Below are 115,343 nucleotides of genomic sequence, written 5' to 3' on the forward strand. Positions count from 1 at the left end.
CTTTAACTAAATAAGCTAAGGTATCAATGCCTTTTCTCATATCAGTCTTGCCGCAAACAATATATACTTGGCCGAGATCGTAAAGATTAATCATGGTAAGACTTTCTCTAGAATTTTAGTCATCACTTCAGGATCTAGAGAGCTATAAAAATTCAGTTCTAAATCTTTATTTTTAAGATTTAAAAGCAGAGTATTACGACTATTTCGTTTTGGAAACTTATTTTTATCTGTTAAAGGTACAATATCGTGTTTATCGTTCATAAAATTTGCCTCCTCAAAATTGATAAGACAAGTATAGGACGAAAGAAAAGGAGAAGATAGGTACTTCAGTTTTTGACGCTTACGATAAAACTTTTAGTATAATAAGTTTTAAGTTTAAAATTGATGTAAAAGGGATGAGAACAATTATGGCAATAAAAATGATTGCGATTGATTTGGATGGAACCTTATTAACTAGTGCCAATACCATTTCAGCTGAAACATTAAAAACACTAGGCCAAGTCCATAACCAAGGTATCAAAATAGTGCTAGCCTCAGGCAGGCCATTATCTGGGATTCTTGATTATACTAAGCAATTAGGCTTAGCTGGTGAGAATGAATATGCAGTAGTCTTTAACGGGGCTGTTGTTCAAAACTTAGCCGGAAAAGTTTTGATGAGCCAAGAAATGGATTATCGTGATTTTAATTTAATGTTGCGTTTGCAGCGCTTAAGCCATGTTAATCTGCATTTTGAAACAACTGAATGTTTTTGGACTTTGGACCGTGATTTGTGTGTGCAAATGCAGATTAACGCTGCATTTACCAATAATGAGATTAAAGTTCGTGATAAAAAAGAAATACCACAAGATTTTGTCTTTAATAAAGTTGGCTTTACCTGTCCAAAAGGCAGTGATCAAATTGCTAAGTTATGGGGAACTTTACCAGATTGGGCGTTTCAGTCATATGATATCGTTAGAAGTTTAGATAATTGTATTGAATTAAATGCGATTGGCGCTTCTAAAGGCAATGCAGTTATGGATTTGGCTGAACGATTAAAAATCAATCAAAAAGATGTCATGATCTTTGGTGATCAGGGTAATGATGTATCCATGTTTGAAAATCCAGAATTTCTAAAAGTGGCCATGGGTAATGCAATTGAAGATATTAAAAAGCGGGCGGATTTTGTGACGGATGATAATGATCATAATGGGGTCGCAAAGGCATTAAAGAAGTTTGTGCTTTAAAAAGAAAATAGCTTATAATGGAGCCCGTAGCAAGAAATAAATGAGCAAGAGGGCTTGGTATGAGAAAATGGATTTTACTTTTAACAAAAATAATAATGGTTGGTTTAGCAGGCTTTTCGTTATATCTGTTACTGCTTAGTCATGCCTCTGCTAGAGTGGATGATACTCATCAGATGGTTAAAACCATCATTCATCGCGTAGTCAAAAAGTCTGAAAACCCTGAACTCAAAACTGCCGTGAAAATTGTCGAAGGCTCTGGAATGGAGAACTTTTTGTTAGCCACTTTACCTAAAAAATATCAAGTCGGCTTTTCGTATGCTGATGTCTATCAGTTGACTACTAACTATGAAGAACATGGTAAAGTGACTGCCAAAGAACTTCATTTAAAAAGTAATAATCGGTTAGAAGATGTGGCGATGCAATTCTTAGTTAAGGAAATTAACCATCAATTGCATAAAGAAGCTGATCAAGTCTATCATGTTATCAGTGTTTATCGGTTTTCGATTTTTGTGATTATTTTGCTGTACATTTTAGCAGTCATCCAATTTATATTAGGACGCTATGCAGCTTCAATTTCTTTATTAATTGGCTGTTTTGGCTCATTTGGTGGTTTGTGGTATTTCTGCCAAGAAGCAACCAAGAGTTTGCAAAATCAGGTTTATAGCGGAATTAAGGTTACTCTCAATCCTGGTATTTGGTGGGGCTTGATTTTAGGAACTATTGCTGGAATTAGCTGGTTAATTGTGCTTAAATTTTTAAAGAACAAAAAGGATGTAACTCAAGATGCATAAAATTTTATTTGTTTGTCATGGTAATATTTGTCGCTCGCCAATGGCAGAATTTGTGATGAAAGATCTGGTTCATCAGGCTAAAATGGGAGATCAGTTTGTAATTGATTCTGCAGCGGCAACTAGTGATGCTGTTGGTCAGGGGATGGATCCAAGAACTAAAAGAGAACTAACTAAACAAGGAGTTCCTTTTACTAACCACTTTGCCCGACAAATGACCAAGGCAGATTACCAAAATTATGATTATCTCATTTGTATGGATGAAGAAAACTTTATGGATATGAATCAAATTACAGGTGGTGATCCAGAACAAAAAGAATACAAGTTATTACATTTTGTTGATAGTTTTCAAGATATAGATGATCCATGGTATACAAATGATTTTGACACAGCTTTTAAGCAGATTAAACGTGGCTGTGAGGGATTGTTTGCAAAATTAACAAAGTAGTAGTGAAGTTGAAAAGAAAACAATGAAATTTAAACCAGGTTGTTATCACGCTAAGATTGATAATCCAGCAAAATTACAAGTAGATCTTAAAGTGAATACAGATACAATTCTCGCCGTTAATATTGATACCTGGGACGGCGAAAAACACATTGAACAAGCAATCAAAGATGTTTTTTGTGGACAAATATTAGAAAAGCAATCAGTCAATATTGATGGAGTTTCATCAGCTAGCATTTTAACTAAGGGCGTTAAGTCTGTGGTTGGTAGTGCATTAGCTGATGCCATGGTGGAATAAACAATGAAGAAGTTATTACTATTGTCAACCGGGGGCACGATTGCCTCAGTTGTTTCAGAATCTGGACTAGTACCTAAAGAATCAGGTGAGCAGCTGATAAAAATGTTGGGTAATTTACCCTATGACATTGAAGTAAAGGATATCTTGCAACTTGATTCTTCTAATATCCAACCTGAAGAATGGAAATATATTGCAGAGCAAATCTACAAATATCGTTTGCAATATGATGGCATTGTACTTTCTCACGGAACCGATACGATGGCTTATACAGCCTCAATGCTGTCGTTTATGTTACAAAATATTGAAATTCCAGTAGTTTTAACGGGTAGCCAGGTACCAATTAATGTGGTTTTAAGTGATGCACCAGATAATTTACGCTTGGCCTTTGCTGCGGCTGCAAGTTGTCATCCAGGAATTTATTTAGCTTTCGATCATAAAATTATGTTGGGGTGTCGCACAGTTAAAGTTCGAACGACTAACTTTAACGCTTTTGAAAGTGTTAATGTTCCACCGGTTGCCCAAGTAACGTCTGATGGCCTAGTTTTTAAGCAACATGTAAAAAAGCATAAAGGTGCTTGTGTGCTGAATACCAAGATCAATCCTCATGTTTCCTTAGTTAAATTGTTCCCCGGCTTTGATCCCGATTTATTATTTGCGATGGCTAACAGTGGTTGTCGTGGGATTGTTATTGAAGCCTATGGGATGGGCGGAATGAATTATATTCGGCGTAATATGGTGGCAGCGGTTGGTAAATTAATCAAGATGGGTATCCCTGTGATTGCCAGCAGCCAATGCTTATATGAGCGGAGTGATCTAACTAAGTATGAAGTTGGGCGCTTAGCTTTACTTGAAGGAGCCATTAGTGCACGTGATATGACATCTGAGAGTGCAATTGCTAAATTGATGTGGGCATTAGGACAAAAAATGAATGTTCATGAAGTAGCAGACTTTTTTAACACTGACTTGGTGGGAGAAGTTTCACTTGATGAAGAATAGAAAAACAGCTGTGACAGTAGTTAAACTACTTGTTCACAGCTGTTTTTTTAGTTTTCAAAATATTTTTCTAAAACTTGCAAGACGCCACTTTCGTTATTACTTGGAGCGGTATATTTCGCTAATTTAATAATTTCAGGATTACCATTAGCCACGGCATAACTTAAACCAGCAAGTTCCAGCATTTCTTTATCATTTAAGCCGTCACCAAAGGCAATCAGTTCGCTAGGATCAACTTTGAAATAGCGCAAGAAATACTTCAAAGCTTGTGCTTTATTGATGCCAAACGGAACAATGTCAATGTCATCAAAGCCGCTTGTCGTGCAATGAATCCGTTCGTTATGATTATGGTTAAATTTGGCTTCAATTTCATCTGCTAATTCGGCAGAACAGTTCAAGGTTAATTTGATAATGCGCTCACTGGTTGGCATTTCAGTGAAGTCATTAATTGAAATTGAGTTTGGATAATAGAAGCGCATGCTCCGTTTAAAAGAATTAGGAGCTGAGTTTTTATAGTAAGATGCGTCTTTTCCGCTCACGCAGATTTGTGCTTGCGGATAATTAGTTTCAAGAAATTTTATTAAATCTAAACCAGTTGACTGGGTGAGGTAGTGACTAGAAATAATTTGATTATCTTTGACTAAAATTGCACCATTATCGGCAATCATATCAATTTCATCTAAATAATCAGCAAAATCTCTTTTTAAACGTGAAAGTGGGCGACCACTGGAAACAATAAAATGAATGTGATGGGCTTTGATTTGATCAAGTACCTTTCTGAAACGTTCGTGATCATAAGTTAAGTCATCATTCATAAATGTGCCATCCATATCCACGGCAATTGCTTTAAAAGGAATTTTTGTCATTTTTATCTCCTATAGTTTCTTTTTTCTCAATTATAACGTAAGCGTTTTAGAAACTATAGTTTTTTAATTGCAAAAAAAGTGAGTGAGAAAAATACTTTTCTCACTCACACTTTTTCAATCAATGATTAATCAGTAACATCTTCTTCGCCTTTAAAGGCATTATTCAAATTAGGCTTGCGCCGACCGATGAGCCACACAATAATTAAAGCGATAATTCCTTCAATTAAAATGTAAAGACCACGTAATGGTACAGTCTTTAGGCCACCAATTATTAATCCTAAGATCACTGCAATGACGATTAAGGCAATCATTGAGATCCATTGTGGTTTATCAAAAGCAACACCATATTCGGTTTCACGCCGTCTGATCCCTGGCAAAATTGCTCCCAAACCAATTAAGACAATGACAGCAACAATATTGATAACTAATTCATACCACCAAGTACCGCTGCCTTGAGGCACATCTTGAGGGGTGATTCCCATAATGGTTGCAATTGCAGTAACGAGCAGTAAGAACAATCCGACACCGTAAGCTACTTTGTCATTTTTAATGAAGACATATTTAGCTGGGAATTTCTTGGAGTTCTTTCTAATTCGCATAAAGGAATAGAAGATCCAGCAAGTAACTCCTGGTGAAACGATGGAGTTAAGGTTTAAGAGCCAATTGAAAATGTCATTCATGTCAGGTAAGAAAATACCCAGCAACATGATAAAGGCTGATAAAGAAACAGTTAGGATATAACCGTTGATTGGTAAGCCGTTCTTATCTTTTTTGCGCAAGAATTTAGGCATGTACTTTTTACCAGTATCCGAAATTAACATTCTTGTCATCGCATCAAGCAGCACTGCTAATAAAGCACAGTTGAAGAAAACAGAAGTCCATGACCAGAAGTAAAGTAAACCTTTACCCATGCCAAATTGTTGACCAACCATGTCAAAGACGTAGTAAGCACCGTTCATCTTCAAGTCATTAGGAATATGATGAGCATTGAAGTAGATTCCTAAAGCAAAAGAACCAAGCACAGTTAAGAAACCAGTCCAGGCAGCTAAGGCAACCATTGCCTTAGGGAAGTCATATTTAGGCTTCTTCATTTGGGTTACGTAAGGTGCGACCAATTCAGCGCCGTTCATGGCGTAAATCAACATTGCGATCGTTGAGAAGTAATGCCAATCAAATTTAGGAATCATGGTCCGCCAAGTAAATGGTTGTGTAGCCATGTGACCACCAGATTTGGCCAAGCCGATGAAGGCTAAGATAACGAAAATCACTGCCATTAAAACCATTAGGCCTCCACCAATGGTAGATAAAACTTCCATTGAACGAGAAAAATGGTGTTCAACAATGATAAAGATGATGAACATTACGAAAGTCAAGATGGCAAACATGCTGTTAGAAATTTTATCTTGGAAGTGACTTGATCCAGTTAAAGCCCAACCTAAGTCAACGATGATTTCGTTAGCGGAGTCAACAGCATAAGGAATTGAAGCTGCCCAGTAGGTCCAAGCAGTAAAGTAACCTAAAAATTCACCGTCGGTCCCACGTACCCAGGAGGATAAACCGCCACCTTCTTTATTAAAGACAGATCCTAATTGACCTACCATTAATGAATAAGGAATAACGTAAAACAGAACCATCACAATCCAAGAAAAGATGACTGACATTCCTTGGTTTTGGAAGTTGTACATGATGTCATCGATCCCGATAACGGTTACCAAAGCCATCAAGAATAGCACTTGCCAAGAAATGTATTTCTTTTGTGGATTTAAATCTTTAATTTCTTCTTCCACTTTTTATTTTCGTCCCTCTCTATTTAAAACTAATCCCTATTTGTTTTAAATAGAATTTACCAGGGGACTTATTTTTAAACTTTTCCTTCAAAATAAAACGTCCTTTCCCTAAAAATGAGGGTATTCTTCAATATTTTACCTAGATCTGGCAAGTGCTGCTAGTCTAAAAGCGCTTACTGATTAATAAAAATTGCAATTTTGATAAAGATTTGGATTTTTGCTTATAATTTCAACTATTTTTGGGTAAATTTTAGTTAAGGTAAATGAAAGGAAAGAGGCATGCAAAAATTTAAATTTCGTAAAAAAGAAAAGATTTATCTTCTAATCGCTTTACTAGTATTATTAGTCTTATTTATTTCTAGTTCCATGACATATCATCAACAACAAATGCGTCCTGGCTTTATCCATCGCCACTTACGCTTCATTGAGCAAATTGTTGGAAACTGGAATATTTATTATGGTGGAGAGTGGCATAATGCTCAAGGCAGTGGTGGAGTTGCCGGAATGACTGAATTTGTGGTGCGTAAATTAGCGCACTTTGGTTCATACTTTTTATTGGGCTTATTTGGCTATTTAGGACTAAAGCGAATTTTTAAGTTGCCTTGGATTGCACCTATTTTAACTTGGTTAAGTGTGCTTGGGCTAGCAGCACTAGATGAATATCATCAATATTTGACCGGTGACCGCACGCCGAGTGTTTTTGATGTGATGCTTGACGGCACTGGGGCTATAGTAGCAATTCTATTTTGTATAATTATTAATTGGCTGCTTAAAAAATTTAGGAAAAATCAAGTTTAAATCCTCGCCAATATTGAATTTTAACTACACGTGAGTTAAGATAATAAACGTTAATAAAGATTAAAGTATAGAAAGAAGGATTCTTATGTCAGGACATTCAAAATGGCACAATATTCAAGGCCGCAAGAATGCACAAGACGCTAAGAGAGGTAAAGTATTCCAAAAATTATCTCGTGAAATTTATATGGCTGCAAAGAGTGGTGGTCCTGACCCTTCAGGGAATCCTACTTTGCGGATGGTAATCGATAAGGCTCGTTCAAACAACATGCCTAAGGACAATATCCAACGTGCCATCAAGAAGGCTGAAGGTAACTCAGATGAACACTACGACGAAATCACTTATGAAGGTTACGCTCCAGGTGGTGTAGCAGTCTTTGTTGAAGCCTTAACTGATAACAAGAACCGGACTGCTTCAGCTGTTCGTGTTGCATTCACCCGTAATGGTGGTTCTCTTGGTGCTACTGGTTCAGTTGCATACATGTTCGACCGTAAGGGTTACATTGTAATTGATCGTTCAACTACTGATGCTGATGAAGATCAAGTTTTACTTGATGTGATGGATGCTGGTGGTGACGATTTACAGACAAGTGATGATGCTTTTGAAATCTACACTGATCCTAAGCAATTCACTCAAGTTCGTGATGCCCTTGAAAAAGATGGCTACAAGCTTGCTGCTGCTGAATTAACAATGGTACCTCAAAATACCACTCCAGTTCCTGCTGACAAGAAGGAACAATTCCAACATCTTGTTGACCAATTGGAAGACGATGATGATGTTCAAAACGTTTATACTGCAGCTGCAGATGACGATGAATAATTGATTAAAAAATAATAAAATCACTCAGTTTTTAAACTGGGTGATTTTTTTTGCACTTTTTTCGGAGAAATCGCATTTTTTGCGTATGTAAATAATAGGGGCTAAAAAAGGAGGCTTTTAATGGAAGCTAAAGAAATCGTAAAAAAATTAGTTAGTACAGCCATTGAAGTGCATACGAGTGATATTTTTTTGCTGCCGAAAAGAGATAAGTATCAAGTATCGTTTCGACATCATAATGAGGTTGTCGCTTATCAAGAGTTAAAAATTGACGATGGTCGTGAACTAATTAACTTTTTTAAATATGCAGCGCAAATGGATATTTCAGAACACCGGCGTCCTCAAGTGGGGGCAATGACTTTCGAAGAAGATGAGCAGGAGTATTACTTACGCTTGTCAAGTATTGGCGATTTTAATGATCGTGAGTCGTTAGTTGTCCGAATCATTTACCAAATTAAGCAAAGCAGTTACTTTCTTCCGGATCAATTGACCCAATTAGCGGCATTGACGGTAAAGAGAGGCTTAATTGTGACTAGTGGCCCTACTGGTTCTGGTAAAACTACGACCATGTATGAATTGGCAAAGAGATGTGGCAAAAATCGCATTGTAATGACGATTGAGGATCCAGTAGAAGTTTATGAGAAGAGTTTTTTACAAGCTCAGGTTAATCATGAAGCCGGTATCGACTATCAGAGCTTACTGAAGGCAGCGCTGCGACATCGGCCAGATATTTTAATTGTTGGTGAAATCCGTGACGAGGGAACTGCACGTCTAGCAATTGATGCTGCTCTAAGTGGGCACCTTGTTTTGGCAACGGTCCACGCCAAGAGTACTTTACAGACCATTTCGCGTTTGGAAGGGTTAGGAATTAGCTCTGACGAACTTGAAAACAGTTTAACTGCCGTATCTTATCAGCGCCTAATTCCAGTTGCCCAAGAAGAGCAAGTAGCCTGTTTATTAGATTTGGCTAGTGGCAATCTACTCAAAGAAAACATTCGTCAAAAGGTTCGTGGTGAGTTTGTTACTTGGCAAGATAATTTGGCGCTACTAGAAAAGGAGGGACGAATTAGTGCAACTAGCAGTGAATTTTACCAAGAAGGATAAATTAACAAGTAGTGAAAAATTAGAGTTCCTAGATTACCTCAAGCATAGCTTAGAGAATGGCTTTTCTTTGAGTAATAGTATTGCTCTAATGCCAGCTTTATGGCCGAAAAAGCAAGCACTGATGCAAAAGCTGGATCAAACTATGCAAACTGGTGGTGATTTCGCCAATGGATTATTAAAGCTGGGCTTTTCCAAAACGACAGTGACACAAATTAAGATGGCTCTGCAGCAGGGAAACTTGATTGAATGTTTGACTCAGATCGCAACGCTAACCAGATTGAAAAATGATCAACTGAAAAAATTGCGAGCAGAGTTATCATATCCCTTTGTTTTGGCTGGGATGATGGTTATTTTACTTGTTTTTATGCAGACTTTTGTTTCTAGCCAATTTACGCAAAGCCAAGACCACACCGGAGATTACTTACTGATTGGCTTAATTATTTTTGCTATCATTGCGACATATTACGGGTATCAGATCTTAAAACTACTGAGCCGGCAAGATTATCAATCATTGAAAAAACTCGCTTCCTATCCTGCCATTGGGCCAGTAATTAAGACATATGTAAATTACTTGTTAGTTTATGATATTGGCCTTTTACTTGCTAGTGGCTTTTCACTGCAAAAAATGTGTGAGTATGCCAGCAAGCAAGAAAAAGGTTCTTTGCAACAATATCTTGGTCAAAGTATTGGTGAACAATTGGCAAAAGGAAAGAATTTGACCACGATTGTTAAACAAGAAGTATTTTTGCCAGATACATTGTTAATCTTTTTGCAAACTGGAGCCGAAAGAAGCAGTTTGAGCAAAAGTTGTTTAGTTTTGGGAAGAAGTTTATTTAATGAACTAACTACTAAAATTGAAAAATTAGTAGTGAATGTTCAGCCACTTTGTTTTGTCTTAATTGGTTTTTGCATCATTGGCATGTACTTAAAACTGTTGTTACCAATGTATGCCATGATGCAAGGAATTTAAAGGAGAAAAGTATGAAGAAGTATTTGTTAAATTTATTGAAGAAGCACCGCAATCAAAAAGGTTTTACTTTGATTGAAATGGTAGTCGTTATTGCCATTATTGTCTTATTGTTGATAATTATTGCGCCGAACTTAACGAAGCAGAAAAAGAATGCTGCTAATCGGACTGATGAAGCTTTTAAGACAACTTTACAAACTCAAGTGGAATTGTATGAAAATGAAAATCATGGTCATGTACCGTCCTTTGATGATTTGCGCAAAGGTAACTACCTCACTGATGATCAATTCAATAAGAGTAAGGATTATGTAATCAATGAAGATGGCGAAGTTAAGAAAAAGTAGTGGTTTCACAATCCTTGAAACTCTGATCACCTTAATTATTGCCTGTGGTTTAGCTTTAATTGGAACTTTACATCTGAAAGAATATCAGCTCGACCTTTTGCTTAATAATTCAGTCAAGGAAACCGTCACAGCAATTGAGCAAGCGAGTCGAATTAGTACAATTAATCGTGAACAAACTAGTGTATCTTACTTGCCAGCCAGTTCTTATCTAGTATTAAATGGAATCCACTTTCATCGGCAAATTGAATTGGATCCGCGGATTAAAATTAAGAACTTACAGGATTTTAGTATTTCACGTAATGGGACAATTTCACCGCGGACCATTGAATTCACAAATGGACGCAAAGTTAAAAAGATCAAAATTCAAATGACATGGGGGCGAGCAATTGAACAATAAATGTCGAGGTTTTCTATTGTTAGAAAGCATTGTGGCAATTACGTTAACTTTTTTAGGAGTTATGCTCTTAGCCTTAGTTGTTGCTGATGGACAAAAATTTGAACGCAAGATGGAAGAAAAAACTGATCAGGCAGTGGCAACGCATATTATGAGGAAGAATGATTTAACTAAAATCACGATTCATAGTCGGACTTATCGTTTAGGTGATCACGATGAAAAGTAAGGGCTTTTTGTTGGCAGAAGCTGTTTTTTCGCTTTTTATTACGATGATTGTCTTATTGATGTTGCAAAACCTCCTAAAGAGTTTGCAAACTGCTAATAAGAGCAGCCATCATGCTGATGAAGTGGCTTATAGTTATGTGCAATTGAACCGCTTTTTACATCAATCAGAATATCAAAGGATTTATGTTGATCCTGATCTTAGTAATGAAAATAAAGTCATCATTTGTAAGGTTAAACGGCAGGGTGGTCGCAATGTTATCGATCGTTATGCAATTGAACAATATGAGGACATGATTCGGGCACGCGGTTGGGCTTCAGGGCATATGCCGCTATTATTGCATGTTAAAAAAAGCCGCTTTACTGCCAAAAATGGTCAATTCAAAATTTGGCTGCAAGAAGAAGATAAGCGAGTTTCAGAATTAGTGTTTAAAGTTGATCCTAAACCTAAGAGGTGAAAAATGAGAAAAACAAAAGGAAGTGCACTCTTGAGTAGTGTCTTTGTCTTATTAACTTGTTTGTTATTTATCAAGCTGTATCAGCAAATTTATCATGATAGCATGGAAAATAACCAAATGATCATTCAATATTTGAACCACGATTAACATTGCTTGCACCAGCTTTGCGCTTTCTTTAAAATGAAAAGGATAGCAAAAAGAAGGGTGAGAGTAATGGATAAATTCGAACAAATATTTAATCATTTTTTGACATGTGTAACTACTTTGCAAGAGGCTTTAAATGTTTCTTTTGGTGAAGCTTTGACTGAAACCTTTGACAATTTAGAAACTGGAAAAATTAAAGTTGAAATGGGAGCCCCTGATCAGGCTACGGTTGCCAAATTGAGTAAATTATATGCTGGACTTGATTATGATAATTTAAGTCATAAAATGAAAGTCCAAGTCTTTACTTATTTGACTTTGAAGGCAATTAACGATGATGGTCGAGACGCAAATCAAATGCCGACTCCGCCAATTATTTCTACTGTTGTCGCATTATTGATGCAAAAGCTATTACCTAATAAGAAATTAGAGGTAGTAGATCCAGCCTTAGGTACTGGTAACTTGCTCTACTCAGTGATCAATCAACTTAAAGCAGAAAATCATTCAAGGGACAATTATCAACTAGTAGGAATTGATAATGATGAAGAGATGCTTAATTTAGCTGACATTGCTGCTCATTTGAATAATTTAAAGATTGACCTCTATTGTCAAGATGCTTTAACGCCGTGGATGGTAGAAGCAGCCGATGCAGTGGTTAGTGATCTGCCAATTGGTTATTACCCAGTTGATGAAAATGCGAAGAACTTTGCGACTAAGTCACTTAAGGGGCATTCTCTTGCACACTTATTGTTTGTTGAACAAATCATCAAAAATTTAAAACCAGGTGGCTGGAGCTTTTTAATTGTGCCTAAATCGATCTTAGCTGGTAAAGGCGGAGCAGATTTTATGCCGTGGTTATCAGAAAAAGTTTACTTAAAAGCAATTGTCGAATTACCGGATAATTTGTTTAAAAATAAATTCAATGAAAAATCAATTTTAGTATTTCAAAATCATGGTGAAAACGCTGTCAGCAGTGAGGTTTTGCTCACAAAGTTGGACTCTTTGAAGCAGCAAGAAGCGTTAATTAAGTTTAATGTTAAGCTAAACGAGTGGTATACTAAAATCAATCATTAGTTTGTGAAATTTTGAAAACTTAATTTTGGAGGAATTTTCATATGAAGAAAGTATTAGCAATTAATTCAGGTAGTTCTTCATTCAAATATAAACTTTTTTCTTTGCCAGATGAAAAAGTAATCGCTGAAGGAATGGCTGATCGAGTAGGTCTTGATGGCTCAACTTTTGAAATTAAACTTGAAAATGGCGAAAAACATGTTGATGAAGTAGCAATTCCTGATCAAGAAACTGCTGTTAAGCTTTTGCTTGATGATTTGAAGAAATATGATGTCGTTGAAGACTTAGATGAAATTGCTGGTGTTGGTCACCGAATCGTAGCTGGTGGGGAAGACTTTACAGATTCTGCCATTATTGATAAAGATAATTTACAAAATATCTTTGACTTAAAAGAATACGCTCCTTTGCATAATCCTGCAGAAGGAGAAGGAATTAAGGCCTTCATGAAGTTGTTACCAAATGTGCCAGAAGTTGGCGTCTTTGATACTTCATTCCACCAAACTTTGGATCCAGTTCAATACTTATATCCTGTTCCTTATGAATATTATGAAAAGTATAAGGCTCGTAAGTACGGTGCTCATGGTACCTCTGTTCGTTACGCATCAGCACGAATGGCAGAAATGATGCACAAGGATGTTAAAGACTTAAAGATGATCGTTTGTCACCTAGGGTCAGGTGCTTCAATTACTGCCGTCAAAGATGGTAAATCATTTGATACTTCAATGGGCTTTAGTCCTTTAGCCGGAATTATGATGGCTACTCGTTCAGGCGATGTTGATCCTTCACTTTTGCAATTTGTGATGGAAAAAGAAAACCTGAATATGGATCAAATGATTGACATTTTGAACCACAAGTCAGGTTTGCTAGGTGTTTCTGGTATTTCTCCAGATATGCGTGACTTGAAACATAATAAAGATCCTCGTGCACAACTTGCTCGTAAGATGTTTATTAACCGCATCGTTCGTTATATTGGTGAATACATCGCTGAACTTGGTGGTGTGGATGCAATTGCCTTTACTGCCGGCATTGGTGAACATGATAAGCGCGTTCGTCGTGGTGTCATGGAAGCCTTTGAATTTATGGGACTTGATCCGGACTTTGATGCTAATGAAACTAATGGCGAAAAGTTCATTTCTAAACCTGATTCAAAGATTACTGTTGCAATTGTTCCAACTGATGAGGAATTAATGATTGAGCGTGATGTTGTTCGTTTGGCTAAGTTAGATTAATTTAGCTTTTCATTCGCAAGTTTGTGAAGTCTATGCTAGAATAAAAGAGTCTCAAGGGGATGTTTTGGGATTCGACAGGCGTAGACTTGCATTGACTGCGATTCGTAGGTCACGTCTACGTAAAAACGTCACTTAAATTTAACTGCAAAAAACAGTAATTCTTACGCATTAGCTGCTTAATTTAGCGCATGTGTTGCTCTTTGTCGGCTTACTCGTGGCAGACACTGAGTATCAACTTTAGCGAGTTACGTTTAACTACCTCACCTGAATAGTTAGAAAGAGTCTTAGCAGGTTAGCTAGTTCATTCTGGCCCTGTTATATGGCGTTTTGGACTAGTGAAGTTCAAGTAATATAACTATGATCGTAGAGGTCAGTGATGAGCTACGTTTGGACAGGGGTTCAATTCCCCTCATCTCCATTTGATATAGTCTGTAAGTACTATTCTTACAGGCTTTTTTATTTGCTAAGGTATCCAAAAGGTATCTGAAGGGTATATAGATAGAATTTTTAACTGATAGTGTTACGAATAAAAATTATGTAAGATAAAAAAGACTAGTCTCTAGTCTTTTTTGGTACCAATATATAGTAAAGTCTTACTGGATCAAACTATTAATTATACTGAGGTGAGGAGATTTATCTTGTCAAAATCGATTGAAGAAAAAGTAGAAGATTATTATAAAAATTTATTTGATGAATTAGGTATACCTCGTTATACCAAGACACAGGCACATCAAGATAATGATCGTGCGGTAATGGAAGCATATGGCTCCAGTTAAAGGAACAACTGAGAGTGATGTTGTAGCGCATTTATTCAAGATGTATGAAAATTTAACTAATAAATAGTAAAGAAAAAGCTTACTACCTATGAAGGTAATAAGCTTATTTTTTATCTTCAAATTTCTTTGATAGTTCCAACTCGCTTTTTAAGAAATCATACAAACTACTAAGTTGCTTTATTGCAGTATGGGTTACATCAACCATGGCGCTATAAGGCTGAACCCCGTTTTTATAGTCTGAGACAGTTGATTTTGTATATTTAGCTATATTTTCTGTCGAGTCAAGTAAAGCCTGAGCAGTCGAGTTCAGAGAAAAAGAAAGACGACTCAAAAACTGAGTCGTCTAAAAATCACTGGTGGCAACGTATTAACAGACATTTTAATTAAGAATTGATTTCTTCTTGAACAATATTATTGATAGCTTGTTTCCATTCTGAAGCATATTTCCCATCTTTAGCACGGAGACATTCTTTAAATAGTTGAACGACTTGTTCTGGAGTGGCCTTATTATTTTCAAACATGTATTTAAAGTATTCAGCGAATTGCGTTAGGGTAAATGGAACTATTTTTAAAGTTAACCGTTTATCATTTTTAGCATACCAGATGCCAACTCTAAAGGTTTCAGCAGTATTAGAATCAATTTTATTGGCAATAAAGATCCCAATAACTGGCTTGTCAGAATATTTTTCAACATAATCCGCTACATGTCGACGTACAGGTTCGCCTTCCATGGCTTCCTGACGGGAATTAGTACTCATTGTAACTTCAATAACTATTGCAAAGTTTTTAAATTCAAAGAATAAGTCTGGTCCATTCCCCGGTGCTGTCCCCACTGGTAGGTAATCCTGATCAATTTTAAATCCACGAGCTTCATATGGTTGATTCAATATATGATCAATTGCTAAGAATGACCGCCAAGTAGTCCATTCTAGATATGAAGCAGCTTCTGAAGTAGGTACTTGAACATATTTATCATCACCGATGATTCTCTTATGGCCGTTGTTCTTGATCAAGCAAAGCATATAATTATAAATTTCAAACCATTCGTCTTTTTGTTTAAGTGCGTACTGGTCCTCATTAAATTTACTCAAAGCACTCTTTAATGAGGAAATGATGGTATTAACATTCTTAACCGTATTTAAAGAAAGCGGCGGAATTGAGTATTTAACATTATTGGACTTCAATGCATTTTGATAGTTCTTCATTAACTTAATTGCAGTTTGCAAGTTGTCTTGAGGTAACTTAGCGCCATTACAATGTTGTACAACAAGGTCCATATAAGAATCAGTACTGGTTACGCCTTTGATCAGTTCTTTAGCTATATCCTTATACTCTGAAACTATAGTTATACCACGTCCTGCTCGTTTTAGGATTCCAGTACATACTAGATAACGAATATTTAAATCACCGTAATCATCAAAATTATGAATCTTTTTATCATAATATTTAGCTACAGTTTCTTTAGTGGTCTTATCGAATTTCTTTTTATTAACAGCGTTTTTTCTTAAATCTCTAATCGAAAGAATCATGTTTATGATTTTATCGATATCGTAGTTAGGAGAAGTAGTTTGTACGCATGTTACGAACTCTATGTAATTAAGATCGCACGAACCCGTGCGCTTTTCTAACGCAAGAAGCACCTTGATTGTCCACAATAAGGGTGAGAAGAAGCTACTGTCGCCTAGAGTTTCTATAGGTGTAATTAAGCCTCTTAAGTAACATTCCTGTTGTGCATCCAGAGTCTCAGCGGCAAGAAAAGTTTTGCCTAATGGAGTAATAGTGTCTGCAGGTCCTGGTAACTTGTTTCCTAGTTTCTTATTTTTTTCCGGATATATAAAACCAAATTTTTCAAATACATATCTAAATTTTCTGGCAATAATTGCTGCTGTAGATATTTTATCCGAGTAGGTTGCTAGACCGTGTAAAGATAGATCATGAGTGAGACGAGCCTGATTTTCTTTACTGTTAGCTAAGTGACCATATGACTGTGATTGAGTGTAAATGGAAAAAATACCTGGCAGTCGTAATGGGTTTCGAGCTCCGGTATTACCAATTGTCCAGATATTTATTTGATTTTTTTCAAAAAGATTTTTAAATCCAGTTTCTAATGTAGTTTCCATTTTGCAACCTCATTATGTTTAATAAGCTACAAAAAGGTACTCCTTCACTTTATTTCTTGCTGATTTAACTTGGTTTCCGAAAGAATAGTGATAATCAATAGGAAGGATTTGAACCGATTTTTTAACATCCTTGAGCATTGATACCATTTGATAACGGGTAGGAAGGCTATTGGAAGAGTAAGAGACTATCAGAATAGCATCTTTATATTGACTAAATAAGTCCTTAAATGCCTGTGCGGCTTCCTCTTTTTTAGCAAAAGGTGTTGGATAGTTTTTAAACTTTTTTGTCTTTGTATTCTGCTGAATTTCAACACCTTCCCAATTACGTGCCAATCCCTCTACGAAGTGATACCTTCTGACATATTCGTTATCAGATTTTGGGGTGTAGTACGGAGGATCAATATATACTAAATCAGGAGAATTTAATTTAAGTTTTAGAGCATCGCGATTGTAGCATTTATTATCTTTATGATTATTATATACTGCACTGTTAACAGCTTCTACATTTTCTAGGAACTGTTCCTCGAAACTCTTCTTTAAATCTTTTCTTCCGTCATCATATCTATGGCCAACGTAGGTAAAAATACCGCGTGGCCTTTTTTTCATACATGCTCTAATAAGAGCAGTCATAGCAATGTATTGTTTATATTCATCTTTCATGAACATGATATTAGTTCGAATGTAATCTATTAATTGATTATCATGATCTGAAAAATATAAATCCTTAAAGGTTTTTTGTACGAAATTATCATTATGGACAGGTTGCATTAACTTTTTGGCTTCCCGTTTACTAAGCAATACATCATTATTTTCAATCATTGCTTTTGCAAAGCAATAAGACATACGCATGTAATCATTAGATAATACAGTTTTATTGTTAGCTTTAAACAAGTAACTAACTATACCTGATCCTGAAAATAAATCTAGTACCGTATCATAGTTAAACTGTGACGCCGCATTCCAAATATTAGATAATAACTTTCGCTTAGAACCCATAAATCTAGTTGGAGGGAACATATTCACCTGATTAGAATAATTAAGAGTCATATGTGTGGAATAATTTGTAATAATAGCATCTTCACCTTTTCGGGTAGAGCTTTTACTAGAAATATGACGTTTAGTACTTAATACTCTCATATTAAAGTCATCATATAATTCATGAACTAGTGGTGTATTAGAGTTAGTTAGAATACTGTAGACTTTATTTTGTGTTAATTTTTTATATTCTTCTGCTAATTCTCTATGATCTTCTTCATAGAACTGTTCCTTGGTGTACCGCTTAAAATCACTATATTTACCGACAGGGAAATAAGGAGGGTCTAGGAATACGAAATCGTTAGGTTGAACATATTTATTCAATACTTCTTTATAATCAGCGCATACTATAGTTGTGTTTTTTAGTAATGTAGAAGCGGCTATTAAGGCTTCAGTATCAACTATCTTAGGATTTTTATAATGTCCAAATGGTACGTTGAATTCACCTTTACGATTAACACGATAAAGCCCATTGAAACAGGTTTTATTTAAGTAAATAAATCTAGCAGCTGCCTCTATGGGACTTAAATTTTTTGGATTTAAACTTCTAACTTGGTAAAATTCTTTTTCATCATTCTTAAACTTACGTAGTTTTTCTATAACCTGATCGACATGCTTGGCAATTTGCTTATATGTGTTGATAAGTTCAGGGTTACTATCAGCAATAACAGCATTTTTTGGCTGTAACGCAAAGAAAAGTGCTCCTCCTCCTACAAATGGTTCAATATATTTACCAGTATAATTAGGAATTAATGGAATCAGATCATTTAGTAATTGAGTCTTTCCGCCAGCCCATTTTAAAATAGGTTTTAATCGTGTCTTATTTATCTCAATATTTGTAGATTTATCATATTCCATAATATCTTCTATATTACAATTGAGATTTTTACAAATCTTATTAATGATCTGAGTATTTATAGTTTTATTTTTGGATAATTTGGCTACAGTCTGGTGTCCAATATGGGCTATAGTTATTAAATCTTTTTTCTTTAAATCTCGTTTTTCTAACAAGTCCCAAAGCTTATCATAAGTGATTGACATAAATTTAAAAGCCTCCTAAGTTAATAATAACAGTATACCTTTTTTTGGTAGTGATGTTTCGAAAATCCGTGAACGCGGATTTAAAACAAAAGAGGAGAAAAATATGAATGCCGAAAAAGAATTAAAAGAGATCGAAGAAAAACTGTCATCATACTTAAAATCTGACCGCCGTAATTGGGCTCAGATGTATCTATTAATGAAAGAAGTAAGGAATAAGGAGCTATATGCGCACGATTATGCATCTTTTACCCAATGGGTGAACAATCTTGCTGATCGTAATCATTACCATCAATCAACGCTGTGGAGCCGATTCAAAGCGGGTAATGTTTTGATAAATTTGTGATAAATCAGTGTCTACCAAGAAGTAGTCAGTACTAATTCTAAATATGTGGGATAATTTTTGCAATGTTGGTGATGTTGGTGTGCTTAATTGTGCTTAATTGTGCTTCATATCTGGCTAAGGAAGTTCGTGATATTTTTAAACCTTTAGAATTTAGATAATTAACAAACTGGTCTTGAGTTAAGTCTCTATCTAATCTTAATTTTTTAATTCTTTTAGCAAAAAGCTGATTATAAGCCTTGTCTGAATTAACCATTTCAGCACCTCATTTCTTTTGTAATTATATCACAGCTCTTATGTGGAACGTTTTATTCCGACAACTAGTGAAGTAGTCAATAACACTGACACTGCAAAATGATATTCACAGTTGCTTTACCAGTAATGCATAAGTTATTTAGACGTTAAATATAAATTATGTATGAAGTAAATAATGCAAAGACACTCATTGAATAAATCCGTTCAATGGGTGCTTTTTTCTAATTATAAAAAAAGACGAAATTTGTTTAAATTTCGTCCAGAATATCAACTATTTGTTGATCAGATTGTTGTTTTAATTCATCAAGCATGTAGGCGTAAGTATTAGCTGTAATGCTCATATTAGAGTGCCCTAAGCGCTTGCTAATTGAATAGAGGTCAACCCCCTTAAATAGCAACATAGCCACGTGAGTATGCCTTAAACTGTGAAAATGAAAGTTAGCTTTGTCTAGGTTTAATTTCTTTAATTGTTTTCGTAAAACTTTGTTGACAGCGGTGGAGGTAGGAATGGTTCCATCCGTTGCAACAAAAAGACGTTCATGATGATTGATTTTTAATTGATTCAGGATATCTAGTAGATGATCGTCTACTTTAATAACTCTAGTTGAAGAATGATTTTTAGGATCCTTATTGATCTCATCAGAATCATAGTTGACAATTTTATCGTTGTCATAGTCCCAAGATTTAGAAATATTAATGGTGTGATTTTGGTAATCAATATCATGCCAGGTTAAAACTCTGATTTCACCAGGACGCATACCTGTGTAAATTATAGTTAGCAGCATATATCTACTAACAAAGGAGGGCTTAATACCATCTAAAAGTGAGTTTTTAAGTTGTTGCACTTGGTTAAAATTAAGATATTCAACTTTTCTACTTCGCTCGTCATTCCACGATAAGTTGATTCTTTCAGTAAAGTTAGTTCTAACTAAACCATCAGCTAGAGCGTCTTTAATACTCGTTCTAATGCTACCATTAGTTTTGTATACCGTGGATTTAACGTGATTTTTACCATAATCATTCATAAATTCTTGATATTGATGCCTGGTTACTTTTGATAATTTTGTCTTGCCAAAATACTTAGTTAAAAGGCGATAAATGGTGTCATATCTATTTTTAGTGTTGTTAGATGTTCCAGGTGCTTTATAAGTTTGGTACCAATCTTTAAAATATTCGGCAAAAATAGGGTCTTGATTAGAAATTTGATTTGCGTCTTTAGCAACTTCCATTTCATTAGCCCATTTTCTAGCTGCTGACTTAGTTAAAAATCCTTGTTTAGTTTTAAATTTACGATTGCCATGAATATCATACCAAGATATTTGAGCGCGCCACTTGGTACCGCGTTTTTCAAAGTGTGCCATAACAGATATACCACCTTATAAAGATAAAAACCTATCTACCGAATCAAAGTAGATAGGCTTGTTATTACTAAAATTCAAGCAGGCTTTTCAAAAAAATTAATTATATTCTTCATCAGAAAGATTGAATCTTAAATTATTTGAATGCTACATGCAATAGAATAAACTGCAATTTGCAAATTTTATGCAGCTTTAAAAGAAAAATTGTTTTTTATTATCTCTTTATTATCAAATGGAGAAACGATTATATTATGAGACTTTAAATTGTTAGCAAACTCTTTTTGCCTTTCATCTGAAAGAGAAGGGATTATAATATCAAATTCCATGTTTTCTCCATTAGAGTTTCTAATAGATTCAGTATCAAACCAGATTCCTAATAATTGTTCTACTGTATTTTTCGCTAACCCATCATAAATTTTTGTAACCTTACTTTTTGGATTTTGCGACATAAAAAGATAATCAATGTTATATGAAAGACCAGTTTTTCCTTGAAGTTGCAATCCTTTTAAAAAATGGAATTGATCCTTATTAGTTTCAAAAAAGCCAGTAACATCATCTAAAAACATACCTCTCACAGAATTAAAGTTAGAGAAACCTAAATTTCCAATTTTTATAACGGCTTGAATTACATTGAAAATCATTTGAGCGATTTCGTGTTTTTTACCAATCAAGTAAATATCGTTGTTGGAAGAAAGTTTGACATTTTCAGATTTTATAATTGACATTACATTTTTTTGTCGATTACTATTTTTCTTCATTACATTGATACCACGAGACTCTAGATTCCAAATAGTATAGCCCTGATCAGAAACCATATAATCACCAGAGTCAATAAGCGAAATCATAACAGTTATTCCATCATCAAAAGCATCAGTAATAGGAGTGGTAAGAACAATATGATTTTGATCAATCAGTTTAAGATTGTATTGATCCTTTAAGAAACTTAGCCAATCTTTGGCGATTGTAGCTACATCATTCTCAAGCATAATTAAGCACCTCCTAATAAAATTTACTAATATGCAGATAAACTGGTATTTATAAAAAGCATACCATTTTTCTGCGTGTGAGTATATTCTAATAAGTTTTCGAAAATGGTAAAAAAATCATTAGTATTTTCGATTTTTTCAAATGGAAGAGAATAGGCTTTATAACTAGTTCTTCCATCTCCTTTAGCTTTAAATTCATCTTCTGAAAAAATTTCGATTCGATTTCCTCTAATAATTCCATCACTATTTTTATGAAATTTTTCGTCAATATTTATTCTTACAAGGGTCAAATAAGTTTTTGAGTCTGCAAATTTTAGATGAGTTTCACCATTTCTAAAGAAATAATAAAGAGTAAATTCTCTATTAATTGATTTTGCTTTGATTGATAAGGATCCTTTTGATTTTTTTGAAATATCAATTTTATATTTTTTGATAAATTCTTTAGTAATCTTTATAAACCTTTTGGCTTCATCGTCAGTTAATTGTAATTCCATAAAAATAACATCACCTCATAAAAATAAGTAATCATACCAAGATATTTGAGCACGTCACTTGGTCTTCCTTTTTTCAGTATAATATATATTTGCCTTATAACCTATGTATATTTAATGTGTAAATAAACTATAAATAATGTTAAATATCAATCTATGCGATATTTAGATAATTCTTCTCGTACAAGGTAATAGTTATCAGTACCAATGTAATCAGCTAAGTTAAGCCAATTAGCAGTTTGAAGATCATTGCCTAGGGCAAAGTATTCTTTGACTCTTTCACGTATTAAGTAGGAATTTGCCCCGTGTTCACAATAAGTATGAGCACAATCATCATTTACGTAATCTCCTTGAACATCTTTGTCATGTTTCATATGTCCTAGTTCATGTAGGATTACATTTTTAGCTTGTTCCTCATTATAACTTGAGTTAACAATCATGACGTTAGGTTTACCATCTTTGCCATGTACAAGCAGACCTGGACAATGTAGAGGTGCAAATTCCAATTTAATGTTTAAATCCTTAATTAAGGTTTTAAGTTCAGTGTCCATAATGCACACCTTTTTCTATTTTTCACTATAAATTCTTTTTAAAATTCCTCTAACCAGATCTTTATCATGATCGTCTATGGGTTTACCATCAAAAAATCTTGCGTTATCAATCATTTCATCTAAGTCCGATTCACTTACAGAAGCAGATACTTTTCTTCCAAGCAATTCGTCAGTACTTACTTGAAAGTAATCAGCCAGTATATTTAATGTGTCAGACCCTGGAATTGCTCTACCAGTTTCCCAAGAACCAACAGTTTGTTGAGAAACATGTAAAATTTTACCTAGTTCAGCTTGATTTAAATTCCTTTGCTTTCTTAGTATCTTAATATTATTTGCTAATATCGTTCTATTGTAATTTTTCATTTTAATCTCCTTAACTAGCAATTTACACTCATATTACCGCAAATACTAATATAATTAGTTTAATACTAATAATTGTAGTAAAAATATAAAATAATTCTTGAAATACTAATTTAAATGGTATATTATATAGATGTAGTTGAGAGGAGGCTAACAAATGCTAACTAAGCTTAAGATTTTAAGAATAAAAAAAGGTATGAGCCAAGCTGACCTTGCACGAATTTTAGGAACAACACAAGTAACAGTGTCAGCATGGGAGACAGGTAGATCTACACCTAGACCACCTATGATGCAGAAGATTGCTGATTATTTTGGCGTAAGTAAAGATGATCTTTTTTTTACCGCTTTTAACTATTTAAAATAGTAATAAGTGGTAATATCTAAAAATACACCATTTTCAATAGTTAAAATGAGGTAGATAAATGAAGAGTGAGTTTAAAGGTGCTAGAGCTTTCCTTATGATACCGCCGTCAATTTCTAGAGATAAAGATTTATTAAAAAAGCCAAAATCAATAATTTTAATGGGCGAAATCATTTCGATGCTTAATGTCACAGGTGACTTTCACATGAGTAATAGAAAAATTGCCGAAATTCTGGATTGTACGCCCCAAGCAGTAGCTAAATATTTAAATTTACTTGAAGATAAAGGGCTAATAGTAAGGGAACAAATAACTGTTCCTGCTAAAAATCCTAAAAGCGAAAAGTCAAAAAGAATTTTGGGGAGAACAATATCAGCTGGACCTACCCTAATCAACGCAAGTTTACTAGGGTGGTCAACTGACGTTGATAGGGCTAATAAACACGAATTTAGTAGGGTAGTAAACACGAGTTTACATAAATATAACAGTATTAATAGATCATCTAATATAACAGTTAATAATTCTTCTTCTGCGAAGAAAGAAGAAGATCCAGAAAGAGAAAAAATATATCAAGATTTTTTCTTTATTGTTAGAGCAAGCGATAAAGCAAAAAATCAATCAACTAGACCATCACTTGATGAAATTAAACAAATGCGTAGTTTGTTGTATAAATGTAGCATAAGCACCTTGCAAGCTACAAAAGACAAATTCAAAGCGCAGATGGAGTGGGATATGGTCGGTAAGCCATTTGCCTATTTATTAAAGCTGCTAAGAGATGGTTTATCAACTGAAAGAGATTATGAAAGTGAAAGCTGGGGATAAAGATGCAAGAAAACATGCCTAAAAATTTAATCGATATTCCAAGTCTTACTAGCTTTGTAAAGGATATTGTGAACGAAGTTGTTAAAGAAGATAAAGATGATTTAACTGGTAAAACTTGGAACATCAACCAGTTTAGAAAGAGTTGTTGTAGAGGTAAAGGTGACAACTGGGTTAGGACTTTTATTTTTGATGAGTTCCCTGAAGTTGACTATAAAAATGGTGGGTTCGTGGTAAATCCAAGAAAAACACCTGAAGGTAAAACTACAATCATTTTTGCCAAAGAAGCTTGTGATTGGATGCAAAAACATCAACATCAAATTGATTGGAATGCAAAAATCACTAACTAATACGAGGTAAAACATGAAAAACTTAAAAATTAGAAAATTGAAGACAATCATGATGTCTGCTGATATAACAATCACTAGCAAAGTTTTGGAAGATAGTGATGGTATTTGGACTGAGGGAGAAGAATGGAGTATTCATGGTAATTTGTATGAACCCAAAGTTGCCGAAATTAGGATTAATTGCACTAATTTGAATCATGTTTCTTATCCGATTTATCCTGCTGTAGTTCATGAATTAGGACACGCTATAGGTATTCTTAGCCACTCACATAATTCTAAATCTGCTATGTATAAGAATCTCACAGGCAAGAATAAATCAGGTAAGATATTAAATTCTGATAAACAAATTTTGCACGCAATTTATAGTCCTGCGCATATTCAATTTGTTAAAGCATACACTACTCTAAATGGATTTGGATTTTAAAAATAAAGGATAAAAACATGAAATTGATTGGAAATAAGAATAATTTTGAAAAATTTTTGGCAAAAGTCAATGAAATGGGCTACCTAATGGATGATATGTTGCCTTCAGATTGGGGACTTAATTTAACTAGAACGTCTGTTAAATTAAATGATTTATTGGCAGAATATCACTTCAAAATGAACCAAGTGACAGTAACCAAAACTGATAATGATGTCATTAAAATCCAGACAACTTTACTAGATACAGATTTAAATGTATCAGCTAAAACAACTACGATATTAGAAGCAAATAACCAAATTGATTACATCGATCACTTTATTAATTGGTGGCAATGGCAATTTAATTGTAAGTTGGCATTAATTGCGTCATGTATCAATCTATTTGAAGACTATATTTAATATTAATTAGTATTGTCTAAGACAGATTTGATTAGAGAAATGATTAAAGTTACTTGTTGATTGGTTAAATCTTTAGGTAAAGCTTTTAAGATTTGGGTTTGTTGCGGAGTTAAATCAGATATGGTTGATGAATCGGTTAAATAATCAACGCTGATATTAAATAAAGCGGCTAATTTAGCCGTATTATCCTTGTTAGGTGAAGATACACCTGTAAGCCATTTATACACTGTAACAGCCTTTAAATCGAGTTTATCGGCAATCTCGTGAATAGACAAGTGGCTATTTTGAATTAATTGTTTAAGATAATCAGCTCTAAAGTTCAATTGAGGATCATCAGATTTTTCGGACAAGGTAGCTAAAAAATCGCTAGTAGATTGGTATGAAGGATCAATTTCATCAGGCTCAACATTCAGTACTTTAGCAATTTTTACTAAATTTTTAGATGTTATTGCCCCATTACCTAAAAAGTAGCGGCTGATTGTTGGAACAGGAATATTAGCTTTTAGAGCAAGTTCACGTTGGCTCATTTGGCGAGCATATAGGATTCTTTTTAAGTTAGCACTCGTGATTGCAACAATGGACTGCTTGAGTTTATCTTTCATAACTTGACCTCTAAAATCAAAAAAGGATTAATCAATTACCATTCTAACAATAATTTGTTCTAGAAAAAATATATTTTTAAAAAGTAAGATTAAAAAAATGGAGTAGAAAAATGAAAATTATTAAAAGAGATCGTAGAAATTACACAAATACAAGTAACTTAGTGATTCGTGATAGTCGTCTTAGCTGGAAAGCAAGAGGGATCTTTAATTATCTCTGGAGTCAAGCTGAGCAAGGATGGGTTCAACAGCGATAAAATCGCAGGCAGAGGGGAGGTAACTGCTTATGATTAAAACAGCTTTGATAATCTATGTGACCTGGTTTGTGGCTTGTGTATGCATACTTGAAATCCTGATTTATCGCACTGAGAAAGCAGATAAATACGTGAAGCGGATAACTAAACCAGGCAAACAGGTTGTCGAGTATAGATTTGTTTTGGGTAAAGTACTAGACCTAGACCGAGGGGTAATTAGCCTAGAGTTGCTTACTAACAAGCAGCACCCATTTGACCCTGAAGCTATGCTAAACCCGATTAAGGTTCAAGCTACTGCAGATCAGATAAAGGCTATTAAATCAAGGCAAAGTCATCAAATTTTAGCTGACTTAGAGGTGATTATTGATACTGGTCATGATAAACTCCAAGTCAAAACAGAATTAAAACAGATCACTAAGTACATTTGAGGAGGAGCACAATGTTTTTAGCAATTTCACAAAATGATTGGTTCTGGATAAGTTTTTGGGTAATTATTTTAGCTACAGCATTTCACTGGTGGAAATGGGTCTGGTTAGCCATAGTTCTGTACATAGCTGCTCCAGCTTTATTAACCCTTCTGGATGGCTTATGGAGAATTGCGTTAGTAATTGCGATTGCAATTGGCATAATTTCAGTGATTTCGTATTCATCGTTTAATTTGGCGGTTTGGATTTATGATTTCATCAAGAAAAAAATTGATCAACATAAGGCAGCAAACAATACACTGTCAAATGATTAGCTACTTGTAGCTTTGAAACTGGTTTGAATTAATTTTTTGAAGTGATTTGTAATTACACTTGCCATATCGTAAAAACGATATATAATATACTTAACAGTTAAAATTCAAGTTTGAAGAGGAGGAGCAAAATATGATTAATCAAGTTGTGATTGATGGTTACATCGGCAAAGACCTAGAACTAAAGACAACGCAAAGCTTGAAGAAATACGCGGTTTTCAACCTTTGTCAGAATCGCTATAACAAAATCAACGACGACTATGCCGGAGAATGGCATCATGCGATTGCATGGAATAAGACAGCTGAAAACTTAATTGCTAAAGCTCACAAAGGTTCAAAAGTTGTTCTAGCTGGAGAACAGCGAAGTAGAATTTTTCTTGATAAGCACAACAACAAAGTGACATACGACTATATTCTAGTTGATTCATTTGATGTTTTAACTAATCAAAACAAGGACTTAGAAGATCAATCTCTACAGAATGCGGAACGGGCAGAAGCAGTTCCAGCAGAAACCTCTGTAACAGAAAATGCTGTAGAAAAAGCTGATATTGATGAACTTCCAGAAGATCCATTTACGGATGAGGACATGCCATTTTAGTCAGGGATAGTAGTTGGTGAGTGTTGGATGGGCAAAAAGGTAATCAAAAATCGCCGTTTTAGCGTATTTAGAGTTTCTAAAGAAGTATACGAAATTCTAACGTTAGATGGGTACCATTACTGGAATGTAGATGGACTTTTTATAAAAGATCCACGATATTTTTTACTCAGCAAATATCATAAAAACGATATAAAATATAAAGCGATAACTTTTTATCACGCTAGAGAAATTTATGATCAGATTTATTTGGGTTTTGGTTTTGAGGTAAATCCTCAGCTGGGACATCGTAAGTTGCTTTGCAAAAGAAAATATCCTGATAATGGCAGGAAGAAGCCATTAATTGATGTTAGTGGGCAAGGTACAGCTTATGATTAGTGCATTTATATTAGATCATTTGAAAGAACTACTAATTATTTTTTTAGCAGGAAATTTAGTTGTTGTCATGTTAATAGTTATATCAGGATTGCCTTGGTTAGCTGAAACAGGATTTGATAGATTTTTTAGAAAATTAGACGAAGCTGTGACAGCACTAATACCAATTTTAGCTATTATCCTATGGATCATGATCTTGTTTGTTGGGTACTATTGGAGTTATTTAATCTAATACTAGAGCGTAATTTAATTGGTTAAAATGCAGGAAAAAACATTAGCTTTCAACCTCCATAAGTTGTTTTCAGTAAAATTTTAAATTTATTAATCTTTCTATAAGTTGACTATGCATAGTTTAGTTTATTTTGAATCAACACAATTTTATAAAAATGCTAATGAAATTTGCTTTGAAGTAAGCAGAACTGCTCCTCTAAAAATTTTATATTTTCAGGTTCTGCGAATTTTGAATGACACCTGTAATGTAAGTTCGAATCTTACCGCTCTGATAAAGGACACTTATATGTATAAATTTCTAACAATTGCAATATTTATTTATGTCGTGTACTACGTTTGGCGTGAGTATTCAAAAATGAAGAAATTAAAGCAGGACATGGATGATCAGCCTAAAAAAATGTTGGTTAGCTATGATAAGCAAGTTAGTGATTTGCGAAAGCAATTAGCGGAAGTCGATGAGTCTATTTCTCGAAATCAAGGATTCCCACCAAGTTTTGCTGTAAATCGAGCGCTTAAACGAGCTAAGAAACGACAAGATAAGCTGATGAAACAGGTCAAACAGAAGGAAGCTGCACGTGCTAATTACTTGAATCTTTTAAGTAGTTATCGAGCTGGAAAAATTGATAAATCAGCTCTTAAAAGATATATAGATGAACATCAGAGGAAGTGATTGAGTTGTCTAAATTAAAAAAATTAGTTTTGATTGCAGCAGTAACTGGAATTGCGGTAGCAGCAGTGGTTATCACAAGAGAAGTAAAAGCAACCAAAAATATTGAATGCTAGGAAAATCGGTTAATTAGCCGTTCGACTCGGCTATTTCCTATAGGACTGATAAAGTCCGTGTACATTGACAATTGAATAAGCGTCAACTCTACTTATCAATGGGTAGAGGACGTGTGCATGACTACTAAGCCGACTTAGTAGGACTTGCGAAGCAGAGAATTGAAGGCGTGAAGGGTGGAAGAAGAAAGAATCACACCTGCCGAGATGGAATTGCCGCCCATCAACAGGAATACTATTGCTTTTGGCTTGAAGGTAAGTCTTAGTAAACGAAGTAATTTGAAATTTAAAGTAGTAGTATATAGATGTAATAGGCAACTAAGAGATAAGCATACATTCTTTTTGGCTGTTTCGACATGTGAATACCTTGATGAAAAACTCAAGAGTAAGAGAAAAAGTCGGAGTGTGATCATTTAGTAAGTGAGTCAATAAACTTAATAAATTAAGTGTTGTAGTAACTGAAGGGCAAGAAAGAGTCTTGGATTGGGATTGATAAGAGGACAGCTTGCGGAATGCGTGAAGCGAGAGGTTAAAGATAGGTGATGCTATCTGCTACGTAATGTACAATAACTTACAGTTTGGTGGCTAACTAGTAAACCATCATCGTTATCGGTCATAGCGTAAAACCGTTGGAAATTAAAGAGATCACAAATATTAAATTATTAAATTGGGAAATTAAGATAATAAATAAAAATTAGTATTGTAAAATCAAAGTGAAATGTAGCAATCTGCTATTGTAATCATTTTGAGCAAGTAGTATAAGTGTAGGTAGGTGGTAGTAAGAACAAAAGTTGGTAAATATACAGTTTGAGATAGATGAAATAAAAGAGGAGCTAGGATTATGAAAAAGAGAAATATTTTAGTTAGTTTATCTGTCGCAGCATTATTGTCAGTTGGTGCTGTAAGTGTTAGTGAAGTAAATAGCGCAAATACAAATGTTGTACAAGCAGCTGTTCGCGTTCAGAGAAAGAAATTAACTCACAATGCATATGTTTATCGTGCCAATGGCAAACGCTTTAACAAAAAGAAGTTAAAGAAGGGCTTAAAAGTTAAAATCTTTGGTACTAAGACCATTAAGGGCAAAAAGTACTACAAAATTGGTAAGGACAAGTATGTCAAAGTAGCTAACTTTAAACGCACTAATGTGAAATCTAGTGTAGTTTCTATTACCAATTATGGAACTTCAACCTCAAAGAAGACTTCTTCAAACTCAGGTTTCCGTGAAAATAAAGACTACTACATCACTACTGATAAAAATGGTAATAAAGTAGTTGTAGGTAGAACAGGTTCAAGTAAAGGTGGTAACACCAGCAGTTCAACTGGATCAACAAGTTCGGCATCTACATCAAATAAAGGTGCAAGTACTACAACTTCAACTACCACTAACGGTAAGAGATATAACACGAGAAAGAGTTCATGGGACAATTCTGCTAGTTTTACTGCTGCAGATGAAGCGTGGGCAAGAAAATATATGAACAAGAGTGTTTACTTCACTGATGACGAAGTACAACAAATTGAGGATCGGTTGTGGCAAGATATTCAAAACTATCGTGTTTCTAAGGGATACCCAGCATTCAAGAAGAATGCGGAATTAACCCAATTAGCTCAACAATCTCAAGTGCCTGGGACGGCTGATTTTAATAGATTTAGTGATAAGTTAAGTCAAAATATTGGTGAAATTAAAACTTATCTACCTGGATTAGCTTCTAAAGGCTTAGAACAAGCAATTGGGTTAGTTGATTCTACTGCTTATGGCTTTAATCACAAAGGCTTTGTTATGGGTGGGGACTTTACTCACAAAGGTTGGACACCTACGCAAGTAGCAGATAATTTGTTTAAAACATACAAAGAAGCTGATGGTTTTCAATCACAACTTATTTATGGTTCACATCAACAATATGCCTTTGGTGCTTTGAGTGTTCACTATTATGCAAGTCATTTAGGATATTCAGGTAATTCTGTAGGTATTTCATTCTTTACAGTTGGTGGATATAACCAAGAGTGGATTAACTATTGGAAAAATAATTAATCTAGTAAAATAGTGAAAAAGGTCAATTGGTCAAAAACCAGTTGGCTTTTTTGATAGAAAATACTTTGAAACTTAAGAGCTATATTTGAGTTTCAGTATCTAATGAGGTTGTTCATGGCTCAATCAAGAGTAACTATCAATCATGATAGAAAGAATTTTGCTAGAAAGCACAAGCTTAAAAACTTTTTGGCATTAGCAGTAGTTATACTTGCTTGTATTGCCATTTATGTAGCCTGTAATGCAGATAAATTTCAAGGCGAAGCTGCCCACTATGTGGCAACAAAAGATTTTTCCCAGCAAAGAAAAAATAAACAAAAAAATAAGCCAACTTTTAACATGAAGCAGGTAAAGCCTGTTTCTCCTAAAAGTATAGCTAATGCGTTCCGACATAGACGAGATTATCGTGCTGTTGGGCAGATTGCAATTAGAGATCATAATGTTTTGTTAAATATCTATCGTGGAGTTGGTAATGTAGAACTAAATTTAGGTGCTGGAACAATGAATCAACATCAAACTATGGGACAAGGAAATTATGCTTTAGCAGGACATAATATGGATGATGGTCGTACGTACTTCAGTCCACTTTATACTGCTAAGGTAAGAGGAAACTTACCTAATGGAACCTCAATTTTTTTGACCGATTATAAGAAAGTTTATTTCTACAAAATTACTTCCTCGCAGTTTATTTCAGTTTATAATCTCAAACTTGCATGGAATAATAAAAAATTTAAAAAGGAACCAGTAATATCTTTGTTTACCTGTGATTGGACAGGAGCAGGGCGATTGTTTATTCGCGGAAAATATACTGGTTCAGAAAATTACAGTGGAGCTTCTAAATATGTTAGAAGTTCCTTTGATTTTTAGAAAGGAAAAACAGTATGGCAAAACAAACTTTTGTTGATTTTGAATTACCAGAAGCAATGTTAAGTGATACGAATAAAATTATCACGGAAAAATTCCCTTCTTGGCTGGTTCATAAAAAGGATAATCAAGTAGCCGCAGTTCGAATTTTGTGGGCTGGATGGCTTTTCCTTAAGTACTCTGAGGGATTAGCTGGTAAATATGATGGTCGCTTTCCATATATAGACTATATTCCTTATACTGCAGTTGATAGACCATATGCTTTCCAAAGTGTAATGCTAGAAAGTGAATATATCGATGCAATGGAAAGAATGAGCCGTTTATATCCAGAAGTTTTTGAAGATAAGACTAAGGATAATAATTATTTCTTGGCAGTTCTTGGATATGCTTGTTTAAGAGAGTTGTACGATAACAATATTGAATTACACTATGATGAAGAATTAGCTTCAAAACTTTCTGATAGTGCAGAAGCACAACTTGATTATGCTTGGTTAGAAGATGGTACGAATAAGCCATTTTCAATCAAAATTAAGCAATTATCAACAAGCAAGTAATTGTCATAAATGTAAATATATTAGTAGAAACACCTACAGATAAATCAATGTTATTAGTAATGTTGACGAAATGTAGGTGTTTTTTTAACTCTATGTGAAAAGAAGTGACCAGGTGCTACTGGTAAATTAAAGGAGGTGGAACACCATACTGTTAATCATTATTCCACAAAAGGGTAGTCCATAAGAATTCCTCAAGCACGTGAAATATAAGTAGTTTAAACTATTGCAACTAACTAAATAGCTGTAATAGTTTTTTTTTATTGAAAAAAAGGAGAATTAGCTGTGAGAAAGCTAACCAAAAAGCAAACAAGAAAATTGCTTGCTGCAGCAGGAGCAACTGCAACTTTGGGTGCAGTTGGTGTAGGGGCAGCTCTAAATAGTAACTTAGCACCAAAAGTTACTCAAGCCGCTGCTACAGGTGATGTTAAATACGTTAATGATGCGATCTTTAAAAAAGGATCTGACATTGCCTTTGATATTTATTACCAAGTTCCATACAATACTGATCTTAAAAAATTAGTATTGTTTGATAAATTGGAACCAGTCTTTACTCATAATAAGACAAGAGTTTTTGATGGTAATACTGATGTTACTGATCAATTTACAGCAGATTTCGACAAAGGCACTAATACCACCAATATGACGGCTAAAAAGCCCCAAGATTGGGTGGGTAAGAAGCTAAGCATGCGAATTGAAACCACGCTACAAAAGAATGCAAATTTGGATAAGTATTTAGACAAAAATACTAACCAATACAACATTCCTAACGTTGGTCAAATGATCTATAACGATGATAAGGTTAAAACGCCACCTGTATATGTTCATACGCCAAATGACCAAGATCCTACTGCAATTAAGCAAGTAGAAGATAAGAATGGTCAATATGGTGAGTTAGCCAAACATGATCCAGGTGATGAATTCCATTATCGTGTACAATACTCTATTCCAGAAAACGGAACTGACATTACTAATGTTGAGTTTTACGATGATTTGGAAAAAGTACTTGATTTAGAAAATGTAAAAATTACTGACGATCAAGGCAATGATGTTACTAAGCAAGGTGATCTTACTCTTGATAAAGATAAAGAAACCTTCAATTGGCAACCAAGCAAGGATTATCTTGTTAAGATGCCAAAGCATGTCTATACTGCAGACATTACGGCTAAACTTAAGACTGATGCAAATCTGAGTGGGTATTTAAATAAGGCTACCAAGACTTATCAAATACCTAACATTGCTCATATGAAGTACAACAATAAGGATATTCCTTCTAATCCAGTTAAGGTAGAGACTCCACCACCGGCTGAAAACAAAGTTGTAAAGAGTGTCGAAGGTTTATCTGGTGCTTATCATGAAGATAAGGACAATGTAGAAGTTGGTAAGGACTATACTTATCAAATTAAATATACTCCTGGCGAAGGGCAACACTTAACTGATGTTGAGTTTACCGATGACTTAGAAGATGTACTTGATCTTGAGAAGGTAGTTGTTAAGAATGCAGATGGCAAAGACATCACTACTGAACAAGGTACGCTTAAACTTGATCAAAACAATGAAAGCTTTAACTGGCAACCTAACGCTGATTTAGTCAAGGTAATGCCTGGCAAGACATATACAGTTGAAGTAACTGCTAAGGTTAAAGATAATGCGGACTTGCAAAAGTATATTAAGAACAATACCATTGAAATTCCAAATACTGCGCATATGAAAGCCAATGGCAAAGATACACCATCGAATACCCCAATTGTGACTCCTAAAGTTGAACAACCTAAAGTGCACAAGGGGATTGTCAAGAATCCTAGTGATTGGACTCAATTCTTTGGCAATAAATCTGAAACTGCTGCTGGTCAAAGCTCAGATAATGATGCTGCATTGCCAAAGGATCGTCAAAAGGCTCAAGAATATGTTAAAGTTGACCCAGCAACAGGTGTTTGGAGTAAGGCTAATGATAAAGTAACTGATGCACAATATGCAGAAGCTGTTAAGATCTTGCAGAAGCCATATTCAAACGCCCATGCCGAAAGTGAACAAGGTTCGACAGTTACTACTAAGGCACCAAATGGTCAAAGTGATTTGAAATCAATCATTAACTCATCAACAGTAGATAGCAATCAAGCTTCTCGTGGTGATGCCCTAGATTATCTTTTGACTTTTGATATTGGTAACTCTCAAACAATGAAGAGTTTAGTATTATCAGATGATTTGGAGAATGTTCTGGACTTAAAGAACGTAGTAGTAATTGATTCTGATGGTAACAACATCACTAATGATGGTAAGTTAGTAACTTCAGATGAAGATGAAAGCTTCTCTTGGTCTGCTAATGATCCAGCTAAGTACAGTCGCAAGACCATTTATGTTGCGATTGCTGCAAACATTAAGCCAAATGCCGATGTTACAAGCTATGATAACAACGGCATTCCAAACACTGGACATATGCAGATTAACGGTCAGGATACCCCAACTAATGTTGTACACACTACATTAAATGGAGATCCTAAGAATCCAGAAAATCCAAAGAAGGATAATCCTAACAATCCAGGTACTCCTGATGGTAAGACACCAGACCCATATGGTAATTTGGTCAACAAGCAAGTCAAGGCTGAGTCAGGTCAATGGGGTGAATCTGATAAAGTTAAAGAAGGGCAAGACTTTAACTACAAGATTGAATACACCGTTGGTGATAAACAAGACGTTAAATCAGTTGAGTTTAATGATGACTTAGAAGACGTTCTTGATCTTGAAAAAGTCCAAATTACTGCTCCTGATGGTAAAGATATTACCAATGACGGTAAGTTAACTTTAGATAACAATACTGAAAAGTTTGTTTGGACTCCAAATAGCGATTTAGTAGGCAAAATGGGCGGTAAGAAATATACTGCTACAGTAACTGCTAAATTAAAGAAAGGTTCTAAAGTAAGTGGTGAAATTCCAAATACTGCGCGTATGAAAGTAAACGGTAATGATGTAGCTTCAAATACCGTACAAGTAATTCCACCACAAGATAAGGAAGCTAAGACGAATCCAAGTAATCTTAACAATCCGAAGAATCCAAACAATCCAAACAATCCAAACAATCCTAATAATCCAGATAATCCGAATAGTCCAAAGAATCCAAACAATCCTAATAATCCGAATAGTCCAATTAACAATCCGATTACTGGTAGAAATGGATTCTTACCAAAAACTGGTCATTGGATGATGAAGAACATTGGTTGGGTAATTGGTACATTAATTGCAATCGCTGGTGCTGCAGGAGCTTACTTATACAAGAATAATCCTGAATTCAAGAATAAGTTAAAAGGTACTGTAGCAAGATTAAAAAAATAAATGAGTGAAAGAAGTAGCAAAACAAAATTGCTGCTTTTTTTATGGAAAGGAAAATAAATGACTGCAACTGCATTAACAAAAAATAGAAAAGTCATGAATTTAGCAGGAGCTGCTTTAATTTCAATGTCATTAGGTGCAAGCTTCCTAGCTTATAACGGTAAAGTTGTTCATGCCGATAATGCCCAAATGGTAGATTTACCAAAAGGACAGAATTCTGTGGGAACTAAGATGGCAGGACAGTATGCCTTTATTCCAAAAGTTACACAAGGGATTACAAAAGTACATGCCTTTGGTGGACAAGCCCAAAATTGGGCTACCTCAACCACTAACACGGAAGGTATTCACCATGATTGGGATACCTTTGAATTAACTGGTACAAAACAATACGCTGGTAAAGTAGGACTTTATTACTCTAACGTAGGTACTGATCCTGTAAGTGGTAAGGTTATTGACCTGAAACTTACTTTAAACGATTGGGACGTTGATGCCTACAAGTGGTTAGAAAAGTCTAACGGTTCAAGAGAAAAAGTTAAAATTGCTAATCCAGTTGCCGCATTTGGTGTCGATGATTTCGAAATTTTTACTCCAGGTACAGGCTCATTGGCATATCGAATTGATTTTTATGATCACGATACTAAAAAGCCTTTGAAATTAAATTTAAATCAAAGTGTACGTGATATTGATGGTAATCAATGGGTAGGGTATGATTCCTCATCTTACGGTAAGATTGATCAAGTGATTTGGGGATCCAATGAATACAGTGGTAATACGTGGTTATCCTACAAACAAAAGTTAGGTACAAACTATATCTTTTCTGATGCTCATCAACACAATACAGCTCTACCTGATGGATCTGGTACGATTAAATCAACAGATTGGAGAGGTGGATTTACTGCCACTATGTCTAATACTGATCACATCAACATGTATTGGGCTTATGGTACTACTACTGGTAAACACGCACCAGAAGATCAAGATGCCCTCGAAAATACTGATAGTTATTGGCAATTGAACCAAGGTAAGTATGATGCCGATGCTGGTTTGACTGATTCAGACGCAATTAAAATTAACAATTCTATTTGGAACGGTAATTTCAACCATGCTTACTTAAAGCTCTTTGATATGCCTATCGTGCGTGACAAGCCAATGGATCCAAACAAATTTGTATCAGATAAAGATGAAGGTACGAATGTTCCAAGTGAAATTGGATCTGTTAAGTCTGTAACTCATGATATGTTAGATAATCGTTATGAAAAGTATCACTACCAAATTACACATTCGGTACCATACGTAGACAAGCGTCTTAAGTACACAGAATACCGTATTACTGATAATTTGGATAATATTTTAAACATTGATACAAATTCAATTCGTGTGTACAACACTGCTAATCAAGATGTCACTAACATGTTTACCATCACTTTAAGCTCAGGCAATAATTTATCAGTAATTGCTAGAAGTGATTTCCTTGGTATGGATGACTTCTACAACAACACTTACAAGATCTCATTTGACGCTAGTGTTAAACCTGGTGTAAGTCTGCATGATCATGCAGATCCAAAACATCAAGATCAGGCCGTTATTTATAACGAAGCTAAGATTACTCAAGATGCTGGATCCGCAGACTCTAATAAGGTAACAACTAACATTCCATTTACTCATGAAAAGGATGAGAAGTTTGTATCTATGGATGGCTTAGGAGACACTAAGACACTCAAGGATGTTGACTTTGGCAAGCAATACACCTACCGTGTAGAAGCTACAGTCCCTGATAACGTAGACATTAATTCTTTAGCAATTAAAGATGCAATTGAACCAGAAGTTCAAAATATTAAAGCAGTTAAAGTTTATGATTACGATGATAAGGATTCTGCAGGCAAGGCTAAGGACATTACCAATGAAGGTAAGCTAGAAGTTGATAATAAGACAGGCAAGGTATCTTGGACTGCAAATGATCCAGCTAAGTGGCATGGAAAGCACTTAAAGATGTTTATTGATACAACATTAATTAACACTCCTAAGTTGCTTGATTACTTAAACAAGGATGATGGAGCAATCGAGATTCCAAACGAAGCTCACTTCTTGTTTAACGATAAAGACATTCCATCGAATATCACTCACGTATCACCTAAGACACCAGAAGCTTCAGCTGATAAGAAGATTGAAGTTTCAGGTGATAACACTGGTGAGGATGTAGACCCAACTGGTGAAGGTGGTCAAAATAAGAAAACTGATAAAGATAACAAACGTGAATCTGAAACTTTACCACAAGATCCTAATAAATAGGATAAAACAGAAGGATTAGAAATATAGTGGTGTGAAAGTCTGCTCCTTCGGTTCTTTCGGGTGAGATGGTGGGCAAATTATAAAAGGAGGAAGAAATGGCTCTTACTAAACAAGATAAAGCTATTTTACGCAAACTGCATACTTCCCAAGGTTTGACAGAAAAAGCTTGGGAAGAAAAAATTATGTTTGAGTTTGTGAAAGATTTGATTGCAGGTACTAAGAGTGTGTATAAAGATGCGGTCTTAGAAGTTGCAGGGAAAAAAGAATTATCAGAACAATTGGCAAAGTTACAAATTGTCGAAACTGATGATTCTGTAAATGAGAAGACTACATCAAAATCAAAGGAAAATGACAAGTCTTCTAGTTTTAATAAGGTAAGTACAAGCGTTTAGTTGTTATTGGCTAAATGCTTTTTTTATATAAATGGAGGAATAACTATGTTTTTAGCAGCATACACTAAATTGAGTTACTTGTTTTGGAGTGGGTTAATTGGTACTCAAGCATTTTTGAATGAACACCCAGTTTTACTTGATGTTTGGAGTAACATCAACAAAGCTACTGGTAGTACTGAGAAGAACTTAAAAAATATTGCCAAGGGGTTGTTCATCGTTGTCATTATTTTAGCAGGTATTCTGTTTGCTTTTGGTAACAGAATGTCGCAAAACGCAAAACAATTACTCATGTATGCGTTAGTCGGTGTTGCCATTGTTGCTTTGGCAGCAAGTTTGGTACCGTCATTCGCAAACATGTTTGGCTGGAATGCTAAATAATAAGTAATTTATAAGCAAGGTGAAGTAAGTAAAACTTACTGGGTTGATGGTGGGCAATAAAAGAAGGAGAGAAAAATATGTTATTAGTCACCTTTGAGAAAGTTCCAAAAGGGGCAAAAAAATATTTCCAATTTAAGCATAAATTTAGTAGAAAATCACCTGAATTGGAAATTAAAGACGCTGATGATGCAGTTAAAAGCTATGCCAAAGCTTTAAAAGAAGCAGATACTAATGTAGCTTTTACAATCACTGATGATGAAGATGAAGATCGAGAAGAGAGCACCTTTGAAGCTGCTATCATGCCTGAAGATCAAGATGGCGGAATTTTAAACTTGATTGATCGAGATTTGGAAAATGAAAATTTGACGCGAGACGAAGAAGAAACCGTTACAAATTTAAAAGATCAAATTTTTAATGAACTTGAACCCGCTCTATCTGATGAAGACAGCGACGCAGACAATTTAATGATGCCGAATAATGCTGATGTCTACCCAGAAACAGAACCAGGAGATCAAAGCAATTCAGACGTTGAAGCAGGCGAAAAAATCCCCCCTGAAAATGATGTTCCGGCTATCAATAGTGCTGTATCTGAAACGCCATCTATTAATAATAATAATGTTCCAGCACAACCAACCATTGTTCCTAATATGCCCGATTCTCCAGCGACGGTATCAAGCGTTGAAGTAAAACGTAATGATGTAATTAGTTATGGTAAATATATCGATGCAAATGATATTTTAGATCGCTTACCAAAAGGGTATGATAAGAATCAATTTGCACTAAGTAGTATTAGACACGATTTGGGATACTTGGACACTCCTAGAGATCAATATGATCAAAAATTAAATGATAAAATTGATCAATTTTTAAGAGAATACTCAATGCAAGATATTCAGCGCGAATATGATGAGGGTTTGGCTAAGTCAAAAGTTGCAATTATTGATCGATTAAAGGAAGCATACAATAGGATTAATAAAGAACCGCTCGATAAAATTATTGAAAATAAAACTGCATCGAAGGTTCTGGATTTAAAAGCTAAGGCTAATCAAAAGAAACAAAATAATTCGATTGATCTTAAAAAGCTAAAGGAAACCAAGGCATTAGAACTAAAAAATAATGATGAAGCAGCACTAGCTGAGTTTAAAAAGCAATTAGAAGAAAAGCGAAATTTAGCTTTAAAGAACTTTAATGATCAAGAAGAGTTAAGAACTCGGAATGCTAATGAACGAATTGACGAACAGCTGAAATCTGATCAAGCTAAGGTCAAGAGTATAGCTCGTGACGAAGAAGTACTAAAACGTAATTCTGCATTAGATGATGATCGCACAACAATAAGTAATAATTTTGATCATGCAGTTAGATTAAACTATGACAACCACAATGATTTATTTGAGCAAAATATAAAAAAGGTTCAAGAAAAAGTCCAAATTGCAAAAGAAGAAATTAACAAGCAAAGACAACTTGATCTTGAAAAAGCGGAAGAGAAACGTCAACGTGAAGCAGAAGCTGCACGTAAAGAACGCGAACTTGATTTGAAGCAGAAAGCAATTGAACAGAATGAATCCTTAGCGAAATTACAACAAGAGAATATGGCAAAATTGCCTGAACAATTTGCTAAAGCAATTGCAGAAGCGATTACTCAAAATAATTTAGAAAATCCTAATGTAAAAATTACATTAAATGGTGAAGGTAAGGATATTAATTTACCCGTACCACATGTGCAAGGGCAAATTGTAGATTTAGATGATAAAGGCAATAGAATTAAAACTCCTAGTCAGCCTGAAACACCAGAAGATAGTGATTTAGAAGGAGCAAATGATAATTCTAAAATCAGAAAGAAGAATTACAAAGTTGGAATTATCTCATTAGTTGGTCTTGCAGCTCTGAGCGGTTTAGGAACATGGGCTTATATAAGTTATAGTCCAAAAAACGGAAATAAAGTAGTTGTTGAACAATCAAAACTTCATGTAAAGGAAGATACTAAGTCTGACAATAAGAAAGCCAATGATAAGGCTAGTCAAAGGGCTAGTCAAAGCAAAATCTATCCTAGAAATAAAGGTAAAAATAATTTGACTGTAACACATTTAACTAGAACTCAAGCTGTTTTAAAGCAATATCGTGAAGCCAATACTTGGGCACAAAAGAGAGATGTGTTGGATGGATTATTAGGACAAGGTGATGCAAGGAACTTGAAAAAGATTGCTACAACTTATCCAAGTACAATTGCTAATTTATATAGTGCGATTGCCAGTGATGATAAAGCTCAAACAAGGAATATTTGGTTGAGTATGTCTGATGAGCACCGCACTGAAATATCTAATGCTGCTAAACGGGCTGTATCTTTGGCTTTCTATGATGTTGCTGATTGGCAAGATGGATGGATGGCTAGATATGCGTACTAAAGTTAGGAAAAAACAAAAATTAAATTTAGAAGATATTAGATCTAAAAGTAGAAGCGTAATTAAAAAAGGATGGTATCAAGTTGAAAGACAATTGCATCGTCCTAGAAATGAAAATAAACAATCTAGTAATTTCAACTTTAATTATGCGAAGCTGATTACACCAGTTGTTATAGGAGTGTTCATTTTTCTGGTAATCATGTGGTTACTAGGTGCAATGCATAGTGTTACGTTGCAGGCACAAACTAAAAACTATAACTTACTCACGAATGGTTTCGATTTCGATAAGGCAGGTTTAGCTGGATTAAATATTTTAAAGACAGTAAAAACACAGTTAAAACCTTTTGAAGTCTTTGAAGTGTTTGTTGCTAGTGTAATTATTGGCGGATTGCTAAGTCAGAAATTTAACTTTGAAAGTCAAAAAGTAGCTCATGGGCAGAAGGGTAATGCACGATTTACTACGATTAAGGAATTAGAAGACACTTATGTTAAAGTTCCAGATCATAGTCAACGAGGATTAGACCCTAAAAAGCCGAGCTTTAAAGGATATGGTGGGTTCCCAATTGCCCATATTAGTCCGTTGTTAACAAAACATGGTTATTATTTCATTGATACAAGTACAGTCCATAATTTAATTGTAGGTACTTCACGCTCTGGTAAAGGGGAAACTACTATATTAGAACAGATTGACCTAGTTAGTAGAGCAGAAAAGCAATCGTCACTAGTCGTGAATGACCCTAAAGGGGAACTGTATGTAGCTTCTGTAGAAACTTTAAAAAAGAGGGGATATGATGTTTATGAGTTAAACTTAGATGATCCAAATAAAGGTATTGCATTTAACCCACTACAGTTAATTATTCGAAGTTGGGAGCAGGGTGATGTTGAAGGAGCTATGCAGTTAGTTAATTCAATTACCTACTCGTTGTACTTTGATAAACAAGCAGGACAGAATAAATGGGTTAATGATGGTGCACAGTCAGCTGTTAACGGTATGATCATTGCGCTCATTGAGTATTGTATGAATCCTAAAAATTTTGACGATCATAAAACTCATCCTGAATACATTACTTTTGTAAATATATCCGACATGGTTAATCAGTTGGGACAAATTGATTATATAAATCCAGCAGATCCTTATACCCAGCATAATGTATTGAGTGAGTACTTTAAGCATTTAAAGCAAGGATCTATTGCTAAAAAGGAATTTGGGTCAACAAATTTCTCAGGTGATAAAGCAAGAGGTTCAATTTTCTCAACTGTTGTACAAAAACTTGATATTTTTACCTTACCGAAAAATTCACGTATGACGAGCATGAATACTTTAGAGATGAAATCAATAGGATTTCCAAAATATTTAGAATTTCAGCTATTGGATCAACGTTTGTACGGTAATTTAATCAAAATTATTTTCAGAGATGAACATCATAAAAAGCTAAAGACAAACGAGATTCGTGTAAGTCAAAAAGGCTTTGTTGAAAATAACTTTGATGTCAATTTAAAGTCAGGTAGTTATGTAGAGATACAGGCTAATGTTGGTAAGCAACGTTTATCAAATACATACAAATTAAAGATTGATTCAAATGTTAAAGATGTTGAAGTAAGTCAGGTAAGTAAGCAAGGTATCAGAATGGAAAACTTCAAGATGCATTATAGTGATAAACCAATTGCAGTCTTTATGAAAATCCCAGATTCTGATGCTTCTAACAATTTACTAGCAACAATTTTTGTAAATCAACTATATACAGAGTTATCAAGGCAATGCCGCTTGGTTCAAGGTGGTAAAACGGTTAGACGAGTACAATGTATTTTTGATGAGTTTGGTTCTATGATTCCATTGCAAAATATGGATCAAATTATGACAGTTTCCGCAGGTAGAAATATTCTATTTACTTTAGTAGTTCAATCCTATTCTCAACTGTACAGTAAGTATGGTAAAGAAGATGGTCAAGTTATTAAAGAAAATTGTCAAAATAAGTGTTTGATCATGTCCACTGATTCAGCAACTAATAAAGAATTTTCTGAAGCCTGTGGTAATCGTACGATTGAAGTAAATAATATTTCGAAAGATAAGAATGGACTTGCCAAAAATATAAGTGTCAGTCTTGATAAAGTACCGTTAATTTTACCTGAACGATTAGAACATTTAGCTGGCGGTGAACGGCTAGTTCTGCGTCCATTGACAAGAATGAATAAGTGGGGTTGGGCAGTGACTTCCCACCCGATTTTTAATACAGGTAAAACATTAATGCCTTTTGCCCATACATTCTTGAGTGATGACTTTAATCCTAAAACTAATCCAGATTTAGTAGAAAAGATTGATGCCCACGCTAGTCTTGACCTTAAATCACTAGAAATTGATTGGGGAAAATGGCTTAATTGGACAGATCAAGTTCCTGTGCAACAAGATGATGGCACCACACGTATAGAGGAACAGAACTTGGCACTACAAGCATATAATCAATATCGTCAAAGTAATCCAAGTGCTGAATCAAGCAACGAACCCTCTAAGGAAGAAAATGAGAGTACAAATGTTGATAACGCTTCACAAGCTGCTGAATCTGAAATTGAATCAGAATTGGCAGCAAGCTTAAATGCTGCAACGCAAGATAATGAAGATGAGGACAAAGTTCCATCCTACATTTTGACTTGGGTTAAGAAGCATGAAGCGGAACTAACTTATGATACAATCGCTGATATGCTGACTAAAGCCAAGAATTTAGATACTGCTAACTCAGTCGATTTTACAAACTTAATCTATAAAGATGAGAAGTTAAAGGATCAGCAAGCTAAAGCAAATGAGTTAGTTCAAGATTTTAGCAAAATTTTTAATGATAACTATCAGGATAAGTAGGACAAACTGCTTATCTTTTTTGTTTATAGAAAGGAAAAATTGATGGCAAATTGGTTAGTATTAACTAGTTTCATTAATCCTAGATATTTAGATATTTTTAGCGGATTGGTGGATTGGTGGCAGAAATCAACCAATTCAGGTGATTATGACCCAAGCAAACTCAAAAAAGTGACTGAAGCTCTGCAGAATGCAGCTCCATATTTACACTATGACGATTTTATGGGCAGACTCTTAAATCAATTTAAGTGGGGCGTAGTTAAGTTTTTCTATGGTTTAGCTAATTGGGCAAGTGAATTAGCAACAGATAGTTTAAATTTCTCAGGGATACTTAAATCTTCTGGGTTAAATAATAATTTAATTAACGGAGTAATGGGAATTGCTGCAGGTTTGATGATTTTGACTTTAACCTGGGTAGGTATCAAAATTGGTACTTCAAGTAAAGCTCCTCAACTTAAAAATGTTGTTTGGCAATTAGCAATTTCCGCTTTTTTGATTGGGAATATCCAGCCAATTACTAATTGGGTAGTAGATCAGTCAACTGGTGTATATAAAGGATTTGTAGAAGCTGATAACTCCAAGGGGACATCAAGCTTGCCTTATCAAATCGTACAAGCCAATTCCAATGACCTACTAGCTATTGTGGCTAATAACTTTAGTGGCTTCAAGATCAATAATGGCGATACCAATACGAAGTGGGAAGGTGTTTCTAAAGACAAGAATGGTGAAATTAAAGATCAGCGCCAAAAAGATGTCCACTATGGATCATTTGAGATGAATAAATCAGATTTTGATACGGCAACATCAGGTGATTTATCGACTACTATTTCTGCAGATCTAGCTAAAAAATTAAGTAATAAAGCCAATAAATCTAAGGAAAAACCAGCATGGGATCCCGATAATTTACGCTATAAATTAGCCCCTACGGGAGTGGGTACAAAATCAAATGACCAAGGTAAAGCCTACTCAGGATATTTTGCAACCAAAGTTGATCAAAATAATACTGCCTTTTTCAAAATTTTTAATGGTGGATATGAACGATATTCAGTTCAATTTCTTCCAGTTATAATTGCTTTAATTTCAATGACAATTGCATTCTTACTGGTTACTTTTGTTTCAGTTAGAGCATTTCTGGAATTAGCAATTATGCAAGTATTATCAATCATTATCTTCTCAACAGATTTAGAGACTGGTAAACGTACTAAAGCTGCAGTTCAAGATATTTTTAGTTCAGCATTACTAATTGCATTTCAAGGATTCGAATTGGCTTTCTACCGAATTGCGGCAATTTGGATGAGTTCATCTGATGCTGGACAAATACATGATAATGCTTACTTATATGCTGTCGGAATGATTGCGTTAACTTGGGCACTATGGGAAGGATCAAGCAAAGTACAAAAATTCTTCGGTCTTGACACAGGTCTTAAGCAAGGTTGGACTAAAGTTGCAGGTGGAATTGCCGCAGCTGAATATATTGCTCACAATGGCAAAAATACGGCTAAAGGAGCAATTAATGTTGCTCGTGGTACTGGTAAAGCAGCAGGAGCAATTGCTGGCGAAGCTCAAGCTTGGGAAGCTGGTAATAGCACTAAAGCTACAGCCAAGGAAAATGGTGCAAGTAATAGTGAAGCTCGGCAAGCTGGAAGTTATGCAAGAAGAGCATATCGTTCAGCACATAGAGACTTTATTCAAAATGGCGGTAATGCTATGGATTGGAATAGAGCAGTCAATTCAGGTGCAGTTGCTGAAACTGTTCAGGATGAAGCTGCAAGAATGTCTAGAAATGGTGGCTTAACTGATAATCAGTACAATTCATTACACCACAATCCATATATGCAGAATCGTGTTGAAAAGAATGGTGGTAGCGCAGCTCCAACAGGTGTAGGTAGTGATACATCATTTGTAGGGAATCCAAATTACAGAGGTAAGAAGGATACAGCTTCAACAGTAACCTCTGCTGGTAAAGACTCTGGTACTACTAAAGATAATTCAGTTAAAACTGAAAATATTCAAAACCAAGGTCTTAAGACTGAAGATAATCAACCTAAAGCAAATGTTGCTAAGGAAAGTACTTCTGCTAACGGTGTTAAATCAACTGATGGTACTAAGACTTCAAATGATGGCAAAGTTCCAGACACTACAGTTAGTGAAGCAACGAACTCTCTTAAGTCTGATAAGAAAGAAACGGCTAATGAACCAAAGGCTAACAGTACTTCTCCAGAAGGATCAAGATATGGACAAACAACTGCTGCGTCTTCAATTAACGATGAATTACCAAGTTTAAGTGAAGTACAACACTCTACTAATGAGGTGGCAAGTCAACAGCATAAGACTGACTCAACTCAAGCACCTAAACCAGTTGGGGAAAGTGGTCGTCACTTGTCTGATATTGTTGGTCAAGATAGTAGCAGTACGGTAACTGAAACTGCTGGTACTAACCACATTAATGTTGAAAGAAAACCAGGTAGAACAGAAATTTCTACTCATGATACAAGTAATCAAGGTATGAGTAGTGTGAGTGATGCAATGAAGAGTGATTCAACTTCACCAATCAGTACTCATAGAGTTATTGAAAGCCAAGGTAGCAATAACACGGTAGATGAAATCAGACATAATAAGACTACAATTAATCATCGTGTTGAAAATCAAAATGTTACTACTGAAACTAATCCAACATCAACAGGATCTACTAATGCAGGCACTTTAGCTCATGGTGATAGTAAAAGAAAGGATGATTAATAATGGATAAATATCAAAAAATTATGATTCCAAAATCAACCAATGTTTCAATCAAAATTTTTTTCTTAGATATGTTCGATGTTTTCGCGTTATTCATCGGTGGCATGGCTGGTCAACAAGTTTCTTTTCTGTTTAATTTACAGCCAACCTGGCAATTAGTTTTGACAGGCTTTGGCGTAATTGTGGGGATCCTGTTAGTAATGCGTACTCCACTAGCACCAAAAATTAGAAATTATCGTGTACTTCTAAGTATCATGCGACAAGATCAAAGTAGATATTATCCATTATTTTTAGAAGGAGAAAATAATGAAAACAAAAAGAAGAAATAAAAGTAGGGAAAGAGGAAGAAAAGCACCTAGCTTGTTAAGAGCGTTTGGCTTAGATAAAGGATCAAAGCAAGATGCTAGAGATCAATCAATTATTGAGTATCTAGGTTATAGCTCCTGTTCCCAAGATGGGATTTTGGATTTAAAGGATGGCACCAAGGCGCGATTCCTACGTGTGCACTCTACGGATCTATATTCACTTGACGGTGAGACTAGAAGTAAGTACTTAGACTCTTTTACAGCTTTTAATCGAGTTTATAGCAATGATTATAAGATTGTAGTCATGTCAACAAGGATTGATACTAGTGAACAGCAACAGTACTTTAGGCACCTAAAAAATGGCATTAGGTTACCTAAGACAAGATATGAAAAAATGCGGTTGCGTTTAGTTAATGAAATGTTGCTACAAGCAGTTATGTTATCAAGAGACACTGAAGATTATTCTGATGTGCGATTTTACATTATGATCTTTGGCGAAGATAATCATGATATTAAAGTCAACACAAGGACAGCGCAATTTGCAGATCAAGGACTAATGGGCTTGCAACCATTAAACTACGATGAAACGGTAAAAGTGCTTTTTCGAGAAAATAACTTAAATAGTAAATAAGGGGAAATATATGAGACTTTCTACTTTAGTAAATGCTAGAAAACATAAGACAAAAAAAGTAAATGTTAAGCTAAATCCACGTCAAGTCACTAGTTTAAAAAAGCAACGTGAATTATCCAAAAAAGGGTTCAATACTAGATTTTTAGCAGATGTACAACCTCAAGGTGGGATCACGTTTGCGGATAACTACGCAATTGCTAGTGATGGATATGCGGCTTGTTTGTCCGTAATTCATTATCCTAATGATCCATTGCTACTGTGGCTGACTCAAGTAGCCTTGAACGATTCAACTTTAACTACAATTGATGTTAAAACTGACTCAGGTTATGAAATTAAACGGCAGTTAAACAGATCAATTGAGGAATTGGCAGATAGACAAGTTAATGCAAGAAAAGCTACAGATGCTTTAAACGCGCAAAAAGATATGCAATCACTAGAAAAGTATGCATTGGAATTAAGTCAAGGTGGCGAAATTCCTAAGTTAATGTTAACTAGAATTTTTGTTTATGCTTCAACAATAGAAGCATTAGATCAATCTGTGTCTAATCTACGTGGCAAACTTCGCGGAGAAGGGTATAATGTTGCAGTTTATATGTTTATGCAAGACAAGCAATTTAAATCAATGGCTTTGCCTCTCTCTTATCAAGAAAAAGACTTGGCTGCTCTACCAGAACAACCAATTCCAGCATTAACGGTTGGTGCTGGTGATCCATTTTCAGCTCAAAGCCTAAAGGATCCAAGAGGAGTGTGGTTAGGTCGTACTAGTACTGGAGGAGCTTTTTATTTTGATCAATTCAGATCAACTAACGTCCGCAGATCATTTAACATGATGATCTTGGGAAAGATGGGTGCTGGTAAATCTACTTTAATGAAAATGTTGGTTGAAGGCGCAATCGCAAGGGACATGTATTTCCGTGGGATTGATAAAACAAAGGAATATATTCCTTTAATTAAACATTATGGTGGTACAGTAGTTAGTCTAGATGGTTCTGAAGGTATGATTAATCCATTAGAGGTAATGGCAACTATAGTTGATGAAAATACTGGTAAGGTTGATGAACTAGCCAGTTTTTATCAACATATTTCTAAAGTGGATATTCTGTTTCAAATGATCAACAAGGGATCATTTCAAAATATTGAAATGCAAGAATTTGACTCTTTACTACGTGGATTTTACGTAGATATGGGTCTATTACCTAGAAATTTTCAGCAGAATAAAGGAAGCATTAAAATTACTAATTTAGATAGTAAGAAATACCCAACTTTCAGCCAGTTTTTGAAATGGCTACAACAATTAGCTACACCAATTTATTATCAAGAACATCAATTTACGGCAGAAAGAATTAGAACGTATGAAAAAATCAAAGTAGCCCTAGAATCAATGATTGAGAATTATGGTCAATTATTCGATGGTTATTCAACGATGAGAGACTTAACTGATACTAAACTCTTGTTATTTGATTCATCCGCTATTTCAACGATGACTCAAAATGTTTATCAGGCACAGTTGTATATGGCTTTAAATTTAATCTGGAGTCAAGCGTTAATTAATGGTCGAAAACAAAATGCTTTATTAAAAGCAGGAAAAATAACGCGTCAAGATGTGCAATATTTTGATGTGTTCCTAGATGAATGTCATAACATCATCAACTATAAAAATATTTTTGCTGTAGATTACGTTAAAAACTTTGAACGTGAAATGAGAAAGTTCTGGGGTGGAATTATTTTTGCAACGCAGTCACCTGAAGAAATGGTTCCTGATTCAGTTGAATCAGCTCAGTTGTCAAGTTTGAAAGTGGTATTTGAACTTTGTCAATATAAGTGGTTGATGAGTATGGATCCATCACAACGTAAGAAAATAAAAAGTTTACTAGGTGAAGCATTAAATAGTTCAGATTATAGTAATATTCCTGACTTGCAGACAGGACAAGTAATTGTCACGATGGGAGGGCGAGAAAGATACCAAGTCAAGATTAAACCATCTGAACGACAACTTGAAATTTTTGCAGGTGGTCAATAATGATTAAAAATCTTAGACGGTTAAGACAGACAAAGAGATGGGCTGGATTAGCCGTTTTTTTATTAGGCATTCTAAGTCTGGTAGCGGTGTTGTATTTCATTGTACTTTTGATTGCTGCAATGGGTGGAGCTTCAGATGATGATTGTGATACAGGTGGTAATCAGGGAGGAGTAATAGAAGGCAGAATTAGTGTTATTGAAACTCCTAAATATGGTGAAACTGCTATGATGCATATCGCGGATGCCGTGAGTGAGAAGACAGGGATTAGTGCTAGATTGCTTTTTGCTCAAATGGGCGAAGAGACAGGTAATGGTGATAGTTCTGTTGCAAGACATGATCATAATTTTGGTGGTATGACTTACTCACCAGGTTCTACGATTGGCACAAAAGGTGAAAGTCGTGGTGGCGAAGGAGGCAACTATGTACACTATGCTAGTCTAAGTGACTTTGCGACAGAATGGGCTGTCACGGTTCAAAATAACTTCAAAAAAGCAGGATTAGGTAAGGATGCGACCGTTGCGGATTATGCTCACGCAATGAAAAAAGCAGGATACTACACTGCAGATGAAAGTGCATATAGAGCAGGTATGGAGGCTCAAGCTAAAAAATATGATGCTCTAAAAGGTAATAAATCACTAGCAAAGGGTGATGGTTCTAGTGGATCAGACAATTCTGCAGAAGAAGATTGTAAGACTATTAGCGGAAAATGGGGCTGGCCATTCAAGTCAATTCCAAAAAGTGGACCAGGTAATACAGTTTCAGGTGAGCAATTATTTGGTAAATCGTCCACAAGAACGGGAGGATTTCACGATGGGGTTGACTTTGGTACAGTACCTTATGGAGGTCAAGATATTTTGGCAATTCATGGTGGCACCGTTAAAAAGATTGCCTTTCAAGGTCATACTCAAGACAACTTAGGTATGTATGTTTGGGTAGAAGGTTCTGACGGATGGAATACTATCTATCAAGAATTTGGCTTTGACGAAGGAGATTTGAAATATGTAAGCGTCGAAGTAGGTGACAAAGTTTCAGTAGGAGACAAGATAGGACATTTAGCAAATAATTCAGGTAGCATTAACCACGTGCACATTGGGGCAACGAAGAAAGACTTCAATACTGCGGAAAAATCTGCATATAAAGATGATGGAACTTGGCATGATCCAATTAAATTAATCAAAGAAGGGTTGAATAACGATGCAGAATCTGAAGCAGACGATGGTCTATCAAAAACAGAATCTGAAGCTCGTGATTGGATTGTCCAACATGAATCAAGTGGTCGTTGGGACGCAACTAATCCAACTAATTCTAGTGTTTATGGTCGTTATCAATTGAAGAAAGAATATCTCCACGGCGACTTTAGTCATAAAAATCAAACCAGGACTGCCAATCGGTATGTTAAGGGACGTTATGGTTCATGGCGCAATGCACAAAAATTTTGGGAAAAGCACGGATGGTATTAATACCTATTAATACCGAGAAAGAAGGATACAAATGAAGCAGCAGAAAAAAGAACGTGAGTCTAATTTAAAAATATGGGCAATGACGGCTGCAACATTATTTGGTGTTCTAGGAATTTTTGCTTTAGCGAGAATTCCTAAAAACAATGAATTAAATGACATTAAAGCAGAAATTCAGACAGTTAATAAAGAAATCGCAGCCGCAAAAACTAATCAAATGAAAAACTCGGCTTATCAACAAAAGTTTGATGTAGTTAAAGCCGAGAAGGACGCACGTGATAGATTTTTAAAGGTTGTCCCTGAAATTTATACTGAAAGGAAATTATCTAATCAAGCAAAAGAGTTTGCAAGATGGGAAAAATTTTTACCAGGCAAACAAGGAAAAAGCTTTATCAAAGATTATGGTGATTCCTACGGTTATTTAAAAAACAAAAGTACGGCAGTCTATTTTGGCAATTTAACTAATGTAAACCATACAAAAATCACAGTCGTTGATGTTACTGTAAGCCAAAATAAGAAAGACGTTACTTACGCTTGGCAGTTTGACTATGATTTGAAGCTACAAAAAATTAACAGCTTTAAAGAAATAGCAATAAATAATCAATAGGAAGGAAAATAGAGATGAAGAAAAAATATCTTTTAGTGTTTGCGACATTGGGAATCCTAGTTGAGCTTGGTATTATTGGATTTGAAACAAACGAACAACAAGCTATTGATTATCGTACTGACCAAGCAAGAACTGAACTTTCCAATAAACAAGCAAAATTAAAAAATATGGCAACTACTGTAGACAATTCAGAGCGGCAAGCTGCACTAAAGCAGGGAGGGAATGAAGAAGAGTTAGCCAAACAGGAGGTGGCACAAAACAAAGCTAAAAAGCAGGTACGAAAACTTTTAACGATGCTATACACATATGATAGTGGTGATGAAAAACTAAAAATTCCAGACAAAATTAAGGAATCTAATCTAGTAAGTAGGCAACTTCTACAAACCAAGTCTATGTTTCAAAATAATAAACAATTGAAGTTACAGTATAGTGGTGCAGATATGACTGGGCAAATAGACGAACTTAATTTAACAACAGGAATTTTAGATAACGATGAAGTACCTGTGTATGCCTCAGTTTATTTTGAAATGACTAAAGATAGTAGAACATTAGGTACACCTACTGATGCCTATCACTTAGTTTATGATATGAAGACAAATGAAATTACTGCTATCGATTACCTAGGACGCTATCAAATTGATCGCGAGGATGATTAAGATGCAAATAAAAAAATCAAATAGAACCAAAATCATTGCAACTATTTTAGCAATGATTTTTTTCTTGCTAATGGGAATTTTAGCCTTTAATCAACATGTTAATCATGAATTAAATCAAAAGCCCGTTATCCAAATTAAAAACAATACTGAAGAAACAGTATTGTTTTATCGAAATGATTGTCCAGCTTGTCGTTCGATTTTTTCATATGTTGTTACGCAAAAAGATTTATTTAGGAAAAATATTCAGTTGATTAACACCAATCAACCTAAAAATCGGCATTACATTTCTGAATATAAATTAACTCAAGTTCCAACTATTTTACATTTAAAGTATGGAAAATGTGTAGAGCAGTATTCAGGTACGAACATAGAAAGAATTAATCAGGTTATAAAGGGGGAGTAAAAATGTCTAGTCGTATTGTTTATCAATCAGAAAAGACGAGACTACAAAAGTCGAGTCATAGATGGAAAATAATTTCACTGATTTTATTTCTGTTATCAGCAGCGCAACTAATGGCAACTGTTTATTTTAATCGTGATGATTATAATTCTGAAAATCAAAGACAAATTCGAGATCAACAAGAACAGATAACAGAATTAAAACAAGAATTAAACGATAGTAAAAACTATCGCATAGATTCAGATAATTAGTCTGATGCAGATGAAAATTAGAAAGGTAAAAAATGTTTAAGAGAAAAAATAAAAATGAATTGAAGCGACACCAAAAACATAAGTATCGCAAGATTTATTTATCAGTGATTGCAGTAGTTGCGGCAGTTTTTGTGATAATTGTTGCCAGTCCATATTGGACAGGTAAATCAATTGATACTGAACAAACACAAAATGTAGTGACAGGTAATTCTTCATTCCACTTAGCCAGTGCTGTTTACAATAAGCAAAGTGGAAACATGTTACTAGAATATTATCTCGGAGATTCAACTGACATAACATCAACAAGTGATGATCCAGACTTGAGCAATTTAAAATTTGCGACCAGAGTAGTTGACATGTCACATGGTGGTGAAGACGGACAGAAACTTGCAATTAAATCTCGCAAAATAAATAATCACTTTTTAGTAATTGAAGTTAGTGGAATCAAAAATGGATTTGGAGATTTAAAGGTGGATATTCTACCAGAGAAAGTTAACAAGAGAGTTAACATGCAAGATTTCTCTAAAGATAATTACATTGAGTTCTTTGTTAAGGAAAGTAAAGTTGATCTAGCATCTGGGCAAGTAATTAAGACCAATCAAAATTATTTGTTAGATTACCGTCAGTATTTAATAAATTGGAATAAAAAGAAAATTGCCAAAGAACAAAATTCAATCAAGGATGCCCAAGCAACCATTCAAAATGATCAAAATAATTTGAATGCTGCAAAAGAAAAAATGGAAAAGGTTGACGCGAGCCAAAAAGAAAATTATCAGAATCAAATTAGTAGTTTGGAAACAGATATTTCAGAAAACAAATCTGAAGTTAAACAAAGTCAAATTGCAATTGCAAAATATGAGAACACAATCAACGATATTAAGGACGGAGATTTTGATAGTTAACACAAAAACACAAAAATTGATTCAAAAATCTGCTAAAAAAGTGCGACACAAAGAGTGTAAAGTGTGACGCAAAGAGTGTAATTGTAGACACAGGGCGTGTTTAGTTCGTACTTTACTCAAAAGTGTAAACACAGATCGTGTCAAAAGTATTAAAATCCGAACAAAAGTAGATACAAAATGTGTCACATTTCTAAAAAGTGGGGACACTTCTAAAAACAGGAAATCGCTTGGTACAACCAAGCCCAGCACACCTTGAAAAACGGTGTGGGGTCAGAATTCCCTTATGCTCTTTACTAGAGGAAACTAAAAACAGCAGATTTCACCAAAATTTGAGGGTCAAAATCAACAGTAGAATTAGAAGTTAAAAACTAAAGGAGAAAAATTATCATGATAACAATTAAAGTTCGCGGAATTAGCGAACAAAATTTAGCAAGGATTGATCGAATTGTTGATCAATTAAATAAAAATTCGAGTAAAAAAATTTCCAGAAATATGTTTTTGCGAGAAGAAATTGAGAAAATTCCCCTCAATTTTCAAAAGCAAGATGAAATTTCAGAAACTAGTTTGTTGATTCAAAAACAAAATAGACTGTTGCAAGAATATTTAAGAGCGTTAAACATTCTTGTTAAATACTTTATGAGTGGTGAACGTGAAGACACGGAAAAGGGAATGAATTTATTAGATGATTTAGCAAATCTTTCCGATGAGGAAGATAAATAAATTAGAAAGAAGGTAAATAATGAAACAACACATGCTTCAGTTTCGTCTGAATGACAAACAATGGCAAGCAATTAATGGCATTCGTAATAAACATCACTTTGATAACAATGGTGAACTTTTTAAGTTTTTATTTTTTAATGCATTGATTGGAATGCAAAAAAATAAAGAACTAACAGAATTGAGAAAGCTAAATCAAAAGATAGATAAGATGGTACAAAAGCAAGAAAGGAAAAATAAAAATGAGTAGAACAACTTTTAGGGTAACGATAGAAGATCAAGATTTCGATTGGATTCAGGAGTATAAAGAAAAAATTCTATACCAAACAATATTTCTTTTTTTCGTCATGCAAAAGAAGTGTTAGAAAAAGAAGACGAACTAAATCAAGAATTAAAAAATTTATCGAGTTTAAAAGATTTAACGAAGCAAGTAAGGTTTGCCAAAGAACAGATTGCCATTCAAAACGAAATGACAAGTGAATACTTAATGACGCAAGGAATGGAAATTGTCGGTAATGGAATTGATGCAGAAATTTATAAATCTGCAAAAAGAAAAGTTAAAGAACGAATTAATAATAAGATGGAAGATAATGGCGGACAAAGGTAATAAATCTTGATGCTGAGATCGCAATTCTACAGCTTTTAAAATTTATTTAGTTTAACATCTGATCATTTTATTTGTAGGAGGTAAATTTTGAATCGACCAGCCATAATTTTGACTTCAAAATTTTCTGCACCAAGTGCACAAAAAACTTTTGGGCGTTACGTTGGATATATGGCTAGAAAGGAAGCATTAGAGAAAAAAGAATATTTATCAGATAAAGAAAAATCTGAATTAGACCGAGTTGAAACTCAAGCGAAAAAATTAGATCAAAAATATAATTTTAGTGTGATAAAAAGTGAAGAGCATTCTAAAAGAGAAAAAGAAGCAAAAGAATTAATTAAGAAAAAAAGTATTTTTGATTTAAACGATAAGGAATTTGATAAGTACCTTGGGTATATGGTTAGAATTGATGCATTAAATCATAAAAAAGAAAATTCAAAGTTAACAGCAAAGGAACAAAGTGAATTAGAAAAGATTGGAGCTGCTGCTAACCGACTAAGTGAACTCCATGCAACAAAAGAAAAAGTTTTGGATGGAGTTTTTAGTTCAGACAAAAATGTTGTTCAATTAAAAGATTTAAATTATATTCGCGAGCAGTTAAATGAAGGACAAAAAAATAATTCCGTATTGTGGCAAGATGTAGTTAGTTTTGATAATAGCTTTTTAAAAAAGAAAGGAATCTTATCTAGTACAGGAATTTTAAACGAGGAAGAGTTACTAAAAGCAACTAAAAAAATGCAAAGTGTTTTTCAAAATGAAATGGATCCTCCTTTAAATAATATGTACTGGGTAGCTTCTATTCATCGCAATACTGATAATGTGCATATACATATTGCGACTGTAGAACGAGATCCACGTAGAAAACTAATTAATCGAGATGGGATTAGTCAACCTAAAGGTAGACGGCCGCAAAAAATAATTGATCATATGAAGAGTAGCTTTGCCAATGAATTAATTGGCTCATCAGAATTAACTAAAGAATTATCTCAAAAACGTCAAACGATTAGAGAAGCTATACAAATTAACTTGACTGCTCAAGTTGAACAACCAACTTTTCAGGCAGAGCTTAATGAATTTGTTAAAATCTTGCCTGAATCAAGACGGAAATGGTTTTACAATAAATTGAATGAACCACAAAAAAAGATGTCGAATCACTTAGTTGATGAACTGCTAAAAGACAATTCTGATTTCAAAAAATATAAAGACTTAGTTTGGGAATTACAAAATGACCGACAAAGTTTATATGGTAAAAGTAAACGTAACAATAAAAATTATGCAATTAATCAGTTATATGGTAAAGAAGGGATATACGCCAGAAATGGGAATGCACTACTTGCTGATTTAAGAAAAATTGATAAGCAGGCAAACCATAATCAAAGACATAGAGTTAGTTTTAAAGAAAAAGTAGATCCAAATAAGTATATTCAATCGGCATTAGAAGAAATCTATAAGCAAAAATCCAAAAAAGAAAATGTGAAATCTTCATTTGATGAAAGTTATGCTCCTCATCCACATGGTAAAAGTAAAACAAGAAATATAAAAGGGCATTATCTAAAGAAACCCTTTATAACTCAAAGTCAAATACGCAAAATAAAATCAAATCAAGAAAAAGTATTTGAAAAAACCAATGCGGATAGAGAAAGCAGAAAGAACTTACGTGAATTCGAAAAATTGCAGAATGAAGTTGAAAAAGAACTAGAATAAAATATCTTATCTTAATTTAATGACTAATGTATTAGTCGGGCATAGTGGGTTTTACATTGCTTTGCTAAGAAATAGAGGAAACAAAAGGTAAACTTAATATTATAGAAAAAAAGCAAGTAGTCATTGACTACTTGTTTTTTCGTTATAGATAAGTGAAAGCAATAAAAAAGCCGTGTATAAGCACGACTTAAAATCAATCTTCGAGGGTTTTGATAAAGCTGACGCACTTGCTATTATGCAGTTCCACGATAAACAGCTCACGAGTAGGACGTTTTTTATTTTTGGTAGTGTACTAAGTAATTATTTCAACCGTTCGGCTACAGGGATCCTTGACTACTATTTAAACCTCCCCCTCTTCAAAGGTAATTATAACATATTAGAACAGAAAGGAAAATATAATGAAAAAACAATATCAACCATATCCAATTATTGTGAGATTTCCAAAGGAAATGTATGATGACAAAGGTAAATTAACTATGAACGATCATGAGGTTAAGGAAGCAATGATGAAACCCAGTCGTCCATATATGCCATTAATGGGACAACTCATTTCAGATTCTACACATACTTACTTTGTACCATTTAGAAGCCATATTCCTGCAAACAACTTAGCGAGGTTTCCTGAAACATATCTAGTTTTGAAATCAAGTGAAATCGAAAAAGGATCCAATAGTTATACAAACTATTCAGGTATGGATTTGAATAAAATGATTTTAGTAGATAACAACATAGATTTGAAACTTGCTCAAAGTGGTATTAGCCCAGAAGAATATCATGTTTTATTTCAAAAACAAGATGAACTTTATGATAAAACTAGTGATTATGTGACTCACTATATGGAACAAGTGAAACAAGGTCGTCCCCTCGATGATAAATATAGGTTTTCAACGTTACCTAACTTTAATAAAGAATTAGGTTTAGAGAAAGAAAGAGTTAAGGATCAACAAAGGCATAAGGCTACTCAAAATCATGATGGTAAAAACGGTAGAGCTTTTACTTCTGAACAGATTAAAGCTGCAAATCAAGCAAGTATAGTAGAGTATGCTAATGTTGCTGGAATAGAACTGGAACAGACAGGAGCAGATGAATTTAAAGGAGTAGAGCATGATTCACTTGTGATAACACCTTCTAAAAATTCCTTCTATTGGAATTCACGACAAGTTCATGGCAAAGGCGCTTTGAGTTTTGTTGAACAATATGAAATGGCAGATAGTAATTTAAATAACAAGGACAAATTTATTTTTGCAACTAAAAAAGTTTTAGAAAGTGGTGTTAGTGCAGGTCAAACATATCAAGTAAAAAAAGAACCTTTTAAATTTAATAAGGATCAGCTAGATAAAGATAATAAAATCAATCGAGTATGGGGATATTTACATAATGAGAGAGGAATATCTAGCCAAACTATCGACCAGCTCCATAACAGTAAAGTGCTTTTCCAAGATAAATATGGAAATGCACTTTTTTTATGGCGAGATCCAAAAACTAAAGAAATTAAAGGTACGTCAAAACAAGGAACTAAAGTTGATCATCAAAAATATGGCAAAAGAGGTACATTGAAAGTTATTGAAAAGAATTCTACTACAGGCTATGGATTTACTTTTGACTCCTCCAACATGAATGGCAAAACTCCTGAAAATATAAAATTTTTCGAATCACCAATTGATGCAATTAGTTTTTATGATTTATCTAAAGCAAAAATTAAAGGAGGGCTGAAAAATACTAGATTTGTATCAATGGATGGCTTAAAAAAGGAAGTGTTCAATTCATACATTAAACAAACTTCTGAACAACTCCAAAAAGAAGGACGAACTCTTAAAACCGTTGCTTTAGGGGTAGATAATGATGAAGCTGGGAAAAAGTTTGTTAAAGATATTCAATCTAAATTTTCAAAAGTAAAATATATTAAACCAAGTGAAAAATTTGGAAAAGACTGGAACGACACCCTAAAAGTTTATAGAAAAATTGAAAGTAAAGAAAAAGACAAAACACCTGAAAAAAAGCCAGTGTGTAAGCCAGCGGTAGATCCAAAAATAGCGGAAATGATGAAACATAGAAAGGATAGGGGATTAGAGAGATAAGCAAAGAAAAAATAAACAAAAAAAGAAGCACATACCGCTTTCCGTATGTGCCGTTCTTTAAAGATTCTCACTGATCTAGTCCTCGCCTTCTTTAAGCTAGCATGTCGCTAAGGCAGTAGGCAACCTAGTTGAAAAACAACTCTTTAATTTGCACCGTGATCTTTACACAAATTGTACAACGAAAAGATAAAAAGGGTGACATCTTATGGAGATAGAAAATATAAGGATGGGATACAAATGAAAAAAGCAATTATAGTTGCTCCTAGTTATTTAGGTAAGTATCTTTTATTCAAAATTGAAAGTAATGGAAAAATTCGGTATGAATTTTCTAAAGGTTTGCAAAAAAATAATGAAAGTTTATTTGTTACTGCTCTTAAAACTCTTAAAGAACAAACAAATTTAAAACCGAATATTTCAATTCAACTGAAAGAAATTATGTTTCCAGCAACGTTAGATATGAAAGTTTTAGGCTATTTAACAGAAGTTGAAGATGCTTCTGAATTACATATAAAAGGAAATAGAAAATATAAGTGGGTTACTTTTCAAGAGTTAAAAGAGTTAGTAGCAAATGGACAAATTATCGATAGTTTAACTCTCAGTGTGATATGTAAAATCTTTTGCACTAGGAGTTATAAAAAAATAAAGAAATTGAGGTTATAAATAATAATGAAGAATATTAGAGCACCACCTTACCTACAAACTGAAAGTTTACTAAAAGGCTGTATCATGTGAATTTTAACGTGATATGGCTTTTTTCTTTCAGTTTTTTAACCAAATTATAGTTATAACCGAGCATATGCTCGGTTTTTGTATTGGAAAGGAAAAAGTATGTCAACACGTTCAGATATTTCGATACTTAAGCCTGATGGTACTGTAACAACACAGTACATTCATATGGACGGATATTTAAGTGGAGTGGGTCAAACATTGCTTAATAACTATAAAACAATGGCTGATGCTGAAAAAATCATGCAACTAGGCGAATATCATGCTGATTCTATCCTGCCTGAATATCCAAAAGATATTGCTTCAAAGCTGAAGGAATATAAACAAGATAAAACTTATGTTAGCCAAGGCTATCCAAGTTTAGAATCAATGCAAAACGCATTAAAACAATATACAGAATATCCACGAGATTATGGTCAAGTAGCCAAAACCTTAAATTCTGATATTGAATATCATTACTTGTACGCTCCTAATAAAGATGGAAAATATCAGTGGCACACAATTAACAGAGATGGTATTGAGCCTTTAACACAAAAATCAATCAATCTAGAACAGGAGATTGGAATTACAGAACACTCTCCAAACTGGCAAAAAGCACCTAATGGTCAATGGAATGCACCTTTAAATGATAAAGAATTGTCAGGGTTAAATAAAGGCATTCATCAAATGGACCAAAATTTGAAAGATTTTAACAAGCGTGAAAAACAAACTTCAGAAAAATCCAAAGTCCATTCTAAAAAGAAATTGGATCTTGAAGCTTGGAAAAAGCAGCATACCCAAACTGTTGAAAAGTTGAAAAATGGCTTGTTAGAAGAAATAGAGCATTATACACAATCTCCAGAGAAGGTTGTAGAATTGTTGGAATTTATCAACAAGTTTCACAACTATTCTGCGAGGAATGCTTTATTAATCCAGCGTCAACGTCCAGGAGCAGTTGCTGTTGGCTCTTTTGCTAAATTTAAAGAGCTGGGATATAACGTTAAAAAAGGCGAGAAAGGCAGTAAGATTTTTGTTCCTGCAAAAATTACAGTTTTCTACCGTAAAGATAAAGACGGTAAGCAATCCAAAACATCTTTAAAACTTGCAACTGAATCAGAAAAAGAAAAGATTAAAAAGGGGCAAATTAAAACTTATGACCGTACAATATACAAATTAGGAACTGTTTTTGATGCAACACAAACTGATATGCCAAAAGAAAAATATCCTGAATTGTATCCTAATCGACATCAAGATTTTAAAGCAAAAAATCCAGAGCAACTAGATCTTTTAGAACAAGGCTTAAGAACTGTAGCTGCAAACATGAACATGCCAGTCATCACGTATGATAGTTCCATGCAAGATGTAAATGATCCTCAAACTGCTAAAGGATACTTTAATACTAAAACTAACCAAATTGTTTTAAATCAGTACAATACACCTACAGAGAATGTAACTGTATTGGCTCATGAGCTAGGACATGCACAATTGCATAATAATAGCAAGCAGGAAAAGGGATTACCGCGAGAATTAAAAGAAATGCAGGCCGAATTAACTAGTTATTTGTATGCAAGCAACTATGGGATCGATTCTAGGAAAGAAACTGTGAACTATATTGCTGGTTGGACGCAGAATGGGAAAAAATTTAATGAACTCCCGACAGGTGTTAAGGGACAAATAATTGCTCACTCAACTTCTGCAGCAAAAGTACTTACAAAAGCTACGGATAAAGTGATTCAACAAGAGCAAGCGAGAATTGATGGTGTGAAGAGTCTTGTTTCAAAAGATGTTGAAGAAAAAATTCAGCAAAATGCTAAACAAGAAACAATTAAGCCTGAAAATGATCACAAAAGTCCTGTTGAAGATATTGCTCAATCAAAATCAGACAAAGAACAAGATCATAGACCAGTGGTAGATCCAAAGGTAGCAGCAATGATAAGACGTAGCAAAGATAGAGGACTAGAAAGATAGTCAAATACTAAAAGCCGACACTACATAGCGTGGTGTCGGCTTTTTTAATGCCTGAGAAACAATGTCTTTTAGTTTGATCTTTCATAATAAACCTTCTAAGGAAAAAAGGGCATAAAAAAAACTAAGAATGTTTGTATCCATCCTTAGATTTACTCCAAGAACTATTATGCCTCATTTTTAGATGAATTGCAACAGTACGTTGAGGACATGATGGGACAGGAACATTCTATTTTTAATTAGTTACATATAATCTAAGATTTTTAATTTTTAATTGCAATATCAATAAAAAGATATATAATATAAATAGATAAGAAAGCTTTTATTTATTTAGTATTCTTATCTAGGTGGATCTTAAATGGAGATTAATCCACTTCCAACATGGATACCCTAAGGGTATAATATTTATTAAAAGTGGACAAGCAAGTGCGGAATAATTACCAGCACTTATGAGTTGAGGCGCAACTTTATACTCAACTGCAATTGATAAAACTAAAGTTGCACCAAGTGCCATTTTTAAACCGCTAGAATTGCCTAGCGGTTTTTTTGTTTTAAAAATTGGTAATTTTAAGTTTTAAATATCGTAAAAACGATATATAATATAAGTACCTTCATTTTTTTGAATTTCAATAATTTTGTCGAGGATACCGTGAAGTATCCTTTTTGTTTATAGAAAGGTAATTAGATGAAAATTACAGATAGCAATTTTAAAAATACATGTTTACTACGTACTAATGGCACGGATTATTGGGTTAACCTAGAAGCAGCCGTGATTAAAAACTTAATGACAAATTGGCAGTTTTTAAAAGTGCCTACTTTAGAACTAATCAAAAATAATAATGTGTTAAACCTTAAAGAAGATAAATGTTGGATAAAATCATCAGAGATTGAAGCAATCGAGGATTACACAAGTTTTGCTCCACAATTAAAACAAATGTTTAACTTTTAAGAATCCATAAGGAGAAATAAAATTATGAAACTATTAATTTTAAACGAAAAAAAATCTCAAGCAGAAAAATTTGCGGATTATTTGGGTGGAATGAGTGGTGACTTTGAAGGTAATCAGTATGACATTGTCTATGCAGCAGGTCATCTTTTACAACTTAAATCACCTAATGAAATGGTAGATAAAAGTTTGGTTGAAAAGTATTCTGATTGGAAAAATTTAGATAATTTTCCCTGGAATGCCACTGACATTAATTGGCAAAAATACGTTAGTCCAGGAAAAGAAAAATATATTAAAAATATCAGAAATGCAATACCAGGACATGATGTGATTGTAATTGCAACTGATAATGACCCTTCTGGAGAAGGCGATGTATTAGGTTGGGAGATAGCTGAATATCTTGGATGGAATAAAGCAATTTGGCGAATACGTTTCAAAGGTGATGATTCTGCAAATTATGTTATTGATGCGTTACATAAGCCTGAAAAAGCTAATTTATCAACTCAAGATACGCAAGGTATGCTTGTTAAAGGTAAGTCTAGACAAAAATTTGATTTTTTAACTGGGTTAGAAGAATCAAGAATTGCTACTAATTTAGCTCGTCAAGAAGGTTTTTATAATAAAGGAAAAGCAATTTCAATTGGACGATTACAAACGTACATTACGTGTTTGGTAGATAGTCAAAACAAAGCTAGGACTAATTACGTTAAAAAGCCATTTTATGAAGTACGCTATAAAGATGCTAATGGTAATGTGTTTAAACGTAATTATCAAGAGGGTGATTCTTGGCGTTTTGATAATGAATTATCTGCTAAAAAAGATTTAAACGATTACTCTACTGATCAAATTGTAATTGATTCTACCGAAGATAAGCGTAAACAACCACCAAAATTAGTTAACTTGGCTGATTTAGGTAAAATATTCCAATCAAAATACACTACAGATCAAATAACAAGTACATATCAAAAAATGTATGATGATAAAATTGTGTCATATCCAAGAACAGAAGACAATGCAATTACAATAGATGATTTTAATGAGTTGCTACCATATGCAGATAAAATTGCTAGAGTTGTTGGTATTGATCCTGAGTTACTAACTCATCGAGAACCGCGAAAGAAATTTATTATCAAAAGTGAAGATCATGGTGCTAATCGTCCTACTAAATTGGTACCTAAATCAATTGAAGAAGTTACAAGTAAATATGGTGAGTGTGGTAAAGATATATACTTACAACTTGCTAAATCTTACCTAGCAATGCTGGCAGAAGATTATGTATATACGCAAATCAAAGCCCATTTAGCAAATCATAGTGAATTTATCAGTACAATTAATGTACCAAAAGAGCAGAATTATAAATTGATTTTTGATGATGAATCTTTGAAAGAAGATAAAGCAGAAGTTACTAAAAGTTTTAGTGATGAAGCTAATCCACTGGTTTATCAGGGTTCCAATACTCCTCCAGCAAAACCAACATTAACTTTTATTTTAAATAACTTAGATAAATGGAATCTAGGTACTGGCGCTACTAAGATGCAAACTATCAGTAAATTACAAGCAATTGGTAACGAGAATAAGAAGGTAATTCCTCAAATTAAGGTAACCAAGGGCATTTTTCATGTGACGGGTACTGGTGCTTTAGTTGCTTGTTTAGCTAAAGATACTTATCTTTCATCTGGCAAAATCACCAAACGTTTACAGGACATTTTAAATGAAATTAAAGATGATCCAGCCAAACAAGACATGGTGTATTCAGTTGCAGCAAAGACGATTGAGCACGATAAAGCAATAATGATTAAAAATGCTCCGTTACTAAAACAAGATGATCAAGTTAACAAATTAGCTGGTGATCTGAAAGCAATTGAACGCTTCAGTGGTATTTTTGTGAAAAACAATGAAACAGTTAATCCACCAATTACAATTTTTGATGGTCATAAAACAAACAGTGAAGAACAACAAAAAGCTCTTGCAGGCGAAAAAATTACCTATTTAAGTAATAAGTTTGGTAAAGAAGAAAAACATATTGCATATTTAGCGGAGCAAACTTATAAGAATAAAAAAACAGGGAAAGAAGTTACAAGAATTTCTTGGAAAGTAGAGTTCCCTCAGGATACTGATCATGTAGAAGGTATATATCTTCCTTTAAATCAAAAAATTAAGTTTAAAAAAGAATATGGTCAACATGCTTTTACTGAAGAAGAAATTATTACGCTGTTAGCTGGCAAGGAACTTAGTTTTGAAGCTACTGATAAACAAGGAAAGAGCTATACTGCAACAGGCAAATTAGCGGAACAAGAATTTAAAGAGGGGCAGCGTAAAGTTAAATTCTGGGGCTTTAAACCAAATTCTAGACCAGTTGATACTAGTGTTTATGAAGTAATTACATATAAAGACGGTAAAGAATATCATTTCAAAAAAATTTATCGAAATCATCGATGGACGCCTGAAGAACTTAAAAAAATAGCTGCTGGTAAAAAACAAATAGTAGCTTTCAATGGGCAAAAAGGTACATATCGTTTGGAAATTAAGCCTAATCCAAAAAAGAAATTCAAAGGCAAAACATTCTTTGGCTTTGATGAGAAATTTGTCAAATAGGGGTCAATCTAATGAAAAGAAAAGATGGATTGACAAAAGCAAATGGGATTGGGCAAATACTGGTAACATTTATCATTTATAGCTTTGCTCAAGGACTATTTATGATTAATGCAAAAAAATTAAAGTTAGTAACAATTGTATATATATTTGGTCTAACTATAGCATTATTAAGCTTAACGTACGGTATTTATCAGAGAAGACTTAATCAACAAAATCCTTGGCACTTTACTAGCTACAATAAAAGTAGGTTACCCAAATTTACATGGAAAAATTGGGGTTATACGGTTTTAGGATTTTTAGTAATTTGCAGTTTACAAGTTTTAGCTGGTTTTTTAATTAATGGGCAAGCCACTAACCAAGAAATAATAGTTAAACAACAGCAGTCATTGAATCCTATTATTAATGTCATGTTGGTCGTAATTGCACCGTTGTTTGAAGAAATAATTTTCTGAGGAATCTTTTTTAGTTGGTTCTTTGATAAACCAAGTACAAAGTCAAAATTTTATTTAGCAGTGATCGTTAATGGATTAATTTTTGGAGTTATGCATGAACCCAAATTTGATTTATTTACGGTACTCTACGCATTATGTGGGTGTGTATTGGCAATGGTGTACCTTAAAACTAAAGATTTAACCTATTCTTATATGGCACACTTAGGAAATAATTTAGCAGTTTATTTAATTAGCAGTTTATAAAGGGGGAAATCATGGAGAATAAGTATGAAAGTGCTGTAGCTAGTCTTTTAAAACTGGGCGGATATAAGGCTTCACCTAAAAATAAAAAATGGATGGAACATTCCATTAAGGTTAGAGCTATATCTTTAATGGCATATTCTCCCAATTACAGTAAAGAACAGGCTGTCAATTGCATTATACAAACGACTCAAGAAGCATTTAATATAGATGAATTTAAAAAATATTATGATGACAATTTAAGTTAAGCCTCGCTTCACTTCAAAATAATGTATATGTTAAATCGTCGGTTGCTTAAAGTTGATTTTGACTCATTAAAGTCTAGTAGTTTTTGCTAGGCTTTTTACAATTGTTTCACGGCTAATTTATTAATCATAGTTGATTTTATATGATTCTATGTGATTTAATATGATATAGGAAAGATTGTGAAACAAAAAATAAAAAAGGAGTGTATTCATATGCAAAAATTTATTAGTTCTTCAGTAAGAATAGTGACTAATATAGCTGAAATTCCTAATGAATTGTTAAAATCAATACGTGCTCCCAAAATTAAGCCACAGATTCATGAAGCAAAAAGTTATGGTGGATTTACTAATGATGATTGGCAAAAAATAGGTAATGATATGAAACGAGGCTTGATTAAATTTGGACAATCAAGATAAAAAATTACCCAAAAAGTCAGATAAAAATGATGATATTGCAGCGAATAAACAAGAAGAAAATAATAAGAAGTCAGCAAAGTAAGCTGGCTTTTTATTATTGATAACAAAAATCTTGATTATAAATTTGAATTTTTTGTTTTTATCTCTTGAAATATCGTACACATGATATATAATATAAATAACTTATAAATAACTTATAAATAATGTATATGTTAAAGCTACGGAGGAAATAAATATGAAGAACAATTCATCAAAATTTGACAAGAGATTGTTTACTTGGGGGCTAGTTGCACAAGTAATAGTAGGCATTCTTTGCTTGTACTTAATTTCAATTGGCTATTTTACTGCTTTGCCTGTATAAGGCTTAAGCAAAGTATGTATTAAGTATAAGTAGAGAGTAAAAATAAAGGATATGTGAGGTAAACAAATGAAAATTATTACATTTGCAGCAATTAAAGGCGGAGTTGGTAAGACTACATTAGCTTATAACTATGGAGAGTGGTTAGCTAATCAAAATTCCAAGGTGTTATTTATCGATTTGGATCATCAATCTAACTTGACCCAAATATATCAAATTTATGATAACAAATATACTGTAGCGAACATTTTCTTGAAAAAAGAAGGTGTCCAAATACATCATATCAAGAAAAATATTGATCTTATTGCTGGAGATATGCACTTAGATAGTATTGAAGCCAATATTCAAACTAAAGTTGATAAAAACATGTTGTTATACATGTGGTTAGCCGACAATTATGACTCTAAGAAATTAGATCAATATGATTACATAATTATTGATTGCCATCCTGACTTTTCAATTGCTACAAAAAACGCAGTTATTATTAGTGATGACATTCTTAGTCCAATTACTCCAAGCGAACATGGGTATAGTGCTAAGTTTAATTTGGAGGAGCGATTCAGGGAGCTTAAGCAAGAAACAATTGACTATCGTACTAGACAATCATTAGTGGATGCTAAATTGTTATTTGTTGGAAATATGATAAAAAATAATACTCGTTCTTCTCGTGAATTACTTGACGTACTTCAGAAAGATGCAAGTGTAATTGTTAAAATACCTAATCGTGAACTATTCAATCGTTCTACTTTAGATAAATTATCAATCAGTTCCATGATGGCAGATAAAAAAATGCAGTATAAGTATGGTAAATTTTTTAACGAATTAAATGATATTTTTAGTCACATTACAAGTAATGTATAAGGTATTTAAGAACTAAGTATAAATTATGTATGAAGTAAGGAAGGAAATTTTGAAATGAGTTTTAATCCAAATCAAGGCAAAAGGTTTGCAGCTGCATTGAAGGAATCATCTAATAATAGCGAAAATATTAGTAGAGAAGTCCCAACTAGTGAAGCAAGCAATTACATTCAGCGAGAAAAAAGAAGAGCATATACTTTAAGCCTAACGCCAAGTGCAAGAGCTAAGTTAACAGAAGTGGCAAAAAGTCATGGATATAATTCGTCTTCAAGTTTTTTAAATGACATGTTGTTACAAGATAAACTATAAATAGTAAAAGATAAATTTAATAGATTGTTTAAGTGGTAAACTATAAAAGTAAAGTCGTTGATATAAAAGTACTGACGAGGTAAACAAAAATATTTTTAAAAATAAAATTGGGAGAAAAAGTATGCAAAGGAAAAATAGTTTCAAAGTTGTGATGGCTACTGCTGCTTTGTTAATGGGTGGTGTATTAATTAGTACTACTAGTAATAAAGCTGATGCTAAGAGTTTTAGCAAGGCAGTAACCAAGATTGCAGGTAATGGTAATTATGCCATTTACCACAAGGTATCTAGTAATGGTGCATCAGGTAAGTTTACTTCTACCAAATACTTTAAGCATGGTCAAATTCAATCCAAGCGTTATGTTTCAACTAAGAAGGGTAACTTCTGGGACATTTATGTTGATGGGCGCCATGTTGGTTGGGTAAATCAAAACTTCTTTGCCCGTAACCAGATTTCCGTAGCTCCAGAAATCTCTCTAGTTAATAATTCAAATTACTCATTTCCAACCAGAGATGCGGTTAATTATGTAACTGATAGTCAAGGTACAGCTGTTAACCCAAGCCAAGTACATGTTTCTAAAGCTTATGTAAATACAGCTACAACAGTTGAATATAGTTATGGTAAAGCTAAGGCTAGTGCTAATATTAAAATTTATAACAGTCAAGATGTTGCCGCATCTAAAACCCCAGAAGCAGGTTTTAAGAGTACTAGCACTTGGACGGGTGGTTCTAAGGGTTCTTCAAGAAATTGGAATCGGGCACATGGTTACCGCTCGGAAACTTCAGGCAATACCTTTAAGGGAAATGGCTTGACTTTAAAAACTAGACTTTTCCAACCTAGATTTGTTAGTCTTGGTTATGGACAAGCTGGCGATCAAATGGGACAAGTTGGGGTAATTCCAGAAGGTATTACTGTTAATGGCAATGATTTTGTGACTTCGATGTTTACTAGTAGCAGTAGTCAATTTGGTCACCTTGTTTCTTATAATTTAAGCGCAATTAAAAGTAAGACTGCTGCACAAAACTTAACAACTATGAGTTGGAATAGCTTTAAGTCATATGCTCAGAACATCAAAGTTAGTCCGTATATTAAATTAGGTCATGGTCAATCACTAGGTTCAACAAGTTCTTCAATTTATGTCATGGCTAATGATAATAATTATAATAATGGTCCAAAATCTGAAGAAATTTTCCAAATTAGTAAGAGTGATATGAAGATTAAGAAGATTTGGACTTTTAGAATTGCAAGTAACCGCTATATTCATAACGCAACGTTTGTTGGCGATAATACGATGTATGCCTTGTTCCACAATGGCGGACACAATAGTTATGAATATTGGAAATTAACTAGAAATGGCGATGAATGGAGAGCTGAAGAAGTAGGAGCTACTCAAGGCAGATTTATTACCAATTCACCAGTACAAGGCTTTGCTTATGCTGGTGGGGACTTCTTCATTGGATTTAACGACTACATTTTCCGTGTAAACGAAAGCGGTAAGGCAAAGCAGCGCTACCATTTTAACACTCGCAGGGAAATTGAAGGTATGTCTGGCAATGGTTCTAACTTATTCGTTCAATTTGCTCAAAGAGCAGAATTAACAAAAGGCAGAATTTAAAAGCAAAATCTTTACTTAATGATATAAGGCACTCATCGAAAAAGTTTATTCGGTGAGTGCCTTTTTAATTGAAATAAGTGTTATGAGAAAAACAGATATTTTCTGAAAGACTTAAATAACCGTCTCAGTATCACGGCTACTAAGACGGCTTTTAAGTACACTATCACTGGGCAAGCTATTATGCAAGATGTTATAATGTAATTACTAAAATATCAACGTTATGGCTAATTAATAGGTATAATAAATACCTATTAAATTAAAAAGAAGGGATAAATTATGTTAAAGTATCCGCAAGAATATTTGAATGACGTAATGGTTAGATTTGCTTATAATTCAAATGCTATTGAAGGAAATACTCTTACATTAGGAGAAACTAGAGCGGTCATTCTTAATAGTACTATAACCACTACTGGTATTGGTAATTATAGTCTTAGGGATATTTATGCCGCTGACAATCAAAAAGATGCTTTTAATGATTTGATCTATTTAGCTAATAATAATGAGCCATTAAATATGGATAATTTGTTTAAGCTACAGTTTGATTTAACCAAAAACACAATAGCTAGTGCTGGTAAATTTAAAACTAACGATAATTATATTCAAGGGACAGATGTAAAAACCGCTCCTCGTGCTTTAACTCATAGTTTAGTTCAAGAATGGATTGATAACACTAACTATCGGTTAGATCATGCTAAAAATAATGATGAGATTTTAGAAACTTTACTTGATACGCATATTCAGTTTGAACGTCTCCATCCTTTTGATGATGGTAATGGTCGCACAGGACGGGAAATTATCAATTTTGAATTAGCTAAACATGAAATGCCTTTTCTAGTAATTAAAAAATCTGATCGCACACTTTATATGCAAAATTTAGCCGACCAAAATGTTGTTGGATTAATGAAATATGCTAAAAGGGTTATGAGTGAAGAACAAAAACGCTATTCCACATATTTAACTAAAGATATACAACAAGAAAAGTTTTATAAGAGACAAATAGAAGAAATGGATAAAGAAACATTTTCTGCCAATGAAATCAAGAAGATAAGACGAAAACAGGCAGAAGAAAGATATTTGAATAATAATGGTATGGATCTAGAATAATCAAGCTTTTTAGTGCCCTTAAAGGTGAGTTTTTATTTATAGTTTGTTTTTTGTTAAAAAAGCATCCAAAAAGGTATCCAACTTCAAAATTAACCAAAAACAACCAACATTAAAATGGCGTATTTTCGCTATTTAGGGATATCTAAAATCAACAAAAATCACAGTGATCTCTCCTCATCTCCATAGAGAAAAGCCTGTAGGTATTGATCCTACAGGCTTTTTTATTTTAGTAACTATAACAATTAATTATAAAAAGCTAAATAAAATAAGTATTAAACATTCTTAAATGAGTCCCATATAATATTTTTAGTAACTAAGATCAAACGAGTAAAAGGGGAAGCAATGGAAATTACAAATCAATACTTTGAAGGTGAAAGAATTTTATATGGGTTAACTGATGCCAAATTAAGTGGCGTAACTTTCGGTCAAGGAGAATCACCTTTAAAAGAAGCTAAAATATTGAATTAAGTGACGCAATCTTTAAGTGGAAATATCCTTTGTGGTATGACGAAAATGTAAAAGTCGATAATACTACTTTTGAAACTATGTCTCGTAGTGGAATTTGGTATACCAAGCATATTGAAATTAATCATTCTGCTTTGCAAGCACCTAAATTATTTAGAAGAGCTGAAGATATTAAACTCGATCATGTTCATTTTGCTGATGCAGAAGAAACAATGTGGACTTGTAAAGATATTCGAATTACTAATAGTCAGATCAATGGGGATTATTTCGGAAAAGATTCAGAAAATATTTATTTAGATCACGTGAGTGTAGTAGGTAATTATGTCTTTGATGGTGGTAAAAACATTGAAGTTCATAACTCAACTTTCGTTTCCAAAGATGCCTTTTGGAATTGTGAAAATGTGACGATTTATGATTCGACTATTGATGGTGAATACTTAGCATGGAATACCAAGAATCTAAAATTGATTAATTGTACAATTGAAAGTGATCAAGGATTAAATTATATTGATCAACTTGTTATCAAAAATAGTAAATTAATACATACTGATTTGGCCTTTGAATACGTTTCAAATGTGGATGCTGAAATCACTACTAAGATTGATAGTGTTAAGAATCCAATTTCAGGTACGATTACGGCACCAGCAATTGGAACTTTAATCATGGATGCAAATAAAATTGATCCTGCCAAAACCAAAATTAATTGCCAGAAAATTGGCAAAAAATTAACGCAATCAGATACCAATCAAACAGCTAAGGACTAGTGATATGTATGAAATATGATTTTGAAAATGCACCGGATCGTTCTCAAACTGATTCAGTGAAATGGGATGTGCAACCAGGTGAACTGCCAATGTGGATTGCTGATATGGATTTTAAAACCGCACCAGAAATCGTTACTGCTATGCAGCAAAAAATTGCTCTAGGGGCTTTTGGTTATGAATGGCCACAAGCTGATTATTTCAAGGCAGTTGCTGATTGGTATGAAAGTGAGCATCATCAGCGTCCAGAGTTAGAGTGGATGATTTTTACTACTGGAGTAGTTCCAGCTATTTCATCAATTGTGCGTCGAGTTTCTCATATAGGTGATAATGTACTGGTTCAAGAGCCAGTTTATAATATTTTTTATAATTCAATTTTGAACAATGGTCGCCATGTTTTGTCAAGTGATCTAGTTTTTGATGGTGAAGAATACCATATTGACTGGGCTGATTTGGAACAAAAAATGGCAGATCCGCTGACTACTTTGATGATTTTTTGTAATCCCCATAATCCGATTGGTAAAGTCTGGACTAGGGATGAAGTGCAACGGATTGCAGATTTGTGTGCTAAGCATCACGTAGTTTTACTGTCAGATGAAATTCATGGCGATTTAGTTAGAGAAGGGCAAGACTATACGCCAGCTTTTGCAGTTAAAGATGCTAGTCAAAAACAAATTATTTCTTTAGTGTCACCAAGCAAAACCTTTAATGTAGCAGCTTTGCATGCTGCGACAGCCATTGTGCCCAATGAAAATTTACGTAATATGGTTAATCGTGGGCTCAACAGTGACGAAGTGGCGGAACCAAATCTGCTAGCTATTCCAGCCACAATTGCAGCTTATGAACATGGACATGCCTGGCTGCAAGAATTAAAGCAGCAGTTGCGAGAGAATTTTGCTTACGCTAGTGATTTTATTCAAAAAAATCTTCCCGCTATTCAAGTAATTAAAGGAACTGCTACTTATTTGTTGTGGCTGGATACGGCGCAAGTAGCAGCTGATTCTGAACTGTTAGCTGATTTTATTCGAAAAGAAACTGGCTTAATTGTCTCTGCGGGAAATATTTATCGTGGTAATGGTCGTAACTTCATCAGAATTAATTTAGCGTGTCCGTTAAAAATGGTGAAGGACGGAATGCAACGGTTAGCTACAGGAATTAATAAGTATAATAACTAGCTTTACATACGCTGTTAAAGTTTTACATAAGGTTAAGAAAAGGGTTTCATTTAGTCACTCGGAAAGTATATACTTTACGTGAGGTGATTTTAGATGGAACCAATTTTTTTAACACCATATTTCAGACCCAAAATTTGGGGTGGACGTAAATTAGATACAATTTTTCATTATGATATTCCTGCAGGAAAAGTCGGTGAAGCTTGGATTATTTCTGGTTATAAAGATGATGCTTCCACAGTAAACGCTGGTTCATTGAAGGGAAAGTCATTACGGGATGTTTATCATGAACATCCCGTAATGTTTGGTAATCCCAAAGCTAAGGAATTTCCATTGCTAGTAAAATTCCTAGATGCCAACGACAATCTTTCAGTGCAAGTGCATCCAGATGATGATTATGCAAGAAAAGTCGAACATGATTCTGGTAAGACTGAAAGTTGGTATGTCATGCAAGCTGATCCTGGTGCTTACTTAATTTATGGTCATCATGCCAAAAGTCGTGAAGAATTAGCTGATATGATTCACAAGGGTGAGTGGGATAAGTTATTGCGCAAAGTCCCAATTAAAGCTGGTGACTTCTTCTATGTTCCAGCTGGCACAATTCATGCTTTAACTAAAGGTAGCTTGGTAATCGAAACTCAGCAATCAAGTGACGTGACTTACAGATTATATGATTATGACCGTGTTGATCAAAAGACAGGTAAGAAGCGGGAACTTCATACGCAAAAGTCAATTGATGTGACGACCGTGCCACATGTTGATCCTAAGCTGAATGTTCATACTGAACAACAGCAAGATGCCGAGATTAAGACCTTAGTTGAGCCGCCAATTTCACCACACTTCTATTTGTGGCAGATCGATCTTGATGGTACTTGGAAGACGGGACTAAAGAATCATCCATACCTACTTGTTTCAGTAATCAAGGGTGAAGGTAAATTAAAAGTTGGCGATCAAGCATATGATTTAAAGCTAGGGATCAATTTAATTATTCCAAATGAGATGAAGAATTTCACTTTCACTGGTAAAATGAGAATCGTAATGTCAGCTCCGGGTGAAGCAGACGCATAAATTCTCAAAAAGAGGAAGCGAAAAATAGTGATTTATGTTGCATGTGGTAGTTTAATGATAGTAGTAGGTCTATTTTGGCTCGTTATCCCAGCGAGAAAGCCTAATCCTTTATATGGGTATTTCTCATTTTTGGCGCGAGTTAATCAGGCGAGTTTCAAATTTGCACAAAAGCGGGCAAGCTTATACTTTATGCTATTTGGACTAATACAGGTATTATTGGGCTTATTAATTCATTTTTTGCAATGGGATCGCTATTTTCTTGTTTGGCTATTAACTTTTTATTTCTTTATCTTGTTTTCAATTATTTGGACTGAAAAAAGTTTACAAAAATTTCTCCGTGGGCGCGGTGAATTGCCTCATGATTATGTCGAACCCGATAAAGTTAAGCATACTAGAACAAAGGGATTTAAGGATTAATTATGGCATTAAATATTTTAATGGTCGAAGATGACAATTCAGTTGCCGAAATGATGGGCATGTTTTTTGAAAAAGAAGGTTGGACGCAAGATGTTGCAGTCGATGGTGTCGAAGCTGTCGACATGTTTAAAAAGAATGCTAGTAAGTACGATTTGATCACCTTAGATTTAAATCTGCCTAAAAAAGATGGCATTCAAGTTGCTAAAGAGGTCAGACAAATTTCTCCTACTGTGCCAATTATTATGTTGACGGCAAGAGGTAGTGAGACTGATCAGGTGCTAGGCTTAGGCGTAGGGGCCGATGATTATGTGACTAAGCCCTTTAGTCCAATCGCGTTAATTGCAAGAATTAAAGCCTTACACCGCCGAATCATGATGGAAGAAACAAATAATCAACCAGCCGCAAAAACTAAGAATGAGCACGACTTTGATATTGAAACAAAACATTTGAAGATTTCTAAAGCCCGGCGTGAAGTAATCTTTGATGGTAAGGAAGTTACAACCTTAACACCAAAAGAGTTTGATCTCTTATTTACCATGGCTCAAAAACCCAAGCAAGTCTTTTCACGAGAACAATTACTGGAGCTTGTTTGGGGCTATGAATACTACGGTGAAGAAAGGACGGTTGATGCGCATATTAAAAAGTTGCGTCAAAAATTAGAAAAATTCGGCTTTCAAGTTATTCAAACCGTCTGGGGCGTCGGATATAAGTTTGATGATTCGCAGGTTAAAGCATGAAACTAATTTATCAACATATGTTGAGCTTTCTGCTCATTATTGTCACGACAGTTTCAATTATTGGCTACGCGGAAATAGATTATATTAAGAATCAGACTTACTCTCAAAATTTCCAACGCATGGAAAGTTATGCGACGACGATTGGTGATTTAGCAACTAGTGAAAATAATGGTAAGTCGCTATTAAGTGATGACTTTTTAAATAAGTTACGTTTTGTCTTGCAGGGGGACGACGTTAATTTTCGCATTTTTAATGCTCAAAACCAGCAGATTTATCCTAAAACAAATGTGCCGATGAGGTTACCGGCGAAAGTCTTTCGAACCCTAAAAGCAGGCAAAGAAATTCAGATTCGTAATAATAATGTTGAGCGCTATATTGGGCAAACCAAGTCAGCGTATACTGGAGTATTAGTGCCATGGAATCATGGGCCAGGTAACTTGGTTGGTATCATTTGGATTGGTTCAACGGTGCGTAATGTCGAAAAGCCAATTATGATGGCCAAGCGTAACTTGATCAATGCCTTAATTGTGACAATTATTGTTGGGATTATTTTGAGTTTCTTATTAGCTTACTATTCAACTAGCAAGATCAAGCGGCTTTCTAAGGCGACGGAAAAGGTTGCGGCAGGTGATTTCGATGTCCAGATTCCGCATAAAAATAGTGATGAAATTGATCATTTAGCAAGTAACTTTAACTATATGGTGCGCAAGCTCAAAAAATCAAATGAAGAAATTGAAGCTCAAGAAAAACGTCGGGATCAGTTCATGGCTGATGCGGCGCACGAAATGAGAACACCATTGACGACCATTAATGGGATCCTTGAAGGCTTAGAATATGACGCTATTCCGGAAGAGTCTAAGCCAAAATCGATTGCATTAATGAGTCGTGAAACTAAGCGTTTGATTCGGTTGGTAAATGAAAATCTTGATTATGAAAAGATTCGCAATAATCAGATTATTTTGTATAAAACTAAATTTGATGCTGCAAAGGTTCTAAAAGATGTAACTGCGCAGCTGCAACAAAATGCTGCAAAAGCTAATGATCAACTAGAACTACAAGTCACTGATGAAATTCCAATTTATGCTGATCAAGATCGTTTTACTCAGATTATGGTTAATTTAATTCAAAATGCCATTCAATTTACGCGCGATGGTAAAATTTTAGTTACTGGGAAGCGGCTTGAACACGCAGCGCAAATTTCAGTGATTGATAATGGGATTGGAATGAGTGCTGAGCAACGGAAGTATATTTTTGAGCGCTTCTTTAAAGCTGATCCTTCACGTGCACGGCTAGGTACAGGAGAATCAGGTTTGGGCTTGGCAATCGTTTCTTCATTGATTAAACAGCATGGAGGAAAAATTACCGTTACTTCAGAAGAAGGAAAAGGCTCTAACTTCACAATTACGATCTATGATAAAGGTTATGAACAATTTGTAACTGAAAAATAGAAAAAAGGATTTGGAAATTTTATTTCCAAATCCTTTTTACTTAGCCTTAAGTTGGCTCTTTTTCTTTTCTTTATTAGTTAAGTGGTTTTCGCGGACATTATCTGGAATTTGGGTAATTTCAGTTTGCCGATTTCCTAATTGTGGTGCATCTGTCCGGTATAACTTAGTTGTACTCTTACCATGTTTACTGTAAAGAGAAGTAGAATTTTTACCAAGCTTACGGCGCAATTCGAGCATTTGTTGGTAGTTGGTTAAGTAATCGAACTTAGTTGGATCAGTTGGAACAAAACCAGTAGGAGTGTAGAAACGCAAGAGATTATGATTATTTAATAAATCAGAATAGTGAAGCGCTTGTTTGGCTTTTTTACTTAAAGAACTGATTCCATTCTTTTCTTGAGGTGTAAAGTTAATGATCTGACGACCATTTTTGCGGTTATAGACCGTCCCATTGATGCCTTTATTGCCTACGATGACGTATTTTTCACTAACGATCGTTCCATTTCTAAACACTACCCATTTTGGATAACTAGGTGCAAATAAGTCATCACCAAATTGGACATATTCTTTACTGTTAATTCCCAAAAGGTGCAATAGCGTTGGCAGAACATCAATTTCACCAGCAATTTCATGATTGATGTGTCCTTTAAGGTTAGGTGCGTGAATCATAAATGGCACCCGTTGCATTTGAACATTATTGAAGGCATTCCAAGTATCAGCACTTTCACCAATTAATGGTGCTAAGGTTTCGTTTTCTGAATTGCTTAAACCATAGTGGTCACCATAAATAACCACCATTGTGTTTTTAGCTAGACCAGACTTATCTAGATAATTAAAGAATTCATGAACAGCCTCATCTAAATAGTGAGCTGTTTGGAAATAATTATTAATGGTTGTATCTCTAGTGTTGCTGGTATTGAAGTGAGGATCAAGATCTTCAGCATCCATTGAAAACGGAATGTGGTTAGTTACCGTAATATATTTGGCATAGAAAGGCTGTTGCATTTGTTCAAGATATTTGATACTCTCTGCGAATAATAACTTATCCTTTAAACCATAACCGATTTTATCGGTGCGGGCATTACTGAAATAATTTTGATCGAAGAAGTAATTATAGCCGAGATTTTTGTAAACTTCATTCCGATTCCAAAAAGTACCAACGTTACCGTGAAATACTGCTGAGGTGTAACCATCCTGACGTAAAATTTGAGGGGCTCCTTGGAAGGTGTTTTCAGAGCCAAGAGAAGTAAAGAGTGAACCATCGGAAATACCATAAGTACCGGTTTCAAGCATATTTTCGGCATCACTCGTTCTTCCAAGCCCTACTTGATGGTAGAAATTATCAAAGCTAATGGTATGTTTATTTTTATAAAGTGAATTAAGGAAAGGTGTCACTTCTTTACCATTAATTTTGAGATTAAGTAAAAATTGCTGGAAACTTTCAAGGTGAATAATGATGACGTTTTTACCTTTTTCTTTACCGAAGAGGTCTTTGTTAGGCTGGCGGTAATTATCCTGAGTGAAAGAAAGAATTTTATTTAGATCGGTGGCATTAGCATTTTTGTTAACCGCCTCTGTTTTCGTACTTTTAATTGCATCATAGACAGTATAAGTGTCAATTCCCAAATACTTGACGACATAAGAACGATCAAAGGTGTTACGTAATAAACGTGGGCGAGAAGATTCAGCCATGAACATATTTAGTCCTAATAAAAAAGCACCAAAAGAAGTGATGGCAAAAGGTGTTGAGAGACCGTAGGAAGTTTGGTCAATCTTGATTTTGCCAATGATTAATAAGATGATGATGACAATTAAATCAAGCCAAACTAAGATATCAGTGGGGTGAAGTAGTGCAACAGCACTTTTTCCTAAACCTGGAGCCACTTTTTGGGCGTTAGTCATGGTCTTAAAAGTAAGAAAATCGGAAAATTGGCGATAATAAAGAATATTCGCAAAGAGTAAAGCCGTATTTAAAAAGTCCATGACTAGCATCATCGCGTAAGAAACAATGGGACGCGGAAAATAAAAGCCAATACCGATGAGTAAAATAGCTGTTCCAAGGGGACTGGTCCACATAATGATGTGTTGGTAAGGATCTGAAAGTCCTAAATTAAAATAAAAGTAGGCCACAAATAAATACTTGAGCCAAAATAGTACGACTAATAAAGTTAAAAAGCCAATTCGGGTTTGAATAAATGACTTAAATTTACTTTCTTTCAAGGTTCGCCCTCCTTAATATGTTAATTTTAAAGGTTAGTGTTCATTTAGACAATGTTTTGGTGATAGTTAGTAATTTCTTAAATTTTGTAATAGGCAAAATTGAGTATAATTTAATGAGAATACTTAGAAGGAAAATGTAGTAGATGCTTTTTTTAGGTCCGATATACGATATTTTGGCACAGCACTATGCTATGCAGATTAATCACTTTGCTTTAGTTAAATTAGCGTTGACAGCTTTTGACAAAACAATTTTTTATTTTCTAATTTTTGCGATCTTACGCTTGATTTGGCTCTTGTGTGTAAGGCATCGGCGTAGTGTCAGCTCAGAGGCTTTAGTTTGGGTCTTAGCATTTTATGCGATTTTGATCTTAATGTTTACTACTTTTAGAAACTCTTATTTTCCTTGGCAAATCAATCTTCATTTTGATCGACCGCTCAGTGAAATCAATTTAGTTTTTATGAAAGAAACTTGGAAACTGATTTATGCTCCAAGCCGAGTTGATTTTATTTATAATTTATTTGGCAATGTTCTTTGTTTTATACCTTTAGGGATCTTAGTTCCGTTAGTTTTTTCAAAGAAACAAACCTTCTGGTGGACCACGTTGATTGGCATGATCTTTTCAATTATCATTGAGTGTTTACAGTTTTTCTTAGAAACAGGAGTCAGTGATATTGATGATGTGTTTTTTAACACATGCGGGATGATGCTAGGGTATTTACTTTACTGGCTAGGCAAAAAAATTTGGCAAAAATTTCGCAGTTTTTAGGGCTTTTCATCTGGTATTTACTAAGTAAGATTGCTAAAATAGGTCTTGTGAAATAAATAATTTTATTTAGTTAGGAAGCAGATTTATGAGTTTAATTAATTTTGATAGTAGTAAATTAACTCCATTTGTTCATGAAAATGAACTTGGCGAAATGCAAGCAATGGTAAATGCTGCTAACACTGAACTTCGTGAAGGTACCGGTGCTGGTAGTGATTTCCTTGATTGGGTGGACTTACCAGTAAACTATGATAAGGATGAATTTGCCCGGATCAAGAAGGCTGCTAAGAAGATTCAAAGCGATTCAGAAGTTTTGATTTGTATCGGAATTGGTGGTTCATACCTTGGTGCCCAAGCTGCCATTGAATTCTTAAACAGCAATTTCTACGGCAAGGAAAAGAACGATATGCCAACTGTTGTCTTCTGTGGTAACTCACTTTCAGGTTCATACCTTTATGACTTGATTGAATGGGTTGGTGACAAGGACTTTAGTATCAATGTTATTTCTAAGTCTGGTACTACTACCGAACCTTCAGTTGCTTTCAGAGTCTTCAAAGACAAGTTGATTAAGAAATACGGTAAAGAAGAAGCTGCTAAGAGAATTTATGCAACTACTGACCGTCAAAAGGGTGCATTGAAGACTGAAGCTGATGCTGAAGGCTACGAAGAATTCGTAGTTCCAGATGGTGTTGGTGGTCGTTACAGTGTTCTTTCAGCTGTAGGTTTACTTCCAATTGCTGCTTCAGGTGCTGATATTGATGAATTGATGAAGGGTGCTGCTGACGCACGTGCAGATTACCAAGACACTGATCTTTCCAAGCCTTCACCATACCAATACGCAGCTCTTCGTAACATCCTTTACCGCAAGGGTTACACTACCGAAATTGTTGAAAACTACGAACCAAACCTTAGAATGTTCGGTGAATGGTGCAAGCAATTGATGGGTGAATCAGAAGGTAAGGACAATAAGGGTATTTGGCCATCAAGTGCTAACTTCACTACTGACTTACACTCACTTGGTCAATACATCCAAGAAGGACTTCGTAACTTATTCGAAACTGTTATCCGTGTTGAAAACCCACGTCACGATGTTAAGATCCCAGGCGATGAAAAGAACTTGGATCAACTTAACTTCTTGGAAGGTAAGAGCTTGAACTACGTAAACGACCGTGCTTACGAAGGAGTTGTTTTGGCCCACACTGATGGTGGTGTTCCAGTTATGACTGTTAACATCCCAGACCAAACTGCTCATACTCTTGGTTACTTGATCTACTTCTTTGAATTAGCTATTGGTATTTCAGGTTACTTGAACGGTATTAACCCATTCAACCAACCAGGTGTTGAAGCTTACAAGCGTAACATGTTTGGTTTGCTTAACAAGCCAGGTTATGAAGATTTACATGATGATTTGGTAAACCGTCTTAAATAATCGCTTACTCAGTATATACGACAGTATACGTTTAATATAGTTAGTTTTTTAACTAGCTAAAGAAAGGGTAGGAGCAATTGCTCCTGCTCTTTTTTTGTAAAGGAGTTTGAATAGGGTGCAGCAAAAAGAAATCAAGAAGAATATGTTGGCAGTTTTAGCAGCGGCTTTCATGTCATTTGTTGGAATTTTGACTGAGACTAGTTTGAATGTTACTTTTCCAACCATGATGAAACAATTCAAAGTTAGTTTGGATACTATCCAGTGGACGACCACCGGCTATTTACTGACTATTGCAATTATTATGATTTGTTCTTCGTATCTAAACCAGCGCTTTACTGCTAAACAATTATTTTTAACTGCTTGCTTAGGATTTATTGTTGGCAGTATTATTTGCGCTTTAGCTATAGTTTTTCCAGTTTTACTTTTAGGAAGGCTAGTCTCAGCTTTGAGTGCTGGTCTAAGTATTCCTTTAATGTTTAATTTAATTACGGAGATTATGCCACGAGAAAAGTGGGGCTTTTACATGGGGATCGCTGGCCTAGTGGTTGCCATGGCACCAACCCTAGGGCCAGCTTTTGGTGGAGCCGTAAATTATTATCTAAATTGGCGGCAAATTTTTATTATTGTGACGATTTTAGCCTTAATTGTTTTAGTGGCAGGTAGCTTTGTAATTGGTCAATATCATGAGGTTAAAAAAACTAGTTTTGACTGGATGGTTTTTATTTTATTAGCTTTGTCTTTTATTTCGTTAACTTGTGGAGTTAACCAAATTAGTCACGGCCTAGCTAACCCACTTTTGTGGGGGTTATTGATTGCCACTATTGTTTTATTAGCTTTATTTATTTGGCAATCTAAAAGATCGTTACGGAAGTTGTTAGATTTGCAGGTCTTTAAAGAAAAAATTTTTATCTGTGGATTACTAGCATATTTTTCATTACAATTTGTCAATATTGGTACTAGCTTTGTCTTGCCCAATTATATTCAAATTGTGGGCCATCAAAGTTCTCTAATTGGTGGTTTAATCTTGTTACCTGGTAGTATTATTGCGGGCTTACTTAATCCGCTTTTTGGTCAAATCTATGATCGAGTAGGTGCCAAGTTGCCATTATTTTTGGGTGGAATCATGTTAACTTTAAGTTGCTTGTTCTTTACCATTTTTGGCTTAAATTTAACGGTGATGATGATTATTGTTCTTTATGGTCTATTAATGCTAGGGCATCGAATGTCCTTTAGCAATACCTTAGCTGAGACTTTAAAATATCAACAAGGTCATTTAAGAGCCGATGCCACAGCTTTTTGTCAAACAGCACAGCAATTGGCCGGTTCAATTGGGACGACAATTATGGCGGCAATTATTGCGATTTGGCAAAACAAAGCGGGTGCTTCTTATTCTGTGTTAACTGCAGAAGGTAGTCAGGCGGCTTTTGCTTTTAACAGTTTCTTAGGCTTACTGATTTTGGTGAGTTATTTCTGCTTATTTAATTATGAAAAGCGACGTAAAGCTAAGAATTGACTTATAATAGAAATGGATGAATGAATCTGTGAGAAAAAAGACGGCTGAACATCAGTCGTCTTTTTGTTTAGAATTCTCTTTTAAAAAAGTTTGAATAATCTTTTCCCGCATGGCTAAGAAAATTAAATTGTGGCCCGAAGGGTGAACCCGATTAGTTAAAAGAATTAGGCCACTCTGTTTTACCCGGTCTAAAATTATTAGCGTACCAGTAAAGCCGGTATGCAAAATAATTGGATAATACATTAACGGATCAAAGCGTAAATCCCATCCCCAGGAACGAGGTTTTAGTCCACGTCTATTCTTATTATCAAACAGTAAGCTCACAGTTTTTTGACTATAGGGTAATAAATTGCGCTCTAGTCCAAGGTAACCACGACTTATTTTGATTAAATCATCAAGGCTCGAGAATAGGCCAGCTGAACCACAATCACTACCCAGTTGGCGAGCTTTGGGATCATGGGGGATGCCTTGTAAAACTTCGCCATCCATCAAAGCTGTGGGGACGCAGTTATCCTTTTGAGGATGGAAAGTAGTATTAGCAAGCTTCATTGGCTGAAAAACTTCATGCATAGCTACTTCTTGGACAGGTTGATGGTAAATCTTTTTAATCACCTGACCTAGTAAAATAAAGTTAGTATCCGCATAACGCATTTTGTGTTCAAATTCATCAGTAACGGGTAAGTTGATGATTGCTTCTAATAATTGATCATGATCAAGCAAATCCCGGTTAGGGATCCAGCCTCGGATTCCGCTAGTATGGGTTAATAGATGAAAGAGACGAACACGTGAATCTTTAAATTCAGGGACGTATTTTTGCAAAGGCTCAGTGAAATTAAGTTTGCCTTGATCGTATAATTTCAGGAGCACATTCTCAGTGGCCAAAACTTTGGTCAAGCTGGCTAAATCATATTGAGCGAAAGGACTGAGTTGAGTGACTGCTGGATATAAACTAGCAAAACCAACGGTCGAAGTAAAAACTTGTTTGCCCTTGATAAAAGCATAGTTAACTCCTGGAACAATCCTTTCAGAAAGCATTGATTCTATTAAATTTTGTGTTGCTGAATAATCGATCATTAGTACTCCATCCTTACAGAATCCATCGAAATACATTATAAAGAAAATCACTTGACAAGACTAGCCTAAACAAGCATAATTATCAATGTTGAGTTTGCCCGTTGGTCAAATGGTTAAGACGCCACCCTCTCAAGGTGGAGTTGCGAGTTCAATTCTCGTACGGGTGATTAACACTGAGATATAGCCAAATTGGTAAGGCACAGGATTCTGGTTCCTGGATGTTTGGGTTCGAGCCCCAATATCTCAATTTTGAGAAAATGTCTTAATGCTGAAAGCTTTAAAAGCCCAGTGTTAAGGCATTTTTGCTTTCTGCGATTTTCTGAAATTAGAAAAAAACGGGCAAAAAAACTTCATATTTGCCTTCATATTCTCAAATGAAGTTTAAACTCCTAAATTAGTTAAAATTGGTCTAGTTGAAATTATTTTAGTGTGTAGGTGGGCTAATCTTAGATGTTTAGCCATGATATAATAAACATGTATCATATTTTTGTTAATAACCAATGAACCAGCGTTTAGACGTTGGTTTTATTTTTATCTGTATCATAATTAATGGTTATAGAATAGGTGAGTTAATAATTATGAAGTATCAGCAAATAAGAGATTTCTTTAAAGAAGATTATCCAAGATTATATTTATTGTCAGGTAGTGAAGTAGCCACTCGAATTGATTTAAACGACAAGAGCCGAATTGGATATTATAAGAACGTTTTAGCGATAACATGGTTGACTATCCATAAACTAGAGAATACGCCGCGGCATCCCTACCAAACAATCATCATAGAGCATCATATTAACCACATTACCATGAAGGATATTATCCGAGAAATAGGGTATTGCAAGAATGCAACGAATAAGAAACACAATGAAGCATTAAGTAGTTTTGCTGAAATATTTAAACAGGAACAAATAAAAAATAAGGTCTATCCGCTGTTAGAATTTGAGTAAAAAAATAAGCACCAGTAAGAATTAATTGCTGGTGCTTTTAGTATGCTGTCAGATTGATTTTAAGAGGGCATACAGCGGTTTTATTAGTGATTTAGTATGACTATGCTTAATAGTGCAAAAACGGTTCAGTCTTGCGATTTAATAGACAGGGTTAAAAGTTATATACCACAAGGGATGTAACGAATTTTCTTGACCTGAAAAAAAGCCCCGAAAACTGAACTTTTATGCACCTGATTAAATCAGGTGATAAAACTGTATAAGCCATATAATGTTCGATTTTGTTAGATTGATAAAACGCAATATTTATTACTACAAAAAGTTAGCTAACCACAGACTACATAAGGCTTGAACACTAGATTAAAAAGCCCGTAAATTTGCATTTTTCTGCGGTTTTGGAATGCAACATTTAAAGCCCGAAAACCTGAAATATTTTCCACAGTGGGTATTTATTAAATCTGTCTCAGTACGTGCAGCTCGAACAGTTGTTTAATATAGGGCTTTTTATTTTCTAAGCTAACCACACTACCTAGATAAATGTTGTTATATCAATGGTTTCTTATTTTCTTAATTAAATTTAGTAAGGTTTTGACAGGTTTAAATTAATGCAGGTTTTAGCAGGTTAATTATTAACGGGTCCATATCTGGTTTGGTTGATTAAGGTAGAGGTAAAAAAGCCCCTATCTTAACAATTTCTCCCAACAAAAAACGCCCCTATGTAAGGGGCGGTCTCGTGACCGGCGATATTACATACCGCTTAAACGTTAATTCGGTAATACGAGTATACAGTCCTTTTTTTATTAACTGCACTATCATTTAATCAAATGTAGAATTATCTGTCAATTTTTTGCCGATTTCGTCTTCAATTAAAATCGCCCTAACCATTGATATGACTTAATTTATATAAGGTTTTCTAAGTAATCATAAAGCCCCTAAAACGGTCATTTTAGGAAACGATATAAAAGCCCCAAAACCTGAAAAAACATAAACCTAATTAATTAAAGAAATGCTGTTATATCAATACTTTCAATCAAATTAATCAAGTGCATACTTAACAAGTTAAAAAGGGGCTATTTTGCGTCATTTTGCATTATTTAGAACTTGACATTATTGCAATAAAAAAGAACCGCTGTTAAACGATTCTCTAATAATATTTAGCCAACCAATGGCTCAGGAACTGTTAATTTATCTGCAGCCACTAATTTTTGCTTTTCTAAAAGTAGATCCATAAAGTAATCCCACTCTTCATCACTGAATGTTTTTTCAAATTCAGTTAAGCCAGTAGCATCAGTACCAGGGGTTTTTACTAATTCATCTACATATTCTTTTATTTCAGCTTTCCGCATTTTGTTTATCATTTTTTAGCCTATTAATAATCAGTAATAACAATGTTTACCACCTAAATTAAAGTTTATTTTATAACCAATTTCAAGTAGTTCTCTAAATTGATTTAAGCTCTTTAGTGTTTCCACTATTGCTTATACCCTGCACTACTCGTAACAAATATTCACACTATCAATATCATGTTAACCACCGCTGTTGGCGTAGTGCGGTGGTTTACTGTTTGGCGGGTGTTTAATTCAAATACATTGGTAAAAATGGGACACCACGGGACACCTTATAGGACGGGGCTTAATCTTACAGCCCCAAGGGATTAGACCTATATGGGCAATGGGACACCACTTTCCAAACTTTCTCCCGTATGTGCCATATATGTTCCACAGCGTTTCACACTAGTATTTTACATACTTTTTTATATAAAAAGGTGTCCTAGTGTCCCATAAAGTGCTAAAAACGTTGATATATCAACGTTTATTAGGTGGACACCTCTAATGAAAATGGTGTCCTTTAGCGTCCTATGGTGTCCATGATTATCTTTTTTTAAAGCCCCTTACTCGTTTACCGTTGTAATATCCACGTTTACCGCTGTCATAATCAAAGACATTCTCCATTAAATTACGAATTTTAGTATCTTTATACTTGTAAAGCTTATCCATTAATTCATGCGTGGGGATGAAACCAGCATTGTGAAAGTCATTATATAAAACGTCAGCCAATTCATCTTCTGCACTATCCACGTATTCAAAGTTTTTGCGGTGGTTTTCTAGCAACTCTATTTGCTTGGGTGAAAGTAAAAAGGGATCTTTAGCTTGCTTATAAAGCCATACAGTTTCGCCCCAGATCTGTTGGACGTAATCAGGTGTTAGATCAGTAACAGGATTTAATTTTTGTTGGCTTTTATGTGTCATTAATGGTAAAAAGCGCCTTGTACCTGTTTTGTCTTTTAAATAGGTTCTGTTATTGGTAGTTCTAGCAAAGATAAATTTTTTAACGAATTGCTTTGGATGTTTGGCATAGGGCGGACGATATTTAAAATTGTTATCAGTTAAAAAACGTTTTATTTCTTCAAATGAGCTTTTACTTGTAGCTGCCATTTCATCATCGTTAACGATAAACATACCAATTAAATTGCCTAAATCATCCTTATCAGTAACCGAATTAAATTGATCTGTATATAGCCCCATTGGTGCTAGATTCTGTAGCAATGTGGTTTTACCTATACCTTGACTACCTACTAAATCTAATGATTGATCTATTTTGGTTAAGGGATGATAAACTTTAGCTACACCGCCCATAAACCACAGTCTAGTTATTAAAGATGTTACAGCGGATTTTTCTACGCCTAGAAATTTAGGGAAAAAACCGTCTAATCTACGTTTTTTATCATAATTTTTAAAAGCATTCTCCATATAATCGACCATAGGGTTAAAAGAGTGGCGTTGAGAAACTATATTTATAGCACTTTCGATTCTAGCTTTGTTAAAAATAGTGTGGTCATAGTCTGATTGATTTTCAATATAATTAGCTATTTCATCGTTGTAACTATCAATAAAAGAGCCTTTTTTAATATGAAGTTGTGATATTTCCTTAGTAATTTCATTTTCTTCTGAAAACTCATTGTATTGAAATGCACCTTTAAATATTGGGTCATTATCTAGAATAGCCACAACGTTTTTAATGCTGTCTTTCTTTATATTGCCGTTAGAATTAAGAACAAAAATAGAGCGCAATAATTTATATTTTTTTACGTCTTTCTTTTGATCTTGTCTTACTTTATCAACTTTTTCTTGGTCTAAACTTTTTGATATTTTTGCTAATTCTTTGCCAATATTTAGCATATTTTTTCCTTTATTTTTTGCGGTCATTATCTAGCCACCTTTCTAAATGCTACCGCTTATAGAATCAATATCTACATCAATTTCCTGTAATGTATTATTGATTGCTTCAAGATTTTTGTTTAGCTCCTTTAGTTCCTGTATTAATTCCTTATTCATGTTTTTGCCTCCAAACGTTAAACACTTAAGATTAATCCACCTGCACGGGTTAACATGGTATAATTACATTAATAAAAGCCTGCTAGAACTGTTTAAACTGGCTTGCTTATTATTAGTAATTAATACCGTTTTACTTGCTTGTTACTAGTTGCGATAGTAACAGGCTTTTTATTTTGCTTTTGTGAGGGCATTTCATGACTTGCTAGCCACTTGGTTATGCTTTGTTTGCCATAGAGCTTGCGACCGTCAATATTAGCCACTGGCATCCCTAAAGAAGCCCAATATGTAATAGTTGAATCAGCAACACCAAAATATTTAGCTATTTCTTTGCGGTTTAAATATGGTTTATTGGCGGTCGTGGCTTGCTTGATTGCATCCCTCACAACGTTAAGCACATAGGTTTTGATTTCTGTTTCTTGTGATTCATCCAATTTAAATTCCATGATTATTGCTCCTTTTCAATAAATTCGGCTTGATCTTCAAGGTTACCGCCTAGCTCTAAAATACTTTTACTTAGATACTTAAGTGTTTTCTTGGTGGTCAAGGGGTCGCTAGGGTCTTCTTCTTTGAGTTTGTCTATTTCATCGTTTATTGCATTAAAAAGTGGGTAGAGCTGTTCTGCTGTTCGCTTCATTTCATATAAAGCTTGATGCAATTTAATTTCATCGTTCATTGTTAAGCCTCCATAGGTTCTAATTCATCAAAATCATATTCATTGCTTTGTAGTTCTTGAATGGTTTGGGCTAGTTCATTTCTCATAACCTCTATATATCTTTCAGGAATCTTATTTCGTCCATATTCCATAATCGTACCGTCTACAAATGCACAATAGAGGTAACCGTCCTTATACCAACGATTTACCACGTTTGAACCGTCTGCACTGTAATTAGTCATGGTTTACCACCGCCTTAGTGGGATGCGTGGCAAGCCATGAATCAATTTTTTTGACCGTTTCAGAACGCAGACCGTCAGTTTTACCATTTATTACATTAGCCATAGTGTAACGGCTAACACCTAACTGTTGAGCTAGGGAGCTAATAGTTAAATTTCGTCTTCCTCGTTCGATTCTTAACGTTTCTAGTTGTTGATTTGTGATTTTCATTTGTAAAACCTCGTTTCTAGTATTTACGTTTCCAGTATTGGAAACTTCATAAGTAAAATATAATCTAAGTTTCCATAAAAAAGCAACAAAAAGTTTCTCGTTTTGGAAACATTTTATGATATTATTTAATTAAATAAGTGAGGTGAAATTTTGTGAATCGAATTAAACAACTTAGAAAAGAAAATGATCTAACCTTAACAGGATTAGGGGAACAATTAAATTTACCTAAGGGAACATTAAGCAGATACGAAAACGGCATACGTGAGCCTAAAGAACCAACTTGGCAAGCACTGGCTGACTTCTTTAATGTGTCAGTGGACTATTTAAAGGGCTATGGTTATTCAAAGGGCTACATCTATAAACAGTTAGATGATGCTTACAAAGAAAAATGGAAAGACCCAACAGGGCAAATAATGGGCGGTAGTTTTGATAAAACAGTTGATGCTTATTTGAAACAAGCCAAAATAAAAAAGCCCTCCAAGATTGATAAAAATTTTTGGAAAGCTAATTTTAGTTACTTATTTAATACTCCAAATATTAATCGACTGTTAACTACTAAAGATAAATATAGTGATGATGATATTAAATTAATGCTAGAAACTACTATATTTTTTAACTTTAACGGTATGAAACAAATAATAGATTATTACGAACATCAATCTAATCATTCCTAATACTAACTAATGCTGACATCGCAATTATAGAGCCCTGTTCATTCTGATTGACCTCAAATTCTAAGTGGTTCAAAGTCACTTAAAGGATGAAGTAACGTTTCGTTACTGAATAAACAGGTCGTTCCGAACGACCTGAAATCAATCAGATGGATTTAGAAAATTGTAAAGATGACCACAATGACAGGTTTTGACAAGTTTAACCTTGGGTTTTCTAAATGCGTCAGACGCATTTTAATGCTGACATCGCAATTATAGAGCCTAGTTCGTTCTGATTAATCGTTAGTTGATTATCTTACATCCCACAGCGGGGGTAAAATACAGACCTCACATATTCAATTTGTGTTAAACATTTAAGATTAGTTCACCTGCACATGTACTAATTAAAGAGGTTATTAACATGTATAATGATATTAAGGAATACACCACGCCTAGTGGTGAGAAGAGATACAAGTTTTTAATCTATGTGGGACGGGATGAAACAACAGGACGTACGATTCAGATTAAGAAGCAAGGTTTTAAAACACAAGATGAGGCATTAGAAAGTTACTTGAAGTATCGTTTAAAGGTAGTAAAGGGAGAATATACCCCTGTAAGCAAGAAAAATCTAACCTTCAAGCAACTATTTGAAATGTGGTTGAAGTCATATAGAACAACTGTAAAAGAAAGTACATACGCTACCACATTGCGTTACTTTAATGGCCATATCTTAAAATCGTTGGGGACAATCCTAATAAGTAAGTTAACGGTTCTTAATTGTCAGCAAGCCGTAAACGAATGGTTTATTGAAGCTCCTAGAACCTATAAAAGATTTATTAGGTACGTGAACAATGTACTTGATTATGGTGTTGATTTAGAGTTAATTACTAAGAATCCAATGAGAAAAGTAATTCGGCCTAAGACGCCACAAACAAAGAAGCCGTTTACTGACTTTTACTCAAAGGATGAATTAAACGTCTTTCTAAGGGATGCCAAGGAATACAATTTTAGATATTTCATTTTCTTTAGACTATTAGCATATTCAGGCATGCGTAAAGGTGAATGTTTGGCGCTTAAATGGTCGGATATTGATTTTAAGGATAATACTATTAGTATTAACAAGTCAGTCACTCAAGGGCTAAATAATCGTTTGTATCTATCAAATGGTAAAACCATTAACAGTATTAGAACGCTTGATATGGACACTCAAACAATGGAATATTTGAAAGAGTGGAGAACATCCCAGCAAAAGCAGATGTTTAAACTAGGCTTTAACTTCTTAAGTCAGGACAACTTTATTTTCCCTACTGTTAACAATGAAATTACACAGCCATCAAAGCCAACGCAATGGAACAATGCTATTTGTAAGAAGTATGGTTTAAGACATATTAAAGTTCACGGCTTTAGACATACGCATGCTTCTTTATTATTTGAAGCTGGTGTATCTATGCAAAATGTGAAAGAACGCTTAGGACATGCGAATATTGAAACCACAATGGATATTTATACGCACGTAACTAAGAAACAGAAAGAAGAAACGGCTAACCAATTCGCAAGCTATATGGAGAATTAGCCTTCATATGCAACTTCATATCCAGAGCCGTTTTTGTGAAAGCTTGAGTATTAAGGCACTAAGAGGTATAAGGCTAGAGCCCCAATATCTCAATAAGATATGAAAAAAGCACTAGATTTCTCTAGTGCTTTTTTCGTTTGCTCTAACTACATACCAGCTTTAATAATCTTCTTCTCAGCCATTGCTTTTCTTAAAGCAAGCATAGCTGTATAAGTTGAAAGAATATAAACTTTCTTAGTTGGTAGATTCTTGATTTCTTCAATCAAACTGTCATCATCTGGGTTAGTCAACATTTGTCCAGGAGCAAAACCGGCAATCTCTAAACGGAAGCCCATGTCATGCCAGCGTTGTCCACCAACCAAAACTCGTTTGATTTTACTCTTGTCTAGGCCTTCAAAGTCAGCATCCCAAATCCAAGAAGTGTCAATCCCATCAGCATGGTTAGCGTTCAATAAGGTAACTAAAGAGTAGTCATCTTTTTCAGTATTGAGCATATGCAAGACTTCATCAAGTCCAACTGGGTTCTTAACTAGGACCAAGTCGATTTCCTTGTTGCCATAATGAATCATTTCTTGACGACCAAAGATTCGCTTATTTTCCGCAAAGGCTTGGGCAACTTCTTCATCACTTAGGCCAAATTCTCGTGCAACTGCATAAGCTGTTAAGGCATTGTAAATGTTGTAAGTACCGCCAATGTTAATTGAGTAGTCTTTTTGTCCCATTTGGAACTTCAAACTGTTAGGAGTTTGTTCAATAATTTTATTAACAGTGTATTTTAGTTCAGGACGGTGGTAGCCGCAGTTAGGACAGAAAAAGTCACCTAAATTAGCATAAATGCGTTCATGATAATGTAAAACATGATCACATCTTGGGCAAAGAACACCATCCGTGTTAACTGGAGCTTTAAGGTCAGTTTCTTCATTATCATCAGCTAATTTGAAACCAAAATAAACTTTAGGATTAGGCAAATCAAATGATGAGAAAATACTGGCGTCACCGTTAGCAATTATTTTAGCTTTAGGTGCTAATTTAATTCCGTTGACGATTTTATCGTAAGTAGTATAAATTTCGCCATACCGATCCATTTGATCACGAAAAATATTAGTTAAGACAAAGGTTGAAGGGTGAAGTAATTGGGTGACCATTTTGACATTTGCTTCATCTACTTCTAGGACAGCAATTTTCCGCTTAACATGTTTGTGTTTGTGTGCTAAAAAGGCAGTGACAATTCCTTGCTGCATATTTGAGCCAGAAGGATTAGTTAAAATGTCACCGTATTTTTTCTTTAACGCTTCCACAATTAGGGCGGTGGTCATGGTTTTACCGTTGGTTCCCGTCACGATAATTGTTTCATATCCCTTGGCTAATGAATTTAAGACCTCAGGATCAAATTTCATTGCTAATTTGCCAGGAAAACTGGTTCCACCTTTTAAGACATTGTGTAAAAACCAGTAAGAAGATTTTCCTGCAACTTTTGCGATTCCAGATTTTAGACTCATGTGTATATCCCTCACTTCAAAACTATTTTTTACTATATCATATAGCGGGGTGTAAAACGAGTTTTTGCGCGTGTTTCAATGCATAAAATTTGATTTTCATTTATACTATTAAACGGATATTTTGATAAAGGGGAATCATAATGGCGCAATTGTTTTTTAGATATGGTGCAATGAGCAGCGGTAAGACAATTGAAATCCTTAAAGTGGCTCATAATTATGAGGCGCAGGGGAGAAAAATTGCCTTGATGACAAGTAGCGTAGATAATCGAAGCGGTGTTGGTACAGTTGCTTCGCGAATTGGTCTGCATCGTCAAGCAGTTCCAGTTAATGATGAAATGAACTTGTATGACTACGTACAAAGTAAGAGCAAGTGGGATGTTGCCGAAGGTGATGGAAAAATTGCCTGTGTGTTAATTGATGAAGCTCAGTTTTTAAAAAAGCATCATGTATTAGAATGCGCTAGAATTGTTGATGAGTTAAAGATTCCGGTTATGGCGTTTGGTCTGAAAAATGATTTTCAGAATCATTTATTTGAAGGCAGCGAAAATTTATTGATTTATGCTGATAAGATTGAAGAGATGAAAACAATCTGTCATTATTGTGGTCATAAAGCAACAATGAATTTACGTGTGAATAATCATCAACCGGTTTATGAAGGTGAACAAGTTCAAATTGGTGGCGATGAAAGTTACTATCCAGTTTGCCGTTTTCACTATTTTCATCCAGGTGAAACAAGATAATTAAGGAATAAAGGAGTCGAAGAAAATGGATAAAGTGATGGCACAATTAGAGGGCCTGGTTGCTCACTATGAAGAATTACAAGAAATGATGGCCGACCCAGAAGTTATTAGTGACACTAAGCGTTACATGGAAATTTCCAAAGAAGAAGCCGATTTGCGTGAAGTAGTGCAAAAATATAAGAAATACAAGGCTAATAAGAAGGAAATTGCTGATAACAAGGAAATTATTTCAAGTGAAACTGATCCTGATTTAGTTGAAATGGCTAAGGAAGAAAACAGTGAGCTTGAAAAAGAATTACCAGAATTAGAAGATCAAATCAAGATCTTAATGTTACCTAAAGATCCTAATGATGACAAAGACATCATTATGGAAATCCGTGGTGCTGCTGGTGGGGATGAAGCCTCATTATTTGCTGGTGATTTGCTTAGAATGTATGAAAAATACGCTGAACGTCAAGGTTGGAAAGTGTCAATGGTTGACTCTGAACCAACTGAAGTTGGTGGGTATAAACGAGTTGCTATTATGATTACTGGGGACAAAGTTTATTCCAAGTTGAAGTATGAAAACGGTGCTCACCGTGTCCAACGGATTCCAGTAACTGAATCTCAAGGACGGGTGCACACTTCAACAGCTACTGTAGCGGTTATGCCAGAATATGAACAAGTTGATATTGATCTTGATCCCAAAGATATCCGGGTTGATGTTTACCGTTCAAGTGGTGCTGGTGGTCAGCACATTAACAAGACTTCTAGTGCTGTGCGGATGACGCACTTGCCTACTGGAATTGTTGTTGCTATGCAGGATCAACGTAGTCAGCAACAAAACCGTGAAAAAGCTATGCAAATTTTGAAATCACGGGTCTACGATTATTATGAAAGTCAAAACCGTGATAAATATGATGCTAAGCGTAAGAACGCTGTTGGTACTGGGGATCGTTCAGAGAGAATCAGAACTTATAATTACCCACAAAACCGCGTAACTGATCACCGCATTGGTTTGACTATTAATAAACTTGATCGAGTAATGAATGGCGAACTTGATGAAATTATTGATGCGTTGATTCTTTACAACCAAACTAAGCAATTAGAGGAGTTGGCTGATCAAAATGCCTAAAACTTTAAAGGAAATTAGAATTAAAGCAGGCGAAACTGCAGAAGATGCTCGACCAGAGGACATTGATTTCGTTCTGTCTGAGCGCTTAAATTTAACTCCAAGTGAGTATGAATTAAAGCAGGACTTAGTTTTAACTGATGACCAGGTAAAACAAGCAAATAAAGATATTAAAAAGTTAGCGAAGGGCGTGTCGCCACAATATATTTTGGGTTACGCTTGGTTTTTAGGCTATAAAATTATGGTTCAACGGGGTGTTTTGATTCCTCGTTTTGAAACCGAAGAATTAGTTGAATGGACACTTGAGCACTTGCAGTCTGGAGACAGTGTACTAGACTTAGGTACGGGTTCTGGCTGTATTACTGTTGCTTTGAGTCAAGAAGCCGCTAAAAAAGGCATCAACGACTTAGACTTAACAATTTCTGATATTACCGATACTGCTTTAAGAACGGCTGAAGAAAATCTGTTGACTTATCAGATTGATGCTTTGGTCAGAAAAGCCAATGTTTTAATTGGTTTAGGCAAATTTGACAAAATTATTTCCAATCCGCCTTACATTAAGGAATCAGAAACCAAGGTCATGGATGAAAATGTTTTACAAAATGAGCCTAAAGAAGCGTTATTTGGCGGTAAGGATGGGTTAGACTTTTACCGGAAATTTGCGGAGCAAGTTCGTGATCATCTGAATAGTCGTGGTGAATTCTTTATGGAATTTGGTTTCAGTGAAGAAGAAGAACTTCGAGCATTATTTGCTAAAGAGTTACCTGACTTTGAGATTGAATTTAAGAAAGATATGGCTGGAAAACCACGTATGGTTCATGGAAGGTGGCAAAAATAATGGAAACCAAAATTTTTGCTAAAGATCAGCTCGATGAAGCCGTTGATTTGTTAGCAAAGGGTGAATTAGTTGCATTTCCAACGGAGACAGTTTATGGCTTAGGAGCTATTGCAACTAATGAAAAGTCAGTAAAGGGCGTTTATGCTGCAAAAGGTCGTCCTAGCGATAATCCGCTTATTGTAACCGTTTCTGATGAAGAAATGATAGCTCGTTATGCCAAAGAAGTACCAGAGCGAGCTAAAAAGTTAATTAAGCATTTTTGGCCAGGTCCTTTAACGATCCTGTTATTTGTTAAACCAGGTTCTTTACCAACGGCGGTAACTGGTGGGTTAGACACTGTTGCCTTTCGCTGTCCCGATGACCAATTAACTCATGACTTAATTGCTAAATTAGGTTATCCAATTGTCGGACCATCGGCTAATACCTCAACTAAGCCTAGTCCAACTACCGCTCAGCACGTTTATCATGATTTAAAGGGTAAGATTGCGGGGATTATTGATGGCGGTCCCACTAGAGTGGGCTTAGAGTCAACAATTGTCGACTTATCAGTTAAGACCCCAATTGTTTTACGTCCAGGGGAAATTACGCCAGAGGAGATTAGCCAAGTGTTGGGTGAAAAAGTTTTAATTAACACTGGTAAAGTTTCTGATAAAGAAGTTCCTAAGGCTCCAGGGATGAAATATCGGCACTATGCTCCAAGTGCACCGGTTGTTGTGGTTGATCATGTGGAAGACTTTGCTCATATTCCATTAAACGCTGAAACTGGTGTGATGGCCTTAAAGAGCGAATTAAGTAAGATTGATTTGCCTGAAGAGAATAAATTTAATTTGGGTAATGATTTGGTGGATGCCGATCACAATTTATTTGGCGGCTTACGTTATTTTGATGACAAAAAGCAAATTAAACAGATTTATGTACAAGGCTTTGACGAAGGCGAAGAAAGTTTAGCTTACATGAATCGATTGAATAAAGCGGCTGCCGGACATCATTTTAAATAAGAAAACACAGCAAAGGGCTTTAAACCCTTTGCTTTTTTGATAAAATAATGGTGATGTTAATTTTTTAATTATTTAGGAGGCAAAAGCTATGGGAAAGTTTGTAGTTTTGGATCACCCATTGATTCAACACAAATTGACAATTATTCGTCGCAAAGAAACGGGTTCTAACGAATTTCGCCGGGTTGTCGATGAAATCAGTGGTTTAATGACCTATGAAATTACACGTGACTTGCCATTGAAGGATGTCGAAATCGAAACTCCAATTGGTAAGACCACGCAAAAGGAAATCGCTGGTAAAAAGTTGACCATCGTTCCAATCTTGCGTGCTGGTGTTGGGATGCTTAACGGTGTTTTGGAAATGGTACCTTCTGCTAAAGTCGGTGTTATTGGAATGTATCGTGATGAAAAGACTTTAAAGCCACACGAATACTTCTGCAAGATGCCTAAAGATGTTGCAGAACGTGAATGTTTAATTGTCGATCCAATGCTTGCAACTGGTGGTTCAGCTAATGATGCCATTGCTGCTTTGAAGAAGCGCGGCGTTAAGGACATTAAATTAGCTGTTTTAGTTGCTGCACCAGAAGGTGTCAAAGCCGTTCAAGAAGCTAACCCAGATGTTGATATTTATGCAGCAGCTGAAGATGAGAAGTTACTTGATAATGGTTATATTTTTCCTGGCTTAGGCGATGCTGGTGACAGAATTTTTGGTACTAAGTAAATAATTATCAAAATTCCGTCATTTAAATCCGCTTACATTTTTCACAAAGTTTAATTTTGGTGTTAAGATGATAAGCGTGTTCGAGTTTAATCAGCACGAAGAAGGGAGGTCACGAAGTAATGGAGAAATCGTTTGTTTTCGAGTTCTTGGGCTTAAAATTCGATCTTGTAGGAATTGTCGGCTCAACACTAATGGCATTGGCGGTTTTGTTTATCTGTATTTGGCTTTCACGAAAAGTTGAAATGAAACCAAATAAAAAGCAAAATGTGCTCGAATATTTGCTCGACTTCACTAACGGCATTGTTAAAGATAATGTTAGTGATCCCGATGCACAAAAACACTTGTCACTATACGCTTTTGTTTTGTTCCTTTTCATCTGGTTCATGAACCAATTAGGTATGTTCTTGGAAGTCAAAGTAGATGACTGGATGGTGATTAAATCACCTACTGCCGACCCGGTAGCAACAATGTCATTTGCAATGATGACCTTGCTTCTATCATTCACGTTCGGAATGCAGAAATTTGGTGTGGGCGGTTACTTGAAGAACTATACTGCCCCAGTTGGCTTTTTACTCCCAATCAATATCATTGAAGAGTTTACCAACTTCTTAACTTTATCTTTGCGTTTGTACGGGAACATTTATGCCGGAGAAGTTTTGCTAACTTTGATCGGTAATAGATTAGCTTGGAGTGCAGGTTGGCCAACATTAGTTGCAGCTGCTCCATTAGCCATGATTTGGCAAGGTTTCTCTGTCTTCATTGGCTCTATCCAGGCATATGTTTTTGTAACTTTATCAATGGTTTATATCGGAAAGAAAGTTACAAAAGAATAATTTTTTGGAGGTTTATTTATGTCACAAGCTTTTAAATATCTTGCTGCCGCTATTGCAGCTGGTTTAGCAGCTTTAGCTGCATCTTGGGGTAACGGTAAGGTTATTTCTAAGACCATCGAAAGTATGGCTCGTCAACCTGAAAGTGCCGGCAATTTAAAATCAACTATGTTTATCGGTGTTGGTTTGATCGAAGCCGTTCCTATTTTGGCTGTCGTTGTTGCTTTCTTGATTCTCTTCCGTTAATTTAAGATTAAGATAGTTACTGAAATAGATTTAAATTAAAAGAGAGAAGGGCAGTAAATGGCTTTAGATACATTATTTGCAGCCTCACATGTATACATAGGTAACGCTATCTGGTATCTTGTTATTTTTGCCATCTTAATGCTTTTGGTTAAGCATTATGCCTGGGGTCCAGTCTCCGACATGATGGAAAAACGGCGGCAAAAGGTAATCGAAGACTTGGATTCTGCAGCTGATAACCGTAAAAAAGCTGAAACTTTGGCTAATGAACGTGAAGCTGCATTAAAGAATTCAAGACAAGAAGCAACCAAAATTCTCTCTGACGCAAAAGCAAATGCGCAAAAGACGAGCGATAAGATTGTAGCAGATGCTAATAGCGATGCTGCATCAATTCGTAAGAAGGCAGAAGCAGATGCTAAGCAGGCAAAAACTGATGCTTTGAACGATGCGCGTGGACAAGTTGCAGACATTTCTGTAGCAATTGCAGAAAAAGTAATTGCTAAGAACTTATCTGCTGAAGACCAAAAGGATTTAGTCGACCAATTTATTAAGGGGCTGGATAATTAATGGCTTTAAGTAGAGAAGAAATCGCTGCACGTTATGGCGCCGCATTATTCGGCTATGCGCAAGATATGAAGGTTTTAGATCAAGTCTTTGCGGAATTGCAAGAATTGCAAAAAGCCGTTAAGGCTAATCCTGCGATAGTAAATGTTCTTAGTGATCCTATTTTAAACAAAGATGAAAAGAAGGCTTCCTTGGATGCCATCGAAAAGGATTTTTCTGATGAAGTTCAAGGTTTCTTGAATCTACTTTTAGAGTATGATCGGTTTGAATATTTGCTTGATATTATTGCTCGCTTTAATTACCTTTATGATCAAGAAAAGTCGATTGCATCCGGAACTGCAATTACGGCAGTGAAATTAGATGATGATCAACTAAAGCGTTTAGGTGATAGTTATGCTAAGAAGTATAACTTAAACGCTGTGCGTCTTGAGAATCAAGTTGATCCAAGTATAATTGGCGGCGTGATCTTACAAATTAAAGATCGCGTGATCGATGGTTCGGTTAAAAATAGACTGAAGAAGATCCGTGCGCAATTAATTGATGAAAATTAAAAGAGGTGAAACCATTGAGCATTAAAGCGGAAGAAATTAGCTCTTTGATCAAGCAACAACTTGAACACTACGATAATAAGATCGACATCAACGAAGTTGGTGTTGTAACTTACGTAGGTGATGGTATCGCCCGGGCTCACGGACTTAACGATGTTTTGTCTAATGAGTTGTTGGAATTTGATAACGGTTCTTACGGTATCGCCCAAAACCTTGAATCTAACGATGTAGGTATTATTATCTTAGGTAACTTTGATGATATTCGTGAAGGTGACCGTGTTAAGAGAACTGGCCGAATTATGGAAGTTCCTGTAGGTGACGCTTTAATCGGTAGAGTTGTTAACCCTTTGGGCCAACCCGTTGATGGTCTTGGTGAAATTAAGACTGATAAGAGTCGTCCTATTGAAGCTAAGGCTCCAGGTGTTATGGATCGTCAATCAGTTAACCAACCACTTCAAACTGGTATTAAGGCTATCGATGCCTTAGTTCCAATTGGTCGTGGTCAGCGTGAATTGATTATCGGTGACCGTAAGACTGGTAAGACTAGTTTGGCAATTGATACAATTTTGAACCAAAAGGGTCAAGACGTAATTTGTATTTACGTTTCTGTTGGTCAAAAAGAGTCAACCGTTAGAACTCAAGTTGAAACTTTAAAGCGCTTCGGAGCAATGGATTACACTATTGTTGTTGAAGCCGGCCCATCTGAACCAGCACCAATGCTTTACATTGCACCATATGCTGGTACTGCTATGGGTGAAGAATTTATGTACAATGGTAAGGATGTTTTGATCGTATTTGATGACTTGTCCAAGCAAGCCGTTGCTTACCGTGAACTTTCCTTACTTCTCCGTCGTCCGCCTGGTCGTGAAGCCTACCCTGGTGACGTTTTCTACTTACACTCACGTCTTCTTGAACGTAGTGCTAAGTTAAGTGACAAATTGGGTGGCGGATCTATGACTGCTTTACCATTTATTCAAACTGAAGCGGGAGATATTTCTGCATATATTCCTACTAACGTTATTTCCATCACTGATGGACAGATCTTCTTGCAAAGTGATTTATTCTTTGCAGGTACTCGTCCAGCCATTGATGCCGGTAACTCAGTTTCTCGTGTAGGTGGTAACGCTCAGATCAAAGCTATGAAGAAGGTAGCCGGTACTTTACGTACTGATCTTGCTGCATATCGTGAACTTGAAAGTTTTGCACAATTTGGTAGTGATTTGGATCAAGCTACTCAAGCTAAATTGAACCGTGGTCGTCGAACTGTTGAAGTTTTGAAGCAACCACTTCATGATCCAATTCCTGTTGAAAAGCAAGTTTTGATTCTTTATGCATTAACTCACGGTTATCTTGATTCAATTCCAGTAGAAGATATTGCTCGTTATGAACAAGAAATCTACGATAATTTTGATAGTAGTCATGCAGACTTGCTTAAGCACATTCGTGAAACTGGTGAATTGCCAGATGAAAAGAAGTTGCAAGCTGCTATTGAGGAATTTAATGATAGCTTTTCACCAAGTAAGAATTAGGAGGTAGAATATGCCTGCATCTTTACTTGAGTTGAAGAAAAAGATCGCTTCTGTTAAACAAACTGGTAAGATTACTGAAGCAATGAGAATGGTATCTGCTTCCAAGCTTACTCAAACTGAAAAGCGTGATAAAGGGTACACAGTTTATAATGACCATGTACGTAAGACTTTATCTAACTTGGTAAGTTCGCAAGTAGTTGACCATTTACGTGATCAAAATATTGCAATTGATGAAAAGAATATTGCCAAGATTGATTATGATAATGTCTTTGGTTTAGGAATTGTGGCCGATATGGTCCAACCTCGTAAAGAAATCAAGTCTACTGGTTACTTAGTTGTAACTGGTGACCGTGGTTTAGTTGGTTCATATAACAGTCAAGTTCTTAAGAACATGATGAGCTTATTTGAAGATTCCAAAGCTGAAAATAAAGACGTTAAAGTTCTTGCTGTTGGTTCAGTTGGTGCGCAATTCTTTAAGAAGAACAACGTAAATGTTGTTTATGAAAATGCTGGTATTTCAGATGTGCCAACTTTTGATGAAGTTTTGCCAATCGGTTCAACCGCTATCAAGATGTATTTGAATGGTGTTTATGATGAGTTGTACGTTTGCTACACTCACCATATCAACTCACTTTCATCTGCATTTCGGGTTGAAAAAATGTTACCTATTGTTGACCTTGATATTGGTGTCAAGGAAGCAGAAGCTCATAAAGAATTAGAGTATGATGTTGAACCAGATATTAATACTGTATTGACTAGCATGTTGCCACAATATGCTCGTTCAACAATCTATGGTGCAATTTTGGATGCTAAGACTGCTGAACATGCAAGCTCAATGACAGCAATGCAAAGTGCCACAGATAATGCAAAAGATCTGGTTGACAATTTAACTACAAAATTAAACCGGGCAAGACAGGCCCAGATCACTACTGAAATTACTGAAATTATCAGTGGTGCAAATGCCTTAGAGTAATAAAAGAAAAGGAGGTAGATGTTTTGAGTGAAGGTGAAATCGTTCAAGTAATCGGCCCAGTTGTCGATGTTAAATTCCCACTTGGAAAAGACCTACCTGATATCAACAACGCTCTTCGTGTAATTAAGTCTGAAAAAGAATCAATCGTTCTTGAAGTTACACTTGAGCTTGGTGATGGTGTTTTAAGAACAATCTCCATGGAATCTACCGATGGTCTTCGTCGCGGTATGAAAGTCGAAGACACAGGTGGTCCAATTTCTGTACCAGTTGGTGAAGATACTTTGGGACGCGTGTTTAACGTCCTTGGTGAACCAATCGATAATGGTCCAGAATTTCCAAAAGATCATCCACGTGAAGGTATCCACAAACCAGCTCCTAAGTACGACGAATTAACTACCAGTCGTGAAATTCTTGAAACTGGGATTAAAGTTATTGACTTACTTGAGCCATATGTTCGTGGTGGTAAAGTTGGTTTGTTCGGTGGTGCCGGTGTTGGTAAAACCACTATCATTCAGGAATTAATTCATAACATCGCTCAAGAACACGGTGGTATTTCCGTATTTACTGGTGTTGGTGAAAGAACTCGTGAAGGTAACGACCTTTACTTTGAAATGAAAGCTTCAGGCGTTTTAAGTAAAACTGCCATGGTATTTGGTCAGATGAACGAGCCGCCTGGTGCCAGAATGCGTGTTGCGCTTACTGGTTTGACAATCGCTGAATACTTCAGAGATGTTGAAGGTCAAGACGTATTGCTCTTTATCGACAATATCTTTAGATTTACTCAGGCTGGTTCAGAAGTTTCAGCTTTGCTTGGTCGTATGCCAAGTGCCGTTGGTTACCAGCCAACCTTGGCAACTGAAATGGGTCAATTACAGGAAAGAATTACTTCTACTAAGAAGGGTTCTATTACTTCTATTCAAGCGGTTTATGTTCCTGCCGATGACTATACTGACCCAGCTCCAGCAACTACTTTTGCTCACTTGGATGCTACTACTAACTTGGAACGTAGCTTAGTTGAACAAGGTATTTATCCAGCCGTTGACCCACTTGAATCTTCTTCAAGTGCCTTAGACCCTGAAGTTGTTGGTAAAGAACACTATGAAGTTGCTACTCGTGTTCAACACGTTCTTCAACGTTATCACGAATTGCAAGACATCATTTCTGTTTTGGGTATGGACGAACTTTCTGATGAAGAAAAATTGATCGTAGCTCGTGCTCGTAAAGTTCAATTCTTCTTATCACAAAACTTCTTCGTTGCTGAACAATTTACTGGTGTACCAGGTTCATACGTTCCAATTAAGGAAACTATCAAAGGCTTTAAGCTCATTTTGGATGGTCACCTTGATGATCTTCCAGAAGATGCTTTCCGTGGTGTTGGTCCTATTGAAGATGTCTTGAAGAAGGCACAAGAAATGGGTGTAACTCCAAGTGATCCAGAAGCTAAAGCATTACTAGAAAAGTAGGGTGATGTCAAATGGCAGATCCAGAACATCTTTTTAAGGTAAATGTTGTAACTCCTGATGGTCTGATTTATTCACATCGTAGCAGCATTATTGATATGCGTGCTATCGATGGACAACGAGCAATCATGTACGATCACACGCCTATTTTGACCCCGCTAGCAATTGGTGATGTTAAAGTTAAGCGTAGTCGTGAAATGTCTGGTCGTGTCGATCATATTGCGGTTAATGGTGGTTATCTTGAATTTTCAAACAACGTAGCCACTATTATTGCTGATAGTGCTGAACGTGCAAGTAACATTGATGTTTCTCGTGCTCAAGCTGCAAAGGAAAGAGCAGAGAAGCATATGCAAGAAGCGCGTGAAAAGCATGATCAACAATCATTGAAAAGAGCTGAAATTGCTCTTAGACGTGCTGCAAACAGAATCAGTGTGTACAATACCAGAAAATAAAGAAAATTATAAAAAGAAAATACGGATGCAGTTTTGCATCCGTTTTTCTTTTAACTTATGAGGATAAATAATGTTTCAATTAGGAGTTCATGCAGTTATTAGTCTGCTAATTTATATCATTTGCATTGGCTTAGCATTTCAAGCAATCAAAGCGGTTAGAGTTGAAAAGATCATTAAGAAAGGGCGCACTTTTGAGGCGCAAGTGTTTTTGCTTTTTTCAGCAATTGCTCTTGGCTATTTAGTAGGGAGTTTTTTAATTTCATTTATCGACGCTTCTTTACAATTGAGTAATTTCTTTTAAGGAATCGTTAAAAGGTTTGTAGTTAAGGCAACCTAAGGTTATTTATGGTAAAATTAAGCATGAATAATTATGGAGGGTTATCGTGGCACGAGATATAGGAATCGATTTAGGTACAGCTAATGTACTAATCAATGTCTCTGGAAAAGGGATCGTTTTGAATGAACCTTCTGTTGTGGCTGTTGACACTAACACCAATAAGGTGGTTGCAGTAGGAACAGAAGCTTACAAGATGGTAGGAAGAACACCTGGCAACATTAGAGTTATCAGACCATTGAAAAATGGGGTTATTGCTGACTTTGATGTCACCGAAGAAATGTTGTCCTACTTTATTGAAAAACTTAATGTCAAGGGCTTTATGTCAAAGCCAAATATTCTTATTTGTGCGCCTACTGGAGTTACTTCAATTGAGCAGAAGGCAATTATTCAAGCTGCTGAAAAATCTGGTGGTGGCAAGGTATATTTGGACTTTGAACCAAAGGTTGCTGCTGTGGGTGCAGGCTTGGACATTTTCAAACCACAGGGTAACATGGTGATTGATATTGGTGGGGGAACTACTGATATTGCTGTCTTATCTATGGGTGAAATTGTGACCTCTCGCTCGGTTCGTTATGCGGGCGACAGTATGAACCAAGCTGTAGTTTCTTATATTAAGGACAAGCATAATTTACTAATTGGTTCGCGAACCGCTGAACAGATTAAGATTGAAATTGGTAGTGCTTATGAACCAGATGCTGATGAAACGATTACTGTTCGCGGTCGTGATGTAGTGGATGGTTTACCAAGACAAACTACGGTCAGTGCCCCAGAAATTCAAGAGGCCTTACAACCAGGTTTAATGTCAATTATTGCGGCTACTAAGGATGTATTGGAGTTGACCCCACCAGAATTGTCTGCTGATATTATTGATCGCGGAATTATGTTAACTGGTGGTGGAGCTTTGCTGAAGAATATCGATAAATTAATCGCATATTATTTACAAGTTCCAGTTTTAACTGCTGATCATCCACTTGAAGCAGTTGCTTTAGGGACTGGCACTTTGCTGAAAAATATTGAAAAGCATCGGCGTCATTAATCGTAGGGGAAGCAAATGCGTAAAATTTTAATTTTTTTGGTTTCAATTTATCAAAAAATGATTTCACCATTATTTCCGCCGAGTTGTCGGTATTATCCCACTTGTTCCAACTATATGATTGGAGCTTTAAAAAAGCATGGTCCAATTTTGGGACTGATCATGGGAATTTTTCGAATTATTCGTTGTAATCCTTTTGTACGTGGAGGAGTTGATCCCGTACCTGATAACTTTACGATTTTTCGAAATCCGCATCCTGAAAAGTATGAAGACCCAATTATTGCGAAAAAATTTCATCCAGAAAGCAAATAGGAGAAGTTATGTCTAAAAGAATCGAAAATATTGATATTGAAGTAAACGAACTTAAAGGTAAAAGTTTACCAACTTGGGAAGTTATTATTCCTAATAAGAAGTCAATTGGTTTAATTGAAAAAGTTGATAACCGTTACCGTGCAACTACCACTAAAACCAGTAATGTATTATTTGCAAAAAGCTTAGAAAGCAGCATTAACGACTTGCTTTCATACTTTGCTTTACATGAAAAGTAAAATATTAAGTAGTGATTAAATGGTACAAGAAAGAAATAAAACCAGCTTAATAGATCGAATTGCTTGGAATATTGTTTTTCCAGTTGTCATTTTGGCTGTGGTCGGTTTATATGCAATCTTTTTTGCAGCGGAAAATGATCCTTCTCATATGGGTAGTCCCTTGAAGGCCATGACTATGCAGGCAGTGTGGTATTTGATTTCGCTTGTCATCGTTATTTTGGTCATGCAGTTTGATGCGGAGCAATTATTTAAAATTGCCCCTTATATTTATGGGGTAGGGATTTTCTTACTAATTGCAGTTTTATTCTTGTATGACCGTAATACCGCCGCTTCAACTGGAGCCAAAAGTTGGTTCAAGCTCGGGCCATTAACATTTCAGCCATCAGAAGTAATGAAGCCAGCTTTTATTTTGATGTTAGCTAGAGTAGTGCATGAACATAATCAAAAGTTCGAGCACACTATTAAAAACGACTGGCATTTAATCGGGCGCATTTTGCTTTGGACTTTGCCAGTAGCTGTTTTGTTGAAATTGCAGAATGACTTCGGGACCATGTTGGTCTTTATCGCAATTGTTGGTGGTGTAATTTTAGTTTCTGGGATTAGCTGGAAGATTATTATTCCATTGTATGGAGCAGCCTTCATCCTAGGGGCAATTGTGATTACGATGGTAGTTACGCCAGATGGGCGAATGTTTTTAAGCCATTTCTTTAAGGCTTATCAGTTCAAACGAATTGATTCTTGGCTGAGTCCATCGACAAGTACCGATAGTAGTGCTTATCAGTTATGGCAAAGTATGCAAGCTATTGGTTCAGGACAAATCTTTGGTAACGGCTTTGGTAAAATAAGCGTCTATGTTCCAGTTCGTGGTTCAGACATGGTTTACTCAGTTATTGGTGAAACCTTTGGCTTTGTGGGTAGTGTGGCTGTAATTCTGGTCTATTTATACCTCATCATTCAAATGGTTAAAATTTCATTTGATACTCGGAATGCCTTTTACTCATACATTTCAACTGGGGTCATTATGATGATCCTCTTCCACGTTTTTGAAAACATTGGGATGAGTATTGATCTCTTGCCATTAACTGGTATTCCACTACCATTTATTTCCCAAGGTGGTTCCGCCTTGCTCGGTAATATGGCGGGGATCGGAATGATCCTATCAATGAAGTTCCATAATAAAGATTACATGTTTAGTACTGCTGGTGACTTTTAAAGTAATAAAAAAAGAGATTCAAGTTACAAAAACTTGAATCTCTTTTTTATAATCTAATTGATTATTAGTCCATCAATGCGTCTTCGACTTCTTTTGTCCGACATACCAAGATATCACAATTAGCAGTCCGAGTCACGTATTCAGTAACACTACCAATTAATAAACGTTCTACGGCATTCAAACCAGTTGCCCCGATAACGATCAAATCGATCTTGTTCTTCTTAGGAAAGTCATGAGCAATAATGGTCTTTGGTGAGCCAAATTCGATGGAGTAGTGAACATTCTTAATGCCAGCCTTTTGGGCACGTTCATAGTATTCTTCCATTCTCTTCTTAGCATCACTTGAAACTTGTTCAACCATTGCTGAGTCAAAACTGGAAACGTTTTGGAAAGAACGAGTATCAATAACGTGCAAGATTTCTAAAGTTGCGCCATTGCGTTTTGCGATGGCAACTGCCTTGCTAAAAGCTAAGTCTGATTCCTTTGATCCATCAACTGAAACTTGAATATGTTCATATTGTGTAAGCATTGTAAGCACCTCTTCCTAGTTCTATTTTACCAAAAAATTTATCATTATTAGCCATTGTTTTGATTAATTAATAAGCTAAAAATTAAGATCGTGAGGGAACCTAAGATTAAGGTAATTAAATTAGCATACTTATTAGCCATAAAAAGAATTACAATTCCAAGTAAACTGACGACTAATAGAGCAATCGACGTCCATTTAAAAATGGTGCCTAAACGTGGGTTGCCACCAACGTCATAAATTAAGAAGTGGCCTCCGCGACGATGCCATAGATACCATGCGGTTAACATTAGGAGCAGAATAAAAATTATCATTACGATCATAATTGCCATATTACACCCATCCCTATAAAAAAAGAGCGGTCTTACGACCGTTCTCGTTATTTTCAAATAAAATCTGAGCTGACTGAACATAGCATAATGACGCTTGTTGAACCCGCAATGTTCAATATTTGAGTTAGTATCGCAGCGAATATGGATCCTGAGCGAATCAGTATTCCGATTCGGTAGTTATTTACTAACTCCCACGTCTTATAGTTTGATCGGTCAACTTTATACATTTAAGCTTGTCGATCAACTCAGATCACTTATTATATTACGCAATGTCTTGGTACTTGTCAAGAAAGCAGTCTAATCATGTTTAAGTCCGTCTTTTTGCATTTGGCGCAAGATAGCATATTGCTTTTTGAGGGCTTTTTCAATTTTAGAATTGCCTTTTGGTTGGAAGTAGTTAGCTCCTTGTAAATTATTTGGCAAATACTGTTGAGCAATCCAATCTCCTTGATAATCGTGGGGGTAGAGATAGCCTACACCATGATTTAACTTCTTGGCCCCGCGATAATGGGCGTCTTTTAAATCATCAGGTATTTGGTCAATCTTTTTATGTTCTAAATCTGATAAAGCCGCATCAATGGCACTAATCGCACTATTACTCTTGGGTGAAAGAGATAATTCGATGACGGCATTTGCCAGAGGAATTCGCGCTTCCGGTAAACCAATTTGTTGGGCGGCTTGAATGGCCACAACAGCGTGTTGAGCAGCTGCTGGGTTAGCCAGACCGATATCTTCGTAGGCAATAACCATTAATCGCCGACAGATTGAAATAAGATCACCAGAATCAATTAACCGAGCTAAATAATGCAGCGCAGCATCGGTATCAGAACCGCGAATCGATTTTTGAAAAGCTGAGATTAAATCGTAGTGACCATCGCCCTTGGCATCAAAACGCTGTATTTTAGTGTGAATTGAATCAGCGATTTCTTTTTGCGTAATGACAAAGGAAGAGGTATCTTTTCCAGCATCTTTTAATTCTTGTCTGGTCGATAGAGTTGCTAACTCTAAACTGTTCAAAGTTGAACGTAAGTCGCCGTTACCTTTTTCGATTAATAAGGCTTCAGCTGCGGGAGAAAGGGAGACATCATATTTTCCCAAGCCGCGTTCTTTGTCCTTGAGGGCACGGTCAATAGCCTGAGCCATGTCGTCATCAGCTAATGGTTTTAATTCGAAAATCTGACAGCGTGAACGAATTGCTGGTGAAATTGAAATGTAGGGATTTTCAGTTGTTGCCCCAATGAGAATAATTTGCCCTGATTCAAGCAAAGGTAAGAGAAAATCTTGTTTGGTCTTATCTAGGCGGTGAATTTCATCTAAGAGCAAGATCACCGTTCCACTCATTTTTCCTTCTTCAGCCACTTCTTGCAATTGCTTCTTACCGTCAGTTGCTGCATTTAATTTACGAAAAGCATACTTAGTAGAACCGGCGATCGCGCTGGCGATACTAGTTTTACCAATACCAGGTGGGCCATAGAGGATCATCGAGGACAATAACTTAGCCTCAACCATGCGGCGAATAATTTTACCAGGACCAATCAAATGCTGCTGGCCCACGACTTCATCAAGAGTCTTGGGACGCATGCGATATGCTAATGGTTTCATGATTGATCACCGTGGAAAAGTCGATGCCAGAAGCCGGTTTTTTTCTTATAAGTTGTCGTTAATTCAGGTTTGGGCATTTCGGGTGCGTAAACTTGTCCAATTTCAATGCGCATTTTATTAATTGCGGTTTTGGCAACAACTAAAATAGCGGTATCATTCGGACCAGTTTTGGCTGTTTCGTTATTAACTAAGGTAAAGGGGATATTCTTTTTACTACATAAGCCCTCAACTTTACCTAAGAAACTGTTGTCGTTAAGATTACCGTTGATTAAAATACTGTAATTTTGATAATCATTAATATGTTGTAAGAATAAGTTAGTTAAGGTTGGGTCTTTAACTTCGGTATTGTCCATTCTAACTAGAACCCGTTCACGCAAAGACCCTAAAAAGCGCCGTCGTTCATCAGGTTTGGTTTGCGGAGTGATGCCTTGGGCTGCCTGCTGGACGCGTTTACTTAAATCTTCAGTCATGTTATTCACCTCGTAAGTAGATTATAGCAAGAAAAAAACCTTTCCCATAGCGGGAAAGGTTTTCTTTGAAGGTAACGTATAAATTAAAGTAACTTGTTGTACCATTCAACAACAAGGGCTTCGTTAACGTTAGGATCTAATTCGTCACGTTCTGGTAAACGAACAAGGCTACCTTCCAACTTGTTATCATCAAAGGTAACGTATGATGGACGTGCAGTAACTGCATCAAGGGCATCCTTAACTTGTTGTAAGTTCTTTGACTTTTCCTTCAAGCCAATGGTTTGACCAACCTTGACTTCGTATGAAGGAATGTCAACACGCTTACCATCAACAGTAATGTGACCGTGGTTTACCAATTGTCTTGCTTGTTCACGAGTAGTTGCTAAACCAAGACGGAAAACAACATTGTCCAAACGACGTTCAAGTAAGATCATGAAGTTAGTACCGTGTTCACCTTCACGAATCTTACCAGCGCGTGCAAACATGGTTCTAAATTGACGTTCGTTTAAGCCGTACATCCAGCGTAACTTTTGCTTTTCGTGCAATTGTTCACCGTATTCTGACAAACGACCACGTGAGTTAGGACCGTGTTGACCTGGAGCGTAGTTACGACGAGCAATTTCCTTGCCAGTGCCTGAAAGTGAGACACCTAATCTTCTAGAACGCTTCCAACTTGGACCTGTATATCTTGACATAAAAAAATCCTCCAATAAAATCTAATAACAATTTCTGGAGTAAAATATCACAAATAAGTTCAACATTCGTGCATCTTAATTTCCATTTTCACCCGTTGCAGCGTGGGTTACTAGTTCACTTAACGCGTATCAAGATGTTGACGTTCTTGTCACTTATAGCTGCAAATATTTTACACGAACACTATTATAAAGGGCTTAGGGGAAGAAATCAAGAAAAAGGATAGTTTTAACACGCTTTTTTAGACGAGGTTTTGGTATAATTATGTTAGTTTTGGAGGATTAAATAATGTCATCAGTACAAACTTTAATTGTTGTTGCAATCATTATTTTAATTATCCTTATTATTGCCTTTATGCTATTGACTAATCGACGACAAATGCGTGAGATCGAAGCCATTGATAAGGCAATGGATAAGATAGAAAAGATGCATCTTGAGCGTGATATTGAACGATTAGATAAGATGGATTTAGCAGGAGAAAGCTTAACAACGCTGAATACTTGGCGTAAATCTTATCAAGAAGCTGCGACGAGCAAGATTCCTGAAGTGCAGCATTTAATTGAAACTGCTGCACAGCAAAATACCTCTTATCGCATTTTTAAAGCACGTAAAAACATCAAACAAGCACAGCAAATTATCAAACCAACTTTAGAAGATGCTAAAAATACTAAAGACGTCTTCTCTGAATTATTAGAATCAAACCGCGAAAATCAAATTCAGTATGATTCTTTAATTAAGTCTTATCGGGAAATTCGAAAGATGATCCTGGCTGATTCATTTGATTATGGCAATGCTTTAGATCAAATTGAAAACCAATTAGCAGCCATGGATGATGATTTTGACGAAGCTAAGAACCTTTCTTCACAAGGGGATCACGTTGAAGCTAAGCGGGTATTAACGAAGATTAAGATGGCGCTCAATTCCTTGAAAGAGCAACTGCCTAAGATTAAGGATGCCCATCATCAATTAGCAACGGTTTTCCAAGATCAATTAAGAGAAATTTCAGCAAGCTATAAAAAGATGTTGTCTGAAAAGTACTACATTACTGAAGTAAATGTGCTTGATGAAATTAAAGCGATTTATGAAGAAATTGATCAAGCTCGCAAATTATTAACGGATCTTAAAGTTGATGAATTAGACGAAAAGAACAAAAAAATCGCGAAGAAGATTGATGCTTTGTATGACATTTTAGCCAAGGAATATAAGGCTCGACCATTTGTTGAGAAAAATCAAAGTAAAATGCTGACTTTGATCTCTCACCAGCAAGTGGCTTCTAAACGCTTGGTTGATAAGTTGCGTCATATTGATGAAAGTTATGAATTGACTCATGGCGAATTAGGTGAAAGTCGCCGACTTGAACAAGAAGTCAATGACATGAACCGGCAATATACGGTTGATACGCAGAATATCGCTGATGGTAAGGGCGTTTATTCAGAAATCCAGAGTTCTTGGCTAGCCATGCTTGATCGCTTGCGCCAAATTGACGCTGAGCAAAAGCAAATGTCGGATGACGTCAATGGCTTGTATGATTCAGAAAATGTCGCTAATGATTCGATTAAGCGATTTAAACAAGATGTGTCGTTGGTTTACCGGCGTTTACAAAGAAGAAAATTGCCCGGAGATCCTGACAGTTTTGTACAGATGTACACTTTGGTGGTTAACGAAATTGGCCGGGTAAGTGGTGAACTTGATAAAGTGCGCATTAATATGGAAAAAATTTCTAATCAACTAATTCAAATCTCAGATGATGTTGAGCGCTTGAAGCGTGAAGCTGACGATATTATTAATTCAGCTAACTTGGTCGAATTAACAATGCAATACTCTAACAAGTATTCCGATAATGAAACCATAGAAAAGGCGCAACAAAAAGCCACCAGCTTGTATCAAGATGACTATCAATATAAAGAAGCACTTGACACAATTGCGACAGCGCTTGAAAAAGTTGAGCCTGGTTCTTACCAACGGCTAGAAAATGCTTATTATTCAGAAAAGAATAATAAATAATTGAAACAAGCAAATATTTAAGTTACAATTTGTAAGTCAAAATGAAACGGTCAGTCTTGGCCGTTTTTTTAAAGGGGTAATATTTGTGATTTATTTTGATAATAGTGCAACAACAAAAATTGATCCCAGCGTTTTAGCTACTTATGATAAGGTAGCGACGACTATTTGGGGTAACCCATCGAGTTTGCATAAGATGGGAGATCGTGCTCATCAATTACTTGAGGCTTCCCGTAAGCAAATCGGTGATTTATTAGGGGTTAAACCATATGAAATCTTCTTTACTTCTGGTGGAACCGAATCTAATAATACCGCCATTAAGGGAACCGCAATTCAAAAGCGGGAGTTTGGTAAGCACATTATTACATCAAGTGTTGAACATGCTTCTGTAGCCAGTGCCTTTAATAGTTTGGAAAACTTGGGTTATCGCGTAACTCGGTTGCCAGTTGATAAGGAAGGCCGCGTTAGTGTTAATGATCTGCGGAATGCCATTGACTCAGATACAACTTTAGTTTCAATTATGGGTGTGAATAATGAAATTGGGACCATTCAACCTATTGATGAAATTAGTGATTTATTAGAGAATTATCCTACTATTCAATTCCATGTTGATAATGTGCAAGCTTTAGGTAAGAATATTTGGGATAAGGTCTTTACCCCAAGAGTTGATCTTTCAAGTTTTTCAGCGCATAAATTTCATGCCCCACGTGGGATTGGTATTTTATACAAAAAAGTTGGGAAGATGTTAACACCATTGCATGACGGTGGTGGCCAAGAAAAAGGTCTCCGCTCAGGGACAGAAAACTTACCAGCAATTGCGGGGATGGCTAAAGCGATTCGCTTGTTGCTTGATAATGAAGCAGAAAAAGCAGCGCGTGAAGAAGCCATTAAGGAAAAGATCATTAATTATTTGCAAGATAAGCCAGGAATTGATATCTTTTCGCCTGCTAATAGCGGCTTCGCACCTCATATTCTTTGCTTTGCTTTAGAAGGAATTCGGGGTGAGACCTTAGTTCATACACTAGAAGACCAAGATATTTATACTTCAACTACTTCTGCTTGTGCTTCCAAGACAGCAGATGAAGTCAGCACCTTGGTTGCGATGCGTGTTAATGATAAAATTGCTACGAGTGCAATTCGACTTAGCTTCGATGAAAGCAATACTTTAGCTGAAGCCGATGAATTTATTAAGGTCTTTGATAAGATTTACAAGCACTTCGCCAAGATTAATCACTTAGGAGAAAATGATGATTAAATATACTGAAGTTATGATTCGCTACGGTGAATTATCAACTAAGGGTAAAAACCGGAAGGACTTTATTGGCCGTTTAGCCGGTAATGTGACTAAGGTTTTAAAGGACTTTCCTGAAGTTGAAATTCACCCTCGTCATGATCGGATGCACATTGTTCTTAATGGGGCATCATTTGATAAAATTGATAAACGCTTAAGAAAAGTTTTTGGGATTCAAACTTATTCACCTGCCATTAAGGTGCCTAAGACTTTAACTGATATTGAAGAAACTGCCTTAGCTTTAATGCAAGAAACCTTTAAAACAGGGATGACTTTTAAGGTTAACACTAAACGTAGTGATCACCACTTTGAATATGATACTAACCAATTAAATTCAATGGTGGGCGATTACCTCTTTGACCATATGGATGGGCTCAAGGCGGAAATGAAGCATCCAGATATTGTCCTCAGAATTGAGGTTAGACAAGATGCGGTTTACATTTCTAGTCAATTGTTGCATGGTATCGGCGGGATGCCAGTTGGGACCGCTGGTAAGGCCATGATGATGCTATCTGGTGGGATTGATTCACCTGTTGCTTCCTACCTAGCAATGAAGCGTGGGGTTGAAATTGAAATGGTTCACTTCTTCAGCCCTCCTTACACAACTGAAAAGGCTTTGGCTAAGGCCAAGGAATTGACAGGAATTTTGGCTAATTACTGTGGTAAAATTAACTTTATTGCAGTCCCATTTGCTGAAATTCAAGAAACAATTAAGGAAAAACTACCTGAAGGTTACTTGATGACGGTGCAACGGCGCTTTATGTTGCAACTAGCAGATCGGATTCGAGCTCAACGTGTTGGTTTAGCAATCTTTAACGGTGAATCTGTTGGTCAAGTTGCCTCACAGACTTTGCAATCAATGGTAGCAATCAATGATGTCACGACTACGCCAGTAATTCGTCCGGTGGCTACAATGGACAAGACTGAAATTATTAAGTTGGCTGAAGAAATTGGAACTTTTGATTTGTCAATTCAACCATTTGAAGATTGCTGTACGATCTTTGC

At 35.3% G+C, this 115,343-nt stretch carries 124 protein-coding genes, 2 tRNA genes, 1 other RNA gene and 1 pseudogene (1 of these 128 running past the window's edge); 102 read left to right on the top strand and 26 right to left on the bottom strand.

Annotation, left to right across the window (positions count from 1 at the left end; genetic code table 11):
* Positions 1 to 90 precede the first annotated feature (90 nt).
* Positions 91 to 261, bottom strand: a complete 171-nt coding sequence (locus tag EJK17_RS11395; RefSeq protein WP_168180718.1) for a hypothetical protein — start codon at positions 259 to 261, stop codon at positions 91 to 93.
* A 146-nt stretch (positions 262 to 407) separates the two neighbouring features.
* Here EJK17_RS11395 and EJK17_RS02980 point away from each other — a divergent pair, with 146 nt between their 5' ends.
* Genes EJK17_RS02980 through EJK17_RS03000 form a run of 5 tightly spaced genes read left to right on the top strand, consistent with a single transcriptional unit; the run spans position 408 to position 3,750 of the window.
* The gene (locus tag EJK17_RS02980) at positions 408 to 1,223 is read left to right on the top strand and encodes a Cof-type HAD-IIB family hydrolase (protein ID WP_103661021.1); all 816 of its coding nucleotides are present in this window, start codon (positions 408 to 410) and stop codon (positions 1,221 to 1,223) included.
* A 59-nt stretch (positions 1,224 to 1,282) separates the two neighbouring features.
* The gene (locus EJK17_RS02985; protein WP_103661022.1) at positions 1,283 to 2,014 is read left to right on the top strand and encodes a hypothetical protein; all 732 of its coding nucleotides are present in this window, start codon (positions 1,283 to 1,285) and stop codon (positions 2,012 to 2,014) included.
* Positions 2,007 to 2,459 carry a low molecular weight protein-tyrosine-phosphatase gene (locus EJK17_RS02990; protein WP_103661023.1) on the top strand — a complete coding sequence of 151 codons (453 nt, stop codon included), beginning with the start codon at positions 2,007 to 2,009 and terminating at the stop codon, positions 2,457 to 2,459. Before EJK17_RS02985 ends, EJK17_RS02990 begins: the two co-directional genes overlap by 8 nt.
* Before the next feature lie 22 nt (positions 2,460 to 2,481).
* Entirely contained in the window at positions 2,482 to 2,754 is a 273-nt protein-coding gene (locus EJK17_RS02995; protein ID WP_103661024.1) for a hypothetical protein, read from the top strand.
* Positions 2,755 to 2,757: 3 nt separating this feature from the next.
* Complete coding sequence (locus EJK17_RS03000; RefSeq protein ID WP_103661025.1) at positions 2,758 to 3,750, top strand: asparaginase; 993 nt, start codon at positions 2,758 to 2,760, stop codon at positions 3,748 to 3,750.
* Positions 3,751 to 3,797: 47 nt separating this feature from the next.
* Here EJK17_RS03000 and EJK17_RS03005 read toward each other — a convergent pair whose 3' ends face one another.
* Both EJK17_RS03005 and EJK17_RS03010 read right to left on the bottom strand, forming a co-directional pair.
* A complete protein-coding gene (locus EJK17_RS03005) occupies positions 3,798 to 4,613 on the bottom strand; it encodes a Cof-type HAD-IIB family hydrolase (RefSeq protein WP_103661026.1) in 816 nt (271 codons plus the stop codon).
* Positions 4,614 to 4,738: 125 nt separating this feature from the next.
* Positions 4,739 to 6,334: an amino acid permease gene (locus EJK17_RS03010; RefSeq protein ID WP_201738251.1), complete on the bottom strand. Its 1,596-nt coding sequence runs from the start codon at positions 6,332 to 6,334 to the stop codon at positions 4,739 to 4,741.
* Positions 6,335 to 6,679: 345 nt separating this feature from the next.
* Between EJK17_RS03010 and EJK17_RS03015 the strand changes: the two genes are divergently transcribed.
* The 13 genes from EJK17_RS03015 (at position 6,680) to EJK17_RS11405 (ending at position 14,718) form a co-directional block, all read left to right on the top strand.
* A complete protein-coding gene (locus tag EJK17_RS03015) occupies positions 6,680 to 7,198 on the top strand; it encodes a VanZ family protein (protein ID WP_103661028.1) in 519 nt (172 codons plus the stop codon).
* 85 nt (positions 7,199 to 7,283) lie between these two features.
* The gene (locus EJK17_RS03020) at positions 7,284 to 8,015 is read left to right on the top strand and encodes a YebC/PmpR family DNA-binding transcriptional regulator (protein WP_103661029.1); all 732 of its coding nucleotides are present in this window, start codon (positions 7,284 to 7,286) and stop codon (positions 8,013 to 8,015) included.
* 120 nt (positions 8,016 to 8,135) lie between these two features.
* Positions 8,136 to 9,116, top strand: a complete 981-nt coding sequence (gene comGA / locus EJK17_RS03025; RefSeq protein ID WP_103661030.1) for a competence type IV pilus ATPase ComGA — start codon at positions 8,136 to 8,138, stop codon at positions 9,114 to 9,116.
* On the top strand, positions 9,082 to 10,086 hold the full coding sequence (locus tag EJK17_RS03030; protein ID WP_236629299.1) for a type II secretion system F family protein: 1,005 nt from the start codon (positions 9,082 to 9,084) through the stop codon (positions 10,084 to 10,086). Before comGA ends, EJK17_RS03030 begins: the two co-directional genes overlap by 35 nt.
* 11 nt (positions 10,087 to 10,097) lie before the next feature.
* The gene (gene comGC, locus EJK17_RS03035) at positions 10,098 to 10,427 is read left to right on the top strand and encodes a competence type IV pilus major pilin ComGC (protein ID WP_103661031.1); all 330 of its coding nucleotides are present in this window, start codon (positions 10,098 to 10,100) and stop codon (positions 10,425 to 10,427) included.
* Positions 10,399 to 10,824, top strand: coding sequence for a pilus assembly FimT family protein (locus EJK17_RS03040; RefSeq protein WP_236629300.1), 426 nt, complete (start codon positions 10,399 to 10,401; stop codon positions 10,822 to 10,824). The genes comGC and EJK17_RS03040 overlap by 29 nt, the downstream gene beginning before the upstream one ends.
* Positions 10,825 to 10,840: 16 nt before the next feature.
* A complete protein-coding gene (locus EJK17_RS03045) occupies positions 10,841 to 11,047 on the top strand; it encodes a hypothetical protein (protein ID WP_103661032.1) in 207 nt (68 codons plus the stop codon).
* A 10-nt stretch (positions 11,048 to 11,057) separates the two neighbouring features.
* Positions 11,058 to 11,501, top strand: a complete 444-nt coding sequence (locus EJK17_RS03050; protein ID WP_161494892.1) for a ComGF family competence protein — start codon at positions 11,058 to 11,060, stop codon at positions 11,499 to 11,501.
* Positions 11,502 to 11,504: 3 nt separating this feature from the next.
* Positions 11,505 to 11,648 (top strand): hypothetical protein, encoded by a 144-nt coding sequence (locus tag EJK17_RS11400; RefSeq protein ID WP_168180721.1) that lies wholly within the window; start codon positions 11,505 to 11,507, stop codon positions 11,646 to 11,648.
* A 66-nt stretch (positions 11,649 to 11,714) separates the two neighbouring features.
* Positions 11,715 to 12,716: a class I SAM-dependent methyltransferase gene (locus EJK17_RS03055; protein ID WP_103661034.1), complete on the top strand. Its 1,002-nt coding sequence runs from the start codon at positions 11,715 to 11,717 to the stop codon at positions 12,714 to 12,716.
* A gap of 41 nt (positions 12,717 to 12,757) precedes the next feature.
* Positions 12,758 to 13,942, top strand: coding sequence for an acetate/propionate family kinase (locus EJK17_RS03060; protein WP_103661035.1), 1,185 nt, complete (start codon positions 12,758 to 12,760; stop codon positions 13,940 to 13,942).
* Positions 13,943 to 13,997: 55 nt separating this feature from the next.
* Positions 13,998 to 14,363: a transfer-messenger RNA gene (gene ssrA / locus EJK17_RS03065) on the top strand.
* A 217-nt stretch (positions 14,364 to 14,580) separates the two neighbouring features.
* The gene (locus EJK17_RS11405) at positions 14,581 to 14,718 is read left to right on the top strand and encodes a hypothetical protein (protein ID WP_168180716.1); all 138 of its coding nucleotides are present in this window, start codon (positions 14,581 to 14,583) and stop codon (positions 14,716 to 14,718) included.
* 383 nt (positions 14,719 to 15,101) lie between these two features.
* Here EJK17_RS11405 and EJK17_RS03070 read toward each other — a convergent pair whose 3' ends face one another.
* Complete coding sequence (locus EJK17_RS03070) at positions 15,102 to 16,838, bottom strand: AlwI family type II restriction endonuclease (protein WP_127796173.1); 1,737 nt, start codon at positions 16,836 to 16,838, stop codon at positions 15,102 to 15,104.
* 18 nt (positions 16,839 to 16,856) lie between these two features.
* Positions 16,857 to 18,914, bottom strand: coding sequence for a Dam family site-specific DNA-(adenine-N6)-methyltransferase (locus EJK17_RS03075; RefSeq protein WP_103661037.1), 2,058 nt, complete (start codon positions 18,912 to 18,914; stop codon positions 16,857 to 16,859).
* Positions 18,915 to 19,017: 103 nt separating this feature from the next.
* Between EJK17_RS03075 and EJK17_RS03080 the strand changes: the two genes are divergently transcribed.
* Positions 19,018 to 19,257, top strand: a complete 240-nt coding sequence (locus EJK17_RS03080) for a hypothetical protein (protein ID WP_103661038.1) — start codon at positions 19,018 to 19,020, stop codon at positions 19,255 to 19,257.
* Between the two features lie 37 nt (positions 19,258 to 19,294).
* On the opposite strand, the gene EJK17_RS03085 is transcribed toward EJK17_RS03080, so the two are convergent.
* The 6 genes from EJK17_RS03085 to EJK17_RS03110 all read right to left on the bottom strand — a co-directional run bounded on the left by EJK17_RS03085 (position 19,295) and on the right by EJK17_RS03110 (position 23,258).
* Positions 19,295 to 19,510, bottom strand: coding sequence for a helix-turn-helix domain-containing protein (locus EJK17_RS03085; protein ID WP_127796174.1), 216 nt, complete (start codon positions 19,508 to 19,510; stop codon positions 19,295 to 19,297).
* A 247-nt stretch (positions 19,511 to 19,757) separates the two neighbouring features.
* A complete protein-coding gene (locus tag EJK17_RS03090) occupies positions 19,758 to 20,870 on the bottom strand; it encodes a site-specific integrase (RefSeq protein WP_103661040.1) in 1,113 nt (370 codons plus the stop codon).
* Positions 20,871 to 21,049: 179 nt separating this feature from the next.
* On the bottom strand, positions 21,050 to 21,853 hold the full coding sequence (locus tag EJK17_RS03095; RefSeq protein WP_103661041.1) for a DUF1828 domain-containing protein: 804 nt from the start codon (positions 21,851 to 21,853) through the stop codon (positions 21,050 to 21,052).
* A gap of 26 nt (positions 21,854 to 21,879) precedes the next feature.
* Positions 21,880 to 22,347, bottom strand: coding sequence for a DUF6978 family protein (locus EJK17_RS03100; RefSeq protein WP_127796175.1), 468 nt, complete (start codon positions 22,345 to 22,347; stop codon positions 21,880 to 21,882).
* A gap of 146 nt (positions 22,348 to 22,493) precedes the next feature.
* The gene (locus EJK17_RS03105) at positions 22,494 to 22,895 is read right to left on the bottom strand and encodes an ImmA/IrrE family metallo-endopeptidase (RefSeq protein WP_127796176.1); all 402 of its coding nucleotides are present in this window, start codon (positions 22,893 to 22,895) and stop codon (positions 22,494 to 22,496) included.
* Between the two features lie 15 nt (positions 22,896 to 22,910).
* Positions 22,911 to 23,258 (bottom strand): helix-turn-helix transcriptional regulator, encoded by a 348-nt coding sequence (locus tag EJK17_RS03110; protein WP_127796177.1) that lies wholly within the window; start codon positions 23,256 to 23,258, stop codon positions 22,911 to 22,913.
* 154 nt (positions 23,259 to 23,412) lie between these two features.
* Between EJK17_RS03110 and EJK17_RS03115 the strand changes: the two genes are divergently transcribed.
* From EJK17_RS03115 to EJK17_RS03135, 5 genes are read left to right on the top strand one after another with little or no spacing between them, the layout of a single operon-like run.
* Positions 23,413 to 23,619: a helix-turn-helix transcriptional regulator gene (locus EJK17_RS03115; protein ID WP_103661045.1), complete on the top strand. Its 207-nt coding sequence runs from the start codon at positions 23,413 to 23,415 to the stop codon at positions 23,617 to 23,619.
* A gap of 58 nt (positions 23,620 to 23,677) precedes the next feature.
* Positions 23,678 to 24,436, top strand: a complete 759-nt coding sequence (locus EJK17_RS03120) for a helix-turn-helix domain-containing protein (protein ID WP_103661046.1) — start codon at positions 23,678 to 23,680, stop codon at positions 24,434 to 24,436.
* Between the two features lie 2 nt (positions 24,437 to 24,438).
* Entirely contained in the window at positions 24,439 to 24,783 is a 345-nt protein-coding gene (locus EJK17_RS03125; RefSeq protein WP_168180723.1) for a DUF771 domain-containing protein, read from the top strand.
* A gap of 13 nt (positions 24,784 to 24,796) precedes the next feature.
* Positions 24,797 to 25,204: a matrixin family metalloprotease gene (locus tag EJK17_RS03130; protein ID WP_103661047.1), complete on the top strand. Its 408-nt coding sequence runs from the start codon at positions 24,797 to 24,799 to the stop codon at positions 25,202 to 25,204.
* A gap of 17 nt (positions 25,205 to 25,221) precedes the next feature.
* Complete coding sequence (locus EJK17_RS03135; RefSeq protein ID WP_103661048.1) at positions 25,222 to 25,602, top strand: hypothetical protein; 381 nt, start codon at positions 25,222 to 25,224, stop codon at positions 25,600 to 25,602.
* A gap of 2 nt (positions 25,603 to 25,604) precedes the next feature.
* Here the strand turns inward: EJK17_RS03135 and EJK17_RS03140 are convergent, their stop codons facing one another.
* A complete protein-coding gene (locus EJK17_RS03140; RefSeq protein ID WP_103661049.1) occupies positions 25,605 to 26,204 on the bottom strand; it encodes a helix-turn-helix transcriptional regulator in 600 nt (199 codons plus the stop codon).
* 283 nt (positions 26,205 to 26,487) lie between these two features.
* On the opposite strand from EJK17_RS03140, the gene EJK17_RS03145 reads away from it, so the two are divergent.
* The 49 genes and pseudogenes from EJK17_RS03145 to EJK17_RS03380 all read left to right on the top strand — a co-directional run bounded on the left by EJK17_RS03145 (position 26,488) and on the right by EJK17_RS03380 (position 77,191).
* Positions 26,488 to 26,883, top strand: a complete 396-nt coding sequence (locus EJK17_RS03145) for a hypothetical protein (protein ID WP_103661050.1) — start codon at positions 26,488 to 26,490, stop codon at positions 26,881 to 26,883.
* A gap of 11 nt (positions 26,884 to 26,894) precedes the next feature.
* Complete coding sequence (locus EJK17_RS03150) at positions 26,895 to 27,194, top strand: hypothetical protein (RefSeq protein ID WP_103661051.1); 300 nt, start codon at positions 26,895 to 26,897, stop codon at positions 27,192 to 27,194.
* A 130-nt stretch (positions 27,195 to 27,324) separates the two neighbouring features.
* Positions 27,325 to 27,789 carry a single-stranded DNA-binding protein gene (locus EJK17_RS03155; RefSeq protein WP_103661052.1) on the top strand — a complete coding sequence of 155 codons (465 nt, stop codon included), beginning with the start codon at positions 27,325 to 27,327 and terminating at the stop codon, positions 27,787 to 27,789.
* Positions 27,790 to 27,816: 27 nt separating this feature from the next.
* A complete protein-coding gene (locus EJK17_RS03160; protein WP_103661053.1) occupies positions 27,817 to 28,164 on the top strand; it encodes a hypothetical protein in 348 nt (115 codons plus the stop codon).
* Positions 28,157 to 28,393, top strand: coding sequence for a hypothetical protein (locus EJK17_RS03165; protein ID WP_103661054.1), 237 nt, complete (start codon positions 28,157 to 28,159; stop codon positions 28,391 to 28,393). The genes EJK17_RS03160 and EJK17_RS03165 overlap by 8 nt, the downstream gene beginning before the upstream one ends.
* A 354-nt stretch (positions 28,394 to 28,747) precedes the next feature.
* Positions 28,748 to 29,062, top strand: coding sequence for a hypothetical protein (locus EJK17_RS03170; protein ID WP_236629301.1), 315 nt, complete (start codon positions 28,748 to 28,750; stop codon positions 29,060 to 29,062).
* A 951-nt stretch (positions 29,063 to 30,013) separates the two neighbouring features.
* The gene (locus EJK17_RS03175; protein ID WP_103661057.1) at positions 30,014 to 31,201 is read left to right on the top strand and encodes an SLAP domain-containing protein; all 1,188 of its coding nucleotides are present in this window, start codon (positions 30,014 to 30,016) and stop codon (positions 31,199 to 31,201) included.
* Positions 31,202 to 31,315: 114 nt separating this feature from the next.
* Positions 31,316 to 32,065 (top strand): class A sortase, encoded by a 750-nt coding sequence (locus EJK17_RS03180; protein ID WP_236629302.1) that lies wholly within the window; start codon positions 31,316 to 31,318, stop codon positions 32,063 to 32,065.
* A 14-nt stretch (positions 32,066 to 32,079) separates the two neighbouring features.
* Entirely contained in the window at positions 32,080 to 32,616 is a 537-nt protein-coding gene (locus EJK17_RS03185) for a hypothetical protein (RefSeq protein ID WP_127796178.1), read from the top strand.
* Positions 32,617 to 32,898: 282 nt separating this feature from the next.
* Positions 32,899 to 35,943: an isopeptide-forming domain-containing fimbrial protein gene (locus EJK17_RS03190; protein WP_127796179.1), complete on the top strand. Its 3,045-nt coding sequence runs from the start codon at positions 32,899 to 32,901 to the stop codon at positions 35,941 to 35,943.
* Positions 35,944 to 36,000: 57 nt separating this feature from the next.
* The gene (locus EJK17_RS03195) at positions 36,001 to 38,229 is read left to right on the top strand and encodes an isopeptide-forming domain-containing fimbrial protein (RefSeq protein ID WP_127796180.1); all 2,229 of its coding nucleotides are present in this window, start codon (positions 36,001 to 36,003) and stop codon (positions 38,227 to 38,229) included.
* A 95-nt stretch (positions 38,230 to 38,324) separates the two neighbouring features.
* Complete coding sequence (locus tag EJK17_RS03200) at positions 38,325 to 38,621, top strand: hypothetical protein (RefSeq protein WP_103661062.1); 297 nt, start codon at positions 38,325 to 38,327, stop codon at positions 38,619 to 38,621.
* 45 nt (positions 38,622 to 38,666) lie between these two features.
* Positions 38,667 to 38,999 (top strand): TrbC/VirB2 family protein, encoded by a 333-nt coding sequence (locus EJK17_RS03205; RefSeq protein WP_103661063.1) that lies wholly within the window; start codon positions 38,667 to 38,669, stop codon positions 38,997 to 38,999.
* A 77-nt stretch (positions 39,000 to 39,076) separates the two neighbouring features.
* Complete coding sequence (locus EJK17_RS03210; RefSeq protein WP_127796181.1) at positions 39,077 to 41,401, top strand: hypothetical protein; 2,325 nt, start codon at positions 39,077 to 39,079, stop codon at positions 41,399 to 41,401.
* Entirely contained in the window at positions 41,391 to 44,249 is a 2,859-nt protein-coding gene (locus EJK17_RS03215) for a VirD4-like conjugal transfer protein, CD1115 family (protein ID WP_127796182.1), read from the top strand. The genes EJK17_RS03210 and EJK17_RS03215 overlap by 11 nt, the downstream gene beginning before the upstream one ends.
* 42 nt (positions 44,250 to 44,291) lie before the next feature.
* Positions 44,292 to 46,985, top strand: a complete 2,694-nt coding sequence (locus tag EJK17_RS03220) for a pLS20_p028 family conjugation system transmembrane protein (RefSeq protein WP_127796183.1) — start codon at positions 44,292 to 44,294, stop codon at positions 46,983 to 46,985.
* Positions 46,986 to 46,987: 2 nt separating this feature from the next.
* Entirely contained in the window at positions 46,988 to 47,314 is a 327-nt protein-coding gene (locus EJK17_RS03225; protein ID WP_103661067.1) for a hypothetical protein, read from the top strand.
* Positions 47,292 to 47,921, top strand: coding sequence for a hypothetical protein (locus EJK17_RS03230; protein WP_127796184.1), 630 nt, complete (start codon positions 47,292 to 47,294; stop codon positions 47,919 to 47,921). The genes EJK17_RS03225 and EJK17_RS03230 overlap by 23 nt, the downstream gene beginning before the upstream one ends.
* Before the next feature lie 10 nt (positions 47,922 to 47,931).
* Positions 47,932 to 49,941 carry a VirB4 family type IV secretion system protein gene (locus EJK17_RS03235; RefSeq protein WP_127796185.1) on the top strand — a complete coding sequence of 670 codons (2,010 nt, stop codon included), beginning with the start codon at positions 47,932 to 47,934 and terminating at the stop codon, positions 49,939 to 49,941.
* Complete coding sequence (locus EJK17_RS03240; RefSeq protein WP_127796186.1) at positions 49,941 to 51,401, top strand: aggregation-promoting factor C-terminal-like domain-containing protein; 1,461 nt, start codon at positions 49,941 to 49,943, stop codon at positions 51,399 to 51,401. Before EJK17_RS03235 ends, EJK17_RS03240 begins: the two co-directional genes overlap by 1 nt.
* Positions 51,402 to 51,432: 31 nt before the next feature.
* The gene (locus EJK17_RS03245) at positions 51,433 to 52,005 is read left to right on the top strand and encodes a hypothetical protein (RefSeq protein WP_103661071.1); all 573 of its coding nucleotides are present in this window, start codon (positions 51,433 to 51,435) and stop codon (positions 52,003 to 52,005) included.
* A 14-nt stretch (positions 52,006 to 52,019) separates the two neighbouring features.
* Positions 52,020 to 52,661 (top strand): hypothetical protein, encoded by a 642-nt coding sequence (locus tag EJK17_RS03250; protein WP_103661072.1) that lies wholly within the window; start codon positions 52,020 to 52,022, stop codon positions 52,659 to 52,661.
* A 1-nt stretch (position 52,662) separates the two neighbouring features.
* Entirely contained in the window at positions 52,663 to 53,064 is a 402-nt protein-coding gene (locus EJK17_RS03255; protein WP_103661131.1) for a thioredoxin domain-containing protein, read from the top strand.
* 2 nt (positions 53,065 to 53,066) lie between these two features.
* A complete protein-coding gene (locus tag EJK17_RS03260; protein WP_103661073.1) occupies positions 53,067 to 53,312 on the top strand; it encodes a hypothetical protein in 246 nt (81 codons plus the stop codon).
* Positions 53,313 to 53,344: 32 nt separating this feature from the next.
* Complete coding sequence (locus EJK17_RS03265) at positions 53,345 to 54,214, top strand: hypothetical protein (RefSeq protein ID WP_103661074.1); 870 nt, start codon at positions 53,345 to 53,347, stop codon at positions 54,212 to 54,214.
* A 387-nt stretch (positions 54,215 to 54,601) separates the two neighbouring features.
* A complete protein-coding gene (locus EJK17_RS03270; protein ID WP_127796187.1) occupies positions 54,602 to 54,934 on the top strand; it encodes a hypothetical protein in 333 nt (110 codons plus the stop codon).
* A 19-nt stretch (positions 54,935 to 54,953) separates the two neighbouring features.
* A complete protein-coding gene (locus EJK17_RS03275; RefSeq protein WP_246011965.1) occupies positions 54,954 to 55,181 on the top strand; it encodes a hypothetical protein in 228 nt (75 codons plus the stop codon).
* A 108-nt stretch (positions 55,182 to 55,289) separates the two neighbouring features.
* Positions 55,290 to 55,538, top strand: a complete 249-nt coding sequence (locus tag EJK17_RS03280; protein WP_246011966.1) for a hypothetical protein — start codon at positions 55,290 to 55,292, stop codon at positions 55,536 to 55,538.
* Positions 55,539 to 55,625: 87 nt separating this feature from the next.
* Entirely contained in the window at positions 55,626 to 57,239 is a 1,614-nt protein-coding gene (gene mobP2 / locus EJK17_RS03285) for a MobP2 family relaxase (RefSeq protein ID WP_127796189.1), read from the top strand.
* Positions 57,240 to 57,637: 398 nt separating this feature from the next.
* Complete coding sequence (locus EJK17_RS03290) at positions 57,638 to 59,317, top strand: DUF3991 domain-containing protein (protein ID WP_236629305.1); 1,680 nt, start codon at positions 57,638 to 57,640, stop codon at positions 59,315 to 59,317.
* A 237-nt stretch (positions 59,318 to 59,554) separates the two neighbouring features.
* Positions 59,555 to 59,977 (top strand): NUDIX hydrolase, encoded by a 423-nt coding sequence (locus EJK17_RS03295; protein ID WP_127796190.1) that lies wholly within the window; start codon positions 59,555 to 59,557, stop codon positions 59,975 to 59,977.
* Positions 59,978 to 60,145: 168 nt separating this feature from the next.
* Positions 60,146 to 61,990 (top strand): ArdC-like ssDNA-binding domain-containing protein, encoded by a 1,845-nt coding sequence (locus tag EJK17_RS03300; protein WP_103661080.1) that lies wholly within the window; start codon positions 60,146 to 60,148, stop codon positions 61,988 to 61,990.
* A 682-nt stretch (positions 61,991 to 62,672) separates the two neighbouring features.
* Positions 62,673 to 62,936 (top strand): hypothetical protein, encoded by a 264-nt coding sequence (locus EJK17_RS03310; protein ID WP_103661081.1) that lies wholly within the window; start codon positions 62,673 to 62,675, stop codon positions 62,934 to 62,936.
* Positions 62,937 to 62,960: 24 nt separating this feature from the next.
* Positions 62,961 to 65,528: a DNA topoisomerase gene (locus EJK17_RS03315; protein ID WP_236629306.1), complete on the top strand. Its 2,568-nt coding sequence runs from the start codon at positions 62,961 to 62,963 to the stop codon at positions 65,526 to 65,528.
* Positions 65,529 to 65,539: 11 nt separating this feature from the next.
* On the top strand, positions 65,540 to 65,980 hold the full coding sequence (locus EJK17_RS11765; protein WP_246011967.1) for a hypothetical protein: 441 nt from the start codon (positions 65,540 to 65,542) through the stop codon (positions 65,978 to 65,980).
* 3 nt (positions 65,981 to 65,983) lie between these two features.
* On the top strand, positions 65,984 to 66,223 hold the full coding sequence (locus EJK17_RS11995) for a CPBP family intramembrane glutamic endopeptidase (RefSeq protein WP_281273574.1): 240 nt from the start codon (positions 65,984 to 65,986) through the stop codon (positions 66,221 to 66,223).
* An 11-nt stretch (positions 66,224 to 66,234) separates the two neighbouring features.
* On the top strand, positions 66,235 to 66,468 hold the full coding sequence (locus tag EJK17_RS03325) for a hypothetical protein (RefSeq protein ID WP_103661084.1): 234 nt from the start codon (positions 66,235 to 66,237) through the stop codon (positions 66,466 to 66,468).
* A 210-nt stretch (positions 66,469 to 66,678) separates the two neighbouring features.
* Entirely contained in the window at positions 66,679 to 66,882 is a 204-nt protein-coding gene (locus EJK17_RS03330) for a hypothetical protein (protein WP_103661085.1), read from the top strand.
* Between the two features lie 235 nt (positions 66,883 to 67,117).
* Complete coding sequence (locus EJK17_RS12000; protein WP_255409165.1) at positions 67,118 to 67,243, top strand: hypothetical protein; 126 nt, start codon at positions 67,118 to 67,120, stop codon at positions 67,241 to 67,243.
* Positions 67,244 to 67,309: 66 nt separating this feature from the next.
* Positions 67,310 to 68,101 (top strand): ParA family protein, encoded by a 792-nt coding sequence (locus EJK17_RS03335; protein WP_103661086.1) that lies wholly within the window; start codon positions 67,310 to 67,312, stop codon positions 68,099 to 68,101.
* Between the two features lie 54 nt (positions 68,102 to 68,155).
* Positions 68,156 to 68,407, top strand: coding sequence for a hypothetical protein (locus EJK17_RS03340; RefSeq protein ID WP_103661087.1), 252 nt, complete (start codon positions 68,156 to 68,158; stop codon positions 68,405 to 68,407).
* A gap of 121 nt (positions 68,408 to 68,528) precedes the next feature.
* Positions 68,529 to 70,019, top strand: a complete 1,491-nt coding sequence (locus EJK17_RS03345) for an LBA0864 family S-layer associated protein (RefSeq protein ID WP_103661088.1) — start codon at positions 68,529 to 68,531, stop codon at positions 70,017 to 70,019.
* A 276-nt stretch (positions 70,020 to 70,295) separates the two neighbouring features.
* Positions 70,296 to 71,123 carry a Fic family protein gene (locus EJK17_RS03350; RefSeq protein WP_103661089.1) on the top strand — a complete coding sequence of 276 codons (828 nt, stop codon included), beginning with the start codon at positions 70,296 to 70,298 and terminating at the stop codon, positions 71,121 to 71,123.
* A 342-nt stretch (positions 71,124 to 71,465) separates the two neighbouring features.
* Positions 71,466 to 72,352 (top strand): annotated as a pseudogene (locus tag EJK17_RS03355) (DUF3737 family protein).
* An 8-nt stretch (positions 72,353 to 72,360) separates the two neighbouring features.
* Entirely contained in the window at positions 72,361 to 73,524 is a 1,164-nt protein-coding gene (locus tag EJK17_RS03360) for a MalY/PatB family protein (protein ID WP_103661090.1), read from the top strand.
* A gap of 93 nt (positions 73,525 to 73,617) precedes the next feature.
* Positions 73,618 to 74,589 carry a mannose-6-phosphate isomerase, class I gene (manA, locus tag EJK17_RS03365; RefSeq protein WP_103661091.1) on the top strand — a complete coding sequence of 324 codons (972 nt, stop codon included), beginning with the start codon at positions 73,618 to 73,620 and terminating at the stop codon, positions 74,587 to 74,589.
* A 27-nt stretch (positions 74,590 to 74,616) separates the two neighbouring features.
* Complete coding sequence (locus EJK17_RS03370) at positions 74,617 to 75,006, top strand: SdpI family protein (RefSeq protein ID WP_103661092.1); 390 nt, start codon at positions 74,617 to 74,619, stop codon at positions 75,004 to 75,006.
* A 2-nt stretch (positions 75,007 to 75,008) separates the two neighbouring features.
* Positions 75,009 to 75,743, top strand: a complete 735-nt coding sequence (locus EJK17_RS03375; RefSeq protein ID WP_103661093.1) for a response regulator transcription factor — start codon at positions 75,009 to 75,011, stop codon at positions 75,741 to 75,743.
* Positions 75,740 to 77,191: a sensor histidine kinase gene (locus tag EJK17_RS03380; RefSeq protein WP_103661094.1), complete on the top strand. Its 1,452-nt coding sequence runs from the start codon at positions 75,740 to 75,742 to the stop codon at positions 77,189 to 77,191. Before EJK17_RS03375 ends, EJK17_RS03380 begins: the two co-directional genes overlap by 4 nt.
* A gap of 36 nt (positions 77,192 to 77,227) precedes the next feature.
* On the opposite strand, the gene EJK17_RS03385 is transcribed toward EJK17_RS03380, so the two are convergent.
* Positions 77,228 to 79,408, bottom strand: coding sequence for an LTA synthase family protein (locus EJK17_RS03385; RefSeq protein WP_103661095.1), 2,181 nt, complete (start codon positions 79,406 to 79,408; stop codon positions 77,228 to 77,230).
* A gap of 143 nt (positions 79,409 to 79,551) precedes the next feature.
* Between EJK17_RS03385 and EJK17_RS03390 the strand changes: the two genes are divergently transcribed.
* The 3 genes from EJK17_RS03390 (at position 79,552) to EJK17_RS03400 (ending at position 83,114) form a co-directional block, all read left to right on the top strand.
* Positions 79,552 to 80,175: a VanZ family protein gene (locus EJK17_RS03390; protein WP_103661096.1), complete on the top strand. Its 624-nt coding sequence runs from the start codon at positions 79,552 to 79,554 to the stop codon at positions 80,173 to 80,175.
* 85 nt (positions 80,176 to 80,260) lie between these two features.
* The gene (locus tag EJK17_RS03395; protein ID WP_103661097.1) at positions 80,261 to 81,601 is read left to right on the top strand and encodes a glucose-6-phosphate isomerase; all 1,341 of its coding nucleotides are present in this window, start codon (positions 80,261 to 80,263) and stop codon (positions 81,599 to 81,601) included.
* A gap of 142 nt (positions 81,602 to 81,743) precedes the next feature.
* Positions 81,744 to 83,114, top strand: a complete 1,371-nt coding sequence (locus EJK17_RS03400) for a DHA2 family efflux MFS transporter permease subunit (RefSeq protein WP_127796203.1) — start codon at positions 81,744 to 81,746, stop codon at positions 83,112 to 83,114.
* Between the two features lie 51 nt (positions 83,115 to 83,165).
* On the opposite strand, the gene EJK17_RS03405 is transcribed toward EJK17_RS03400, so the two are convergent.
* On the bottom strand, positions 83,166 to 84,188 hold the full coding sequence (locus tag EJK17_RS03405) for a serine hydrolase domain-containing protein (RefSeq protein ID WP_103661098.1): 1,023 nt from the start codon (positions 84,186 to 84,188) through the stop codon (positions 83,166 to 83,168).
* Between the two features lie 95 nt (positions 84,189 to 84,283).
* On the opposite strand from EJK17_RS03405, the gene EJK17_RS03410 reads away from it, so the two are divergent.
* The 3 genes from EJK17_RS03410 (at position 84,284) to EJK17_RS03420 (ending at position 85,132) form a co-directional block, all read left to right on the top strand.
* Positions 84,284 to 84,355 (top strand) — tRNA-Glu (locus tag EJK17_RS03410).
* A 7-nt stretch (positions 84,356 to 84,362) separates the two neighbouring features.
* A tRNA-Gln gene (locus tag EJK17_RS03415) sits at positions 84,363 to 84,435 on the top strand.
* A 331-nt stretch (positions 84,436 to 84,766) separates the two neighbouring features.
* Positions 84,767 to 85,132: a hypothetical protein gene (locus EJK17_RS03420; RefSeq protein WP_127796191.1), complete on the top strand. Its 366-nt coding sequence runs from the start codon at positions 84,767 to 84,769 to the stop codon at positions 85,130 to 85,132.
* A gap of 1,151 nt (positions 85,133 to 86,283) precedes the next feature.
* Here EJK17_RS03420 and EJK17_RS03425 read toward each other — a convergent pair.
* The 6 genes from EJK17_RS03425 to EJK17_RS03450 form a co-directional block, all read right to left on the bottom strand.
* On the bottom strand, positions 86,284 to 86,475 hold the full coding sequence (locus tag EJK17_RS03425) for a hypothetical protein (RefSeq protein WP_127796192.1): 192 nt from the start codon (positions 86,473 to 86,475) through the stop codon (positions 86,284 to 86,286).
* A gap of 525 nt (positions 86,476 to 87,000) precedes the next feature.
* Positions 87,001 to 88,335 (bottom strand): VapE domain-containing protein, encoded by a 1,335-nt coding sequence (locus EJK17_RS03430; protein WP_246011969.1) that lies wholly within the window; start codon positions 88,333 to 88,335, stop codon positions 87,001 to 87,003.
* 248 nt (positions 88,336 to 88,583) lie between these two features.
* Complete coding sequence (locus EJK17_RS03435) at positions 88,584 to 88,907, bottom strand: terminase small subunit (protein WP_168180724.1); 324 nt, start codon at positions 88,905 to 88,907, stop codon at positions 88,584 to 88,586.
* A gap of 2 nt (positions 88,908 to 88,909) precedes the next feature.
* Positions 88,910 to 89,137, bottom strand: a complete 228-nt coding sequence (locus EJK17_RS03440; protein ID WP_127796193.1) for a hypothetical protein — start codon at positions 89,135 to 89,137, stop codon at positions 88,910 to 88,912.
* A gap of 2 nt (positions 89,138 to 89,139) precedes the next feature.
* Positions 89,140 to 89,358: a hypothetical protein gene (locus EJK17_RS03445; RefSeq protein ID WP_003631018.1), complete on the bottom strand. Its 219-nt coding sequence runs from the start codon at positions 89,356 to 89,358 to the stop codon at positions 89,140 to 89,142.
* A complete protein-coding gene (locus EJK17_RS03450) occupies positions 89,351 to 89,566 on the bottom strand; it encodes a helix-turn-helix domain-containing protein (protein ID WP_127796194.1) in 216 nt (71 codons plus the stop codon). The genes EJK17_RS03445 and EJK17_RS03450 overlap by 8 nt, the downstream gene beginning before the upstream one ends.
* Positions 89,567 to 89,718: 152 nt before the next feature.
* Between EJK17_RS03450 and EJK17_RS03455 the strand changes: the two genes are divergently transcribed.
* Together EJK17_RS03455 and EJK17_RS03460 are read left to right on the top strand one after the other, a co-directional pair.
* Positions 89,719 to 90,240 (top strand): helix-turn-helix domain-containing protein, encoded by a 522-nt coding sequence (locus EJK17_RS03455; protein ID WP_127796195.1) that lies wholly within the window; start codon positions 89,719 to 89,721, stop codon positions 90,238 to 90,240.
* A 397-nt stretch (positions 90,241 to 90,637) separates the two neighbouring features.
* Positions 90,638 to 91,789 (top strand): tyrosine-type recombinase/integrase, encoded by a 1,152-nt coding sequence (locus EJK17_RS03460; protein WP_127796196.1) that lies wholly within the window; start codon positions 90,638 to 90,640, stop codon positions 91,787 to 91,789.
* 146 nt (positions 91,790 to 91,935) lie between these two features.
* On the opposite strand, the gene EJK17_RS03465 is transcribed toward EJK17_RS03460, so the two are convergent.
* A complete protein-coding gene (locus EJK17_RS03465; RefSeq protein ID WP_127796197.1) occupies positions 91,936 to 93,288 on the bottom strand; it encodes a Mur ligase family protein in 1,353 nt (450 codons plus the stop codon).
* A gap of 140 nt (positions 93,289 to 93,428) precedes the next feature.
* Here EJK17_RS03465 and EJK17_RS03470 point away from each other — a divergent pair, with 140 nt between their 5' ends.
* The 18 genes from EJK17_RS03470 (at position 93,429) to EJK17_RS03555 (ending at position 107,423) form a co-directional block, all read left to right on the top strand.
* Complete coding sequence (locus EJK17_RS03470) at positions 93,429 to 94,028, top strand: thymidine kinase (protein WP_103661100.1); 600 nt, start codon at positions 93,429 to 93,431, stop codon at positions 94,026 to 94,028.
* A gap of 25 nt (positions 94,029 to 94,053) precedes the next feature.
* A complete protein-coding gene (gene prfA / locus EJK17_RS03475; protein WP_103661101.1) occupies positions 94,054 to 95,142 on the top strand; it encodes a peptide chain release factor 1 in 1,089 nt (362 codons plus the stop codon).
* The gene (gene prmC / locus EJK17_RS03480) at positions 95,135 to 95,977 is read left to right on the top strand and encodes a peptide chain release factor N(5)-glutamine methyltransferase (RefSeq protein ID WP_103661102.1); all 843 of its coding nucleotides are present in this window, start codon (positions 95,135 to 95,137) and stop codon (positions 95,975 to 95,977) included. Before prfA ends, prmC begins: the two co-directional genes overlap by 8 nt.
* Positions 95,977 to 96,975, top strand: a complete 999-nt coding sequence (locus EJK17_RS03485) for an L-threonylcarbamoyladenylate synthase (RefSeq protein ID WP_103661103.1) — start codon at positions 95,977 to 95,979, stop codon at positions 96,973 to 96,975. The genes prmC and EJK17_RS03485 overlap by 1 nt, the downstream gene beginning before the upstream one ends.
* An 88-nt stretch (positions 96,976 to 97,063) precedes the next feature.
* The gene (gene upp, locus EJK17_RS03490) at positions 97,064 to 97,693 is read left to right on the top strand and encodes a uracil phosphoribosyltransferase (protein ID WP_103661104.1); all 630 of its coding nucleotides are present in this window, start codon (positions 97,064 to 97,066) and stop codon (positions 97,691 to 97,693) included.
* Positions 97,694 to 97,812: 119 nt separating this feature from the next.
* Entirely contained in the window at positions 97,813 to 98,526 is a 714-nt protein-coding gene (gene atpB, locus EJK17_RS03495) for a F0F1 ATP synthase subunit A (protein WP_103661105.1), read from the top strand.
* 18 nt (positions 98,527 to 98,544) lie between these two features.
* Positions 98,545 to 98,769 (top strand): F0F1 ATP synthase subunit C, encoded by a 225-nt coding sequence (atpE, locus tag EJK17_RS03500; RefSeq protein WP_127796198.1) that lies wholly within the window; start codon positions 98,545 to 98,547, stop codon positions 98,767 to 98,769.
* A gap of 57 nt (positions 98,770 to 98,826) precedes the next feature.
* Entirely contained in the window at positions 98,827 to 99,333 is a 507-nt protein-coding gene (atpF, locus tag EJK17_RS03505; RefSeq protein WP_103661107.1) for a F0F1 ATP synthase subunit B, read from the top strand.
* Positions 99,333 to 99,881, top strand: coding sequence for an ATP synthase F1 subunit delta (gene atpH / locus EJK17_RS03510; RefSeq protein ID WP_103661108.1), 549 nt, complete (start codon positions 99,333 to 99,335; stop codon positions 99,879 to 99,881). Before atpF ends, atpH begins: the two co-directional genes overlap by 1 nt.
* A gap of 14 nt (positions 99,882 to 99,895) precedes the next feature.
* A complete protein-coding gene (gene atpA, locus EJK17_RS03515) occupies positions 99,896 to 101,407 on the top strand; it encodes a F0F1 ATP synthase subunit alpha (RefSeq protein ID WP_103661109.1) in 1,512 nt (503 codons plus the stop codon).
* Between the two features lie 10 nt (positions 101,408 to 101,417).
* The gene (locus EJK17_RS03520) at positions 101,418 to 102,380 is read left to right on the top strand and encodes a F0F1 ATP synthase subunit gamma (protein WP_103661110.1); all 963 of its coding nucleotides are present in this window, start codon (positions 101,418 to 101,420) and stop codon (positions 102,378 to 102,380) included.
* Positions 102,381 to 102,403: 23 nt separating this feature from the next.
* The gene (gene atpD / locus EJK17_RS03525) at positions 102,404 to 103,843 is read left to right on the top strand and encodes a F0F1 ATP synthase subunit beta (protein WP_103661111.1); all 1,440 of its coding nucleotides are present in this window, start codon (positions 102,404 to 102,406) and stop codon (positions 103,841 to 103,843) included.
* Positions 103,844 to 103,854: 11 nt separating this feature from the next.
* Positions 103,855 to 104,292: a F0F1 ATP synthase subunit epsilon gene (locus tag EJK17_RS03530; RefSeq protein WP_103661112.1), complete on the top strand. Its 438-nt coding sequence runs from the start codon at positions 103,855 to 103,857 to the stop codon at positions 104,290 to 104,292.
* A 70-nt stretch (positions 104,293 to 104,362) separates the two neighbouring features.
* The gene (locus tag EJK17_RS03535; protein WP_103661113.1) at positions 104,363 to 104,593 is read left to right on the top strand and encodes a DUF1146 family protein; all 231 of its coding nucleotides are present in this window, start codon (positions 104,363 to 104,365) and stop codon (positions 104,591 to 104,593) included.
* Between the two features lie 82 nt (positions 104,594 to 104,675).
* A complete protein-coding gene (gene mreB / locus EJK17_RS03540; RefSeq protein ID WP_103661114.1) occupies positions 104,676 to 105,665 on the top strand; it encodes a rod shape-determining protein in 990 nt (329 codons plus the stop codon).
* A gap of 15 nt (positions 105,666 to 105,680) precedes the next feature.
* Positions 105,681 to 105,974, top strand: a complete 294-nt coding sequence (gene yidD, locus EJK17_RS03545; RefSeq protein ID WP_103661115.1) for a membrane protein insertion efficiency factor YidD — start codon at positions 105,681 to 105,683, stop codon at positions 105,972 to 105,974.
* An 8-nt stretch (positions 105,975 to 105,982) separates the two neighbouring features.
* Positions 105,983 to 106,210 (top strand): DUF2969 domain-containing protein, encoded by a 228-nt coding sequence (locus EJK17_RS03550; protein ID WP_103661116.1) that lies wholly within the window; start codon positions 105,983 to 105,985, stop codon positions 106,208 to 106,210.
* A gap of 19 nt (positions 106,211 to 106,229) precedes the next feature.
* On the top strand, positions 106,230 to 107,423 hold the full coding sequence (locus EJK17_RS03555) for an FtsW/RodA/SpoVE family cell cycle protein (RefSeq protein WP_103661117.1): 1,194 nt from the start codon (positions 106,230 to 106,232) through the stop codon (positions 107,421 to 107,423).
* Positions 107,424 to 107,487: 64 nt separating this feature from the next.
* Here the strand turns inward: EJK17_RS03555 and EJK17_RS03560 are convergent, their stop codons facing one another.
* The 5 genes from EJK17_RS03560 to rpsD all read right to left on the bottom strand — a co-directional run bounded on the left by EJK17_RS03560 (position 107,488) and on the right by rpsD (position 111,048).
* Positions 107,488 to 107,952: a universal stress protein gene (locus tag EJK17_RS03560; RefSeq protein ID WP_103661118.1), complete on the bottom strand. Its 465-nt coding sequence runs from the start codon at positions 107,950 to 107,952 to the stop codon at positions 107,488 to 107,490.
* A 47-nt stretch (positions 107,953 to 107,999) separates the two neighbouring features.
* Positions 108,000 to 108,281: a hypothetical protein gene (locus tag EJK17_RS03565; protein ID WP_127796199.1), complete on the bottom strand. Its 282-nt coding sequence runs from the start codon at positions 108,279 to 108,281 to the stop codon at positions 108,000 to 108,002.
* Between the two features lie 297 nt (positions 108,282 to 108,578).
* Positions 108,579 to 109,883 (bottom strand): replication-associated recombination protein A, encoded by a 1,305-nt coding sequence (locus EJK17_RS03570; protein WP_127796200.1) that lies wholly within the window; start codon positions 109,881 to 109,883, stop codon positions 108,579 to 108,581.
* Complete coding sequence (locus EJK17_RS03575; RefSeq protein WP_103661121.1) at positions 109,880 to 110,353, bottom strand: YueI family protein; 474 nt, start codon at positions 110,351 to 110,353, stop codon at positions 109,880 to 109,882. Before EJK17_RS03575 ends, EJK17_RS03570 begins: the two co-directional genes overlap by 4 nt.
* Positions 110,354 to 110,436: 83 nt before the next feature.
* Positions 110,437 to 111,048 carry a 30S ribosomal protein S4 gene (gene rpsD, locus EJK17_RS03580; RefSeq protein ID WP_103661122.1) on the bottom strand — a complete coding sequence of 204 codons (612 nt, stop codon included), beginning with the start codon at positions 111,046 to 111,048 and terminating at the stop codon, positions 110,437 to 110,439.
* Positions 111,049 to 111,334: 286 nt separating this feature from the next.
* Between rpsD and ezrA the strand changes: the two genes are divergently transcribed.
* The 3 genes from ezrA to thiI form a co-directional block, all read left to right on the top strand.
* The gene (gene ezrA, locus EJK17_RS03585) at positions 111,335 to 113,050 is read left to right on the top strand and encodes a septation ring formation regulator EzrA (protein WP_103661123.1); all 1,716 of its coding nucleotides are present in this window, start codon (positions 111,335 to 111,337) and stop codon (positions 113,048 to 113,050) included.
* A gap of 85 nt (positions 113,051 to 113,135) precedes the next feature.
* A complete protein-coding gene (locus tag EJK17_RS03590) occupies positions 113,136 to 114,302 on the top strand; it encodes a cysteine desulfurase family protein (protein ID WP_127796201.1) in 1,167 nt (388 codons plus the stop codon).
* Positions 114,298 to 115,343: the 5' portion of a tRNA uracil 4-sulfurtransferase ThiI gene (thiI, locus tag EJK17_RS03595; protein WP_103661134.1), read on the top strand. The gene runs 172 nt beyond the window's last position; 1,046 of the gene's 1,218 nt are visible here — the first part of the coding sequence; its start codon is at positions 114,298 to 114,300; the stop codon falls past the right edge of the window. Before EJK17_RS03590 ends, thiI begins: the two co-directional genes overlap by 5 nt.

The sequence above is a fragment of the Lactobacillus xujianguonis genome (genome assembly GCF_004009905.1).
GTDB classification, from domain to species: Bacteria; Bacillota; Bacilli; order Lactobacillales; family Lactobacillaceae; genus Lactobacillus; species Lactobacillus xujianguonis.

Bases quoted from the DNA above. Each gene is read 5' to 3' on its own strand.
- EJK17_RS11395 (WP_168180718.1), bottom strand. From the start codon at position 261: ATGAACGATAAACACGATATTGTACCTTTAACAGATAAAAATAAGTTT.
- EJK17_RS02980 (WP_103661021.1), top strand. From the start codon at position 408: ATGGCAATAAAAATGATTGCGATTGATTTGGATGGAACCTTATTAACT.
- EJK17_RS02985 (WP_103661022.1), top strand. From the start codon at position 1,283: ATGAGAAAATGGATTTTACTTTTAACAAAAATAATAATGGTTGGTTTA.
- EJK17_RS02990 (WP_103661023.1), top strand. From the start codon at position 2,007: ATGCATAAAATTTTATTTGTTTGTCATGGTAATATTTGTCGCTCGCCA.
- EJK17_RS02995 (WP_103661024.1), top strand. From the start codon at position 2,482: ATGAAATTTAAACCAGGTTGTTATCACGCTAAGATTGATAATCCAGCA.
- EJK17_RS03000 (WP_103661025.1), top strand. From the start codon at position 2,758: ATGAAGAAGTTATTACTATTGTCAACCGGGGGCACGATTGCCTCAGTT.
- EJK17_RS03005 (WP_103661026.1), bottom strand. From the start codon at position 4,613: ATGACAAAAATTCCTTTTAAAGCAATTGCCGTGGATATGGATGGCACA.
- EJK17_RS03010 (WP_201738251.1), bottom strand. From the start codon at position 6,334: ATGGCTTTGGTAACCGTTATCGGGATCGATGACATCATGTACAACTTC.
- EJK17_RS03015 (WP_103661028.1), top strand. From the start codon at position 6,680: ATGCAAAAATTTAAATTTCGTAAAAAAGAAAAGATTTATCTTCTAATC.
- EJK17_RS03020 (WP_103661029.1), top strand. From the start codon at position 7,284: ATGTCAGGACATTCAAAATGGCACAATATTCAAGGCCGCAAGAATGCA.
- comGA (WP_103661030.1), top strand. From the start codon at position 8,136: ATGGAAGCTAAAGAAATCGTAAAAAAATTAGTTAGTACAGCCATTGAA.
- comGC (WP_103661031.1), top strand. From the start codon at position 10,098: ATGAAGAAGTATTTGTTAAATTTATTGAAGAAGCACCGCAATCAAAAA.
- EJK17_RS03040 (WP_236629300.1), top strand. From the start codon at position 10,399: ATGAAGATGGCGAAGTTAAGAAAAAGTAGTGGTTTCACAATCCTTGAA.
- EJK17_RS11400 (WP_168180721.1), top strand. From the start codon at position 11,505: ATGAGAAAAACAAAAGGAAGTGCACTCTTGAGTAGTGTCTTTGTCTTA.
- EJK17_RS03055 (WP_103661034.1), top strand. From the start codon at position 11,715: ATGGATAAATTCGAACAAATATTTAATCATTTTTTGACATGTGTAACT.
- EJK17_RS03060 (WP_103661035.1), top strand. From the start codon at position 12,758: ATGAAGAAAGTATTAGCAATTAATTCAGGTAGTTCTTCATTCAAATAT.
- EJK17_RS03070 (WP_127796173.1), bottom strand. From the start codon at position 16,838: ATGGAAACTACATTAGAAACTGGATTTAAAAATCTTTTTGAAAAAAAT.
- EJK17_RS03075 (WP_103661037.1), bottom strand. From the start codon at position 18,914: ATGTCAATCACTTATGATAAGCTTTGGGACTTGTTAGAAAAACGAGAT.
- EJK17_RS03080 (WP_103661038.1), top strand. From the start codon at position 19,018: ATGAATGCCGAAAAAGAATTAAAAGAGATCGAAGAAAAACTGTCATCA.
- EJK17_RS03085 (WP_127796174.1), bottom strand. From the start codon at position 19,510: ATGGTTAATTCAGACAAGGCTTATAATCAGCTTTTTGCTAAAAGAATT.
- EJK17_RS03090 (WP_103661040.1), bottom strand. From the start codon at position 20,870: ATGGCACACTTTGAAAAACGCGGTACCAAGTGGCGCGCTCAAATATCT.
- EJK17_RS03095 (WP_103661041.1), bottom strand. From the start codon at position 21,853: ATGCTTGAGAATGATGTAGCTACAATCGCCAAAGATTGGCTAAGTTTC.
- EJK17_RS03100 (WP_127796175.1), bottom strand. From the start codon at position 22,347: ATGGAATTACAATTAACTGACGATGAAGCCAAAAGGTTTATAAAGATT.
- EJK17_RS03105 (WP_127796176.1), bottom strand. From the start codon at position 22,895: ATGGACACTGAACTTAAAACCTTAATTAAGGATTTAAACATTAAATTG.
- EJK17_RS03110 (WP_127796177.1), bottom strand. From the start codon at position 23,258: ATGAAAAATTACAATAGAACGATATTAGCAAATAATATTAAGATACTA.
- EJK17_RS03115 (WP_103661045.1), top strand. From the start codon at position 23,413: ATGCTAACTAAGCTTAAGATTTTAAGAATAAAAAAAGGTATGAGCCAA.
- EJK17_RS03120 (WP_103661046.1), top strand. From the start codon at position 23,678: ATGAAGAGTGAGTTTAAAGGTGCTAGAGCTTTCCTTATGATACCGCCG.
- EJK17_RS03125 (WP_168180723.1), top strand. From the start codon at position 24,439: ATGCAAGAAAACATGCCTAAAAATTTAATCGATATTCCAAGTCTTACT.
- EJK17_RS03130 (WP_103661047.1), top strand. From the start codon at position 24,797: ATGAAAAACTTAAAAATTAGAAAATTGAAGACAATCATGATGTCTGCT.
- EJK17_RS03135 (WP_103661048.1), top strand. From the start codon at position 25,222: ATGAAATTGATTGGAAATAAGAATAATTTTGAAAAATTTTTGGCAAAA.
- EJK17_RS03140 (WP_103661049.1), bottom strand. From the start codon at position 26,204: ATGAAAGATAAACTCAAGCAGTCCATTGTTGCAATCACGAGTGCTAAC.
- EJK17_RS03145 (WP_103661050.1), top strand. From the start codon at position 26,488: ATGATTAAAACAGCTTTGATAATCTATGTGACCTGGTTTGTGGCTTGT.
- EJK17_RS03150 (WP_103661051.1), top strand. From the start codon at position 26,895: ATGTTTTTAGCAATTTCACAAAATGATTGGTTCTGGATAAGTTTTTGG.
- EJK17_RS03155 (WP_103661052.1), top strand. From the start codon at position 27,325: ATGATTAATCAAGTTGTGATTGATGGTTACATCGGCAAAGACCTAGAA.
- EJK17_RS03160 (WP_103661053.1), top strand. From the start codon at position 27,817: ATGGGCAAAAAGGTAATCAAAAATCGCCGTTTTAGCGTATTTAGAGTT.
- EJK17_RS03165 (WP_103661054.1), top strand. From the start codon at position 28,157: ATGATTAGTGCATTTATATTAGATCATTTGAAAGAACTACTAATTATT.
- EJK17_RS03170 (WP_236629301.1), top strand. From the start codon at position 28,748: ATGAAGAAATTAAAGCAGGACATGGATGATCAGCCTAAAAAAATGTTG.
- EJK17_RS03175 (WP_103661057.1), top strand. From the start codon at position 30,014: ATGAAAAAGAGAAATATTTTAGTTAGTTTATCTGTCGCAGCATTATTG.
- EJK17_RS03180 (WP_236629302.1), top strand. From the start codon at position 31,316: ATGGCTCAATCAAGAGTAACTATCAATCATGATAGAAAGAATTTTGCT.
- EJK17_RS03185 (WP_127796178.1), top strand. From the start codon at position 32,080: ATGGCAAAACAAACTTTTGTTGATTTTGAATTACCAGAAGCAATGTTA.
- EJK17_RS03195 (WP_127796180.1), top strand. From the start codon at position 36,001: ATGACTGCAACTGCATTAACAAAAAATAGAAAAGTCATGAATTTAGCA.
- EJK17_RS03200 (WP_103661062.1), top strand. From the start codon at position 38,325: ATGGCTCTTACTAAACAAGATAAAGCTATTTTACGCAAACTGCATACT.
- EJK17_RS03205 (WP_103661063.1), top strand. From the start codon at position 38,667: ATGTTTTTAGCAGCATACACTAAATTGAGTTACTTGTTTTGGAGTGGG.
- EJK17_RS03210 (WP_127796181.1), top strand. From the start codon at position 39,077: ATGTTATTAGTCACCTTTGAGAAAGTTCCAAAAGGGGCAAAAAAATAT.
- EJK17_RS03215 (WP_127796182.1), top strand. From the start codon at position 41,391: ATGCGTACTAAAGTTAGGAAAAAACAAAAATTAAATTTAGAAGATATT.
- EJK17_RS03220 (WP_127796183.1), top strand. From the start codon at position 44,292: ATGGCAAATTGGTTAGTATTAACTAGTTTCATTAATCCTAGATATTTA.
- EJK17_RS03225 (WP_103661067.1), top strand. From the start codon at position 46,988: ATGGATAAATATCAAAAAATTATGATTCCAAAATCAACCAATGTTTCA.
- EJK17_RS03230 (WP_127796184.1), top strand. From the start codon at position 47,292: ATGAAAACAAAAAGAAGAAATAAAAGTAGGGAAAGAGGAAGAAAAGCA.
- EJK17_RS03235 (WP_127796185.1), top strand. From the start codon at position 47,932: ATGAGACTTTCTACTTTAGTAAATGCTAGAAAACATAAGACAAAAAAA.
- EJK17_RS03240 (WP_127796186.1), top strand. From the start codon at position 49,941: ATGATTAAAAATCTTAGACGGTTAAGACAGACAAAGAGATGGGCTGGA.
- EJK17_RS03245 (WP_103661071.1), top strand. From the start codon at position 51,433: ATGAAGCAGCAGAAAAAAGAACGTGAGTCTAATTTAAAAATATGGGCA.
- EJK17_RS03250 (WP_103661072.1), top strand. From the start codon at position 52,020: ATGAAGAAAAAATATCTTTTAGTGTTTGCGACATTGGGAATCCTAGTT.
- EJK17_RS03255 (WP_103661131.1), top strand. From the start codon at position 52,663: ATGCAAATAAAAAAATCAAATAGAACCAAAATCATTGCAACTATTTTA.
- EJK17_RS03260 (WP_103661073.1), top strand. From the start codon at position 53,067: ATGTCTAGTCGTATTGTTTATCAATCAGAAAAGACGAGACTACAAAAG.
- EJK17_RS03265 (WP_103661074.1), top strand. From the start codon at position 53,345: ATGTTTAAGAGAAAAAATAAAAATGAATTGAAGCGACACCAAAAACAT.
- EJK17_RS03270 (WP_127796187.1), top strand. From the start codon at position 54,602: ATGATAACAATTAAAGTTCGCGGAATTAGCGAACAAAATTTAGCAAGG.
- EJK17_RS03275 (WP_246011965.1), top strand. From the start codon at position 54,954: ATGAAACAACACATGCTTCAGTTTCGTCTGAATGACAAACAATGGCAA.
- EJK17_RS03290 (WP_236629305.1), top strand. From the start codon at position 57,638: ATGAAAAAACAATATCAACCATATCCAATTATTGTGAGATTTCCAAAG.
- EJK17_RS03295 (WP_127796190.1), top strand. From the start codon at position 59,555: ATGAAAAAAGCAATTATAGTTGCTCCTAGTTATTTAGGTAAGTATCTT.
- EJK17_RS03300 (WP_103661080.1), top strand. From the start codon at position 60,146: ATGTCAACACGTTCAGATATTTCGATACTTAAGCCTGATGGTACTGTA.
- EJK17_RS03310 (WP_103661081.1), top strand. From the start codon at position 62,673: ATGAAAATTACAGATAGCAATTTTAAAAATACATGTTTACTACGTACT.
- EJK17_RS03315 (WP_236629306.1), top strand. From the start codon at position 62,961: ATGAAACTATTAATTTTAAACGAAAAAAAATCTCAAGCAGAAAAATTT.
- EJK17_RS11765 (WP_246011967.1), top strand. From the start codon at position 65,540: ATGAAAAGAAAAGATGGATTGACAAAAGCAAATGGGATTGGGCAAATA.
- EJK17_RS03325 (WP_103661084.1), top strand. From the start codon at position 66,235: ATGGAGAATAAGTATGAAAGTGCTGTAGCTAGTCTTTTAAAACTGGGC.
- EJK17_RS03330 (WP_103661085.1), top strand. From the start codon at position 66,679: ATGCAAAAATTTATTAGTTCTTCAGTAAGAATAGTGACTAATATAGCT.
- EJK17_RS12000 (WP_255409165.1), top strand. From the start codon at position 67,118: ATGAAGAACAATTCATCAAAATTTGACAAGAGATTGTTTACTTGGGGG.
- EJK17_RS03335 (WP_103661086.1), top strand. From the start codon at position 67,310: ATGAAAATTATTACATTTGCAGCAATTAAAGGCGGAGTTGGTAAGACT.
- EJK17_RS03340 (WP_103661087.1), top strand. From the start codon at position 68,156: ATGAGTTTTAATCCAAATCAAGGCAAAAGGTTTGCAGCTGCATTGAAG.
- EJK17_RS03345 (WP_103661088.1), top strand. From the start codon at position 68,529: ATGCAAAGGAAAAATAGTTTCAAAGTTGTGATGGCTACTGCTGCTTTG.
- EJK17_RS03350 (WP_103661089.1), top strand. From the start codon at position 70,296: ATGTTAAAGTATCCGCAAGAATATTTGAATGACGTAATGGTTAGATTT.
- EJK17_RS03360 (WP_103661090.1), top strand. From the start codon at position 72,361: ATGAAATATGATTTTGAAAATGCACCGGATCGTTCTCAAACTGATTCA.
- manA (WP_103661091.1), top strand. From the start codon at position 73,618: ATGGAACCAATTTTTTTAACACCATATTTCAGACCCAAAATTTGGGGT.
- EJK17_RS03375 (WP_103661093.1), top strand. From the start codon at position 75,009: ATGGCATTAAATATTTTAATGGTCGAAGATGACAATTCAGTTGCCGAA.
- EJK17_RS03380 (WP_103661094.1), top strand. From the start codon at position 75,740: ATGAAACTAATTTATCAACATATGTTGAGCTTTCTGCTCATTATTGTC.
- EJK17_RS03390 (WP_103661096.1), top strand. From the start codon at position 79,552: ATGCTTTTTTTAGGTCCGATATACGATATTTTGGCACAGCACTATGCT.
- EJK17_RS03395 (WP_103661097.1), top strand. From the start codon at position 80,261: ATGAGTTTAATTAATTTTGATAGTAGTAAATTAACTCCATTTGTTCAT.
- EJK17_RS03400 (WP_127796203.1), top strand. From the start codon at position 81,744: ATGTTGGCAGTTTTAGCAGCGGCTTTCATGTCATTTGTTGGAATTTTG.
- EJK17_RS03405 (WP_103661098.1), bottom strand. From the start codon at position 84,188: ATGATCGATTATTCAGCAACACAAAATTTAATAGAATCAATGCTTTCT.
- EJK17_RS03420 (WP_127796191.1), top strand. From the start codon at position 84,767: ATGAAGTATCAGCAAATAAGAGATTTCTTTAAAGAAGATTATCCAAGA.
- EJK17_RS03425 (WP_127796192.1), bottom strand. From the start codon at position 86,475: ATGCGGAAAGCTGAAATAAAAGAATATGTAGATGAATTAGTAAAAACC.
- EJK17_RS03430 (WP_246011969.1), bottom strand. From the start codon at position 88,335: ATGACCGCAAAAAATAAAGGAAAAAATATGCTAAATATTGGCAAAGAA.
- EJK17_RS03435 (WP_168180724.1), bottom strand. From the start codon at position 88,907: ATGGAATTTAAATTGGATGAATCACAAGAAACAGAAATCAAAACCTAT.
- EJK17_RS03440 (WP_127796193.1), bottom strand. From the start codon at position 89,137: ATGAACGATGAAATTAAATTGCATCAAGCTTTATATGAAATGAAGCGA.
- EJK17_RS03445 (WP_003631018.1), bottom strand. From the start codon at position 89,358: ATGACTAATTACAGTGCAGACGGTTCAAACGTGGTAAATCGTTGGTAT.
- EJK17_RS03450 (WP_127796194.1), bottom strand. From the start codon at position 89,566: ATGAAAATCACAAATCAACAACTAGAAACGTTAAGAATCGAACGAGGA.
- EJK17_RS03460 (WP_127796196.1), top strand. From the start codon at position 90,638: ATGTATAATGATATTAAGGAATACACCACGCCTAGTGGTGAGAAGAGA.
- EJK17_RS03465 (WP_127796197.1), bottom strand. From the start codon at position 93,288: ATGAGTCTAAAATCTGGAATCGCAAAAGTTGCAGGAAAATCTTCTTAC.
- EJK17_RS03470 (WP_103661100.1), top strand. From the start codon at position 93,429: ATGGCGCAATTGTTTTTTAGATATGGTGCAATGAGCAGCGGTAAGACA.
- prfA (WP_103661101.1), top strand. From the start codon at position 94,054: ATGGATAAAGTGATGGCACAATTAGAGGGCCTGGTTGCTCACTATGAA.
- prmC (WP_103661102.1), top strand. From the start codon at position 95,135: ATGCCTAAAACTTTAAAGGAAATTAGAATTAAAGCAGGCGAAACTGCA.
- EJK17_RS03485 (WP_103661103.1), top strand. From the start codon at position 95,977: ATGGAAACCAAAATTTTTGCTAAAGATCAGCTCGATGAAGCCGTTGAT.
- upp (WP_103661104.1), top strand. From the start codon at position 97,064: ATGGGAAAGTTTGTAGTTTTGGATCACCCATTGATTCAACACAAATTG.
- atpB (WP_103661105.1), top strand. From the start codon at position 97,813: ATGGAGAAATCGTTTGTTTTCGAGTTCTTGGGCTTAAAATTCGATCTT.
- atpE (WP_127796198.1), top strand. From the start codon at position 98,545: ATGTCACAAGCTTTTAAATATCTTGCTGCCGCTATTGCAGCTGGTTTA.
- atpF (WP_103661107.1), top strand. From the start codon at position 98,827: ATGGCTTTAGATACATTATTTGCAGCCTCACATGTATACATAGGTAAC.
- atpH (WP_103661108.1), top strand. From the start codon at position 99,333: ATGGCTTTAAGTAGAGAAGAAATCGCTGCACGTTATGGCGCCGCATTA.
- EJK17_RS03520 (WP_103661110.1), top strand. From the start codon at position 101,418: ATGCCTGCATCTTTACTTGAGTTGAAGAAAAAGATCGCTTCTGTTAAA.
- EJK17_RS03530 (WP_103661112.1), top strand. From the start codon at position 103,855: ATGGCAGATCCAGAACATCTTTTTAAGGTAAATGTTGTAACTCCTGAT.
- EJK17_RS03535 (WP_103661113.1), top strand. From the start codon at position 104,363: ATGTTTCAATTAGGAGTTCATGCAGTTATTAGTCTGCTAATTTATATC.
- yidD (WP_103661115.1), top strand. From the start codon at position 105,681: ATGCGTAAAATTTTAATTTTTTTGGTTTCAATTTATCAAAAAATGATT.
- EJK17_RS03550 (WP_103661116.1), top strand. From the start codon at position 105,983: ATGTCTAAAAGAATCGAAAATATTGATATTGAAGTAAACGAACTTAAA.
- EJK17_RS03555 (WP_103661117.1), top strand. From the start codon at position 106,230: ATGGTACAAGAAAGAAATAAAACCAGCTTAATAGATCGAATTGCTTGG.
- EJK17_RS03560 (WP_103661118.1), bottom strand. From the start codon at position 107,952: ATGCTTACACAATATGAACATATTCAAGTTTCAGTTGATGGATCAAAG.
- EJK17_RS03565 (WP_127796199.1), bottom strand. From the start codon at position 108,281: ATGGCAATTATGATCGTAATGATAATTTTTATTCTGCTCCTAATGTTA.
- EJK17_RS03570 (WP_127796200.1), bottom strand. From the start codon at position 109,883: ATGAAACCATTAGCATATCGCATGCGTCCCAAGACTCTTGATGAAGTC.
- EJK17_RS03575 (WP_103661121.1), bottom strand. From the start codon at position 110,353: ATGACTGAAGATTTAAGTAAACGCGTCCAGCAGGCAGCCCAAGGCATC.
- rpsD (WP_103661122.1), bottom strand. From the start codon at position 111,048: ATGTCAAGATATACAGGTCCAAGTTGGAAGCGTTCTAGAAGATTAGGT.
- ezrA (WP_103661123.1), top strand. From the start codon at position 111,335: ATGTCATCAGTACAAACTTTAATTGTTGTTGCAATCATTATTTTAATT.